We start from the raw sequence: 115,343 nt of genomic DNA, 5'->3' as shown, positions 1-115,343 counted from the left end.
TTGGTGGCCCGCTCCAACGCCGATCTCCAGCGGGTGATCGACCTGGTGGTGGGGTTCAAGGGGATCGTCCGGGCCTCGACGACGATCGTGATGGAGAACCCGGTGCCGCTGCGGATCATCCCGCTGGTGCGGCAGGCGGCGCGGGACTGAGTACCGGGCCCGGGAGGCCCTGAAGCAGGTCCAAAGACTCCGTTGCAAAGGAAGTGTTGCAACTAGTTCTTTGCATGCTTATGCTGCGGCGCATGGCAGAGAACGAACAGCCTGAGTCCGACGAAGTCCGGGTGCTCGACCCCCGCTCCCTGCGCGGGCTCGCGCATCCGCTGCGGATGCGCCTGCTCGGGGCGCTGCGCGAGTACGGACCGGCCACCGCGTCCCAACTCGCCGACAGATTGGGGGAGTCCAGCGGCGCCACGAGCTACCATCTGCGACAGCTGGCCACCTATGGCTTCGTCGAGGACGACCCGGAGCGGGGCAAGGGGCGGGAGCGGTGGTGGAAGGCGGCGCACAGGGGGCACCGGATAGGTTCCGCCAAGTTCCTGGCCCACCCCGACCCGGCCGTACGGGGAGCGGTGAACACCGTGCTGCACGAGGTGGCCAACCACCACACGGAGCAGATCTCCACCTTCCTGGGCAACCTGCACGACTGGTCGGAGACATGGGTGGGGGCCTCGGACCTGAGCGACTTTCACCTTCGTCTCACGCCTGAACTCGCCCGCGAAATGCTCGACAAGGTGCACGAACTCATCGAGAGCTACCGCGAGAGGGAGGTGGACCGGGACACCGAGGGCTCCGCCCCGTACCGCGTCCATCTGCACGCCTTCCCGCGCGACGAGGACTGACGATCCCTGGGGGGACCACATATGTACGGCGACGAGATCCATCTCTGGCTGCACCACATACGCGCCGAGGGTCTGCGCAACGAGGCCCGCGAGGCGTCCCGGCCCCACCGCCGCTCCCGCCCCGCCCGCGCCCGGATACTGCGCGCCCGGGTCGGCTGGACGCTGGTGGAGGTGGGGCTGCGGCTGGCCACGCCGCGGCTGCCGCAGTCCGGTCTGACCGCACAATTCGACCACTGATATGGGCTCCGACGACATAGGAGACAGAGCACGCCGGGGGAAGAACAGCGGGGACGACCGAAGACCGCTCTCACTGGTCCTCGCCGCCAACACCGTCTCCATAGCGGGCAATTCCCTCACCCTGATCGCCGTCCCGTGGTTCGTCCTGGAGACCACGGGCAGCGCGGCCAAGGCCGGGTTCGTGTCCTTCTGCGCGACCCTGCCGGTGGTCGTGTCCGCCGTCATCGGCGGGCCGGTCATCGACCGGATCGGCCGTAGGCGCGTCTCCATCGCCTCCGACTCGCTGTGCGGGGTGGCCGTCGCCACGATTCCGGTGCTGCACTTCGCCGGGCTGCTGCGGTTCTGGCAGCTGTGCGCGCTGATGGCGTTCTGCGGACTGCTCCACGCACCGGGCGAGACCGCCCGGCAGGTGCTCGTCCCCGCGCTGGCCGAACGGGCGGGCACCACCCTCAGCCGCGCGGCCAGCTTCTACGACGGGGCCTCGCGCGGGGCCAGGATGCTGGGCGCCGCGCTCGGCGGACTGCTGATCGCGCTGCTCGGCCCGCCGTCGGTGCTGCTGCTGGACGCGGCCACGTTCGCGGCGTCCGCGGTGCTGATCATGGCGGGGCTGCGCGGACTGCCCGCCGCCGCGCCCCGTAAGCCCGTGGTCCCGGTGTCCGCCCGCGCCTACCGCACCGAACTGGGCGAGGGGTACCGCTTCCTGCTGCGCCACCGGCTGCTGCTGGCCATCGTGCTGATGGTCATGGTCACCAACGGTCTCGACCAGGGTCTGTCCTCCGTACTGCTGCCGGTGCACGCCGAGCGGCACCTGGGCGGTTCGGTGCAACTCGGGCTGCTCACGGCGCTGTTCGGCGGCGGGGCGCTGGTGGGGGCACTGCTGTACGGGGCGGTGGGCGACCGCTTTCCGCGCCGGACGGTGTTCGCGGTGAGCTTCCTGGTGTGCGGGCTGCCGCGGTTCCTGATCGCGGCGTTCGTCCCCGGGGTGTCCCCGCTCGCCGTGACGATGGCGGCCAGTGGGGTCGCGGCGGGGATGCTCAACCCGATCCTGACCACGGTGACGTACGAGGCCGTCCCCGATGAGCTGCGCAGCCGGGTCTCGGGGGCGCTCACCGCGGGGGTGTGGGTGGTGATGCCGCTCGGCGGGCTCGCGGCCGGGTGTCTGGTGGAGGGGGTGGGGCTGACCGCCGCCTTCCTGGTGACGGGCGGTGTCTACTTCCTGGCCACGCTCAGCCCGCTGCTCTTCCCGGCCTGGCGCGGGATGGACGAGGGGGCGGCGGCGGAGAAGGGGGCGGCTGTGGACGGGAGCGTGGCGGCGGCGTCGCTCAGCAGTGCGGGACCGCGCCGCCCGAGCGCAGCGCCCGCAGAGCCGTCACCGCACCCTTGAGGGTGGAGACGGGAATCAGCCGCAGCCCCTTGGGCAGTTCGGCCGTGGCGTCGGCGCATTCGGCCTTCGGCACCAGGAAGACCGTGGCGCCGTCCCGCTTGGCGGCCCGCGTCTTCAGCGGGACCCCGCCCACGGCTCCAACCTTGCCCTTGGCGTCGATGGTGCCGGTGCCCGCGATCGTCCGGCCGTCGGTGAGGTCGCCGCCGCGGCCGTCGCCGTCCAGCTTGTCGACGATGCCGAGGGAGAAGAGCAGCCCGGCGCTCGGACCGCCGACGTCGGCGAGACGCAGGGTGACCTTGACATCGCGCGGGGAGCGGTGGAGGTAGCCGAGGGCGGCGCTGGTGGCCGAGGACTGGGAGTCCCGCATCTCCTGGGCGTTGTGCCGCTCGATCTCCTTGGTGGTGCCGCCGACGTAGACCGAGTCATGCGGCATCACCGCGCGGTCGGTGGCGAACCAGCCGCTGACCACGTCCTTCACCCGCACGGTGGCGTCCGGGCCGGTCGCCAGGATCGTCGTCATCCGCAGCTGCCCGGCGGTCTTACGGGTGCCGGTCCCGGACACGCTGATCACCTGCTTGCCGCGGTCGGAGCCCAGGACGTTCACGGTCGAACCGGGCTGGGCCACGGTGAACGGCAGCGGCGCGAACGCGGCCACCGCGAGCAGGGCGAGCACGGGCGCGGAGCAGAGCGCGAGGGTGCGGGCGCGGGGGGAGACGGCAGGCATGGGTGCGAATCTAGTTGACCGCCGAGAGCAGTGAGGCGCCACCCCGGCCCCCGGGGGCCGCCCGGGGCGGCGGGACCCCGGCCTGGCGCACCGCATGCACCCGCGTGCCCTTATCTCAAGGCGTCCGAGACCTCTCGTGCCGCGTCGACCACCCGGGGGCCGACCCGCTCCGGGACCGAGTCGCAGAGCATCACGACGCCGACGCTGCCCTCTATCCCCGTCACCCCGACGAGCGGAGCTGCCGCACCGCTCGCGCCCGCTTCCAGTTCGCCGTGGGTGAGGGCGTACCCGGGGTCCTCGGGGCGGCCCGCACGGGCGGCGAGGATCGCGCGTCCGGCGGCGCCGCGGTCGAGCGGATGCCGGAATCCGGCCCGGTAGGCCACGTGGTAGTCGGTCCAGGTCGGCTCGACGACCGCGACGGCGAGTGCCTCGGTGCCGTCGACCAGGGTGAGGTGGGCGGTCGCGCCGACGTCCTCGGCGAGGGAGCGCAGCGCGGGCAGCGCCGCCTCCCGTACGAGCGGATGCACCTGGCGGCCGAGCTGGAGCACTCCGAGCCCGACGCGCGCCCGCCCGCCGATGTCCCGGCGGACCAGGGAGTGCTGCTCGAGGGTGGCCAGCAGCCGGTAGACCACGGTGCGGTTGACGCCGAGCTTGTTGGACAGCTCGGTCACGGTCAGCCCGTGGTCGGTGTCGGCGAGCAGTTTGAGGACGCGCAGTCCCCGATCGAGCGTCTGAGAGGTCTCCGCGGTCACGACGCCCCCTCCTCGGTGATGAGTGGCGGCTCTTCGTGCGGTGCCCCGCCGGTCCCGACGACGGCGCGCGAAGAGGCCGCCGGTCGCGGTGGTCACGCACCGGCTGCGCTCCGCGGCGGCGCTGCCACGGGGCGTGTGCGTGCCCGAACGCTAGCGAGCTGGTCCGCTTTGCGGAAGGGTTTGTCCAGAATCCGAGCGGACCTACCAATGGGTACACAATGGGGGCACCCTGGATCGTCCCGGTTGGACCGGATTCGCGAAAAGGGTCTGCGACCGGTTGATGAAATTTTTCGAAAGGGGGTTGCGCAGAGGGGACGCCTGCGGCTGGCTGTCCCCCCACCCCAAAACTGGGGCCAGCCCCAGCCCCCGAGGCCCACAGACGGGTCCCGCCATCCCGGAGCGCCACCGCACCAGAGGACACCCGGGGCTCCGCCCCGACACCGGGGCCCAGCGGCGAAGCCCCAGTTACGGGAAGGGGCGGGGAGGGGGAAAACCCACCGCCCCAACCGCCAAGTCCCGCCCCCAGACCCCGGGGCGCACGGGCGTCAGCGCATGCGGGTTGCCCACTCGCGGACCTTTTTGATCCGCTCGCGGATCTGCCCCGCCGTCGCCTCCGCGCTCGGCGGGCCACCGCACACCCGGCGGAGTTCGGTGTGGATCACACCATGCGGCTTTCCGCTCTGGTGGACATACGCCCCGACCAGCGAGTTGAGCTCTTTGCGCAGCTCCAGCAGCTCCTTGTGGCTGACCACCGGCCGCCGCTCCGCCGGAAGCTCCAGCAGATCCGCCTCCGCGTCCGGCTTCTTGCGGCTGTGCGCGATCTGCTTGGCCTGCCGCTTCTGGAGCAGCATCTGCACCTGGTCGGGTTCGAGGAGCCCCGGGATGCCCAGGTAGTCCTGCTCCTCGTCGCTGCCCGGATGCGCCTGCATCCCGAACTCGGCGCCGTCGTACAGCACCCGGTCGAAGACCGCGTCCGACTCCAGCGCCTCGAAGGGCAGTTGGTCCTGTTCGCCGGTGTCCTCGTCCTGCTGCTTCTCGGCCTCCTCGAGGAGCTTCTCCTCCTCCGCGTACGGGTCCTCCTCCTCGCCGTCCTTCTTCGGCTTGTCCAGGACGTGGTCGCGCTCGACCTCCATCTCATTGGCGAAGCCGAGCAGCATCGGGATGGTGGGGAGGAAGACGGACGCGGTCTCGCCGCGCCGCCGCGACCGTACGAAACGGCCGACGGCCTGGGCGAAGAAGAGCGGCGTCGAGATGGTGGTCGCGTACACCCCGACCGCCAGCCGCGGCACGTCCACCCCCTCCGACACCATGCGGACCGCGACCATCCAGCGGTCGTCGGAGCGGCTGAAGTCCTCGATCCGCTGGGACGCCGCCGCCTCGTCGGAGAGCACCAGCGTCGCCTTGGTGCCGGTGATCTCGCGGATCAGCTTGGCGTAGGCGCGGGCCGAGTCCTGGTCGGAGGCGATGACGAGCGCCCCCGCGTCCGGAATGCCCTTACGGACCTCGGACAGCCGCCGGTCGGCGGCGCGCAGCACGTTCGGCATCCAGTCGCCGCGCGGATCGAGCGCGGTGCGCCACGCCTGGGAGACGGCGTCCTTGGTCATCGGCTCGCCGAGCCGCGCCGCGATCTCGTCGCCCGCCTTGGTGCGCCAGCGCATGTTGCCGCTGTAGGAGAGGAAGATGACGGGGCGCACGACGCCGTCCCCCAGCGCGTTGCCGTAGCCGTAGGTGTAGTCGGCCGAGGAGCGCCGGATGCCGTCGTTGCCCTCCTCGTAGGCGACGAAGGGGATGGGGTTGGTGTCGGACCGGAACGGGGTGCCGGTGAGCGCCAGCCGCCGGGTCGCGGGCTCGAACGCCTCCAGGCACGCCTCGCCCCAGGAGCGGGAGTCACCGGCGTGGTGGATCTCGTCGAGGATGACGAGGGTCTTGCGCTGCTCGATCCGGTTGCGGTGCAGCATGGGCCGGACGCCGACGCCCGCGTAGGTGATGGCGATGCCGTGGTACTCCCGGCTCAGCGGGCCCGCGCTGTACTCCGGGTCCAGCTTGATGCCGATCCGCGCGGCGGCCTCCGCCCACTGCTTCTTCAGATGCTCGGTCGGCGCCACGACCGTCACCTGCTGGACGACATGGTGGTGCAGCAGCCAGGAGGCGAGGGTCAGGGCGAAGGTGGTCTTCCCGGCGCCGGGGGTCGCCACCGCGAGGAAGTCCCTCGGCTGCTCCTGGATGTACTTGTCCAACGCGCCCTGCTGCCAGGCGCGCAGCTTGCTCGCGGTACCCCAAGGCGCCCGGCCGGGAAAGGCGGGCGAGAGGTGATGGCTGGTGGAGGCGGCAGTAGTACTCACGGTCTCCGTCGGGCTTGCTCGGCGAGGTCGATCGGGAACCGCGTCAGCCTACCGGTGCCGTCCTCACGCTTCGGGGGTACGCACGGATCCCACCCGAGGGTGGGATCAGGCTCACATCGCGTTGGTGAACCGGGCCAGCCCCTCCGCGATCTTCGGCACGTCCAGCTCGCCCTGGCAGACGCCCAGCACGAACCGCTCGGCCCCGTCCACGTCGAAGTCCGCGTTCAGCGGGTGTCCGTTGACGTGGAGGAAGACCCAGGTCGCGTACCAGGAGAGCCGCTTGTTGCCGTCCACCAGAGCGTAGTTGCGAGCCAGCGACTCCATGAGCGCCGCCGCCTCCTGCCACACGTCCGGGTAGGCGTCCTGGCCGAAGACGCTCGCCTGCGGACGGGCGAGCGCGGACTCCAGCAGCCCGTAGTCGCGCACCTCGTCGGCCCCGAGCCGCTCGGCGAGGTTCAGCAGCTCGGGCAGGGTGAGGTAGTGCATCAGGCGAGCCTCCGGTTGAGCTCTTCGCTCGCCCGCAACACATGGGCGGCGGCCTCGTTGAACAACCGGTTGTGCTCATTGATCGCAGCGATCACCGCGTCGTGGGCGAACGACTGCATGCTCCGGCCCTCCGCCTCCGCGCGCTTGCGCAGAGCGTCGAGCTCTTCGTCCGTAAAGCGTAGATTCAGTGCTGCCATGACGCGATGGTGCCGCGTGGTACCGCGTGGTGCTATCGACTTTCGGGCCGCAACCGCGTCGTCACCCACGCACCCATCAGCGCCACCGCCGCCATCGCCGCATAGACCACCCCGAAGGCGACCGGCTGGTGGGTGGCCGCGGAGCCGGTGGAAGCGGTGCCGGTGGCGGCGATCTCACCGCCGCCGAAGGAGACGAAGAGGACACCGCTGAGGCCGACCAGCGTGATGTTGCCGAGCGCGTCGGAGACCTGGAGGGAGGCGGAGTTGCTGCCCGCGTCCTCCGGGCGCGAGAGCTTCAGCAGCAGCACGCTCCCGCTGGAGATGGCCAGCCCCATTCCGTAGCCGCCGATCACCCAGGCCACGGCCACGATCCAGGCCGGGACGGAGTCGGAGAGGGCCGGGAGCACCATGGCGATGGAGACGGCCATCAGCACCAGGCCGAGGCCCATCAGCCGTTCGCGGTGTGGCTCCAGACGGGGGTGGCTCTGGGTGTAGGAGCCCAGGGCCCAGGTGAGGCCGCCGCCGCTGAGGCAGAACCCGGCGGCGGTCGGGGACAGGCCGCGCTGGGTCACCAGCATCAGCGGGACGAAGCTCTCCGCGCCCAGGAAGGACCCCGCCGCCATCCCGCGCAGCAGGACCACCGACGGCAGTCCGCGGGCGGCGCGGAAGGTGCCCTTGGGCAGCAGCCGCAGTACGCACGGGACGAGCAGGGCGAGCCCGGCGGCGGCCGGGACGAGGGAGAGCCAGCTGAGGTCCTGGCCCGCGTACTGCAGCAGCCCGGCGCCGACCGCGACGGCGAGCGCGAGGAGGATGCGGCGGCGGTTCACGCCCGCGGAGAGCTCGCTCGGCGGCAGGGCGCGCAGCGCGGGGAGCATCACCGCGAGCGGCGGCAGCACCAGCACCGGGATGGCGAGGAACACCCAGCGCCAGCCCGCCTGTTCGGTGACGGTCCCGGCAGCGAGCGGGCCGACGAGGACCGGCAGCACCCAGGCGGCGGAGAAGGACGCCAGTACGGCGGGCTGGAGCCGCCGCGGATAGGCGCGGCCCACCACCACGTACAGCGCGACGATCACCAGCCCGCCGCCTATGCCCTGTATCGCGCGCCCGCCCACGAACATCCACATCCGCTGTGCGGAACCGGCCACCAGGAGCCCGGCGGCGAACGCCGCGATCCCGGTGAACAGCGGCGCCAGCGGCCCCTTGCGGTCGCACCACTCCCCCGACAGCGCCATCGCGAACAGGCTCGCGGTGAAGTAGGCGGAGAAGGCGTACGCGTAGAGCTCGACCCCGTCCAGCGCGCGGGCCGCGACCGGCATCGCGGTGTTGACCGCGCTCGCCTCGAAGGCGATGAGGGAGACGACGGTGACGATGCCGAGGGTGAGAGCGCGGTAGCGCCGCCCCAGGACGGTATCGCCGTCAGCCGCCGGGTCCCGGTCTCCGTCAGCCGCCGGGTCCCGGTCTCCGGCTGTCGGCCCGGGGTGGACGGCGGAGGCGGCGGCCGCCTGGGGTGGCAGGGCGCCGTCCGTGACGGCGGCGTCGGCGGCACCGACATCAAGGGGGTCGCGAGGGTTCATGGGCGTCAGCGTAAGTGGCGTCCCGGTACGTCACACCTGTCGTGGGACGGAGCCGCGGTCGGCCGCTGGGCCTAGGTACAGCCGTCGCCCCTACGTGGTGAGCAGGACGCCCCCGTACGACGCGCCCGCGATCACCACCCACGCACACAGCCCCAGCGCGGCGACCCGGGCGCCGGTGCGGGTGAGGGAGGGGAGATGGACGGCGCTGCCCAGGCCGAAGAGGGCGGCGGCGAGGAGGAGTTCCTGGGCCGTGGCGGCGGTGTCCAGCACGGCGGTGGACAGGACGTCCGTACTGCGCAGGGCGGTCATGGCGAGGAAGCCGAGGACGAACAGCGGCACCAGCGGCGGCCGCCGCCGCTCCGGCTCCCCGCCCTGCGCCGCCTCGCACTGTGCCGCCTCGCCCTGCGCGGTTCGGCCCTGTGCCGCCGAGCCCCGTGCCGTCTGGCCCGCCGTCTTCTTGGCGCGCGCCCGCGCCCGTACGGACGTCGCGAGCGCCGCGACCAGTGGGGCGAGCAGGGCCACCCGCACCAGCTTGACCAGCACCGCGTCACCCAGCGCCGAGGGTCCGGCGGTCTGCGCGGTGGCCACCACCTGGCCCACGTCGTGCACGCTGGCCCCCACCCACCGGCCGAACGCCTCGTCGCCGAGCCCCAACGGGTGCTGGAGCAGCGGCAGGACGGCGATGGCGAGCGTGCCGCACAGGGTCACCAGCGCCACGGAGGTGGCCACATCGCGCTCATCGCTGTCCGACACCTCGCTCACCGCGCCGATCGCGGACGCCCCGCAGATCGAGTAGCCGGTGGCGATCAGCAGCGGCTGGTCGCCGCGCAGCCCCATCCGGCGGCCGAGCCACCAGGTGCCGCAGAAGGTGGCGGCGACCACGCCGAGCACCATCGCCACCGTGGCCCAGCCCAGGCCCAGCACATCGTTCAGGCTGAGCTTGAGGCCGAGCAGCACGATGCCCAGGCGCATCAGCCGCTTCCCGGCGAGCGAGAGCCCGGCCCGGCAGACCCCCCGGACCAGGCCGCGCGCTCCCGGCAGATGCGCGGCGACGATGCCCAGCACCACGGCGGCGGTCAGCATGGGTACGGCGGGGAGCAGCCGGTGGACGCCCCAGGCGGCCGCGACCCCGGCCACGGCGAGCCCGAGCCCGTACGCCGGGGCGGGCGGCCGCCATCCGGCGGCCTGCCGCGCCCGGCCGGGCGCGGCGGTCAGCGTCACTGGCCGTCCGCCGTCCGAAGGTGGCCGTCCGCCGTCCGACGGTCGTCGTCCGCCATCGGGAGGTCGTAGACCCGCCGGACACTGCTGCCCAGGCGGGCGATGTCCGCCCCGTAGACGTGGATCGAGATCGCCTTCGCCCCGCAGGCGTTCCACACCCTGTGGATATCTCCGGGCGGCGCGAATCCGCACACCGCGCCGCGCGGGTTGACCACGTCCTCCACCGCTATCAGCCGCGAGCCCGGGCCGTCCGGGACGAGGCGGTAGCGCCGCTCGTGCTCCTCACCCTCGTGGACGCCGGTCACGCACCAGGACACATGGTCATGGATCGCCGTGCGCTGGCCGGGCAGCCACACCAGCGCGACGATCGAGAAGCTGCCGTCGGGCTCGGCGTGCAGGAGGTGCTGGCGGTAGCGGTCGGGGTCGCCCTCGCGCTGCTCGGGGGTGAGCAGATCGTCCGAGCCGAGGTGGGGGGCGAGCCGTTCGCCCACCAGATAGGCGGTCACATCGGGCGCCAGACCCCGGCCGACGGCCTCGCGGACGTCGCCGACGAACGCGCCGAGGCGTGCCGTGAGAAGACGGGAGGACGGATACGCGGTCGGGGTGGTCATGACCGCAGCGTCCTGCCGCCCCCGTCATCACGTCCAACGACAGGTTGTTGAGCCGCCCCCAAGTTCCGCTTATGGATGAGGGATCAGCGCCCCGGGTCAGCGTCCGCCGGTCAACGTCCCCCGGTCAGCACCGTCCGGCCCTCAGCATCCGACCCGGTTCCCGGCCACCGCCTTCAGCTCCTCCAGCACCCGCGCAGTGGCCGGTATCCCCAGGTGCTCGCGGAGGACGTACGCCGAGACATGGCGGCGCGAGGCGGGGTCCAGGGCGCGCCCGGTGACCTTCTGATGGCACAGGAAGGACAGCACCAGGCCCGGCATCATCGCCACGCCGAGCCCGGCCGCCACCATGCTCTGCACCACCAGGTTGTCGTCGGTGGTGAAGGCGATGTCCGGGGCGAAGCCCTGCTCGGCGCATTCGTGCAGGAAGTTGGCGCGGCACCGCAGACATCCGGCGATCCAGCGCTCCTCGCTCAGCTCGGCCAGCTTGACCGCCCGCCGCCGGGCCAGCGGATGCCCGGTCGGCAGCAGCACCGTCAGCTGGTCCTCAAGCAGCGGGATCTCCACCAGCTCGGCGGGGGTCTCCTCGCGCAGCCCGGGATAGGTGAAGGCGAGGGTGATATCGCACTCCCCGCGCACCACCCGCCCGAGCGAATCCGGCGGCTCCCCCTCCAGCAGCTCCACCCGCACCCCCGGATGGGCGGCGGCGAGCCGGGCCATGGTCTCGGGGATGAGGGTCGCGTTGGCGCTGGGGAAGGCGCAGACCCGTACCCGGCCCGAGCGCAGCCGGGTGATGGCGCTCATCTGCTGCTGGGCGGTGGAGATGCTGGTCAGAATGGTGTCGGCGTGCCGGGCAAGGGTCTCCCCCGCCTCGGTGAGCCGCATCCCCCGGCCGACCCGGATGAACAGCGGACTGCCCACGGCCCGTTCGAGCGCCTTCATCTGCTGGGTGATGGCCGGTTGGGTGTACCCGAGGGCACGGGCGGCCCCGGAGTAGGAGCCGGAGCGGACCACCTCGTGGAACGTCTTGATGTGCCGGGAATCGAACACACTCGCATCATACGGAGCCGGGGACGGAAAACCGGAAACCCATAAGCGGGATTTGGGGCCGTACAAGATCGCCCCTACCGGCGCTTCTGCGTCATGCGGGCGCCGCGCCGCGGAGCCGACGACTCATGTGCGCCACGAGACGCATACGGCCGGGCGCCACACCCGATGCGCGAGAACACCCGGGACACCCGGAACACCCGGGACGGCCGGAACGCCCGGGACGGCCGGAACGCCCGGAGCGTCCAGGACACCCGGGACACCCGGGACACCCGGGACATCCACCCAAGCACGGTCAAGATGACAAACCTGGGGCAAGCTGGCCCCATGCCGCACTACACCTCGTACGACGGAACCGAGCTGGCCTACCGCGTCCTGGAGGCCCGGGACGGCTCGGCGGGGCCACCGCTGATCTGCCTGGCGGGCGGGCCGGGGCGGGACGCCGCGTATCTGGGCGACCTCGGCGGGCTGGACGCCCATCACACCCTCCTCATCCCCGACGGCCGCGGCACCGGGGACTCCCCTCCGGCCGCCGACCCCATCGGCTACGCCTTCCCCGGGCTCGCGGAGGACCTGGAGGCGCTTCGCCACCATCTGGACCTCGCCCGCTTCCCGCTGCTCGCCCATGACGCGGCCGCCGCCACCGCCCAGGCGTATGCGGCCGCCCACCCCGAGCGGCTGAGCCGCCTGATCCTGGTCAGCCCGGGCGCACGGCTCCAGGGTGAACTCCCTGAGGACGCCCGGGAGATCTTCGAGTCCCGCGCCGACGAGCCCTGGTGGAGGGACGCGTACACGGCGGTGCGGCTGCTGCCCGACACCACCGACCTCGCCGAAACGCGCAGGCTGCTGCTCCAGGCCGCCCCCATGGCGTACGGCCGCTGGGAGGAGCCCCAGCGGGCGCACGCCGAGAGCGAGGGCGAGCAGCTGGGGCCGGTGGCACGGGCGGGCTTCTGGCAGGGCGTCGACGAGGCGGGGCGGCGCGCGGTGCTGACCCGGCTGCACGAGGTGCCGTGCCCGGTGCTGGCCATCACCGGCGACCGGGACGCGGTGACCGGGATGCGGGCCGGGGAACTGGTGGCCGAGTCCTTCCCGGACGGCCAGGCGCGCCCCCTCCCCGGGGTCGGCCACTATCCATGGGTCGACGAGCCGGACCTCTTCCGCCAGGTGGTCGAGGACTTCCTGGCCCAGCGTCCCACCCACTGAACCCGCCCCACCGCTGAACCCACCACATAGCCGCCCAGGACGCCCGGCCGCGGAGGCACGCCCCGCGGCCAGGGCGTGCACCTCAAGGCCTCAACGGCGGCCGTAAACGGAATGTGTCAGTCGTATGGCGGCCCCCGCCCCTCCGTTGTGCCCGCCCCGACCCCGACCTATCGTCGAGAACACAGCACGACACGGCCGTGTGCCCGAGTGGTTGAGGGGCTCGACTGCAAATCGAGTTACGTGGGTTCGATTCCCGCCACGGCCTCCACACCCCGGCGCGGGCGCCTCACCCGGCGTCCGCGCTTTGGGTTGCCTCTCGGTGAACTCCCGACATCCTCTGGACACATGCGCCCGCAAGGCGCATGCTCATGCACACGCCCCTGCCGTTCGTTCCCGCATCGCGGCTACCCCAGGTAAACACCTAGGACCCCGGCGATTTTCACAGTCTCGCCACCGAACGGTCTCTTGACCCCCGCACTGAGTGCAATTCCGTCTCATAGGCTCGCATGAAGTGCCTGCGGCCGTGCGGAAAACTACTCCCGGTCGGCAGGCACATTTTCGACCGTGGTCCCATTCTCAGTGGGGGAAATGTGCAGCCCGCCATACCGGCCGCCCGTCAGCCGCTCTCGACCGGCCAGAGTGAAATCTGGTTCATAGAGCAGCTGGAGCCGCCGGAGAGCACCACCTTCCGGGTCGGCGAGTACCTGGAGATACAAGGACCGATAGACACCGAGCTTTTCGAACGGGCCCTGCGCAGAGCCGTGGCCGAGGCCGAGCCCTACAACATCCGGGTCGGCGAGGACGACGGGGAGCCCTGGCAGATCCTGGACCCGGTGACCGACTGGGAGCTCCCGAAGCTGGACCTCACCGTCGAGGACGACCCGTGGGCCGCGGCCGAGCGGTGGATGAAGAACGACCTGGCCACGGGGGCACTCAAGCTGGGCGACCACCCGGCGTTCTCCTTCGCCCTGCTGCAGGTGGAGGCCGAGCGCTTCCTCTGGTACCAGGGCACCCACCACATCGTCTCGGACGCCGGTTCGGCCGCCCTGCTGGGCCGTCGGACCGCCGAGGTGTACACCGCGCTCACCGAGGGGACCGACCCGGCCGAGGGGGAAACGGTCTTCGGCTCCCTGCGGGCGATGCTCGACCAGGACGCGGAATACCGGGCCTCCCCGGATTTCGCCAAGGACCGCGCCTACTGGCTGGAACACTTCGGTGATTCGCCGCGCCCGGCGCGGCTTTCCACCCACCCGACCAGGGAACTTTCCACCGTCCTCCGGCAGACCGCGTACCTGACCGAGGACGAGGCGGTCGAGCTGCGGGCCGCCGCGCGTAAATACGCCACCCACTGGTCCGCTATGATCATCGCGGCGACCGCGCTGTATCTGCACCGATTGACCGGTAAATCGGACATCATTCTGACGCTGCCGGTATCCGGCCGCACCGACGCCACTTCCCGTTCCATTCCCGGGATGTTTGCCAATGTGGTGCCGCTGCGCATCCAAGTGCGCGCCGATATGCGAATACGGGAGCTGGTCCGGCAGATCTCACGGGAAGTCAGGCAGGCCCTTCGGCATCAGCGCTACCGCCGTATCGACCTGGCCCGGGATCTGCGACTCCCGGACGGCGGAAACGGATTGCTCGGCCCGCACGTCAACATCATGACGTACGACTACGACTTCCACTTCGCCGGGCACCGGGTCAGGGGGCACAACCTCTCCAACGGCACCGTCGAGGACCTTTCGATCATGGGGTACGACCGGTCCGACGGCACCGGTGTCCGGATCGACCTCAACGCCAACTCCAACCTCTACACCGAGGACGCCCTCATCGCCCACCGGGAGCGCTATCTCGGCCTGCTGCGCACCCTCTCCGACACCTCCGACATGCAGCGCACCGTCGGCTCGCTGGAGCTGCTGTCGGCCGAGGAGCGCCGACGGGTGCTGGGCGCGCCGGGCGACACGGCGCACCCCACCTCCGGCGCCACCCTCCCGGAGCTGCTGGCCGCCCAGGCCGCCCGTACCCCCGACGCCCAGGCCCTGGTCTGCGATGACACCGTGCTCAGCTACGCGGAGCTTGACCGGGCGGCGAACCGGCTGGCCCGGGTGCTCATCGCGCGCGGCGCCGGGCCCGAGCGCACCGTCGGCGTGGCCCTGCCCCGCTCCGCGGACCTGGTCATCGCGCTGGTCGCGGCGCTGAAGACGGGGGCCGCGTATCTGCCCCTGGACCTGGACTACCCGGCCGAGCGGCTGGCGTACGTGCTCGGCGACGCGGCCCCCGCCCTCGTGGTCACCCGGGCCGACAGCGCCGGGGCGCTGCCCGCGCGAAGTGGTGTGGGGCGGCTGCTGCTCGACGTCGTGGACCTCACCGGCACCGGTGACGCCGCGGGGGATTCCGCCCCGGCGGTGGCGATCGACCCCGAGCACCCCGCGTACATCATCTACACCTCGGGCTCCACCGGCCGCCCCAAGGGCGTCCTGGTGCCCCACCGGGCCGTGACCAACAGCATGGAGTGGCTGCAGGGCGCGTACGGCCTCGCCCCCGGGGACCGGATGCTCCAGAAGACCCCGGCCGGATTCGATGCCTCCGTCTGCGAGTTCTTCTGGCCGCTGCTCAGCGGTGCCACCCTGGTGGTGGCCAGGCCCGGCGGCCACAAGGACCCGGCCTACCTGGCGCGCACGGTGCGCGAGGAGGGCATCACCGCGCTCCAGTTCGTCCCGTCCATGCTCCAGGCGTTCCTCGCCGAGCCGGGCGCGGCCGACGCGTGCGCGGGCGTCCTGCGGCGGGCCTCAAGCGGCGGTGAGGCGCTGCCGCGCGAGACCGCCGAGCGGTTCCACGAGCGGTTCCCCGGTGTGCCGCTGAACAACCTCTACGGGCCCACCGAGACCACCATCCAGATCGCCCACCACCCCTCCGCGGCCGGCGGCGAGGGCCCGGTGCCGATCGGCCGGCCGGTGTGGAACACCCGGATGTACGTCCTGGACACCGCGCTGAAGCCCTGCCCGGCGGGGGTCACCGGTGAGCTGTACGTGTCCGGGGCGCAGCTGGCCCGCGGCTATCTCAACCGGGCCGCCCTGACCGCCGAGCGCTTCGTCGCCGACCCCTACGGCCCGCCCGGCACCCGGATGTACCGCACCGGCGACCTGGCCCGGCTGCGGCCGGACGGCGATGTCGAGTACGTGGGCCGCACCGACGGCCAGGTCCAGCTGCGCGGCTTCCGTGTCGAGCTGGGCGAGGTCGAGGCGGCGCTGCGGGCGCTCCCCCGGGTGGCCGGGGCCGCCGCGGCGGTCCGCGCCGACCGGCCGGGCGACCAGCGGCTGATCGGCTATGTGACGGCCGCCGGGGACAACCCGCCGGACACCGCCGCGGTCCGCGAGGCGCTGGGCGAGGTGTTGCCCGAGCACATGGTGCCCAGCGCGTTCGTGGTCCTCGACGCCCTCCCCCTGGACGCCAACGGCAAGCTGAACCGCGCCGAGCTGCCCGCGCCCTCCTTCGAGGCCACCACGGGCGGGCGGGCGCCCCGCACCCCGCGCGAGGAGACGCTGTGCGCGCTCTTCGGCGAGGTCCTGGGCGTCGACGGCGTCACCATCGACGACGACTTCTTCCTGCTCGGCGGCCACTCGCTGCTCGCCTCCAAGCTGGCCAGCCAGGCCCGCTCCGCGCTGGCCGCCGAGCTGTCGATGCGCGACCTCTTCGAGGCGCCGACCGTGGCCCGGCTGGTGGCCCGCCTGGACGGCGCGGGACCTGCCCCGGCCCATGGACAGCAGCCGCTGGACATCCTGCTGCCGCTGCGCGGCGAGGGGGCGCGCCCGCCGCTGTTCTGCGTCCACCCCGGCGGGGGTCTCGGCTGGTCGTACGCCGGGCTGCTCCGCCATCTCGCCCCGGACCAGCCGGTGTACGCCCTCCAGGCGCGCGGTCTCACCAAACCGGACGTCCTCCCGGCGAGCGTCGAGGAGATGGCCGCCGACTACCTGGAGCAGATCCGGACCGTCCAGCCGACCGGTCCGTACCACCTGCTCGGCTGGTCCTTCGGCGGGCTGATCGCCCACGCCATGGCCACCCGGCTCCAGGAGCGGGGCGAGGAGGTCGCCACGCTGGCCGTGGTCGACGCCTACCCCGACAACGCCCAGGCCCTGCCCGATGCGCCCGAGCTCAGCAAGCGCCAGTGGCTCGGGGTGCTGCTCGACGACATCGGCGGCGGTGACATCTTCGCCCCGGGCTGGCTGGAGGCGCACCCCGACGGGGCGGACGGCACCGCCGACCTGGTGGCCGACCTCTGCCGGGAGACCGGGCTGCCGCCCCGGCTGCTGGAGGGCGAGACCAGCTTCCCGCTGCTCGACATCCTGCTCAACGACCAGGAGCTGATGCGGAAGTTCGCACCCGAGCGGTTCCAGGGCGACATGCTGCTGTTCCGCGCCGTACGGGAGATCCCCGGCTACCGGCGCGATCCGCTGCACGTGGCGGACGCCTGGCTCTCCTTCGTGGACGGCGCCCTGGTGGTGCACGGCGTCCCCGATCACCACTACCGGATGATGCGGGAGGAGTCCCTGGACCGGATCGGCCCGGCGGTGGCGGCGGCGCTGGACCGCGCCAGGGGCTGAGGGGCCGGGGCGCGGGGTTCCGGGCGGGGGCCGCTCCCTGGAGGGCGGCCCCCGCCCCGACCCGGATTTCGCCGATCGGGCCCTCACCAACCACAATTCAGCCAGGCGTCCCATCTCGTTCTCCTGCTCTCCCAGGCAGGTGAACAGGGTGGGCGCCTTCATGTGCAGAAGGAGATGAGCTCCCAGCGAGGAGGCACGTAGTTGGAAGGAAGGCTGGCCATGACGGTGGACGCAACGGACGAGGTGGAGCGGTTCATCCTGGGGGATCGGTTCGCCTGCCTGGCGGGACGGTCCGCCTGGCGCAAGGGCGGCATCACCCATCGTCACTACGACCTGATGGGATCGGGCGATTCGGCCCGGCTGATGGCGCTCGATCTCGCGGATTTCGTGACCGCGGCCGACTGGAGCCACCGGTCGTTCACAAGCTTCATCGCGACCTTCGAGCAGCCGCGCGGGGTGGATGAGCTGCGGTTCGAGGAGCTGCTGTGGGAACAGCTCCAGCTGCTCCACGAACAGGACTCCCGGTCCTATCGCTGGGCCGAGGGCTGCTCATCCGATCCGCAGGCCAGGGAGTTCGCCTACAGCGTCGCCGGTCACCCCTTCTTCGTCATAGGTCTGCACGAGACCCACCGCCGCTGGGGCCGCCGCCCTCCCTTCCCGATGCTGGCCTTCAACTCGCATGAGCAGTTCAACCGCATCAAGGGCGCCAAGATGTGGGACCGGCTCGCGGAGAAGATCCGCAAGCAGGACATCCAGCTCCAGGGCGACATCAACCCCAACCTGCTCGAGTACGAGGAGCTCTCCGAGGCCCGCCGCTACTCCGGCCGCCCGAAGCCCGCGGACTGGCAGTGCCCCTTCGCCGCCCGCGAGGCCGAGCGCGAACCCGCCCTGACGGGCCCGCCCCCGGCCTGAGTGCGACGTCTGTCACCGGCGGGCGTTCGAACGCCTGCCGGTGACAGCGGGATCGGCGCTGAGACGCGACTGCTCCCGGGAGTGTCCTAGCCCCGGTTGACGACCGCTGCCTGGGGGCGGATCGGGAGGCGGTTGACCGGGCGGCCGGTGGCCGCGCGGACCGCTGACGCCACCGCCGCCGGGGTCGTGACCACCGGCACCGCGCTGGCCGCCTTGGCGCCGAAGGGGGCCACCACGTCCCGCTCCTCGACCAGCTTGACGATGCGGACGTCGGGGATGTCCAGGGCGGTCGGCAGGGCGTAGCCGGTCAGGTCCGGGTGCCGGACCACACCGCGTGAGGTGCGCAGGTTCTCGGTGAGGGCCGCGCCGATGCCCTGGGCGACGCCCGCCTCGATACGGGTCTTGAGCTGACGCGGGTTGAGGACCCGGCCGACGTCCTGGGCCACCGTCATGTCGACGACCCGTACCGCGCCGATCTCGATGTCGACGTCCACCACGGCGCGCACCGCGCAGTAGGCGAGCCCGACGAAGGCGTCACCCTGACCGGTCTCGTCCAGCGGCTCGGTGGGGTGCGGCCGGCACTGCGCGGTGGCCCACAGCTCCTTGCCCTCCAGGGCCTCCTCGACGGTCGTGCTGAGCACCCCGTCATACGAGGTGATCTTGCCGTCGGCGATGCTGAGCAGTTCGGTGGACATGCCGAAGGTGTGCGCCAGGGGCTGCAGCAGCTGGGTGCGGACCATCTTCGCGGCGCGTTCGACCGCACCGCCCGAGACCCAGGTGTGGCGGCCGCGCGAGGCGGGCCCGGCCGGGGGCTGGTCGGTGTCGATGGGCGCCACATGGACCTCCTCGATGCCGAGGACGTCCTGGACGATCTGGCGGGCCAGGGTGGTGAAGCCCTGGCCGGTCTCGACCGCCGCGCAGATGACGGTGGCCACCGGCCCGGTGACCTTGACGGTGGCGGTGGAGACCTCGTCGGTCCCCTCGGCGCCGAGCATGTGGACCATGCCCAGGGCGTAGCCGACCCCGCGCCGCACCGCGGCCGGTTCGCCCGCGCCCTCCAGGCCGCCCGGCAGCAGCCACTCCTCCTCGGGGTCGTCCTTGGGGAGGGTGGGCAGCGGTGCGTCCCTTACGGCCTGCAGCAGTTCGGCGACCGGGGCCGGGCAGGTGACGGTCTGCCCGGTGGGCAGCAGATCGCCGGTGGCCATCACGTTGCGCAGGCGGAGCTCGACGGGGTCCAGGCCCAGCTTGGCCGCCAGCTTGTCCATCTGGCCCTCGTACGCGGCGCACACCTGCATCGCGCCCTCGCCGCGCACATGGCCGGAGGGCGGGTTGTTGGTGCGCACCGCCCAGCCCTCGATGAAGGCGTGCGGAACGACATAGGGGCCGCAGGCGAAGGAGACCGCGGCGGCGAGGGTGTCCGAGGAGGAGTCGGCGTAGGCGCCCGCGTCCAGCAGGATCTGCGCCTCGACCTTGACCAGCTTGCCCTGGGAGTCCGCGTGGTGGCGGTAGCGCAGCAGGGTGGGGTGGCGGTGGGGGTGGCCGAGGAAGGATTCCTCACGGGTCGCGGCCAGCTTCACCGGATGGCCGGTGCGCAGCGCCAGCAGCCCGAGCGGCAGTTGCATCCCCGGGTCCTCGCGCTCGCCCATGGCGCCGGGGACGCCGGTGACGACGACCTTCACCCGCTCCGGCTCCAGGCCGAAGCAGGCGGCGGCCAGGTCGCGGTCGGCGTGCGGATCGGTGGAGGCGGTGTAGATCTCCACGCCGCCGTCGGGGCGCGGCACGGCCAGCCCCGCCTCGGCGCCGATGGGCGCCGGGTCCTGGCGGCCGATGCGGTACAGCCCCTCGACGATGACCTCGCCGACCGCCTCCGGGTCGCCGAAGGACAGCGGGATGTGGCGGACCAGATTGCCGTCCGGGTGCAGCGGCTCGGCGGAGAACGCCTGCTCTGGGTCGGTGACCGGCTCCAGCACCTCGTACTCGACGGCGATGGCGGCGGCGGCCAGCCGCGCCGTGTCGGGGTGGTCGGCGGCGACCGCGGCGATGGGCTCGCCGTGGTGGCGCACCAGGTCCTTGGCGAAGACCGGACGGTCGGCGACCCGGCGGCCGTGGGAGGCGTCGCCGGGCACGTCGGTGTGGGTCACCACGGCCCGTACGCCGGGCATCTCGACGGCCTGCTTGGTGTCGATGGAGACGATGCGGGCGTGTGGGTGGGGGGCGCGCAGCACGGCGGCCCACAGCAGCCCCTCGGCCCACAGGTCGGCCGCGTACGGGAAGGTGCCCGAGGTCTTGGCGGCCGAGTCGGTGGGCGGCAGGGACACACCGAGGCCCGTGGCGGACGGGGTCTTGAGGGGCGTGCCGGCGGCGGGGGTGGCGGTGACGGCGCCCGCGCCGTCCGCGATTCCGGTCATGCCGATGCCCTTCCGCTGCCGCTTCCGTTGACGCTCCCGTTGCCGGTGATCCCGTGCGGTCCCGTCTGGTGCGGGATGCGGGCCGGGTCCTGGGCGTCGTGCCCCTCGTCCGGCCCGGCCTCCTCCTCGTCCGCCTCACGGCCCGCGACGACCTCGCGGACGGCGTCGAGGACCCCGCGGTAGCCGGAGCAGCGGCAGAGGTTGCCGGCGATCGCCCGGCGGGTCTCCTGGTCGGTCGGGGCGTGGTTGCCCTCGAGGAGATCGTGCACGGTCATCGCGAGCCCGGGCACGCAGAAGCCGCACTGCACGGCCCCGCACTGGGCGAGCGCGCGCTGGACGTCGGAGGGCCGTCCGCCGGTGGCAAGGCCCTCGACGGTGCGGACCTCGCTGCCCGCCGCGGTGGCGGCGGGCACCAGGCAGGAGGCGACGAGCCGTCCGTCGACCTGGACCGAGCAGGCCCCGCACTCGCCCTGGGAGCAGCCGTCCTTGGCCCCGGCGAGGCCAAGGCGCTCGCGCAGGACGTAGAGCAGCGACTCGCCGATCCAGACGTCGGTGACGGGGCGGTCGGCGCCGTTGACGTGCAGCACGTACGAGGCGAGCGGATGCTCGCTGTGGCTCGGCCCCTCGTCCGCGGCCGGGGCGGCCTCGGCGAGCAGGGGCTCCGCAAGGGGCTCGACGGGGGTGTCAGCGGCCTCGGGGGCGTCCGCGGGGGTCCCGGCCGGGGCGGGCACCCCGGCGGCGTCAGTGGCGTCCGAAGGGGAGTCCGCGGGGGAATCGCTGAACTCGCCCTCCGCGGCGGCCGGTTCGGGCCGGGCCGCGGGGCCTTCGGGCCCGGCCGCGGGGCCGGTGAGCCCGGGCCCGGCGTCGTCCGGCACCGCCTCGGCGGGGGCCGCGGCGCCCGGTGCGGGGTCGGGGGCGCCCGGCACCGCCTCGGGCGCGCCGGTGTGGCCCGCGCCGTCCTCGGGGCCGGGGTGCGGGGCGTGCCCATGGGCGTCCCCCGCGAAGGGGGCGCCCGACAGCCGGTCGTCCGCGAACGCGCCGTGCCAGGGCACCTCCTGGGGCAGCTCGGGCGCCGGACTGCCGTGCGGCGGGGTCTGGCGCCCGGTGTGCTGACCGTCGACCGGGTACTCGCCGGAGTCATCGGCGGCCGGATCGCCCGGCCGCCAGCCGGGGTCGTCGGCGGCGGGCCGCCCTGGCGCGCGGCCGCCGTGCGGCGGGGCGCCGTGCGGGGGCGTGCCACGGGGCGGGGTGTGCAGCCCCTGGTGTCCCTCGGTCGCGAACTCGCCAGAGTCCCCGCCGGAGGGGCCCGGCCACGCCGGGTCCGCGGCGGGGGCCGGTTCATCGCGGTCGGGCATGCGCAGCCGACGGCGGGCGGGCGGCGGCATGGGCCCGGCCGGCGGTGCGGACGCGGCCGGGCCCGGGTGGCCCTCGACCGCGTACTCCCCGGACTCCTCCGTGCCCTCGTCGGCGACCGGAACCGACCACTGGCCGGACTGGCCGGACGGACCGGAGTGGCCGGAGTGCCCCTGCTGCTGCCCGGGCTGGGGCTGTCCGGGCCGGGCCTGATGGGGCGGCTGCGGCTGATGCGGCTGCTGCCGGGGCTGCGCCTGCCCGGCGAAGGGCATCCGCAACTGGGCCGTCGTCTGCGGGTCCTGGGGGCCGTCCGGGTGGCCGCCGTACGGAGGGACGGCCGGGCCGGGGTGGTCGTCGACGCGGTACTCACCGGTCTCGTCCATCCCCTCGTCACCCGCGACCGGGATGGTCCACTGGCTGGTGTGCACGGGCCCGCCGGTGCCGTCCCCGGACGGGGCGGGCACCGGCCAGTCGTCCACCGGCTCCTCGGCCGCCGGAACCGACCAGTGGCCGGTGTGCGGCGAATGGTGGCCCTGCTGGTCCTCGGCGGACACCGGCCACTGACCGGAGCCGTAAGGGGGATCGTGATGGCCGCCGTAGAGGTAGCCACCATCGGTCTCGGCGGTGGTCCAGTGCCCGGTCATGCCCTGGTCGTGGGGCGCGCCCTGGCCATGTCCCGACGGCTGCCAGTGGCCGCCCTGGGACGGGTCACCGTGCCCGGTGTCCATGGGCGGGGGCGCGTAGCCCGTGCCGGGCGCCGCGAGCGGGTCCCAACGGCCGGAGGGGTCGGCGGGGTCCGGGTGGGCGTAGTCGGGCGGCAGTTGGACGAAGGCCGTCGACTCGGCGTCGTACTCCGGGCCGTGCGGCATCGGCTGCCACCCGCTCCCCGGCTCCGGCCGGTGCGGCTGCTGTTCATCACTCACGCGAGTGCCCTCCCCAGTGCTCGGCGGGCCAGGGCTGCCACGGTACGCCTCAGATGGATCGCGGCAGGCGGCAGGGGGACCGGCTCGCCCCCGTCCTGCGGGGGCAGCGGATCGGGGATGCACGCGGCGGCGACGTACTCGCCGAAAGCGGTCGTGACCTGCGGGTCCAGATGGCCGCGGTCGCCGTCCCAGTCGATGAGCGAGGCGACCCAGCGCTCGGCCTCCAGGGGGCGCAGCGGCATCGGCGCGACCGCGCCGACGGCACAGCGCACCCCGCGCCGCGCGGGGTCGAGGACGAGGGCGACGGAGGCGGTGGCCCGGCCGGGTCCGGTGCGCCCGGTGGCCTTCAGGAAGGTCTGCGGGGCGTGCAGCAGCGGAACCCGAACGAATCCGACGAGTTCACCGGGGCGCAGCAGATCGACCCCGGCGAGCAGATGGCTGACCGGGATCTCGCGGCGGGCCCCCTCCGGCCCGGCAATGATCACCGTGGCTTCCAGCGCGGCGAGCACCGGCAGCGCGTCGCCGGTGGGGGCGGCGGTGACGATGTTGCCGCCCAGGGTGCCGGCGTTGCGGATCTGCGGGGGCCCGGCGGCGCGCGCGGCCGCGGCCAGCGCCGGGATCAGCGCGGCGAAGTCGGGGCGGCCCATCCGGGCGTGGGTGAGTCCGGCGCCGAGGAGGGCGTGCCCGTCCAGGTAGCGCCAGCCGCGGATTTCGCTGATCCGGCCGAGGCCGACGAGCGCGGCGGGCCGCAGCAGGCCGGAGTTGACCGCGGCCATCAGATCGGTACCGCCCGCCACGGGCACGGCGGCGGGCATGGCGGCCAGTGCCGCCACGGCCTCGTCGAGCGTGCTCGGCAACGTCACCGTGTGCGCCGCCTGCGGTGCGTGCGTGGTCAACCCAGCTGCCCCTTCCCCGGTGTCCCGGCTGTTGCGCCGTACGGTACGTGCTGACAGCCCGGACGTGGCAACTCTGGCACATCTTGCGAGCCCGCCGTCGCGGGGGTCCGTGATCCGTGGATCCGTCCCTGACCTGGGGGATGGTACGGGTTTCTTACGGCGTCTCCGCCAGGAGTGGATTGCCACGTTTCAGGGACCCTTGTGCGATTTGGGCTTGCGCCGGTGGGACTACGCTCCCAGGGGCGGCGGAGCGCGGTGCGCACCTTGCGGGCGGCTCACACGATCGGGGGCGCCCCCTCGCGCGGGCGTCCGAGAAGGCCGGGGCGCCGCTGCCAGGGATGTGGCCCGGCGGGCGGGCGGTAGCTCACGCCGAGCGCGTCCAGGCGCGCGTAATGTGCCTCCATGCGCCCCTCGAACGCCTCGAAGTCCCGTTTGTCAGAGGGCGGCAGCGCCGACCAGACGACCTCGGCGAAGGCGGCGAGCCGGGGGAAGACCTGGTAGTCCACCCGCCTGCGGTCCTCCATCACCTCGGTCCAGACATTGGCCTGGGCGCCCAGCACCCGGTCCGCGTCGGCGCCGGTGAGCTGCGGCGGAACCGGTTCGAAGCGGTAGACGTCCGCCAGCGTGCGCACCCAGCCGAGGGGTACCGGCTCGTCGTCGCCCCCGGCCTGCCGGTGGTCGAGGTAGACCTGTTGCTCGGGGCACATCACGACGTCGTGCCCGGCCCGCGCGGCGGCGACCCCGCCCGCGTAACCGCGCCAGGAGGAGACCGCGGCGCCCTCGGGCAGCGGGGCGTCGGGCGCGCCGCCCTCCAGGATCTCGTCCCAGCCGATCAGCCTGCGGCCGCGCTCGGCGAGCCAGTTGCCGAAGTGGCGGATGAACCAGCTCTGCAACTCGTCCTCGTCGGCGAGGCCCAGTTCACGGATGCGCTCCTGCGCGGCGGGGGATTCCTTCCACTGGTCCTTGGGGACCTCGTCGCCGCCGATGTGGACGAAGGTGCCGGGGAAGAGGTCGAGCACCTCCTCCAGTACGTGTTCGTAGAAGCGCAGGGTGGACTCGGCCGGGGACAGCACGTTGGGGTTGATGCGCCAGGTGTCCAGGACGCCGAGGGCGGCGGTGTCCACGACGTCGGTGTTGCCCAGCTCCGGGTAGGAGGCGATGGCGGCCTGCGAGTGCCCGGGGATGTCGATCTCGGGCACGACGGTGATGTGCCGCTCGGCGGCGTAGGCGACGATCTCGCGGATGTCGTCCTGGGTGTAGTGGCCGCCGTGCGGCCGCTCGTCCCACAGCGGGGACGCCCGGTGGCCCAGCTTGGTGCGCTCGCGCCAGCCGCCGACCTCGGTCAGCTTCGGGTAGCGGCGGATCTCGATCCGCCAGCCCTGGTCGTCGGTGAGGTGGAAGTGGAACACATTGAGCTTGTGGGCGGCGAGCAGGTCCAGATAGGCCAGGACGCCGTCCTTGGGCATGAAGTGGCGGGCCACGTCCAGCATCAGCCCGCGCCAGGCGAACCGCGGCGCGTCCTCGACCGTCCGCTCCGCCAGCTCCCAGCCGGTCTCCGCGGCCCTGAGCGGGGCCCGGCGGAAGGCGTCGGGGCCCAGCAGCTGACGGAGGGTCTGGGTGCCCCAGTGGACGCCCGCGGCGGTGCCGCCCGCGATCTCCACCCGGCCGTCGGCCACGGTGAGCCGATAGCCCTCGGGCTCAAGCGCGGCGTCGATCCGCAGGCTGATGGTGTCGTCGCCGCCGGGCTCGCCGTCCGGCAGGGACAGGCCGAGCGCCTGGCCGAGGGTGGTGCGCAGCAGCCGCGCCACCCCCTCGGTGCCGGGCCCGGCGGCCAGGGCGGTGTGCCGCGGGTGGATCCGCGCGCCCGCGCGGCCGGGACGGCTCTGGTCGTGGCGGGGCGCGGGGATCAGCCCCGCGGCGTCGTGAGTCATCTGCTCCCCTGTCGGCCTCTCGTCAGCTGACATCGGCCCTCATCAGCCGACGTCAGCTCTTGTCGGTCCTCGTCGGTCCTCGTCGGTCCTCAGCCCTTGGCAGTAGCCCTTGGCAGTCCTGAGCCCTTGGCAGTCCTCGTCGCCCCGTCAGTCCTTCACCGCGCCGCCGAGTCCGGAAACCAGTCGGCGCTGTACGAAGACGAAGAAGACGAGCACGGGAATGGTCATGACGGTGGAGGCGGCCATGATGCCGCCCCAGTCGTTGCCCTCGTCCTTGAAGAACACCAGCAGTGCCATGGGGAGGGTGGAGTTCTCCGTGGCGCTGATGATGAAGGACTTGGCGAACAGGAAGTCGTTCCAGGCGCCGATGAAGGAGAACACGCTCGTCGCCACCAGTCCGGGCAGCACCAAGGGGAAGAGGATCTGCCACAGGAAGCGGGAACGGCTGGCCCCGTCGATGTACGCGGCTTCCTCCAGCGACTGGGGCACGGCCTTGACGAAGCCGCGCAGCATCCAGATGGCGAACGGCAGCGAGAAGGCGATGTGCGGCAGCATCAGCGAGCCCAGGGTGTTGAGCCCCACCTGGGGAACCGTTTGTCCCAGATCCCTCATCAGGAAGAACATCGGGATGGTGAGCGCCTCGATCGGCACCATCTGCGCCACCAGGAACATGATCAGCAGGGTGGTGCGGAACCGGAAGCGGAAGCGGGTGACCGCGGTCGCCGCCAGGAAGGCGATCAGCGCGGAGACGACCACGACCACGACGGCCACGTACAGGCTGTTGAGGAAGTACCGCCCGAAGTCCTCCTGCTGGAAGACCCGCCGGAAGGAGTCAAGCGAGGGGGAGGCGGTCCAGGGCCGGGGCTCGGTGGACTGGATCTCCCCCTCGGGCTTGAACGCCGAGAGCACCATCCAGTACAGCGGGAACGCCACGAGCGCCGCGACCACCAGCGCGGTGGCCTCGGCCGCCAGCCGCCAGGGGCGGCGCACTCGCAGGGATATTCGCGGGAAACTCACAGTTCTTCTCCCTGACGTCGCAGCAGCCGCAGATAGACCAGGGTGACGCCGAGCAGCATCAGCAGCATCACCACGCCGATCGCCGAGCCCAGGCTGTACTGCGAGGACGCGAATGCCTTCTGGTAGGCGTAGACGTTGAGCGTGAGGTTCTGGCCCGCGATGCCGCCGCCGTCGGTCATCACAAAGATCTGGGTGAAGACCTTGAAGTCCCAGATGATCGACTGGATGGTCACCACGACCAGGATGGGGCGCAGCATCGGCGCCATCACGCCCCGCCAGATCCGCCAGTTGGAGGCCCCGTCGAGCGCGGCGGCCTCCAGCACCTCGGACGGGATGGCCTTGATACCCGCGTAGACGGTGACCATCACGAACGGGAACGAGCACCACACCACTTCGAACAGCACCAGCGCGAAGGCGCTGTAGCGGTCGTAGGTCCAGGAGTAGTCCTCGAACCCGGAGAGCCCGAGCCACACCAGGATCTTGTTCACCGGCCCGAAGTCGGGGTCGAAGAGGAAGACCCAGACCGTCGAGCCGGTGATCCCGGGGGTGGCCCAGGCGCCGAGGGCCGCGAGCATCAGGGCCAGCCGCGGCACCGCCCGTACCCGGGTCAGCAGGACCGCGAGCGTGCAGCCGACCGCGAGGGTCGACAGCACGCACGCGGCCGCGAAGACCACGGTGGCGAGGGTGACGTCCCAGAACTGGCTGTCACCGAACAGGTGGGCGTAGTTGGCGAAGCCCTGGAAGGTGGCCGGTACTCCGCCGCTCACCTGCGCCTGGGTGTACTCCAGAAAGGAGATCAGTCCGAGCTGGTAGATCGGATAGACCAGCAGACCGGCGAGGACGACCAGCGCCGGAGCGAGGTAGACCCAGGGGGTCCAGGCTCCCTTTTTCCTGACCGGGGCCGGCCTAGCGTGCTTTTTGGTGCCGGAGCTCACTGATGGAATGCCTCGTTCATTTTCTTCGCCGCGTCGCCGGCTGCGTCGTCCAGGCTCTTACGACCGCTGACGATCTCCTGGAACATCGTGGGCAGGATCATCTGGGAGTCAATGGTCGACCAGGCGGGCGACTGCGGAACGAACTTGGAGCTGTCGTTCAGGGTCTTCACGAACGGCTTGACGAACGGCTGCTTCTGGGCGACCTCGCCCCGCACGTCGGTGAACGTGGGCAGGAAGCCCATCGCCTCGAAAAGACTGCGCTGCGTCTGCTTTCCGGCCAGCGTCTTGAGCAGGTCCACCGAGAGGGAACGGTGGGTCGTACTCTTGAGTATTCCGAGGTTGTTGCCGCCCGCGAAGGCCGGGGCGACATCGCCCTCCTTGACGCCGGGCAGCGGAATCACCGCGTACTTGCCCTTGGCCTTGCCGGCTTCGATCGCCTGGTGGTTGAAGTCACCGGCGATCACCATGCCCGCCTTGCCCGAGGCGAATGCCTCGACCCCGTCGTTGCCACCCCACTGGGCGCACTTGGCGGCCGGGCAGTTGTCGTCGCCGAAGAGCGAGGTATAGGACTTGATGCCCTTCTTCGCGTCCTTGCTGTCGATGGCCGCGTCGTACTCGTTGGAGCCGAACTTGCCCTTCTCGGTGGCGAGGTCGCCACCGTTGGCCCAGATGAACGGCATCGCCGCATAGGTGGCCGCGCCACCGACCGCGAGGCCGTACATGTCCGAATGGGCCTGGCGGACCTTCTTCGCGGAAGAAACCACCTCGTCCAAGGTGGACGGGGGCTTGAGGCCCAGCTCCTTGAAGATGTCCGTGCGGTAGTACAGGGCCCGTACACCGACGAAGAAGGGTGCGCCATACACCTTGCCGCCGACGGTCACCGCGTACTCGGCCGTCGCGTCGGTGTTCTGGGTCTCGTCCCAGGCACCGAACTCCTTACTGATGTCGGCGAGGCCACCGTCCTGGACATATCCAGCCGTGTCGGTGTTCCCGAACTCGACCAGGTCCGGCGCGCTCTTGGGGTCGTTGAACGCCGCCTTCATCTTCTGCGCCCGGGTGTTGACCGGGATGTAGCTGACGTCGACCTTGACACCCTCGTGCTGCTTCTTGAAGGTGGCTATTGCCTCGTTGGCCACCTTTTCCTTCGGCTTGTTGTTGACCTCCTGGAAGAGCCAGATGCGCAGCGTGCCGGTCTTATCGTCCGTGCCGGAGGAACCGTCGGACGTGGAGGGGGCACAGGCGGTCGCGGTCAGCCCCGCGAGAACGAGCGCCACAGCGGGCGCAGCGACGCGCCGTGAAAGCGCGGGGGCTTTGGGGAGCTTCAATGGAACGAACCCTTACACCAGGGCGTTGCACATAATGCAACGCGTGTTTCGCTCAGCACAATACGCGTGAGGCTAGGGAACCTTGAGCGCCCCCACAAGAGGTCTGAACCACTTGGTGGAAAATCGAAACGAACCACGTCGCGACAAAAGGAACTTCGCGCTAGCGACGGGGCAACTCCTCGCCCCGATAGGCGGGTTCAACATACGGCACGGCCTCTACCCGCGCACCCGATTCCGCCAGCCGCTCGACCACCCGGTCCCAGTCCGGCCAGGTCTTCCGGAACCGCTCCAGAACGCGGTCGCTGGCCACCAGCACCACATCGGCGCCCGGGTCCTCGGCCCACTGCAGGAGTCTGGGCAGGGTCGGCTGGGCGACCGACATCACACAGCCGCCCGAGAGCCGGTAGCCCCGCTCGGCGGCCAGCCGCCCGCACCGCTCCAGCTGGGCGTCCCAGTCCTTTTCGAACTGGCAGTAGGCGCTGCCGCCTTCCGCTCCGGGCCCGTCGACTTCGGGCTCGTCGACCTCACGCGCCCCGAACACCAGATAGGCGGCCCGCGCCGCCCCGTTCTCCGTACGCCCGCTCATGGGCCGACCCTACTGGGGGCCGTCCGGCGCGCGGCAGGGCGCACACGGCACGGCACGCCCGGCCCGCGACCCCGTCTCGGGGTCGCGGGCCGGGCGTGCCGTCTGTCCGCGCGGGGCTCTTCGTCGAGGCTTTGCGTCAGCGCCTAGGGCCGACGGACCGGCTACTTCTTCCCGTCGCCGTCCTTGCCCTTGTCGCCACCGGCGCCCATGCCCTCGAAGATCTCCTTGCACATGGGACAGACCGGGTACTTCTTCGGGTCACGGCCCGGGACCCAGACCTTGCCGCAGAGTGCGACGACGGGAGATCCGGAGAGGGCGCTCTCCATGATCTTGTCCTTCTGTACATAGTGGGCATAGCGCTCGTGGTCGCCGTCACCGTGCGACACCTGCGGTGTCGGCTCAACGAGGGTCCCCGTGCCTGCCCCGCGCTCGGGCTCAAGAGTGCTCATACAGCCCTAGGGTACTCATGCCTAATTGAGAGAAGGGTCGTCCGGATACGTGGCGACCATGGCCAGCTCACTGCGCTGGCGGCGCAGCACCGACCGCCACAGCCGCTCGGGGGCGGGCGAGGACACATCGCCCGGCTCGGACTCCACCACGTACCACGCGCCCTCGGCGAGCTCGTCCTCCAGCTGACCGGGCCCCCAGCCCGCGTAACCGGCGAAGATGCGCAACGAGCCCACGGCCGCCGCCAGCAGCTCCGGCGGCGCCTCCAGGTCCACCAGGCCGATCGCGCCGTGCACCCTGCGCCAACCGAGTGGCCCGTCCTCGGTGCGCGCCGGGGACCTGCCCGACTCGCCCGGTACGACGGCCACGCCCAGCGCCGAGTCCAGCGAAACCGGACCGCCCTGGAAGACCACCCCCGGCTCCCCGGCCAGCGATGCCCACGACTCCAGGATGTCGCCCACCCCCACCGGGGTCGGACGGTTCAGGACCACGCCGAGCGAGCCCTCCTCGTCATGGTCAAGGAGCAGCACCACCGCGCGGTCGAAATTCGGGTCAGCAAGCGCCGGTGTCGCGACAAGCAACCGTCCTGTGAGCGAGGACACCTCGGTCATGGCCACATGATCCCCCATATCCGGGCCGGAGGGGGAGTGGAAGTCGAGTCCCGTATGAGAGCAGGTCGGGGCGCAGGACAGCAGACGCGGCGCACATGACCGTGGGCCCTTGGACCGGAACGGAACGTGTTGTGTCGCCCACGGGGCGACGCGATGGGCGCAAGAGCCTTACGGAGGCGGTCTCCGAGGCCATTACTCTTGGCCTTTGGCCCTAGTGCCTTTTGGCCCTTGCCCGTCTCAGGAACGCGAGACCAGATGACCCGCTCGAACGATGTCCTGCTCGTCCATGGCGGCACCCCGCTCGAAGGCGAGATCCGTGTCCGCGGCGCGAAGAACCTCGTGCCGAAGGCCATGGTGGCCGCCCTGCTCGGCAGCGCGCCCAGCAGGCTGCGCAACGTGCCCGACATCCGCGATGTGCGGGTGGTGCGCGGGCTGCTGCAGCTGCACGGAGTGACGGTGCGCCCCGGCGACGAGCCCGGGGAGCTGGTGCTCGATCCCACCCATGTGGAGAGCGCCAATGTCGCCGACATCGACGCGCACGCGGGTTCCTCGCGGATCCCGATCCTCTTCTGCGGCCCGCTGCTGCACCGCCTGGGCCACGCCTTCATCCCGGGCCTGGGCGGCTGTGACATCGGCGGCCGGCCGATCGACTTCCACTTCGACGTGCTGCGCCAGTTCGGGGCGACGATCGAGAAGCGGGCGGACGGCCAGTACCTGGAGGCGCCGCACCGGCTGCGCGGCACCAAGATCCGGCTGCCGTACCCGTCGGTGGGCTCCACCGAGCAGGTGCTGCTGACGGCGGTGCTCGCCGAGGGTGTGACGGAACTCTCCAACGCGGCGGTCGAGCCGGAGATCGAGGACCTCATCTGCGTACTGCAGAAGATGGGCGCCATCATCTCCATGGACACCGACCGCACGATCCGGATCACCGGTGTCGACCAGCTCGGCGGCTACAACCACCGCGCCCTCCCGGACCGTCTGGAGGCCGCCTCCTGGGCGAGCGCGGCGCTGGCCACCGAGGGTGGCATCTATGTGCGCGGCGCCCGCCAGCGCGAGATGATGACCTTCCTGAACACCTACCGCAAGGTCGGCGGCGCCTTCGACATCGGCGACGAGGGCATACGGTTCTGGCACCCGGGCGGCAAGCTCAACGCGATCGCCCTGGAGACCGACGTCCACCCCGGCTTCCAGACCGACTGGCAGCAGCCGCTGGTGGTGGCCCTGACCCAGGCGTCGGGCCTGTCCATCGTCCACGAGACGGTCTACGAGTCCCGGCTGGGCTTCACCTCGGCGCTCAACCAGATGGGCGCGCACATCCAGCTCTACCGCGAATGCCTGGGCGGCTCCGCGTGCCGGTTCGGCCAGCGCAACTTCCTGCACTCCGCGGTCGTCTCGGGACCCACCAAGCTCCAGGGCTCCGACCTGGTCATCCCCGACCTCCGCGGCGGCTTCTCCTACCTGATCGCAGCCCTGGCCGCCCAGGGCACCTCGCGGGTCCACGGCATCGACCTGATCAACCGCGGCTACGAGAACTTCATGGAGAAACTGGTCGAACTGGGTGCGAAAGTGGAGCTCCCGGGCGGCGGCAACGCCGTGTAGGGCCTCCGCGGAACCCCACAAAGCCTCCATTGGGCCTCGTACAGGCTCGTATGGGCCCGTAGAACCTCGTAGAGCCTCGTGGGCGGGCCTCAGGCCCGTAGGAGCGCCGAAGGGGCGGCCACCCTCCCGGGTGGCCGCCCCTCCTCATGCGCGGGGGCTTACTTGCCCTTGGCGGCTTCCTTGAGCTTGGAGCCCGCGGACACCTTCACGCTGTAGCCGGCCGGGATCTCGATCGGCTCACCGGTCTGCGGGTTGCGCGCGGTACGAGCGGCACGGTGGGTGCGCTCGAAGGTCAGGAAGCCGGGGATGGTGACCTTCTCGTCGCCCTTGGCGACGACCTCACCGGTCACCTCGGCGAGGGCGGCCAGCACGGCGTCGGCGTCCTTCCGGGTCACCTCGGCGCGCTCGGAAAGAGCGGCCACCAGCTCACTGCGGTTCATGTTGTACTCCCGTGTTCATCTTGCCAATGAGGCGTGAGATCGAAGCCGATGCTGCCAGGGCCCTCGGACAGTCCCCGGACCCGGGTCTGCTGTTCAGACCCTCGCGCCCGGAACGCATCCTGCCCCCACCTGTGGCGGGAATGCCAATCCGGAGCCCTGGAGAGTCACACGAAAAGCGCCGTGGCGGTCGTTTTCCTGCCCGCCACCCTATGGCCGCTCCCGGGACCCCGGAGTGCGCGACGCGCCGTGCCGCGCCTAGACCACAGTGGTACTGGTCACAGCGCGCGCCGCGTCCCGCACGGCCCCGGCGACCGCCCCCGCGACCTTGTCGTTGAAGACGCTCGGAATGATGTAGTTGGCATTGAGCTCGTCGTCGTGGACGACATCGGCGAGCGCACCAGCAGCAGCCAGCATCATCTCGGTGTTCACCGTACGCGACTGCGCGTCCAGCAAACCACGGAAAACGCCCGGGAACACCAGGACGTTGTTGATCTGGTTGGGGAAGTCCGAGCGGCCGGTGGCGACCACGGCGGCGGTCTGGCGGGCGATCGCCGGGTCCACCTCGGGGTCCGGGTTGGCCAGGGCGAAGACGATCGCGCCGTCCGCCATGGCGGCCACATCGTCGCCGGCGAGCACGTTCGGGGCCGAGACGCCGATGAAGACGTCCGCGCCCACCACGGCCTCGCGCAGGGTGCCCGTGACGCCCTCCGGGTTGGTGTTGTCCGCGATCCAGCGCAGCGGGGACTCCGGGTCGGCGGAGACCAGGTCCTGGCGCCCGGCGTGCACCACACCGTGGATGTCGGCCACCACCGCGTGCCGCACCCCCGCGGCGTTCAGCAACCGCAGGATGGCCGTGCCGGCCGCGCCCGCGCCGGACATGACGACCCTCACGTCCTCGATCTTCTTGTCAACCACCCGCAGCGCATTGGTGAGGGCGGCCAGCACCACGATCGCGGTGCCGTGCTGGTCGTCGTGGAAGACCGGGATGTCCACGGCCTCGCGCAGCCGCGCCTCGATCTCGAAGCAGCGGGGGGCGGAGATGTCCTCCAGGTTGATCCCCGCGAAGCCGGGGGCGATGGCCTTCACGATCGCGACGATCTCATCGGTGTCCTGGGTGTCCAGGCAGAGCGGCCAGGCGTCGATGCCCGCGAACCGCTTGAAGAGGGCCGCCTTGCCCTCCATGACCGGCAGGGCGGCCTTGGGGCCGATGTTGCCGAGGCCGAGCACCGCGGAGCCGTCGGTGACGACGGCCACACTGTTGCGCTTGATGGTGAGGCGGCGGGCGTCCTCGGGGTTGTCCGCGATGGCCTGGCAGACCCGGGCCACGCCCGGGGTGTAGACCATGGAGAGGTCGTCACGGTTGCGGATGGGGTGTTTGGACGACATCTCGATCTTGCCGCCGAGGTGCATCAGGAACGTACGGTCGGAGACCTTGCCGAGCGAGACGCCCTCGATGCCCCGCAGCTTCTCCACGATCTCCTGGGCGTGCGCGGTCGAGGTCGCGGCGATGGTCACGTCGATACGGAGCGTCTCATGGCCGGACGCGGTCACATCGAGGCCCGTGACCGAGCCACCGGAGGACTCCACGGCCGTGGTCAGCTGGCTGACCGCGGTACCGCTCGCGGGCACCTCCAGCCGGACCGTCATCGAGTACGAGACGCTGGGCGCCGTTGCCATGGCCTGGTTCCTCTGCTTTCCCTTGTTCATGCTGTCGGGCCGCGCAATTGCCGGGCCACGTCCACAGATGGTTACACCTACCTCTGGGTACGGGGTAACCCGGCCCGACTTTCGGACATATTGTTCTGACATAGCAGGGTGGGGTCACCCGAGTGGAAACCCCCACTCCTTCGCGGGAACGCCTGGCGAGGCGGGCCGTCCGCCGCGGCCACCGCCCTAGGCTCTGGCGCGCCACAGCGTCAGAGGACGCCGAGGAAGAGACAACGAGGAGCGCGGGCATGGCTCAGGGCACCGTGAAGTGGTTCAACGCCGAGAAGGGATACGGCTTCATCGCCCAGGAGGACGGCGGACCGGATGTCTTCGTCCACTACAGCTCGATCGACGGCAGCGGTTACCGCAGCCTGGTCGACGAGCAGCGGGTCGAATTCCAGATCGTGCAGGGCCGCAAGGGCCCCCAAGCGGAAGAGGTCCGCGTCCTGGGCGGCTGACGCCGCCGGGCGCGGACCCCTTACGGAAGAGATGAGAGGTGGCACCGACCCGCCATGCTCGCCTCGCGGCAAGTGGTCGCTCGAAGCGACGAAGGTTGGGCCCGGGGGCTTGGATCGGGCCGGTGCCACATCAAGGCTAACAAACAGGCCCGGGAAGGGATTCCCCTCCCGCGGGGTGGATTTCGCGGGCCGTCCGCGGCGGCGGCGGGGGCCGGTCCCCCGGCCACCGTGGGCGTCACTCCCGCAGCAGGTCGGGGACGCCGTTTTCGTTCGGCACATCGCGGTCGGACGCCACGACCGTCAGCCGCTGGGTGGCGCGGGTGAGCGCCACGTACAGCACCCGGAGCCCCGCCGGGGACTCATCGGCGATCTCGGCGGGCGAGACCACGACCGTCGCGTCGTACTCCAGCCCCTTCGCCTCCAGGCTGCCCAGCGCCACCACCCGGTCGCCCAGGCCCGTCAGCCACTGACGGGCCTGGGCGCGCCGGTTCATCGCGACGACGACGCCGACGGTGCCGTCCACCTCGTCCAGCAGCCGGACCGCCTCCCGGCGCGCCGCCTCGCCGAGGCCGCCGTCAGCGCCCGGTACGAAGCGCGGCGCCACGCCCGTGGAGCGGACCGCCTCGGGGGCGGGGGTGCCCGGCATGGCGAGGGCGAGGACCTTGGTGGCCAGTTCGGCGATCTCCGCCGGGTTGCGGTAGTTGACCGTGAGGGTGAAGCGGCGGCGGGGGCGGCTGCCCAGCGCCTCGTCCCGGGCCCGGCCCGCCTCCTCCGGGTCGGACCAGGAGCTCTGAGCCGGGTCGCCGACGACCGTCCAGGTGGCGTGGCGGCCCCGGCGTCCGATCATCCGCCACTGCATCGGGGTGAGGTCCTGCGCCTCGTCGACGATCACATGGGCGTAGTCGGCGCGCTCCCGCTCGGCGCGCTCGGCGCGGCTGCGGCGGGGGCTCACCCGGTCGGCGTACGTGGTCAGCTCGTCCAGACCGGTCAGCTGGTCCAGCGGATCGGCCTCGCGGGGGCCCGCGGGGCGGGCCGGGGCGCCCAGGAGGGTGGTGAGTTCGTCCAGCAGCGCCACGTCGTGGACCGACAGCGGGCCCTGCCCGTCCGGGCCGAGCCGGGCCAGCGACCGGGCCGTCTGACGGACCTCGCGGGGGTTGAGCACCCGCCGTGACCAGCGGCTGAGCCGCTTCTCTTCGGCCATGGCGGCGAGCACGGAGCGGGGGGTGAGCTCGGGCCACCAGGCGTCCAGGAACTCCTGGAAGGAGTCCTCGGAGGAGATGTCCTCGTCGAAGCCCTCCCGCGCCTCGGCGGCCAGCTCGGGGTCGGTGTACCGCCTGGGGGCGCCGGAGCGGGTCCACAGCGCGTCCAGGAGCAGTCGGCGGGCACGGGGACGCAGCAGATTGACGGGCGCGGTGCCGCCCAGCGCGTTCTGGCGGATGGTGCGCAGCTCATCGGCGTCCAGCTCGATCCGGGCGCCGAAGGCGACCACGCGCAGCCGCTCGGGCGGACCGCCGGGTCTGGCCCCGGGGCCCGCGCCGGGTCTGCCGCCGTGGGTGTCCAGCGCCCCGTCCAGCGCCCCGTCCAGCGTCAGCTGGCCGTGGTCGGATGACGAAGCCGCCGACGAGGACGACAGGGCCGATGAGGACGACGAGGGGGAAGACCCGGCGGCCCCGGCGGACCCGCGCGGCAGCTCCAGTGCGCCGCGGGCGGCCTTGCGCAGCACCTTCACCATCCGGGACGAGCCCTTGACGCGGGCCACCGCCGGGGTGTCGTACGTGGTGGCCTCGGCGCCCTCCACCAGCGAGCCCACCGCCCGGATGGCCACCTGCCCCTCCTCGCCCAGCGAGGGAAGCACGCCCTCGGTGTAGGCGACCAGCAGCGGGGTGGGGCTGACCACGAGGATGCCGCCCGCGTACCGCCGCCGGTCCTGGTAGAGCAGGTACGCCGCGCGGTGCAGCGCCACCGCCGTCTTCCCGGTGCCGGGGCCGCCCTCGACCTCGGTGATGGAGGCGGCGGGCGCGCGGATCACCTGGTCCTGCTCGGCCTGGATGGAGGCCACGATGTCCCGCATGGTGTGGCCGCGTGCCTGGCCGAGCGCGGCCATCAGCGCGCCGTCGCCGACCACCGGCAGCGCCCCGCCGTCGAGGGTGGCGCTGAGCTCCGGGCGCAGCAGGTCGTCCTCGACGCCCAGCACCCGGCGGCCCTTGCTGCGGATCACCCGGCGGCGGACGACCCGGCCGGGGGCGACCGGGGTGGAGCGGTAGAAGGGCGCGGCGGCGGGCGCCCGCCAGTCGATCACCAGCGGGGCGTAGTCGGCGTCGAGGACGCCGATGCGGCCGATGTGCAGCGTTTCGGCGATCTCCGCGCGGTCGCCGTCCGGGCCGGTGCGGATGGCGTCGTCGGCGGGCTCCACCGAGGTGTAGGCGCCGTCGGGGCCGCGTCGGCCGTCCTTGCCCGGCAGCAGATCGATGCGGCCGAAGAGGAAGTCCTCGAACTCGCTGTTCAGCCGGTTGAGGTGGACCCCGGCCCGGAAAACCTGGGCGTCCCGTTCCGCGAGCGCGCCCGGCGTGCCGACCTGGCCGCGCTTGGCGGCGTCGTCCATGAGGAACTCCGCCTCGTGGATCTTCTCCTCGAGGCGGTGGTACACCCGGTCAAGATGCGTCTGCTCGATCCGGATCTCGCTGTCCCGGACCCCGTCCCCGCGGTCCCCCCGCGGTGCCGTCCGGTCGTCATGCGTGGCGTTGTGCGCGGCCACCCAGGGGCCCCCTTCTGTGTTCTTAAGGGCAGCCGTCAACCGTACACCTGTGGAGAGGGGGTTTCTCAGAGCCTGACCTGGGCCAGCCGCTGGCCGTCCAGGGTGCGGACCTCGAACCGCTCGATCTCGTTGGTGTTCATGGCGGCGCCGCCCTGGGCGTAGAGCGGTTCCTTGCTCCAGCGGGAGCCGTCCCCGTCCTTGACGCCGTAGCCCGAGGTGGGCACGGCCCAGGTGGTGATGGTCTCCTCGTGGCCGTCCTTGCCGATGGCGACCAGGTCGCAGCTGCGCGGCCCCTTGAGGTTGCCCAGCTTGAGGGCGACGGAGGTGCCCCAGCCCTTCTGCTGCAGCGAGACGGAGGCGTCCACCTTGGTGACGGGGTCGACCGAGCCGAACTTCTCGCCCTGGTCGTACACCTGCTTGGAGGAGGAGGCCACCACCTGGTCCTTGCCGCCGTCGTCGGAGCCCGCGGTGATGGCGGCTCCCGCGAGCGGGCCGCCGACGATGAGGACGGCGGCCGCGGCGACGAGGAAGAGACGCCGTCGGCCGGAGGCTTTACGGCTCACCGCGACGTCGTCCAGCAGCCGGTCGAGCAGTTCGGGCCCCGGGCGGGCGGTGACCACCGCCGGATCCGGGAGCGCGGTGCCGTCGGCGGCGGTGGCGTACTCGGCCAGCAGCGGCGGCAGGCCCATCAGCTCGTCGAGCTCGGCGGCGCACCGCTCGCATCCGATGAGGTGGTCCTCGAAGCGCGCCGCGTCGGCGGGGTCGAGCACCCCGAGCGCATAGGCGCCGACCGCGGTGTGCTGCTGGTCGTCCGCTGCCGGCATCATGCCGTGACCCCCCGTTCCTCGAGCGAAAGCTTCAGGGAGCGCAGCGCGTAGAAGACCCGGGACCGCACCGTCCCGGCGGGAACGCCCAGCACTTCGGCCGCCTCACTCACCGTCCGTCCCTTGAAGTATGTCTCGACGAGCGCCGCTCTATGTGCGTCGGTGAGGTCATTCAGCGCGTCAGAAATGGTCATCTGGCGCAATGCGCGGTCGATGTCGTCCGCGGCGGGCATCGCATGGAGCGGCGCGGCGTCCACTTCGTGGGGGCGGGCGCGGCGTTGGCGGTGGCCGTCGATGACGATGCGGCGGGCCACGGTCACCAGCCAGGGTCGTACCGATCCGCCGGAGCGCCGCAATTGGTCGGCGTTGCGCCAGGCGCGCAGAAGGGTCTCCTGGACCACGTCCTCGGCACGGTGCCGGTCGCCCGCGACCAGGCGCAGGACGAAGGCGAGAAGCGGGCCTGCGTGCTCCGCGTAGAGCGCGCGCATGAGCGCGTCGTCCGGTGTCGTCCTCTCGGTCACGAGGGCATCTTTGCGTACGCAAGCCGCCGGGTCGAGGGGGGTACGGGCTGGAAACACTCGGCGTTCATCGACCACCGTGTGATGTACATCCCATTCCCCGGCTGAACTCTCCCGCTGTGCGATGCGTACTTGAGTCCGAGTGCGGCCGACGCCGGGCGGGCTTCGGCCATCAGGAAGGGCTCCCTCCCCAAATCCGCCCCGCAGGCCCCGGTCCCCCCATCCGGGGCCTGTGTCATGTCCGGGTACCGGGTGGTACTGACCGGGGCATGACCGAATATCGCCTCACGCTTTGCTGATGCTTGGATTTACCCGGCGTCGGTGCCGGGCGACCCGCTCGCGGTTTCCGCAGATTTCGCTGGAGCACCAGCGCCGGCGGCGGCCGCGCGAGGTGTCGAGATAGACCAGCGAGCAGGTCTCCCCCGCACAGCGCCGCAACTGCCCGCGCGCCACCGGGTCGGTGAGCAACTGCACCGCGTCCCGGGCGATCTGGGAGAGCAGCGCACCGCAGTCCGGCTTCCCGGCGAGGGCGCACACCAGGGTGCCGTCGGGGGTCCGTACGGCGCGCAGCGCGGGCGGGGCGGTGGCGGCCAGCGCGTTCATCCGCTCCAGATCGGCCGCCGCGGCATGGCCGTCGACCTCGGTGTGGACGATGCGGTGCAGCAGATCGCGGGCGGCCCGGAAGCGGACCAGCCAGCGGTGGTCCACGGCCTCGAGCGGGGTGCCGCCGGGCACCAGACCGGCGCCCAGCAGCCACGCCCTGAGGGGTTCCACCCCGCCGAGCCGCTCGACGGGCGCCTCGCTGAGCCGACCGCCGACGGTGGCCACCAGGTCCAGGCAGATCCGCCCCGAGTCGAACCGCAGGTCGTAGGCCGACGCCGACGCCATGTTCCCGTCACCCCTTCGGGAAGCCCCGATCCGGTCACCTTCAGAGTGCCCGCCGCGCGTGATACCCGTAACCCTCTCAGCCCAGCCCCTCCGGCAGAACTCCAGTCCCTCCGGCGATTGAGGAGCCGGGCCCGGGGCGGAGCCCCATGTTCCAGCCCCTCCGGCGTTTGAGGAGCGGGGTCCGGGGCGGGGTCCCGGCGGGGCCGAGGGGCGGAGCCCCGACAAAAACAGCTACCCGCCCCCATACTTCGTGTCGGCCGACGGATCGAGCGCCAGCCGATACCCCCGCTTGACCACCGTCTGGATCAGCTTCGGCGAGCCAAGAGCCGTCCGCAGCCGGGCCATCGCCGTCTCCACCGCGTGTTCATCACGCCCGGCCCCCGGCAACGACCGCAGCAGCTCCGACCGCGCCACGACCCAGCCCGGCCGACGCGCCAGGGCCCGCAGCAACGCCATCCCGGCGGGCGGCACCGTACGCAGCTCCCCGTCCACGACCACCGCATGGCCGCGGATCTCCAGCCGCCGCCCGGCGACCGGCAACGGCCGCACCCGGCCCGGAAGTTCCGCGGTCACCAGCTGCACCAGCGGCCCGAGCCGGAACCGTTCGGGCTGGGAGGTGGGGATGTCGTGGGCCTCCAGCGGCAGCGCGGTGACCGGCCCGACGCACGCGGGCAGCACATCGTGGCGGAGCGCGTCCAGCAGCTCCCCGCGCATTCCGCGCCGCTCCGCCCGGTCCAGCAGGCTCGCGGCGGCGGGCGCGCTGGTGAAGGTGACGGCGTCCAGGGCACGGGCGACCGTCGCGTCCAGCAGCCGGTCCACCGGACCGATGTCCTCCGGTGGCATCCAGCGGTACACCGGCACCCCGACCACCTCCGCCCCCGCGGCCCGCAGCGACTCGATGAAGCCGGGCAGCGGCTCGCCGTGCAGCTGGACGGCGACGCGGTTGCCCTCGACGCCCTCCTCCAGCAGCCGCTCGAGCACCTCGGCCATCGATTCGGAGGCCGGGTACCACTCCTCGGTGAGCCCGGCGGCCCGGATCGCCCCGCGCACCTTGGGCCCACGGGCCAGCACCCGCACCTCGCGCAACCGGTCGAGCAGGGCCTCGCCCAGGCCCCAGCCGTCGGCGGCCTCGACCCAGCCGCGGAAGCCGATGGCGGTGGTGGCGACCACGACATCGGGGGCGCTGTCGATCAACTGCTTGGTGGCGGCGAGGAGTTCGGAGTCGTCGGCCAGCGGCACGATCCGCAGCGCGGGCGCGTGCATCACCTCCGCGCCACGGCGCCGCAGCAGGGCGCCGAGCTCATCCGCACGGCGCGCGGCCGTGACCCCCACGGTGAATCCGGCGAGAGGGCCGACGGGCGGCTCATCGCCCGCGGCCCCGGTCTGTTCTCGGTGCATGGCTCTCGACCCGATCTCCCGATCTCCCGGTTCACTCGCGTAGCGGTGCCTTCGGCTCCGCATCCTGTCGCCGTCCCGTATCGGTGGCGGTTCCCGGAGGTTTCCCGGACGTAACGGGGCCGACGGCCGGGGGCTTCCGCGACGGGCCGTACGGGCTCCCCCGGCCGACCGCACGGGCCCCCGCCCGACCGTACGCCCCGAGCCGCCGGAACGCCCGCTCGGCTGTCGTCCCCCTCAGAAACCCGTTCAGAAGCCCGTTCAGACGTCCGCGTAGGCGGGTTGCCGCTCCGCCCGCGGATCATGCGCGCCCGCCCGCACGGCGGACACCGCGGCCGGGCGGCGGGCGCCACGGAGGTATACGGCCCAGGTGACCGCGGAGCACACCGCGTAGAAGCCGAGGAAGGAGACGAAGGCGGGGGTCCCGGACTGGGCGCCCAGGAACGACTCCCGGAAGGCGAGGTTGATCCCGAGGCCGCCGAGCGCGCCGACCGCCCCGATCAGCCCCATCGCCGCGCCCGACAGCCGCCGCCCGTAGACCGCGGCCTCCTCGCCGGTCAGGCCGCGGGCCACGGCCTTCGCCTGGAAGATGCCGGGGATCATCTTGAAGGTGGAGCCGTTGCCCAGCCCGCTGAGGACGAAGAGGGCGATGAAGCCGATGAGGAAGACGGTCAGCGACCCCTGTGCGGAGGCGCAGACGACCACGACGGTCGCGGCGGCCATGGCCCCGAAGGTCCACAGCGTGATCCTCGCGCCGCCGTGGGCGTCGGCGAGCCGACCGCCGACGGGGCGGACGAGCGACCCGAGCAGCGGGCCGATGAAGGTGAGCGAGGCGGCCTGGAGCGGGGTGCGGTCGAACTGGTTCTGCAGCACGAGACCGAAGGCGAAGCTGTAGCCGATGAACGAGCCGAAGGTGCCGATGTAGAGCAGTGACATGATCCAGGTGTGGGCGTCCCGCGCCGCCTCCCTGGCCGCCCCGGTGTCGTTGCGCACCGGCGCCAGGTTGTCCATGAACAGCGCCGAGAGCACCGCGGCGACGACGATCAGCGGGATGTAGACGGCGAGCACGAGCCGCGGGTGGGCCGCCCCGGCGGTGCCGATCACCAGCAGTCCGACCAGCTGGATCAGGGGCACGCCGATATTGCCGCCGCCCGCGTTGAGCCCGAGCGCCCAGCCCTTCCTGCGCAGCGGGTAGAAGGAGTTGATGTTGGTCATGGACGAGGCGAAGTTGCCGCCCCCGAGCCCGGTGAGCGCCGCGACCACCATGAACGTGGTGTACGAGGTTCCGGGCTCCATCACCACGGCGGCGGCGACCGCGGGCACGAGCAGCGTTCCCGCGCTGATGACCGTCCAGTTGCGCCCGCCGTACCGCGCGACGGCGAAGGTGTACGGCACCCGCAGCACCCCGCCCACCAGGGTGGGCACGGCGACCAGGAAGAACTTGCCGGCCGCGTCGACCCCGTACTCAGGGCCCATGAACAGCACCATCACCGACCACAGGGACCATAGGGAGAACCCGATGTGCTCGGAGAGGATGGAGAAGACCAGGTTCCGGGCGGCGATCCGCTCCCCCTCCTCCCTCCAGAACCTCTCGTCCTCCGGGTCCCACTGCTCGATCCAGCGGCCCCCCTTGCGTGCGGCGGTGGTGGTCGGGGCTGTCATCACGCCTCCACAGTTCTCGGTGTCGCTGCCTGACGGTAGGGACGGCGGATTTCCGGGCCGTGGCGGCAGGTGACGCGGACGAAACCTTGCTCTCACCCGTGCGCCCGGGCGGCGGTGAGGGGGATTCCCGGGGGCCGCGGGCCCTCAGGGCCGGTCGAGCCGAAGCCGCTCGGCCCTCGGCAGCCCCGCGACCACCAGGTCGTAGGAGTCCTCGATGAGCTCCCGGACCAGCCGGTCCGGGAGGCCGCCGTCGACCGTCACCGTGTTCCAGTGGCGCTTGTTCATATGCCACCCCGGGACGATCAGCCCCGGATGCCCCTCGCGGAGCCGCCCCGCGTCCGCCGGGTCGCACTTCAGATTCACCGTGAGCGGACGGGCGTCCAGCGTCGTCAGCGCGAAGATCTTGCCGAGCACCTTGAAGGTCGACACCCCCGGGTGCCGGGAGAACGGGAACTCCTCCACCACCGCGTTGAAGGAGAGGCAGAAGGACCGCAGTTGCTCGGGGGTCACTCCGGATTCTCCTCGCACTCGGCTGAAGGGACTGAAGGGGCTCAGGGGGCTGAAGGGGCGCAACGAACCCCAGGGGGCCAGGGCGATCCCCACCGTAGACCACCCCTCCGACAACGGGGCTCGAGCTCAGGCCCGGTCCCGGGCTCGGCCCCGGGTCCCGCGGCCCGCACGGCGCTAGATTCGGGTCCGTGATCGTATGGCTCAATGGCACCCACGGCGCGGGCAAGACGACGACCAGCGCACTCGTACAGCAGCTGATCCCGGATTCACGGGTGTTCGACGCCGAGAAGGTCGGCGAAACGCTCATGGACATCACACCGGGGCTGCCCTGGACGGGCAACTTCCAGCACTGGCCGCCCTGGCGGCCACTCGTCGTCGAGACCGCCCGCCACGTGCTCGACTACACCGGCGGCACGCTGGTGATGCCCATGACCGTCCTGGTCGAGCAGTACTGGCGGGAGATCAGCGCGGGCCTCGCCTCCCACGCCATTCCGGTGAGGCACTTCGTCCTCCACGCCGACCAGGACACCCTCCGCGGGCGCATCGAGGGGGACACCGTCCTTGGCCCCTCCCCGTTCCGTCTCTCCTACCTCGAGCCCTATGCCGAGGCGGCCCGCACATGGCTGCACGACGAGGCCGAGGTCATCGACACGACGCAGCTCACACCGGCCCAGGCCGCCCTGCGGATCGCCGGGGCCGTCACGAGGTGAGGTCCGCCTCGGGGTGGGGTAGCCAGGAGTTCGGTGGGCGGTGGAGCCAGCCGGACGCGGTCGCGAGCGTGCGGGCCGCGGCGTGGAGGGCATCCAGGCCGGGGTGGGTGAGGCCCTTGCGCCACACGATGGAGACCGGTGAGAGCGGAACGGGCTCGGTGAGGGGGCGCAGCACCGCGCCGGGGAGGTGGGTGAACACCTCGCTGGCCAGCACCGACCAGCGGCGCTTGGCCACCACCCGGATGAACTCCTCGTCCCCGTCGATCTCCGGGAACGGCTCCGCCATCGCGATCCCGCGCCCCGCGAAGAGCTGGGCGGCCAGGTCCGTCCACTCGGTGGTGGCGTCGTTGCCCGCCGCCGCGTACAGGGTCTCGCCCGCGAGCGCGGACAGCGGGACCTCCGCCAGCCGGGCCAGCGGGTGGTCCTCGCGCAGGACCACGGCGATGCGCTCGTAGCGGATCAGCCGGTGGTCCAGCCGGGCGAGCACGGCGGGGTCGAGGCCGCGGGCCCGGCCGAAGGAGACGTCGAGACGACCGGCGAGGAGTTCGGCGGCGGCCCCGGCCAGCCCGCTGTGGAAGCGGGCCACCAGCTCGGTCTCGGGGCCGGCGCGGCGCCGCGCCTCCGCCAGCACCCGGCTTCCGGTGCTCACCGGAGCGCTCACGTCCACCAGCAGCGGCCGGTGCTCGCCCCCGCTGAAGGCCGCCGCCAGGTCGTCCTGGGCCTGGAGCACCCGCCGGGCGTACGGCAGCAGCCGTTCGCCCGCGGCCGTGAGGGCGACCTGGCGGGTGGTACGGACGAACAGCTCCGCGCCCAACTCCCGCTCCAGGCGCCGGATGTCGCGGCTGAGGGCCTGCTGGGCGACGTAGAGGCGGGCGGCGGCGCGGGTGAAGTGCAGCTCGTCGGCAACGGCGGTGAAGGCGCGCAGCAGGCGCGGTTCGAGGTCCCGGTTCACCCGCACATGGTGACCGACGCGCCCCTGGATCCCCACCCGGCCAGCATTGACAACGCAGATGCGTGAATGGCCCCCGATCAGGTGTTGGACCGCTCCCGGCTGGGCCCGGGACCGTAGTGGCATGATCCGCTTCCTCGCCTCCCGCCCCGTCGTCCCCCGCCCCTCCCCCACCCCCGCGCCACGCCGCCGCCGTTCGCCGCTCACCGCCCTCGCCTCCGCCCTGGCAGCCCTCGTGCGACGGCTGCCGGGCCTCGCGGGGGCCGCTGTCAGGAGGCGTCGGCCTCCGAGAGGAAGGGCCTGAGCAGGGACAACAAGGGGCCGGGCCGTTCCTCGGGAAGGTAGTGGCCGCTGTCGTCGATCACCGCGCCGCGGGTCGCCGGGGCGACCTGGCTGAGGCTGTGGACGGGGGCCGGTCCTCCGGCCCGGCCGCAGCCGACGGCCAGGGTGGGCATCGGGAGCGGGGTGCGGGCGAGTTCGGCGAGGGCGGCGGTGTCGGCGGGGACGTTGCGGTAGTACCCGAAGCCGTTGGCCAGTCGGCCCGGGCGGGTGTAGCTGCGCAGATAGGTGTCGACATCGGCGGGGCGGATGGCCCCGGTCTCCAGGGCGTGCCCGTAGAAGTGCTCCAGCAGGATCCGCTCCCGGCCCGCGGCCAGCTCCTCCGCGAGGCCGGGCACCGAGAAGAGGCCGAAGTGCCAGAGCCCGGCGCGGGCGATCAGTTCGCTCAGCCCGAAGCCGTGCAGGGGTACGGCGAGCAGGGTGAAGCTGCGGACGTGGGCGGGGTGGGCGGCGGCCCACGCATAGCCGATCGGGCCGCCCAGATCGTGGCCGACGACATGGACCCGCCCCAGGCCCAGCTCGGCGCGCCAGGCGTCGAGCAGATCGGCGGCGATCCGGACGCCGTGGCCGCGCGGGGACGGGCCCGAGTCTCCCAGGCCCGGCAGGTCCACCGCGAACACCTCGTGGTGGCGGGCGAGTTCGGGGATCACCTTGCGCCAGGCGTACCAGGTCTGCGGCCAGCCGTGCAGCAGGACGACGGGGGTCCCGGGGCCCACCGCCGCCCGCACCCAGTGCAGTCGCACGCCCTCGATCGTCGCCTCGCCGTGTTCTCGCGTTTCGCTCACTTCACTGGCTTTACTCGCTTCACTGGCTTTACTCGCTTCACTGGCTTTACTCGCTTCGCTCACTTCGCTCATGCGGAACAGTCGAGCACCGGCGCCACCATGCTTTCCTCTTCGATATATGAGACGTGAAGGGATTATTCGCGATCAGATATAGGCTTGGCCCTTATGGAGCTGCGCCATCTCCGCTACGCGCTCGCCCTCGCCGAGCACGCCCACTTCGGCCGCGCCGCCGCCGCGCTGGGCATCCGGCAGCCACCGCTGTCCCAGCAGATCAAGGCGCTGGAGACCGAGTTGGGCGTACAGCTCTTCGACCGCACCGGGCACGGGGTGCGGCCCACCGCGGCGGGCGAGGCGTTCCTCGCCCGGGCCCGGCAGGTGCTGGACCATCTCGACCTCGCCGTACGGGACGCGGCCGACGCCGGGCGGGGCGAGACCGGTTCGCTGGCCATCGGCTTCCTCGGCACCGCGCTGGCCGCCGTGCTGCCCGAGGTGTTCACCGCCTTCCGGACCCGCCGCCCGCAGGTACGGCTGGAGCTGCGGGAGCTCCCCAGCGCCCGGCAGATCGAGGCGCTGCTGGACGGCAGCCTGGACGCCGGGGTCATCTGCGGCCCGCCGCCCGCGGCCGCCCGGCGGCGGCTGACCAGCCTGCCGCTGGGCCGGGAGACCCTGGTGGCGGCGGTGCCGTCCGGCCATCCGCTGACCGCCGCCGCGGCCGTGCCCGTACGGGCGTTGGACACCGAGCCGCTGATCCTCTCCTCACGGCAGGCCGAGCCCGCCGCCGCCGATGTGGCGCTGGCCGTGTGCAGGGCCGCCGGGGTCGAGCCGCGGATCGCGCATGAGGCGCACAATCTGCACACCCTGCTGGGGCTGGTCGCCTGCGGGCTGGGCATCGGCATCGGCCCGGCGGGGATGCGGCGCTTCCGGCATGTGGGGGTGGCCCTGCTGCCGCTGGAACCGGCCGCCGCGGGGCTGGAGTTCCACCTGGCGCACCGCTTCGGCCCGGTCCCGAGCGTGCTGGGCGCGTTCCTCCGTACGGTTCGCCAGGTCCACCGGCCCTGAGGGGACGGCCGCTCGCGCTCAGCGGCAGCGGCCGGGGCATGCCCTCAGACCTCAGCAGCTCCGGGGCTTGCTCCAGGAGCACTCGCGTCCGGCGTCGGCCTCGGCGGCCTCGGCACCCGTCGCGCCCCCTACGGCACGGGGCCGTACCGCCTCCGCATGGCCCTCGCCGGACGCCGCGAGCGTCACCACGATCGCGTCCTCCAGGTTCTTCACCGACGCGGCGAGGTAGTTGTTGAGGACGACGCTGTAGACCAGTTCCCTGCCGTCCGCGTCGGTGACATAGCCGGAGAGCGCGGAGGCACCGGTCAGGGAGCCGGTCTTGCCGCGCGCGTTCCCGGCGGCCGGGGTGGAGCACATCCGCGTGCGCAGGGTCCCGCCCACGAACCGGTCCGGGGCGCAGGCCACCGGCAGCGAGGCGTACCAGTCGGGGTACCAGGGCTCATCGCGCACCGACAGCAGCAGCTCAGTGAGACGCCCGGCCGCGATGTTGTCCATCCGGGACAGCCCCGAGCCGTCCACCTGGCGCACCTCGCCGCTGTCCACACCCCGCTTCTTCAGCCAGTCGGCGATGGCCGCGAGCCCCGCGTCCCAGGTGCCGCGCCCGGCAGTCGCATAGCCGATGGCCTTGGTCAGCGCCTCGGCATGGATGTTGTTGGACAGCTTCATGAAGGGGACGAGCATTTCCCTGAGCGGCATGGACCTGTGTGACGCCACCGTCCGGGCGTCCGCCGGGGCGGCCCGGCCCAGGCGGGTGGGTCCGGCCACGCGGACGCCGTGCCGTTCGAGGGCGTCGGCGAAGACGGAGGTGGCGTAGCCGGTGGGCGCCCAGACGCTGACCCACTCCTTGGCGGTCGCCGCCCCGGCCGGGAGGGCGCCGCTGACGGTGATGGTGTTGGAGCCGTGCTGCCGCTCGACGGTGAGGCCGCCGCTTCCGGTGGTCGCGCGGTTGTCGATCCGTACGTACGCGTTCGGCGGCGTGACCGTGACCTTCGGCCGGTCGCCGGTCGCCGCGCCCGGGGTGACCTCCACGATGACGCTGCCCGCGTCGTAGTCGGTGTCGGGGGCGAGGGTCAGCGCGGAGATCTGCGCCGCGTAGTACGAGGACTCGTCGTCGGCCGCCCAGGAGCGGCCCACCCGCTGGGCGTCGAAGCGGGTGTCATCGGCGATCAGCCGCCCGCTGACCTTGGTGATCCCCGCGTCGGCGACGCCCTTCGCCAGCCGGTCGTAGTCCCCGGCGAGCATCGTGGGGTCGCCGGTGCCGCGCAGATACAGATCGCCGCGCAGCACCCGGCCGTGGCGGCTGCCGTCGGTCAGCACATCGGTGCGGAAGCGGTGGTCCGGGCCGAGCAGCCCCATGGCGGCGGCCGAGGTGAACAGCTTGGTGTTGGAGGCGGGCATCAGCCGGTCGTCGGGCCGGTGCCGGTAGAGCACGGCACCGGAGTCGGCGTCGGCGACCACGACTCCGGCCGCGCCGCCCTTCAGCAGGGGATCGGCGAGGATGGTGTCGATGGCGTCGCCGATCGGGGCGCGGGAGGCGTCCGCGCCAGCGGGTGAGCTCCAGGTGAGGGTGAAGGCGAGCCCGATGACGAGGGGGATGGCGAGGGGCCAGATCCAGCCGGACGCACGACGTTTCAGGGGTCTGCGGGGTCTGTTCATGGCACGGAAGGATCCCGTACGCCGGGGCTGCGCGACAGGGTGCGCGGGAGGCAACCGAAGCCCCGGATCAACACGTCCTGCATGTTGGACGGAACGAATCGAGCACATCGAGCATGACGAGAGGCGGCCCGTCGATGTCCATGCCCGGAGCCGATCTGCTGTGCTTCACGGTCGGACTGTTGCTCTACGTCGCCGCCTGGCGCGACGCCCGGCTGGTGCGACGGCTGCGCCGCGAGGGGGTCCGTACGCAAGGGCTGGTGGTCGCCAACATCGTGGACCGCCGCAACCGCAACGGGAACCGGAACCCGCTCCAAACGCCGGTCATCCGTTTCCATGACCACCAGGGCTACGAGGTGGAGTTCACGACCGCAGCCCAGGGCATCGGCCTGGGGCTGGCGACCGGCCGCAGGGTGGACGTGAGGTACCTCCCGGACGAGTCGCAGAAGGCCCGGGTATGGATGCGACGCCACATGGTCGCCCCGGCAGCGGGCCTGACCCTGGGCGGCACGCTCTTCACCGGCTTCGGCCTACTGATCGCCTTCAACTGACCCTCGCCCCGGGCCGGGGCGCACCGCGAGTCCTTCGCCGCGTTCACCGAGAACGGCTCCGGCTGGACCGTTCGGCAAGGCGGTCCGGTGGCGCTGTGAGACGACATCGAGCGGACGCTCATCGCCTGGCAGGACGCCGAACGCCCCGGCATCAGCGCCGTGCGCCTCCGCGTCACCCCCCGCTCCCACGCGTACTCCATTGGCGACGGTCCCGCGCTGCGCTGGGAACACCGGCTCGTCTGAGCACCGATGAGCGCCGAAACACGACGAGGGGCCCCGCCTTCTGGCGGGGCCCCTCGTCGTACATGGGATGAGTGGAGATGGCGGGAATCGAACCCGCGTCCAACGGTGCGGAATCAGGGCTTCTCCGAGCGCAGTCCGCTGTGCTTTTCTCGGCCCCGGAGATCACGCGGACAAGTCTCCGACGGGCCCAGCCACTGTTTGATTTCCCACTAGACCCCGTGGCCGGGTCTAGTGGTTTAGTTCCCTAGTCGATGCCAGGATCCGGGTCGGGAACAGCCCCGGGCTGACACTTCGCAAGGTCGCTACTTAGGCAGCGAGGGCGAAGGAATCGCGCTTGGTGTTGGCGATTATTGGTTGCGACATATGGTTAACGAGATCATTGCCGCTTCCTCGGCTCGCTTCCCCTGCTTCGACAGCCGCTGTCGAAACCGATCATCCCCATGTGGTGTTTTCAATAGGTGGTGCCACGCCCTCGGTGGGGCGCAGAGCCATCATAGGTGAACAACGCGCGACAGGGCCACATCATTCCCGCCGCCCGGGGCGCGCCTTCCCGCTGGCAGGCGCGCTGGTCAGACCCGCTGGCGGCGGCGGGCCGCCGAGATCGCGCGTTCGGTCTCGCGGCGGTCCTGCTTCTCCCGCAGGGTCTGGCGCTTGTCGTACTCCTTCTTACCCTTGGCCAGCGCGACCTCGACCTTGGCCCGGCCGTCCTTGAAGTACAGGGCCAGCGGCACCAGGGTGTGGCCGGTCTCCTGGGTCTTGCCGATCAGCTTGTCGATCTCCGCCCGGTGCAGCAGCAGCTTGCGCCTGCGGCGGGCCGAGTGGTTGGTCCAGGTGCCCTGGCTGTACTCGGGGATGTGCACGTTGTGCAGCCATGCCTCGCCGCCGTCCACCTGGGCGAAGCCGTCCGCGAGCGAGGCCCGCCCCTGGCGGAGCGACTTCACCTCGGTCCCGGTCAGCACCAGCCCGCACTCGTAGGTGTCCAGGATGTGGTAGTCGTGCCGCGCCTTCTTGTTCTGCGCGATCAGCTTGCGACCTGTCTCTTTAGCCATGGTCAGGCCATTCTCGCACTAGGACCCGCCCCCGAGGCCACTCAATACCGTGCGCGCCCGCGCCTCCGCCGAGGGGCCGTCGTCGCCCTTGACCGTCAGGTCCGGGTCGATGCCCTCGCCGTCGACGTTACGCCCGGCGGGGGTCCGGTAGTGGCCGACGGTCAGCTCGGCGACCGAGCCGTCGGGCAGTTCGCTGGGCATCTGGACCGAGCCCTTGCCGAAGGTCCGGGAGCCCACGACCACGGCGCGGCCGCGGTCCTGGAGGGCGCCGGTGAGCAGTTCGGCGGCGCTCATGGTGCCGCCGTCGACCAGCACCACCAGCGGGCTGTCGGTGTCGCCGCCCGGTCGCGCGTCGAGGACTCGCTGGTCACCGCGGACGTCATAGGTGGCGACCAGGCCACCGTCGAGGAGGGAGGAGGCGGCGGTGACGGCCTCGGAGACCAGCCCGCCGGAGTTGCCCCGCAGATCCAGCAGGATGCCGTCGCCCCGGGGGATGGAGCGCACCGCGCGCCGGATCCGCTCTCCGGTGCCCTTGGTGAACGAGTCGACCTTGATCCGGACGGCGCCGGGTCTGTGCTCGTCGTAGCCGCTGAGCCGGTCGACGGTCACCGGGTCCGTGGTCAGCCGGGCCCGGTGGAGCTCCTGCGTCCAGGCGTGGCCGTCGCGCCGCAGCCCGAGCTCCACCCGGGTGCCCGGAGAGCCGTCGGCGGGGCCGCGCAGCAGGGCCACGACCTCGGTGACGGGCCGCCCGGTCACGGTTCTGCGGTCGACCGTGCGCAACCGGTCACCGGCGCGGACCCCCGCCTTCTGGGCGGGGCTGCCGGGCTCGACGCGCTCCACCGCGATCCCCCCGTGGGCGTCCCGGCGGGCCGAGATCCCGACGCCGACATAGGCGCCGTCGAGGGTCTGGCGGTAGCCCTCGTACTCACGGGCGCTGTAGACCGCGCCCCACCGGTCTCCGCTGCGGCTGACCACCTCACGGGCGGCCTTCGAACCGGACTTCCCGTCCTCCTGGGCCGCCGCCGCGGCCGCCTTGACCTGGTCGCTCTCGACCCCGCCGACATAGCCGCGGGCCGGTATCCGGGCGGCTTGCGGGTCCCGGCGCGATCCGGGCTCGGCGCCCCAGGAACCGACAGCCGCCCCCGTGGCGAGCACGCTGGCGAAGACCAATGTCAGGGCGGCCCCGCGGCGAATGCGGCGGGGATGGACGAACAAACACGGGCCCGACATGCCGGTGAGTGTAGGGCACCAACAGGCGCCGTACCGGGGGTTATCCGGTACGGCGCCATAGGCGAATGTCACACCTTGAGGTACTTGCGGAGCGCGAAGAACGCCGCGAGAGCGGGCATGAGCAGGCCAATCGCGAGCACCAGCGGCAGCTTCGCCAGCACCGCGTCCCAGCCGATGAAGTTGATCACATCGATCTTGTCCACCAGCCAGTTGTTGACCAGGAAGTACTGCCCGCTCACCAGCAGTACACAGGCGAAGCCCGCGCCCAGCAGCCCCGCGATGGCGGCCTCCATGATGAACGGCATCTGGATATAGAAGCTGGACGCGCCGACCAGCCGCATGATCCCGGTCTCCCGGCGGCGGCTGAACGCCGACACCCGCACCGTGTTGACGATCAGCATCAGCGCGACGATCAGCATCAGCGTCATCACGCCGAGCGCCGCGAAGTTCATGCCGTTGAGCAGATTGAACAGGTCGTCGACCAGGGCCTTTTGGTCCTGGACCTCCTGCACCCCGGGCCGCGCGGCGAAGGCCGTGGAGATGACGTCATAGCGCTCGGGGTCCTTGAGCTTGATGCGGAAGGACTCCTGCATCTGGTCCGGGGTCAGGGAGTCGGCCAGCGGCGAGTCGCCGAACTGCTCCTTGTAGTGCTTGTACGCCTCCTCACTGGTCTCGAAGTGCACCGACTCGACGATGTTCATCTGCTTGAGCTCGGACTCGATCTCCTGCTTCTGCGCCTCGGTGACCGCGCCCCTGGCGCAGTTGGCCGAGGTCTCCTTGTCGTTCTTGTTGCAGAGGAAGATCGAGACGTTGACCTTGTCGTACCAGTAGCCCTTCATCGTGCTCACCTGCTCGCGCATGAGCAGGGACCCGCCGAACAGGGCGAGCGAGAGGGCCACGGAGACGATGACCGCGAAGGTCATCGTGAGATTGCGGCGGAGACCGACGCCGATCTCCGACAGGACGAACTGGGCGCGCATGGCGTCCTTTCAGTGCTGGTAGCCGTAGACGCCGCGGGACTGGTCGCGGACGAGGCGGCCCTTCTCTAGTTCGATCACGCGCTTGCGCATCTGGTCCACGATCTGCTGGTCGTGCGTGGCCATGACGACCGTGGTGCCGGTCCGGTTGATCCGGTCCAGCAGCTTCATGATGCCGACGGAGGTCTGGGGGTCCAGGTTTCCCGTGGGCTCGTCGGCGATCAGCAGCATCGGACGGTTGACGAAGGCGCGGGCGATGGCCACCCGCTGCTGTTCACCGCCGGAGAGCTCACCGGGCATACGGTCGTCTTTACCGCCGAGACCCACGAGATCCAGCACCTCGGGAACGGTCTTCCGAATGGCGCCGCGCGGCTTGCCGATCACCTCGAGCGCGAAGGCGACATTCTCCCCGACCGTCTTGTTGGGAAGCAGCCGGAAATCCTGGAAGACGGTCCCCAACTGGCGGCGCATCTGCGGAACCTTCCAGTTGGACAGCCGCGCGAGATCCTTCCCCAGCACATGGACCGCGCCGTGGCTGGCACGCTCCTCACGGAGCAGCAGCCGGAGGAAAGTGGATTTTCCCGAGCCCGAGGAGCCCACCAGGAAGACGAACTCGCCCTTCTCGATCTCGAGCGAGACATCCCGGAGTGCGGGACGGGTCTGCTTGGGGTAAGTCTTGGATACGTTGTCGAATCGGATCACTGATGCACCACGGTCGACCTGGGTAGCGGTACGGGCTGCAGCCGAAGCGGCTCCCGTCGGTGAGCGTGACCATACGCGAAGCGCGCAGGGCCGCGCAGTCCGCCGTCCGGCGCGGGTGGGTTCCTTCACTGCACTATTGGGGTCAAACGGTTGACAAACCGCCTGTCGGGGCGGCCGAAACGGCCACGAAAACGGTACGGATGCGGCACGGAATCGTGCGGGGCGCGCCGAACCGGACGGAAGCTGGCACAGTGGAAGGGGAACCAACCCATTTCCCTGAGCGTTGGCCCCGTGTCTACTGCGGCACCGCCGCGCGGGAGGAGAAAGCGCATGACGTACGACAGGCTCGTCTGCGCCAACTGCGCGAGCCCCGTCAGCGAGGGCCGCTGCCCGGTCTGCCGGGCCAGCAGGGAGCGCCTCCAGCAGGAGGGCATGTTCGGCGGGCTGACCCCGGCCGCGCTGATAGCGCTACTGGTGGCGCTCATCGCGGTGGCCGTGCTCGCGCACGAGATGGCGACGGCGTAACCGGCCGAAGCCCGATAGACGTACAAGAAGCCCGCTAGACGCACAAGGGGCCCGGAGCGACGCTGCGCTCCGGGCCCCTTACCGTGCGTGAGGCGCGCGATCAGGCCACGTTGTTGCGGTTCACCAGACGCGGCACAAAGCGGAAGCCGATACCACCGGCGATCATCGTCGCGGCGCCGACCAGCAGGAACGTGGTCTCGGAGGCACCGGTCTCGGCCAGCTGCTCCTTGGCCTTGCCCTGCTCCACCGGCTTGGAGCCGACATTGTCGGTACCGGTGTTGTCGTGGCAGGTGGTGCTTTCGAGGTCCACGATGCAGGTGCTGTCGTCGCCACCGCCGCCGCCACCCTGGCCGGGCGTGCTCGGCTCGGCGGTCGGGCCGTCGGTGGGCTCGTCGGTCGGCTGCCCGGTCGGCTCGTCCGTCGGCTCACCGGTCGGCGGCTCGGTCGGCTCGTCCGTGGGCGGCTGAGTGGGCTCGTCCGTCGGCTCACCGGTCGGCTCGTCCGTGGGCTCGCCCGTGGGCTCGCCCGTCGGGATCGAGGTCGGCTCGTCGGTGGGCTCGCCGGACGGGCCGCCCTTGCCGATACCGACGCCGACGTCCACACCCTTCTCGTCCACGTTCGCCGAGACGTTCACGCCACCGATGCCGACATCGACACCAACGGCCGATGCGGCGCCGGCGGCGGTGAGCGACGCGCCGGCGGCGATCACCGCACCGGCCGCTATTCGCGCGACGCGCAGCCGCGTCTTCTTCGTCATCTGCCTGCTACCCCCAGTAGCTGTACTCGTCAATGGAGCAGCTATGCACGGGGCATCGGCTCGGGGTGTCTCAGTCTCCGCGGGCCCCTATCCCTCCGAGGCGGTCCGCCTGCCCCCGTGCACCACGCGCCCCAGTCATACGCATGCCGCGCGTCAGCCTTCCCAGTTTTCAAACCACCGTCAAGACCATTGCGTGCGAGATGTCCACTATGGAACTGGTTGCCGCATGCATGGGTACAGGACTGTGACCAAAAACGCGGAGCACCCGGCCCGTTGGGGCGAACGGGAAGGCTACTTCGCCTGCTCCCGCTGCTTGCGCCAGCGGATCCCCGCCTCGAGGAAACCGTCCAGCTCACCGTCGAGCACGGCCTGTGGATTGCCGACCTCGAACTCGGTGCGCAGGTCCTTGACCATCTGGTACGGGTGCAGGACGTACGAACGCATCTGGTTGCCCCAGGAATTGCCGCCGTCGCCCTTGAGCGCGTCCATCTTGGCCTGCTCCTCCTGGCGGCGCCGCTCGAGCAGCTTGGCCTGCAGGACGTTCATCGCGGTGGCCTTGTTCTGGATCTGCGAGCGCTCGTTCTGACAGGAGACGACGATGCCGGTGGGGATGTGGGTCAACCGCACCGCGGAGTCGGTGGTGTTGACGCCCTGGCCGCCGGGGCCCGAGGAGCGGTAGACATCCACGCGCAGCTCGGACTCGTCGATCTCGATGTGGTCGGTCTGCTCGACGACCGGCAGCACCTCGACGCCCGCGAAGGAGGTCTGGCGGCGGCCCTGGTTGTCGAACGGCGAGATCCGCACCAGCCGGTGGGTGCCCTGCTCGACCGAGAGCGTCCCGTAGGCGTACGGGGTCTGCACGGCGAAGGTGGTCGACTTGATACCGGCCTCCTCCGCGTACGACGTCTCGTAGATCTCGGTCTTGTAGCCGTGGCGCTCGGCCCAGCGCAGATACATCCGCTGAAGCTGCTCGGCGAAGTCGGCGGCGTCCACCCCGCCCGCCTCGGCGCGGATGTTCACGACCGCCTCACGGGCGTCGTACTCGCCGGACAGGAGGGTGCGCACCTCCATCTCGTCGACCGCCTTGCGGACGGCCTCGAGCTCGGCATCGGCCTCGACCCGGGCGTCCTCGTCGCCCTCGGCCTCGGCGAGCTCGAACAGCACCTCGAGATCGTCGATCCGGGCGCGCAGCTCCTCGGTCCGGCGCAGCTGCCCCTGGAGATAGGAGAGCTTGCTGGTGACCTTCTGCGCGTTCTCCGGGTCGTCCCACAGGGACGGGGCCGCCGCCTGCTCCTCGAGCACGGCGATGTCGGCCCTCATCTTGTCGAGGTCCAGGACGGCCTCGATCGACCCCATGGTCGAGGAGAGGGACTTCAGCTCTTCGGATACATCGACGACTGCCACGGGACCAGCGTAACCGCTGCCGAAGACTGACCGTCCCCGGTCATGGCGTACCCGGGTCCTGGGAGGCGGAGTGCTCGCCGCCCTTGGGCGGATCGCCGCCGTCGTCACCGCTCGCCACCAGCCATCCGCCCAGCCCCACGGCGACCAGCGCGGCCAGGGTGACCGCGGCCACCTTCAGCCGACGGCGGCGCAGCGCGCCCGCGACCGCGGGGTTACGGGCCGAGCCCGCACGGCGCTGGCCGTGCACCCGGGGAGCGCGCGCGGTGCCGTGCGCGCCGCCCGCGAGCTCGTCCGCACTGGGCACCCGCATGCTGGTGTGGGTCTCCCGGCTGGAGTCCGGCACCGCGCCGGGGACCAGCGGCACCGCACCGCGCCGCCGCGGGGGCGGGGTGTGGGCCGCGGGTCCGGAGGCGGGGACGGAGACGCCGCGGTGCGGGGTCCGCGCCTCCGCGCCCTCGCGCTCGCCGCCCTCCTCCTGCTCATCGGGCTCGTCGATGTCCAGCGGCGGATATCCGGCCAGGCTGGGCAGCAGCTCGCGCAGCCGGGCGGCCAGCTCGGAGGCGCGCAGCCGGGAGGCGGGCGCCTTGGCCAGGCACTGCAGGAGCAGCTGCCACAGCTCGTCGGGGATCCCCGGCAGCGGCGCCACGGTCTCGGTCACATGGCGGCGCAGGATCGCGCCCGGGTGGCCGCCGCCGAAGGGCGTGAAGCCCGCCAGCATCTCGTACAGGACCGTCGCCAGGGCGTAGACGTCCACGCTGGCCCTGGGCGGCAGCCCCTCGACGATCTCGGGGGCGAGGTAGTCCGGGGTACCGATCACACTGCGCGGGCTCGGCGAGCGGCCCTGGGAGGACGCCCGGTCGCGGGCGGTCTGGGCGCGGATCGGGGTCGGCTCGTCGACCAGGCGGGCGATGCCGAAGTCCGTGAGCAGGGCGGGGTGCGCACCGCCGGGGCCGAGCGGACCCTGCATGTCCAGCAGCACGTTCTCCGGCTTGACGTCGCGGTGGACGACCCCGGCGGCGTGCGCGGCGGCCAGCGCGTCGGCGACGTCCACCGCGATCGCGACGGCGGCCTCGGGGGCGAGCCTGCGCTCGCGGTCGAGGCGGGTCCGCAGATCCGTACCCCGGATCAGGTCCATGACCAGCGCGAGGTCATTGCCGTCGACCACCAGGTCGCGCACCCCGACCACCCGGGGGTGGTCCAGGCCGAGCAGTGCGGTGCGCTCCTGGACGAAGCGCTCCACCAGTTCCTGGTCGGAGGAGAGGTCCTCACGCAGGAGCTTGATGGCGACGGGTCCCTCGGGCCCGTCACCCAGCCACACCGCACCGGCGCTGCCGCGCCCCAGGAGCTGATGCGCGGTGTACCGACTGCCGATCTTCCGTGACAAGACTGCTCCGAATCCTCACGAACAAGGGGGGCACGTTGGCGACAAAGCTACGCGGCTACTGGCGCGTTGGGTGCACCAGACAGCGCCAACTGTCACTTCTGCGGCGGAAAACACCCTTCGGGTGTCGACAAATCGCCGGAGTGTGAGGCACGGAGGCGGAGGTACGAGGGTGGAGGTACGGGGGTGGGGCTCCGGTCCCGGGCCCGGAAAGGGCCCGGACCCCGGGGCGGATCAGAGTTGAGGCGGATCAGGGACCGCTGGGGCCGCCCAGGTCCTCGATCCAGTTGCCGATGTCCTTGGCCCAGCCCGAGACCGCGTCCCAGTAGCCCTTGCCGTCGGCGATCCAGTCCTTGAGCGGGCTCAGCTCCCAGACCAGCCAGGAGCCGACGATCAGGACCACGATCACGAACAGACAGCCCTTGAGGCACCCCAGGCCCGGGATCTTCATCCGGTTGGGGTTGGAGCTGCGCTGCCGGGGCTCGCGGCGCGGCTCCGGCTGCTGCGGCGGCGGGGCGTAACGCTGCGGCTGGGGCTGCTGGGGCTGGTGCGGCGCCGGGGCGTACTGCTGCGGCTGCTGCTGGGCGTACGGCGGCGGCTGCTGGCGGCCCCGCTGGCGCTGGGGCCGCTGCTGGGGCTGCTGGTACTGCTGCGGCTGCTGGTATTGCTGGGGCTGTTGGTACTGCTGCTGCGGCGCCTGGCGGTGGGGGCGGCGGCGCAGCGGGTCCTCGCTCGGGTCGAGGTACTGGACCTGGGTCTGCTCATTGCGGTCACGGGCCGCGCGCAGCTGGTTCTGCCAGGGGTGGGGGTCATCCTGGCCCGGTCCGCCCGGCGGTACGGGCGGCATGGCGCGCGTCGGGTCGGCGCCCCCGGCGTTCGCGCCCGTGGTCGGCATCACGTTGGTGGCCGCGGCCGGGTCGTACGACGGGGTGCCGCCCGGGGCGTTCGTGGGCAGCACCTGGGTCGGGTCGGCCGAGCCCGCGGGCGCGGTGTCCGGGACCGGCGCGGGCGCCGGGTCCGGGGCGAGCAGCGCGGCCACGCCCAGCGCCGCCTCGGCCTGCGCGGCCGAGGCGTGCACCCCGACACCGGCGGCGACCACGCGCAGCGCACTGGCCAGGTTCTCCGCGCTGGGGCGCTCCTCGGGCCGCTTGCGCAGACAGCGCTCTATGACGGTCCACAGCGGCTCGGGCACGGTCGAGGGGCGGCGCGGCTCCTCGCTGAGGTGGCGGTGAAGCACCTCGAGTGCGGTGTTGCCCGCGAACGGCGGACGGCCGGTGACCAGTTCGTAGAGCATGATGCCCGCGCCGTAGATGTCCACCGCGGAGGTCTGGGGGCGGCCCTCGGCGGACTCCGGCGCCACATAGGCGGGGGTGCCGACGAACTCCTGGGTGCGGGTGAGGCCGGGGGAGTCGGCGAGGCGCGCGATGCCGAAGTCGGTCAGCATCGGGTGCATCTCCTGGCCCTCGCCGGTGCCCGCGAGCAGCACGTTGGCGGGCTTCAGGTCGCGGTGCACCACACCGTCGGCATGACTGGCGGCGAGCGCGTCGGCGATCTGGGCGGTGAGGAGGGACGCCGCCACGGGGGTGAACGGGCCGTTGCTGCGCAGGTAGTGGTGCAGGTCCGGGCCGTCGATCAGATCCATGACCAGGGCCAGCAGATCACCCTCGACCACCAGGTCGCGGGTGCGGACGATATTGGGGTGGGTGAGCCTGAGCAGCACCGAGCGCTCGCGGAGGAAGCGCATGACGATGTCCGCGTCGTTCGCGAGCTCCTCCTTGAGGACCTTGATCGCGACGGTCTCGCCGGGCTGCCCGGCCACGGCCGCCTCGGCCCCCGCCGTCTCCCGCTGGCTGGCTCGCCAGACGGTGCCCGTGGCTCCGCGCCCGAGCGGCTCCTCGAGCAGGTATTTGCTGCCTACCGGCCGCACGTCATGCGCTCCCTGATCGTGGTCTTCCATCGGTGGACTGCGATGGTGTGGTGGGTGATCTGCTGGCGTTCTGCTGGCTTCTGCTGGCGATCTGCTGGGTGGGTCTGCTCTGGTGTTCGTCTTGCCGTGCTCGTCCGCCCCACTGTAATGGCGACGCACGGTCAGCCCTATCCGATCACCACACGAGGGTCCGGCGCGGGGGAAGACGTGTGATCCGGACGGATGGTTGCCAACTGCTGCCTCCGTCGCCTCACGGGCGGCTCGGGGGCGGCCCGGGGCGGTCCAAGGGCGACTCAGAGCGGCGGTTCCGGTCGCAATCAGCCAGTTTCGGCCGACTAGCCGACCAATCAAGATCATGTAGCGCCGGGCGGCGGGCGAAGTGTCGGTGGCAGGTGCGAGGATGCAGGCAGCACGGAAGCGCCGAGCGCCGGGAGGCTCACGCTCCGTGACCCGTACGACCCCGTACGGACCTGTACGTGCCGAAGGGCCTGGGGGCGGTGGTGGGGATCGGCACCCCTGCCCGGCCCCCCGGACAGAAGGGACCGTTGACGGCGATGCAGATTCGGCTGACCGTCCTCGGGCCGCGCAGCGCCCACCCGGGCCGTTCCGGCCACCATCCTGTGCCCGCGTCCGGGCCGCACGCCCTCGTGGGCGCGGTGGACGTCCTGGTCACCGCCCCGGTCGGCACGGCACTCGCCGCGGTGGCCAGTGGTCTGGCCGACGCGGTCGCCGCGGCGGGGCACGAGGCGGGGGGCGCCGGTGGCGGGGGCGGCGGTGCGGTGGTGCTGTACGCGGGGGGCGAGCGGCTGGACCCGCAGCGCTGTGCGCTCGGCGAGCCGCCGCTGGTGGACGGCGCGGTGCTCTCCCTGCACGGCCCCGCCGACGCCGACCCCGACTCCGACCACTACCCCGGCTACCCCGGGCTGCCCGAGACCGCCGTCGCCGACGCCACGGTCCACTTGGACGTGGTCGCGGGGCCCGACGCGGGCGGTGTCCATCTGCTGCACGGCGGCCAGGTCCGCATCGGCCGCTCCGCCGACGCCGACGTCCCCCTGGACGACCCCGACGTCTCCCGGCTGCACTGTGCGGTCACGGTCGCCGAGGACGGCCGCGTGACCGTCGCCGACCTGGGTTCGACCAACGGCACCGCCGCCGACGGCGTCCCCGTGGGCCCCCAGCCGGTGCCCCTGGAGCCGGGGGCGCTGCTGCGGATCGGCGAGTCCGCGCTGCGGTTGCGCGTGCCCGCCACGGCCTCGGCGATGCCGTCGGCCCCCACCCGCGTCCCCGTCCAGGCGGACGGGGAGGGCCACCTCCGCGTCACCCCCGCCGGGGACCACCCCACCCACGCCAAGGCCCCCTGGACCGGCGCCCCCCAACCGGCCGCCCCCACCCACACCGCCAAGGGCCCCTGGACCCCTCCCGCCCACCACCCCGGCACGGGCTGGACGAGGGTGACCCAGCCCGGTGACGAGTCTCACACGACCCACGAACGGGCTGGCGCCCCTGAGGACGACGACGGCTGGGGCGAGGACGCGCCCCCCGGGCCGAGCGGCAGTACGGGCACTGGGCGGCATGCCAGTGCGCCCCCGGGGCCGGGCGGCGGCGCGACTCCCGGGCGAGGCGGCGGCACGAGCACCGGACGGCACGGCAGCGCGGGCACCGGGTCAGGCACCAGCGCGGTCCCGGGGCAGCGCGGCGACGCCTCCCTCGGGCGGCACGGCGGCACTGCTCCCGGACGGCACGGCAGCGCGTCCCCCGGACCGGGTGGCGGCACGGGCACCGGGGCCCCGGGTGGGGTGAGTGCCCACGGCCACCGGGACGACGACGGGTGGAGGTCCGGTACCGATGCGGGCCCCGGCGCGGGCACGGGACCCGGTGCGGGTGTGGTCCCCGGGCCGCGCACCGGTACGGGCACCGGGCCGCGCGGCGACACCGCCGGACGCGGCCCGGGCACGCAGCGGCCCTCGTCCCCCGGCGACCGGCCCCACGACGACCCGTCCACCGCCCGCACCCGACGCGGTGAGCGCGCCCCCGGGGCCGGAGCCACCGGACAGGACCCAGCGGGGCAGCCCGCGCGAGCCGACCAGGGCCGACCCGACACGGGCGGCAGCGCGCACCCTGGCCACGGCCCACGGCCGACCGGCGCCCCCCACACGGACGCCGCCCAGGACCACCGGCCCACATCCCGTGGAGCCACTGGCGCCCCGGCGAGTCCCGGCGGCGCCCCTTACGACGGCACGGCCACGGGCCGCAGTTGGCCGGACGACGCCCAAGCGGATGACGACGACGCCCGGCGCGGCGGTCGGCGGTACGGCCAAGGACGCGGCCACGAGGGCCCGGGGTCGGCCGACGCGGGCCACGGCGGGGCACCGTTGGGCGACGCCACAGGCCGCAGCCGGCGCGGCGGTCAGCCGTACGGCCAAGGACGCGGCGACACGGACGGACGTGACCAGGGCCCACATCGAGCGCCGTCCACCGACGGCCGACCCGGCGGGGCACCGTACGGCGACACCGGCTCCGGACGGCAACCCAGTCCAGGCACCGGAGACGGCGACGCCCGGCGCGGCGGTCGGCCGTACGGCCGAGGACGGGGGCCGGAGGGCCCGCAGGGGTCCGCCGCCGACGCGGGGCACGGCGGAGCACCGTACGGCGGCCGGTCCGGCGCTTCGGAAGGGCCCGTCCCCTACCCCGGTGGCCAGCCCTACCCCGGTGGCCAGCCGGGCCCGGGGCCGGGCGCGGCGGACCCCGGCCGCGCGGGCCGTGGCGGGGCCCCCGCCGACCGCGACCGCCGTGGCGGGGACCAGCCGCAGGCCGCCGGTGCGGGGGCTGACGGCCCCGGGCGGCGGGGCGCCGGGGAGCGTACGCATACCGGGGGTTATGCGCTGGACGCGCCCGGGGCGCAGGCTCGGCGGCGCGGAATAGGGGCTTGGGTACGGCAGTTGGCCGGGGGCAAGGCGGCCGAGCGCGGTGAGGCGCGGGAGGACCGGGACGTGGCGGCGCGGGCGGCCGCGGAGGCGGAGGCGCTGCAGCGGCGGTGGCCGGATCCGGCCACCCTGCTGATGACGGCGCTGGGGCCGGGCTCGCGCCTTTGGGAGCGCGCCCCCGGGCATCCGGACGCGCTCACCGTACGGCTCGGCTCGGCCGACCAGCTGGCGGCCGACGGCGGGCTGCTGCCCGCCGCGCCCGTGACCGTCGATCTGCGGCGGTGCGGCTCGCTGGGGCTCGCGGGCCCGCGGACGCGGGTCGCGGGGCTCGCCCGGTCCGTCGTGGCGCAGCTGGCGGCCCTGCACTCACCGGCCGCGTTGGAGATCGTGCTGATCAGCGGCGAGGGGCGGCTCGCGGAGTGGTCGTGGCTCGGCTGGCTGCCGCAGGTCCAGCCGCTGCGCGGGCAGGACTGCCGACTGCTGCTGGCGTACGACGCGGAGCAGGCCGCGGCCCGTACGGAGGAGCTGACCCGGCGGCTGGAGGACGGTCCGCTGGGCCCCGGCTGGGCGAGCGCTTCCCCGGCCGCCGCGCGGTCCGCGGCCGAGCGCCACTTCGGGCCGTACACGGTGGTGGTCGTGGACGGCGCCCCCGGCCCCGCCGCGCTGCGCGACACGCTCGCCCGGCTGGCGGTGAGCGGTTCGGCGGCCGGAATCCATCTGCTCAGTCTGGCCGAGGCGCCCGCCGCATCGCCCGCGTCCCCGCTGCCGATGAGCTATGAGGCCGCGCGTTCCGCGGCCGCGGCCTTCGCGGCGTGCGGGGTGGCGGCCGTGCTGAGCGGCGATGTGGCCACGGGGCTCCAGATCGTCCACGGGGACGGGACCGCGCCCGGCACGAGCGGGGTCCAGGGGATCACCGGCGCGACCGGCGCCACCACGACCGTGACCGTGGACGCGGTGTCGGCGGCGTGGGCCGAGCGGTTCGCGCGGGCGCTCGCGCCCCTGCGCCCGGCCACCTCCGCGCAGGACGGCGCGTTCGGCGGCTCCGACGGCCCGCCGACGGTCCCACTGCCGGACTCGGCCCGGCTGCTGGACGAGTTGGGGCTGGCGCGGGCCACGCCCGCGTCCCTGCTGGCCCGTTGGGCGGCGGCCGCGGACGAGGTCCCCGCGGGCGGGCGGGCGCTGGCGGTGCTCGGCGCCGGTCCGCGCGGCCCGCTCACGGTCGATCTGGCCGCCGAGGGGCCGCACGCGCTGATCGACGGCGTGGCGGGCACCGGAAAGACGGAGCTGCTGCGCTCGTTCGCCGCCTCGCTCGCCGCCGCCGAACGGCCGGACCGGCTGGAGCTCATCCTCGTCGACGGCGCCGGGTCCGGCCCTGGATCCGGGGCCGGGACCGGGACCGGGCCGGGCGAGGGGCTGCGGCTGTGCACGGACCTGCCGCATGTCTCGACCCATCTGTCGGCCACGGACCCGGTGCGGATGCGGGAGTTCGCGCAGGCCCTCAGCTCGGAGCTCAAGCGCCGCGCCGAGCTACTGGGCCAGCGGGACTTCGCGGAGTGGCACGACCGGCCCGGCGAGGCCGACGGCGCCGCGGCCCCGGGCACCCCGATGCGCCCCAACCCGGGCCCGCCCGGCACCGTCCCGCCGGGGCCGGCCGATGCCGGTTCGTCCAGGGCCCCGGGTGCGGCCGGTACGCCGCCCCGCGCGGCCGGGACAGCCGGTGCGGCCGGTGCACCCGGTACGCCCCGTTCAGGCGGCACCCCCAGTGCCCCCGGCACAGCCGGTGCACCCCGTGCAGCCGGTACGTCAGGCACACCCGGCACCGGTTCGCCCGGTACGCCGCGTTCGCCCGGTACACCGGGCACGACCGGGAGATCCAGCACACCCAACCCAGCCGGGACGCCCGGTGCCACCCGTGCCGCCCGCGCGGCCGACGCGCCGCGCGTTGTCGCGCCCCGGCCGCCCGGCGATATCGACCCTCCTCCGAGCGACACCCTCCATACGCTCAATCTGCGCGCCCGGCGCACCGCGAGCGCTGCGCCCGCCCATCCCCATTCCCTCCTCCCCCGGCTCGTCGTGATCGTCGACGACTTCGACGCGCTGGTGGCCCCGGCCCTCGGCAGCCCCGGCCGTCCGGCGTCCGGTTCGGTCGTCCGTGCGCTGGAGGCGATCGCCCGGGACGGCGCCCGCCTCGGGGTGCATCTGGTCGTGGCGTCCGGCCGTCCGGACCGTACGGCGGACACGGCGGCCGTCGAGCGGGCCGCCCTGCGGATCGCCCTGGACGCGCGCCCGCTGAACACCGCGACGAGCCCCGTCACCGGCCCCGCAGGCGCCACCCACCCCACCCACCCCGGCGAGCCCCGAGGGTCCGATACGGCCCCCGCCGCGTCGACACGCTCGGTCACCTCCGTTCCCGCCACCGCAGCCGCCCCGGGTGGCGGCCCCGCGCCGGGCCGTGGGCGGCTGTTCCGCCCGGATGACGGCGCCGGGACGCCGTTCCAGGCGGGCCGGGTGACCGGACGGATACCGCGCACCGCGACCCAGCGGCCCACCGTCGTACCGCTGGAGTGGCGGCGGATGGGCGATCCACCCGCCCGTCGACCGCTGCGCGAGCTGGGGAACGGCCCCACCGACCTGGCACTTCTCGCCAGTGCGCTACAGCGCGCCGCACAGTCGGCGGACGCCCCCACCCCGCCCGCACTGATCTGACCGGCCCCGCTCGCCACCGTCCGCACCCCGTTCGGCAACGGCCCGATCCCAGCCCCCCCACAACGCCCGGCACCCGCCCGATTCACGTCCGTTTCGCAGCCGTTTCCGAGCGTTCCCCTCGCCCCCGGCCGGGTTTCCGATCCGTTCCGGCCGCCCTCCCGTCTGTCCCACCTGCCCCATTTCAGGATCGCTCCTTCATCACGGCCCGATCACGATCCGTGAGTGAACGCCCGACGCAGTATTGCCACGTTCGGTGACCGGGCGTAGGACTACTCAGCACGGGACACGGTCGCACGGGGGCGGCTGGCATCGGAGGGAACACGGGGATGCACGTATCGCTTCCTACGAAGCGTTCGACACGCGCCGCGGTGGCCCTGCTGGCGGCGGGAGCACTCATGCTCACCGCCGCGGGCTGCGGCGGCGACGACGGAGACACGGTCAGCGGCGGCCCGCCGCCCAACACCGTGCAGCTGCCGAATCTGAAGGGGCAGAAACTCCAGGTCACGGCGGTCTGGACGGGCACCGAGCAGGAAAACTTCACCAAGGTGCTCAAGGAGTTCGAGAAGCGCACCGGCGCCAAGGTCTCCTTCGTGCCGAGCGGTGACGACATGGCGGGCTTCGTCGGCTCGAAGGTCGCGGGCGGCGCTCCGCCGGACGTCGCGATGGTCGGACAGGTCGGCGTCATGCGCGAATTCGCCCAGAAGGGCTGGGCCAAGCCGCTCGACGCCCCCGCCAGGGCCCAGCTCGCCAAGAACTTCAGCAAGGGCTGGCAGGACCTCGGCTCGTACCAGGGCAAGCCCTACGGGGTGTATTTCAAGGCCAGCAACAAATCCCTGCTCTGGTACAACACCTCCGCGTTCGACTACGCGGGCGCCAAGGTGCCCAAGACCTGGCCGGAATTCCTGAAGGAGGCCCAGCTGGTCTCCGACTCCGGCACCGACGCGGTCGCGGTCGGCGGCCAGGACGGCTGGACGCTCACCGACTGGTTCGAGAACGTCTATCTCTCCCAGGCGGGCCCGGAGAAGTACGACCAGCTCGCCCAGCACAAGATCAAGTGGACCGATCCCTCGGTGAAGAAGGCGCTCGAGACGCTCGCCGAGCTCTGGGGCACCAAGGGCCTGGTCGCGGGCGGCCGGGGCGGCGCCCTGCACACCGCCTTCCCGGACTCCGTCACCAAGACGTTCGGCGACAAGGCGGAGCCGGAGGCGGGCATGGTCTTCGAGGCCGACTTCGTCGCCGCCAACGTCGCCGACGCGGGCGCGGAGCTGGACCAGGACGCGCAGGTGTTCCCGTTCCCGGCGGTGGGCGCGGACGCGCCGGTGGTGACCGGCGGCGACGTCGGCGTGGCGCTGAAGAACACCAAGGCGGCGCAGGCGCTGCTCACCTTCCTCGCCTCGCCCGACGCGGGGACCATCTGGGCCCAGTCCGGCGGGTTTATCTCGGCGAACAAGAACGTCAAGTTCAGCGCCTATCCCAATGCCTCCATGCGCAAGATCGCACAGGCGCTGATCGCGGCGGGGAATGACTTCCGGTTCGACATGTCCGACCAGGCTCCCGCCTCCTTCGGCGGCAAGCCGGCGCAGGGCGAGTGGAAAGCGCTCCAGGACTTTCTCAAGAACCCGAGGAATGTCGACGGCATCCAGCGCCAGCTGGAGCGGGATGCCGCCAAGGCGTACAAGAACTGACGACTCGACCGGGAGATCCACATCATGTCGACCGCGACAGCGGACGGCGCGGCCACACCTGGCCGGGCATCGTCCGCCCCACCGGCCAATGGGCCGAGCGCGAAGAAGCCGAAGAGCGTCATGGGCACGCGGCCCTGGCTGGCGGCGGTGTTCCTGCTGCCCGCCCTGGTGCTGCTCGGGGCGCTCGTCGTCTATCCGATCGGCTACTCCGTCTACCGGAGCTTGTTCGACGCCTCGGGCAATGGCTTCGTCGGCCTGGACAACTACCAGGAGATGTTCTCCGACGACGCCACCAAGACGGCCATCAAGAACAACATCATCTGGCTGATCCTGGCCCCGACCGTCTCCACCGCGCTGGGCCTGATCTTCGCCGTGCTCACCGAGCGGATCCGCTGGGCCACCGCCTTCAAGCTGGTCGTCTTCATGCCGATGGCCATCTCGATGCTGGCGGCGGGCATCATCTTCCGGCTGGTCTACGAGCAGGACCCGGACAAGGGCGTGGCCAACGCCATGTGGGTGAGCGTGCACGACTCGTTCAGCGAGTCGCCGCCGTTCCCCGGCGCCCATCCGCGTCCGGCCGCCGGGACGACGGAGTCCTCCAGCGGTGCGTACACCACGAACGCGACGCTCAAGGCCGGTTCCCCCACCTCGCTGCCGCTTGTCGCCGCCAAGCGCGACGACATCAGCGATGCACAGGACGCCAAGGCCGCCAAGCCCGAGGCGGGGAAGGTCACCGGCACGGTCTGGTTCGACTTCACCCGTGGCGGCCTCGGCAAGGAGGGCGCCATCGACAAGGGCGAGAAGGCGATGGCCGGGCTCAAGGTGGAGGCGGTCAAGGACGGCAAGGTGGTCGGCAGGGCCACGACGGCGGCCGACGGTACGTACACGCTGCCCGCCAAGGCCGAGGGCGCCCAACTACGGCTGCCCGCCTGGAACTTCTCCGAGCCGTACAACGGCATCGACTGGCTCGGCCCGTCCCTCGTCACCCCCGCCATCATCGGCTCCTACGTCTGGATCTGGGCGGGCTTCGCCATGGTGCTCATCGCGGCGGGCCTCGCGGGCGTGCCACGTGAGCTGATGGAGGCCGCGCGGATGGACGGCGCCAACGAATGGCAGGTCTTCCGCCGGGTCACCGTGCCGATGCTGGCACCGGTGCTCTCGGTCGTGGTCGTCACGCTGATGATCAACGTGATGAAGATCTTCGACCTCGTCTACATCATCGCGCCCGACCCCAGCAAGGACGACGCCAACGTGCTCGCCCTCCAGCTCTACCAGTCGTCCTTCGGGACCGACGTCAACCAGGGCCTCGGCAGCGCCATCGCCGTTCTGCTGCTCCTGCTCGTGATGCCCATCATGATCATCAACATCCGCCGGATCCGAAGGGAGAGCCGCCGATGACCAGCGCGGACACGGTCGTACGAGCGAAGCAGTCCCTGGTCGCGCGGATCGCCGCGCGCGCCGGCGGCGGTGCCCTGCGGGTCGTTCTGATCCTGGTCGGCCTGCTGTGGCTGATGCCGACCGCCGGGCTGCTGCTGTCCTCCCTGCGGGATCCGGCCGAGGCGAACATCTCCGGGTGGTGGAAGGTCTTCAGCGACCCGGGCCAGCTGACCTTCAGCGCCTATGACGACCTGCTGGGCAACCAGCAGATCACCGACTCGCTGTGGACCACCCTGGCGATCACCATCCCGGCGACCCTGCTGGTCGTCGTGATCGGCGCACTGGCCGGTTTCGCCTTCGCCTGGATGGACTTCCCCGGCCGCGACTGGTGGTTCCTCATCGTGGTCGGCCTGCTGGTCGTCCCGGTGCAGGTCGCCCTGATCCCGGTCGCCAAGCTCTTCGGCGAGATCGGCATCTTCCAGACCACGACGGGCGTGGTGCTCTTCCACACCGCCTTCGGCCTTCCCTTCGCGATCTTCCTCCTCCGCAACTTCTTCGCGGAGATCCCCCGCGAACTCCTGGAGGCGGCCCGCCTGGACGGCGCGGGCGAACTGCGGCTCTTCCTGCGCGTGGTCATGCCCCTGGGCGGCCCGGCCATCGCCTCGCTGGGCATCTTCCAGTTCCTGTGGGTATGGAACGACATGCTGGTCGCCCTGATCTTCGCCGACGGCGGCAACCCGCCGATCACGGTGGCGCTCCAGCAGCAGGTCCGCCAGTTCGGCAACAACATCGACATCCTGGGCCCCGGTGCCTTTATCTCGATGGTGATCCCGCTGGCGGTCTTCTTCGCCTTCCAGCGGCAGTTCGTGGCGGGCGTGATGGCGGGCGCGGTGAAGTAACGCACCCCTCCCGGACGGCGGGCGGCCCGGCACCCCCAGGGTGCCGGGCCGCCCCCTTTTGACGTCATGGCTGTACGTCATGGCCGCACGTGACGGCACACCACAGCCGGAGCGCGTCGTGCCTGGGGTCCGGGCGCAGCCGGGACGTTGGTTCAGCGGGGCGTGGCCGCCGTGGCGAGACGTTCCAGAACGGGCAACAGCTCGGTGGGGTCGGGACGGCGGGTGTAGTCGGGGTTGACCTCGGCGTAGGCGATAGCGCTGTCGGGGGTGATGACGTAGCGAGCGGGCATGGGCAGGGTCCAGGAGGGCTCGCCATTGATGTGCGCGAGGTCGACACCCAGGCTCTTGTAGGTGCCGCGCAGGTAGTCGGGCAGTTCGAAGCGCAGGCCGAAGGACTGGGCGACCCGGCTGCCGGTGTCGGACAGGATGGGGAAGCTCAGGTGGTTCTCGCGGCGGGAGCGGCGGCTGTTGGGCTGGGTCTGCGGCGAGATCGCGGCCAGCGTCGCGCCAAGGCCGCGGATGCGGGCGGCCTCGTCCTCCAGAGCCTGCAAGTCGAGGTTGCAGTAGGGGCACCACACGCCGCGGTAGAACGTGAGGACCAAGGGGCCGCGGGCAAGCAGGTCGCGGGAGGAGACATCGTTGCCGTCACTGTCGGCGAGGGCGAAGGCGGGGGCCGCGTCGCCGGCCTTCAGGGCATGCCGTGCCTGGCCGGAGGCGATCAGCTCGGCGGTGCCGCGGTGGAAGGCGTCGACGACGCCGTCCGGCATGGTCGGCTCACCCTGGGCCTTGAGGTCATCGAGTCGGTCCTGGAGGGACATGAGGATCTCCCGTGTGCTGGGTGCGCCACACTCTCATGTGTAGCGATCGCTAAAGTCAGCGTAGGCACCCCTTCGGCTCCGTGCAAATATTTTTAGCGGTCGCTACACAGCTGGACTACGCATCGGGCACCACAGCAGCCCCGAGGGCCGCGGCAGCGAGCAGCTCCTCGCGCGGGGCTCCGGCCGCGGCCTCGACATTGAGCCCTTCGGCTGCCGCTACGACACACCTGGCCAGCGCGGGACAGTCGGTGGATTCGGGGAGATCGCCGTCGGCGACGGCCTTCTCGAAGCGCTCCAGGAGCGCCCGGCGGGTGCCCGCGCGATAGGCGGCGAGGAGCTCGACCACCTCGCGGTCCTCCTCGGCACAGGCGAGCCCACCCTGAACGGTCAGGCAGCCGGCCGGCCGATCCGGAAGGGTGGCCGCCTCGGCGGTTCCCCTCAGGAAGCGGAGGGTGGCGGCGCGGGCGGTGGACTCGGCCATCGCCTCCGCCAGATAGCGGGAGCGCTCGCGCGCGTAGCGCTCAAGGGCCTCTTCGAAGAGTGCACGCTTGTTTCCGAACGCCGCGTACAGGCTGGGCGGATTGATACCCATGGCAGCGGTGAGGTCGGCTACGGACGTACTCGCGTACCCCCGCCGCCAGAACATCTCCATGGCGGTGTCCAACGCGGCACCCCTGTCGAATCCGCGCCTGCGGCCTCGCGGCATATCCATCCTCCTACTTCGGGTGACCCCTATTCTCCGACTTGCTTTTTCTTAGCAGTCGCTACATTGTAGGTCGCGGGAGCCTTAGCGACCACTACACATTTTGCGATCACCGCAGGAACGAGGAACCGATCATGGGCAAGCTGGGCGGGAAGACCGCGGTCGTCACCGGCGGCACGAGCGGTATCGGGCTGGCCACGGCGAAGCGGCTGGCCGATGAAGGCGCGCATGTCTTCATCACCGGCCGACGGACTGAGGCCCTGGCCAAGGCCGAGGCGGAGATCGGCCAGAACGTCACCGGCGTACAGGGTGATGTCTCCAGCCTCCACGATCTCGACCAGCTCTGGGAGCGGGTGCGTCAGGAGCGCGGCTCGGTCGACGTGATCGTGGCGAACGCAGCCTTCGTTGAGCTGGTCACCCTGGCCGAGGCCACTCCCGAGCACTTCGACTCCACGTTCAACACCAACGCCCGCGGCACGTTCTTCACCGTCCAGAAGGCGCTCCCGCTGCTCAATGACGGCGGGTCGGTGGTGCTGATCTCCTCCACCGCGCACCTGATCGGCGCGCCCCCGTACACCACGTACTCGGCGGCCAAGGCCGCCACCCGTTCCTTCGCCCGAAGCTGGGCGGCTGAACTCAAGGAGCGGAGGATCCGGGTGAACTCACTCAGCCCCGGCCCAATCGACACGCCCATCTTCGAGGCCCAGGCCGGCGAAGGCGCCGATGGCCTGCGCGAGCAGATGCGCAGCACGGTCCCGCTGAACCGCCTGGGGCGCCCGGAGGAGGTGGCCGCCGCCGTGCTGTTCCTGGCCTGCGACGACTCCAGTTACACGACCGGCGCTGACCTGACGGTCGACGGCGGCCAGTCCCAGATCTGACCCCGCCGCCGTTTTCGGGGCGAGTCCGCCATCGCGCCGGTGAGCCACCCCGAAGCAGGCGCCTCCATGCGAAAGGTACGGCAGATCGCCGGCGGTCCCATGGTCACCACCTACAAGATCTACCGCGGCACCCAGACCGGCCCGATCCTGGGCGTCGGGCCCACCGGCAGGACTGTGGACTTCGAGACCGTGGACGTGATGAAGGTCCACACCGGCCGTATCACCGGCCACTGGGGCGTCGGCAACCTCCTCAAGATGCTCTCGCAACTCGACGCCGTCGCCCTCTGAACCCGTCCTCGCCACACGCCTGAGTCGGCCGCGAGCCACGGCCCAGCACCAGCAATCTACGGAAGAAGGAGCCTCTCCACGCATGTCCGACAACCTCTCCCTCAACGGCAAGCGGGCGCTGGTGACCGGTGCCACCAGCGGAATAGGCGCGGCCATCGCACGCCACCTCACCGCCCAGGGCGCTCACGTGGTCGTCGTCGGGCGCGACACCGAACGCGGCACCGCCGTCGTCCGCAGCATCACCGATGCCGGGGGCAGTGCCCAGTTCACCTCCGCCGACATCGGCGACCCCGCCCACATCAGCGCGCTGCACGAGGAAGTCGGCGAGATCGACATCCTGGTCAACAACGCCGGCCTCGCCATCTGGGGACCGACCGAGACATTCAGCGTCGAGGACTTGGACGCCACCTACGCCACCAACGTGCGAGGCCCCTTCCTGCTGGTCGCCGCCTTCGTCCCCGCAATGCTCAGCAAACGAAGCGGAGCGATCATCAACATCGGCAGTCTCGCCGCCACCATCGGAATCCCCGGCTCCTCCGCCTACGGCGCCAGCAAGGCCGCACTCACCTCGCTCACCCGGGAATGGGCCGCCGAGTTCAGCGGACAGGGCGTCCGCGTCAATACGGTCGCCCCTGGCCCCGTCGAAACCCCCATGGGCACCCCTGACGTCCTAGACCAGCTCGCGGCCACCACCGCGCTCGGCCGAGTCGCCCAGCCCGAGGAAGTCGCCGACCTCGTCGGCTTCCTCGCCTCCGACCGCTCCGGCTACATCACCGGCGCCACCATCCACATCGACGGCGGACGCACCGCCATCTGAACCAACCACGGGGCCCAGTCTGCTCACCAAGGCGGGCACGAGACCGGGGTTTCAGTTCGGACCTGGCAGCCCGGCTAGGCGGTTCCCCCAGAGCCGCGGCCGCGGATCATCGACATCAGCAGACCGTGGGTCTCAGCGTCGGCGGCCGCTACGAGGCCGCGGCTTGCCTGGCCGATGGGGTCGCCGTCGATTCCGGTGACCACGCAGCCAGCGGCCCGGCACACCGCGATGCCCGCGGCGAAGTGCACGCTATCGTGCAGGGCACTGCCGTCGGTGACGTATGCGGCGCGCTTGCCGGAGGCGACCCAGGCCAGCGCCAGGGTCGTGGAGACGACCCGCGGGCGGAAGTGCTCGGCGAAGGCGGGGTGGGCCAGCAGGTCCACGGTCCGGAAGCCGGGGGCGCTCGGGAACGGGGCGTCCAGGTTCATGTCCACCAACTGGGTGGTGGACGTGGGAGCCAGCTGGGCGTCGGCGCCTTCGTGTCGTACCCGGGCGGTCTCGCCGTCGGTGAAGAAGACCTCGCCGCTGAACGGGTCGGCCACCGCCGCCGCCCCGTTGCGCAACGCCACGTTGACGGCCACCAGCATGGTGCCGACCGAATAGTTCAGCGTGCCGCACAAGGGGTCCACGAGCCACTCACGCGCGGCGGTGGGGCCCTGCCGTCCGCCTTCCTCGCCGAGCACCGCGTCATCGGGCCGAGCGGCACGGATGGAGGCAATGATCGTCTCCTCGGCCTCCACATCGGCTGGGGTGGCGAAGTCCCCGGCGCCCTTGTCGATGCGGGCCAGCCGCTGGCCGTACATGCCGCGCACCACGTCCGCGCCAGCACGTGCCGCGGCTATCGCGACGTCGGCATCGTCGGGACGCGCGTAGGAGTGGGTCACGTCGCCCAGAGTATCGGGGGACCCTGACAGGCACGGCTGAGCGTGCGCCGCCGCGGGTTGGGCCGAACGGGGGGCTTTTCTGGCGTGCCCGGCGAGGGCGGCGCGCCATTGGCTGGGCGTTCAGATGATGGTGTGAGAAACCATCCGTGCCGCTTCGACCGATGGGATGCGCCGTGCCCCGGTTCAGCGTCATCGTGCCCGCTTACGAGGTCCAGCCGTATCTGAGTGAGTGTCTGCGGTCCGTGCTGGAGCAGGACTTCACGGACCTGGAGCTGATCGCGGTCGATGACCACTCGCCGGACGCGTGTGGCGCGCTCATCGATGAGGCCGCCGAGCGGGATCCGCGGGTACGGGCCGTGCATCTGGCGGAGAACGCGGGGCTCGGGCGGGCGCGGAACGCCGGGATCCGGCGGGCCACCGGGGACTATCTGCTCTTTCTCGACGGGGATGACACCCTCGCCCCCGGCTCGCTGCGCGCCATCGCCGACCGGCTGGCGCGGACCGGCGAGCCGCAGGTGCTGGTCTTCGACTACGCGCGGGTGGACTGGACGGGCGACCTCGTGCGGAACGTCCGGGCCGGGTTGCTCCGGGAGGGCGACCCCGGATGCGTCCGGCAGGTCTTCCGGCTCGATCAGCGGCCGGAGCTGTCGCGGCTGCTGATGGTCGCCTGGAACAAGGCGTACCGCCGGGACTTCGTCCGGGAGGGGGGCTTCGCGTTTCCGGCCGGATTTTACGAGGACACGCCCTGGACCTTTTCCGTGCTGCTCAGCGCGGAGTCCATCGCCGTCCTTGACCGGGTGTGCGTCCACTACCGGCAGCGGCGGCGCGGCGGGATTTTGCGCACCACCAGCCGCCGCCACCTCGATGTGTTCGACCAGTACGACCGGGTGTTCCGGTTCCTCGACGCCCGGCCCGAGCTGGCCCACTGGCGCCCGGCGCTGTTCCGGCGGATGGTCGACCACCTCGGCGTGATCGCCGCCGCGCCGGACCGGCTGCCGGTGCGGGCCCGGGCCGAGTTCTTCCGCCGGGCGGGCGCGCACCACCGGCGCTACCGGCCGTACGGCGCGGCCACCCCGCCCGGGCGCGCCCGGTGGCGGTCTCTGCTGCTGCGGCTGGGTGCCCGGTGGGCGTTTGAGCTGCTGCGGAGCGGCGGTCGGGGGTGGCGGAGGGTCGTCGCCCTGGGCCCGGTCGGGTATGCCCGGCTGCGCGCGGTGGCACTCTGGGCGCACTACCGGGTGCAGCTGTGCCTGCCTCTCGATCCCCGGCTCGCCGTCTTCGCCGCGTACTGGCACAAGGGCTACGCCTGCCACCCGGCGGCCATCGAGGCGAAGGTGCGCGAGCTGGTGCCGGGGGCGAGTACCGCCTGGATCACCACCCCGGAGTACGCCCACACCCTGCCGCCCGGGGTGCGCCGCCTGCACCCCGGCTCGGCCGCCTACTGGACGGCGCTGGCCCGCGCCCGCTTCCTCGTCAACAACGTCAACTTCACCCCGGGGCTGCGCAAGCGGCCCGGGCAGATCCACCTCCAGACCCACCACGGCACCCCGCTCAAGCACATGGGCCTGGATCTGCTGGACCGTCCCGCCGCCGCCCGCGGCATGGACTTCGGCAAGCTGCTGGAGCGGGTGGACCGCTGGGACTACAGCCTCTCCGCCAACCGCCACACCACCCTGGTCTGGGAGCGGGTCTACCCCTCCGGCTACACCACGCTCCCCTACGGCTCGCCGCGCGCTGACGTCTTCCAGCACGCCACCGAGGACGACGTGGCCCGGCTGCGCGCCCGGCTCGGCATCCCGGCGGGCAGCGTCGCCGTGCTGTACGCCCCGACCCACCGCGACTACCAGCGCCGCCCGGGGCCGCGGCTGGACCCGGAGCGGGTGGCCCGCGCGCTGGGGCCCGGGTTCACGCTGCTGGTCAGGCCGCACTACTTCCAGGGCTTCCAGGACTTCCAGGCTTCGAACGGGGCCATGGGGAGCGCCTGCGGACGGGTGCTCGACGTTTCGGGGTACGGCCGGGTGGAGGAGCTGTGCCTCGCGGCCGACGCACTGCTGACGGACTACTCGTCCATCATGTTCGACTACGCCAATCTCGACCGGCCCATCGTCGTCCACGCCGACGACTGGGACGCCTATCGCGCCGCCCGCGGCACCTACTTCGACATCACCGCCGCCCCGCCAGGACCGGTCTCCCGCACCGAGGACGAGCTGATCGCCCTCTTCACCACGGGCGCCTGGTGCGGTCCGCGCTCGGCCGCGCTGCGCGCCGCGTTCCGCGCCCGCTTCTGTCCGTACGACGACGGGCGGGCGGCCGAGCGCGTGGTGCGCCGGGTGTTCCTCGGCGAGCGCCACGAACTGCTGCCGCCCGTCGTCCCGCCCGCCGAGCGCCGTCCCGCACCCGCCGCCGTTCGTACCCCCGCAGCCGACCATGACCGGTCCGGCGACGGCCGGACCGCCCCGCTGGCCGGGAGCGTATGCGCTCCACCCGCCGTCTCACTCCCCCACCGGAGCCGCCCCCACTAGCCCCAACCAGCCCCCGCGCCCCGTCCCGACGCCCCGACCCAGGACGCACGATGCCCCTCACCGCACCGCCCGCCGCCCCCCGTCCCTGGCTCGCCGATCCGCCACCGCTGGTGCGCGGATACCGGCGTGCGGTCCCGCTGCGGCTGCGCCGCGCGGTCGTCGCCGTGACCGGCCCCGGGCTGCGCCGGGCGGCCATGCGGAGCCTGGGCGGGCTGTCGGCCGCCTCCCGCTCGCTGCGGCTGCGCCGGGCGCGGCGGCGGCTGCGGCGGGCCGGGCTGCTGGCCGGATCGGGGCGGACGGTGATCGCCGACCGGCGGGGCGGCGCCCTGGTGGCGACCCTGGCCCCCTCCCCCACCCCGCTGTTCGCGCGCGCCGAGAATCTGCGGCTGGTGTGCGAGGCGCTGGACCGGGCCCGGATCGACCACTTCGTGGTCCGCTGCTACAGCAACGTCGGCTCGGCCGTCGGCGTACGGGCCGACCAGCGGGACGTGGTGGTCACGGCGCTGGCCACGCTGTGCGCCGAGGAGGCGGGGTACGTCTCACTGCCACCGCGGCGCGGCCACCCGGCGACCCCGCCCCGGCTCGGCGGCAGGCGGGGGGCCTGGCGGCGGCTGGCCGGAGCCTCCGTGGTCCGCTTCACCCGCTTCCACACCGGGCCGGGCGGGTCGGGCGAGCCGGGCGGACGGCTGCTCCTCGGCCCGGCGCACGGCTGCGACATCGAGTTCTGGGAGCCCGGCGGGCAGGGCGAGGAGCGGGTGCTGATCGCGCCCCGCTTCAACCGCACCACCGCGTCCGTACCGCTCGTGGGCGAACCGGTGCGCGCCCCCGACCAGTTGTTCACCCGGCTCGCCCCGCCCGTCGGCTGGCAGCCGGGGCCGCTGGTGCGCACCCGCCCGGAGTTCCTGACCCGGCTGCCGGACGAGGTCCGCTTCCCCATCGACGTCGTCTACACCTGGGTGGACGGCTCGGATCCGCAGTGGCAGCGGCGGCGGGCGGCCCTCGCGGGCCGGGGCTACCACGCCCAGGCCGCCAACGCCGCCCGCTACGCCAACCGCGACGAGCTGCGCTATTCGCTGCGCTCGCTGTATCTGTACGCCCCCTGGGTGCGCCACATCTATCTGGTGACCGATCGCCAGGTGCCCGACTGGCTGGCCGTATCGCACCCGGGGATCACCGTCGTGGACCACCACGACATCTTCGACGACCCCGATGCGCTGCCCACCTTCAACTCCCATGCCATCGAGACCCGGCTGCACCACATCGACGGGCTCGCCGAGCACTTCCTCTACTTCAACGACGATGTCTTCCTCGGCTCGCCGGTCACCCCGCAGGACTTCTTCCTGGCCAACGGCGTCTGCAAGTTCTTCCCCTCCCGCGCGCTGATCCCGCTGCCCCCCGTGGGCCCCGGTGACGTGCCCGTATCGGCGGCGGGCAAGAACAACCGGGCGCTGCTTGCGGAGCGGTTCGGCCCGGCCATCACCCAGAAGATGAAGCACACCCCGCACGCCCTGCGCACCAGCGTGCTCGCCGAGATCGAGAAGGAGTTCCCCGACGCGGTCCGCGCGACCATGGCCAGCCGGGTGCGCTCGCCGTCGGACATCTCCGTACCGTCCTCGCTCCACCACTACTACGCGTTCCTGACCGGGCGCGCGGTCCCCGGCCATCTGCGCTACGACTACTTCGACCTGGCCCAGCCCACCATCCGCACCCGGCTGGCCAGACTGCTGCGGGCCCGCCACTGCCAGGCGTTCTGCCTCAACGACACGGTCTCCTCCGAGCACGACCTCGAGGACCAGCTGGCGTTGGTCCGCCCCTTCCTCGACGCCTATTTCCCCCTCCCCAGCCCGCTGGAGCGGGCCGTCACCCGACAGGAGACCCGGCAGCCATGCCCCTCGCCATCACCCTTCCCCTGAACCCGGACGTCCTCGAGGCGGGCGGGCCGTATCCGCGGGCGCTCAATGTGCTCAGCCGCAAACAGACCGCCGTACAGCGGCAGTTGCGGCGCTCCGGGCTCGCGGGCTACGAGCCGACCACCCAGGCCACCCTGCTGGCCCTGGCCCAGCAGGCGCCCGAGGGCAGCGCGGTGTACGACATCGGCGCGCACATCGGGCTGTACTCGGCGCTGATCAGCGCGGTGTACGGGAACGGCGGGCGCGGGCCGCGGACCATCGCGTTCGAGCCGACCCCGGAGACGGTCGCGCTGTGCCGCCGGATCCGGGAGTGCAACCGGCTCGGCTTCGAGGTGCAGCAGACCGCGCTGGCCGATGAACCGGGCACCGCCGAGCTGTACTTCTCCCACAAGTCGGAGTCGTCCAACTCGCTCAACCCGGCCCACCGCAGGCACACCGAGTCGGTCACGGTGCCGGTCACGACGGTCGACGCGTTCACCGGGGAGCGCGGTCTCGCCCCGCATCTGATCAAGATCGACGTGGAGACGTTCGAGGCGGCGGTGTTGCGCGGGTCGTACGACACGATCCGGCGTCACCGGCCGTGGATCGTCTGCGAACTGCTCCCCGGCGCGGACCACAACGCGCTGCGCACCGCGCTGGCGCCGCTGACCGCGATGGACTACGGCCTCCACCCGATCACCCCGGAGGCGCCGTGGCACCGCTACGACGAGACCACGTACCGGTCCGCGGTGAGCGGCCAGTGCCGGGACTGGCTGCTGGCGCCGCGGCCGCTGACGCCCGCCTTCCACCGGGCGGTGCGGCGGTGGCTGATCGCGATTCTGGCGTGCGACGAGACGACGAACATCCTCACGACCGACAAGGCGTCCTTCCCCTACGGCTGGAACGCGCCGTACCGCTCACCGCGGGGGGCGACGCGGATTCCCCGCGCTGCGGCGCGGATTCCCCGCACGGGCCCGCGCGGCGCGGCGCGCGGCCCCCTCACGGGGCTGCTGCGGCTGGCGGGGGCCGCCGCTCTGGCGCGGCGCGCCGTCGTCCCGGCACGGCGGGCGCCTGCGCCTGGGGCGCAGGCCACGGGGAGCGGGTCGCTGCGGGGGTGAGGTGGGTGGCGGGGTTTCCCCACCCCGCCCCTTCCCGAAAGAGGGGGCTCCGGCCCCCTCACCCCGTCCAGCGCGACCACCGCCCCCCACCGGGGTCCGGGGCTTACTGGCGCCGCTGGCCGAGGATGCAGAACTCATTGCCCTCGGGGTCCGCCAGGACGACCCACGACTGCTCACCCTGGCCGATGTCAACGCGCCGCGCGCCGTGAGCCACCAGACGGGCCACCTCGGCGTCCTGGTCATCGGGCCTGAAGTCGAGGTGCAGTCGGCTCTTGGCCTTCTTGCTCTCCTCAAGCCGGACGAAGTCCAACCCCGGCAGGCGATCCGGCTCCGGGCGGATCTCGAACTCGTCATCGGAGGAGTGGACCACCACCCAGCCAAGAGCCCCGGCCCACCACTGCCCCAGGGCCACCGGATCTTCCGAGTGAACGATTACCTGTTCCCATGCCAAGGTCATCCGCAGAGCTTAGAGGTGCCGGGCTTCGCAAGACCATCGGTTTCAGCGCGCGGGCCCCGCCCGCACATAGCGCTCCAGGCGGATGCCGGGCAGGCACAGCGAGTACGCCAGCCGGAAGTGCCCCGTCAGCACGGCCGCCTTCGTGGCGCGCGTCTCCGGCTCGTCGGCCGCGATCAGCCATGCCGAGCGTGCCCCGTCCAGCCGTCGCAGCAGCTCGGCGGGGCCGACGTCGACCCCGTAGAGCGTGCCGGAGGCGGGGCCCGGGGTGCGCAGCGCGATGTCCCGCAGTCCGGCGAGGGGGCGCGGATAGGCGATCGCGATCCGCCGTTCCTTGGGTGGGTCGTACAGCACGGGCTCACCCGGCCTGGTCAGGCGCCCCACCGCGGCGGACAGCGCCGCCAGGTCGTCCTGACGGCTCAACGGCTCCCGTTCCCACCGGTGCAGCGGGAGCTGCCAGACGAACGCGCAGCCGACCGCGAGGGCCCCGGCCGCGGCGACCGCGGCGCGGCTCCGGCCGGACACCGCCTCCGCCAGCCGGTCGACCCCCGCTGCGGCCAGTAGGGGGAAGCCCGCCAGGGCGAAGAGGAGGTAGCGCTCGTGGAAGCAGGGGCGGTGGAGGGCCAGGGCGAAGAGGAGGACCGTCGGGACGCAGATCAGGGGCAGGGCGACCGCGGTCAGCGCCCGCTGGCGGGGACGGATCACGGCGAGCGCGATCAGCGGGAGGCTGACCGCGAGGACGAGCGCGCTGGGGCCCGCGAACTTCTCGACCACCGCCCACAGCCGACCCGGCGTCGGTCGGTGCATCCAGGCGAGCTGGGCGCTCTGCCGCCGGGCCACCAGCGCCAGCGGCGCCACCGCCCCCAGCGCCCCCGCCGCCGCGCTCCCCCAGCCCCACCACACGCGGCGCGGGGCGCGCAACGCGCACAGCGTCACCGCGTGCGCGGCGAGCATGAGCGCCGCGAACACGTGCAGCAGCGCGGTCGCGGCCACCACTCCCCCGTACGCGGCCCAGCGCCACCCCACCGTCCGGCCCCTCGCGCCGGGCCCGCCCGACCCCGGCGCGACATCGGTACCCACGGCCCCGGCCGCAGGCGACACCCCCTCGCCCGCGGGCTCACCCGGGCGGACCGCCGCCCCGGGACCGGCCGCAGGGGTGAGGGCAACACCTGGCGCGGGCCCCGGCGCGAGACCAGTCGCAGGCGCGGGCGCCACCCCCGGCACGGAACCGGGGGCGGGGCCAGCCGCGGGACGGGCCGCACGACCGGCCGCAGGCGCGGGGGTCGCGCTCGGCACGGGACCTGCCGCAGGCCCCGGTGCCAGGGCCGGGCCCCGCGTGGGTCGGCCCGCCCGCCTGCCCCCTCGGCTCGTCCCCGGTCCCAGCCCGGCCGCGGTCACCAGGAGGTACGTCGCTCCCGCCGCGCCCGCCGTGACCAGGGCGTAGGAGCGGCCCTCCTGGGCGTAATGGGTGACCACGGGGGTGGTCGCGTAGAGCAGGCCAGCCCACAGGCCCACCCGGGGGCGGGCGAGGCGGCAGCCCAGGGCGGCGACGAGGGCGGTGGCGGCGACGGCGGCGAGTACCGAGGGCAGACGCATGGTCACCTCGGAGGGCCGCAGGGCCAGGAGCGGGTGCATCAGGACGTAATAGAGCCCGTGGACGGCGTCCACCGTGCCGAGCGCGTCGTGGATCTGAGGGAGGGTGCGCCGGGCCATCTGGTACGTCGCGGACTCATCGCGCCACATCGTGCCCCGGTCCAGGCCCCACAGCCCCAGCCCGAGCATGACGGCCGCCGGGAGCACGATCGCCGCTGGCCCGGAGATTCCGCCGCGCTTCCGCACGCTCAGCCTCACTCTCACCCACAACAGCAAAAGGCATAAATACGACTATTCGCCTACAGTGTGCAGTCAGAACGACTCATCCGCCGCGAAGGGCACGCGTCATGAACCGCCTCGGTATCGAAAGCCCCCGCGGTCTCGTGGCCTTCGCCGCGCTGACCGGGTGTCTGGTGGCCATGGCGGTGGCGGCGCTCACCGGGGCCGGAGAGGTCTTCGCCGCCGCCGGGCTGGCCGGATGCGGCTGCGAACTGCTGCTGCACCGCACCGCGCCGGGGCTGATGACCCGTCTGGGGCGGCTCCATATGGGCGCCACGTCACGCTTCGAGTTCCGCTGCGTCCTGCTGCTCCTGCTGCTCGGCCGACTCCATGTGACCGGGCCCATCGGGCTGGCCGCGGCCATGACGCTGGTGCTGTGTCTGCTCGCCGGACAGGCCCTGCACGCCGCGCTCACCACCCTCATCCGGCGCCGCCGCGCCCTCGCGGTCGCGGCCCGCAACATCGATCTGCGCCGACTGAACATCAGCGACCGGCCGCCCCGCAGGCTCACCGAATGGCCCGGTCAGCGGATCCTGGTCTACGAACTGTCCGCCCTGCTCGGGCTCACCGCCTCGCTGACCACCGGCGACGCCCGCTGGGTGGTGGCGGCGCTCACCCTCGCCGCCGGATCCTCCCTGGTCACGGTGATGGCGCTGGTTCCGTACCTCATCCGGGCCACCCGGCGGCTGCCCGGCGCCGCCGAGGTGCTGGCCGAGGTGAACGCCTGGCTGACCCACCACCACCCCCGCACGGTGCTCTACTTCTCCGGCCCGCGCGAACGCGCCGACCAGGTCACCCGATGGCTGGGCCCGGTGGCCGCGCTGCACACCCCGTCCCTGGTCATCCTGCGCGAACGGGAGCTGCTCGACGCCCTGGAGCCGACCCCGCTGCCGGTGCTGTGCGTGCCGAGCGCCGCCCATCTGTCGCAGCTCGACCTGAGCGGGGTGCGGGTCGCGCTCTACCCCGCCAACACCGGCCGGAACATCCACCTCCTGCGGATCCCCACCATGCAGCACGTCTTCCTGGCCCCCGGCGACGGCGACGAGACCGCCGCCGTCGACCCGTACAGCAAGGTCTACGACCAGGTGTGGGTCGCGGGTGCGGCGGGGCGCCGCCGCTATGTCCAGGCCGCGGTCGGCGTCGAGGACGCCGACATCGTGGAGATCGGCCGCCCCCAGCTCGACGGCCTGCGCGTCGCGGGCACCGGCCAGGCCCCGACGCCCGCGCCCCTGCCGACCGTGCTGTACGCGCCCACCCGTGACCTCGCGGCGGGTGAGCCGGTCGTACGAGCGCTGCTGGAGAGCGAACGCCCGGTCCGGGTGGTCTACCGGCCGCATCCGCCCACCGCCCGCCGCTCCCCCGAGGACCGCGCCGCCCATCGCCGTATCGTCGCCCTGATCCAGGCCGCGAACGAGCGGCGCGCCGCGGAGGCCCTGGCGGCGAACGCCCTCGGCGAGGGCTCCTTCGCGGCCGACGCCGTCAGCGCGGACACCCTCGCCGCCGAAGCCCTCGCCACCGAAGCCTCTGGCGGTAACGCCCCTGGCGGGGACGCCCTCGGCGGGAACGCCGTAACCCCGGACGGCCCCGGCGGCGAGCCCGGCGACGTCCAGTCCCCGCGTACCGGCCCCTCGCCCAGCGACACCCCGCACACCGAAGCCCTCCGCGCCGAAGCCGCCCGCCACCGCGCCGAGTTGACCAAACGCATCGCCGCGCTCGACGCCCGCCTGCGCCGGGCGGACGCCGACGAGGCCATGCTCACCAGAGACCGCGCCGCGCCCGACCCGGCCCTCCTCACCGAGGCCGAGGGGCTGCACCGGGAGTGGCACCAGGCCCACTGGGCGGCCTCACCGCCCTGGCTCCACCAGGTGATCGAGGGGGACGCCCCCACCCTCCACTCCTGCTTCGACCAGGCCGATCTGCTGATCGGCGACCCCTCCGACGTGGTCGCCGACTTCCTCGCCACCCTCAAGCCGTACGCCCTCACCGCCCCGGCGGGGGTCGGCGAGGAGGAGTTCCGGCGGCAGAACGTCATGGCCAGGGCGGCCTATCCGCTCGGTCCCGGGGCAACAGGAATGCACAACCTCCTGCGCCCGCTCTTCGACCCCTCCCTCGACGAGCTGCGCACCGCCCGCCGCGAGGTGAGGGAGTTTCTCCTCGGCCCCGCCACACCACCGTCCATCCAGCGCTTCACCGACGCCGTCGACGCGCTCGCCGAGAAGGGAGAGGCGGTCGTCCGGCTGCGCGACCTCCACACGGCCCCGCCGCCCGGCGCCGGACGCTGGTCCATCACCCGCTAACCCGACACCCCATATACGCGTCACGCGGCCACACGCCCCCGCGTACGGCACCCGCTCACCCGACACCCCACATCACGTCACCCGGCAGCAGCGCTTCCCACACCCGGACCTCACCCCAGGCCACCACCATGAGCTTCCACCCCCGGCCCCGTCCCCAGGAGCCCCCACTCACGCCTCCTGAGCCCCCCGCACACCTTCCGGAGCCAGCATGCCGCGCAATCACCGCACCGGCCCGCCTCCCCGTGTCAGCGTGATCGTCCCCGCCCGTGACGCCATGCCCGGAATCACCCGGGCCGTCACCTCCGCCATGGAGCAGACCCTCGGGCTCAGCCGCCTCGACATCATCGCCGTCGACGACGGATCGGCCGACGGCACCGCGGAGGAGCTGGACCGGCTCGCCGCCGACTGCCCCTCGCTCCGTGTGGTCCGGGACCCCCGCCCCTGCCGCGGCGGCGCCGGTGGCCTCCGCAACACCGGACTGGCCCGCGCCACCGGCGACTTCGTCTTCTTCCTGGACGCCGACGCCCGGCTCGCGCCGGACGCGCTGCGCCGCATGGTCGCGATGGCCGACCAGAACGGCACGGACGTGGTCCTGGGCAAGATGGTCTCCCCGGACGGGCGCGGCGTCCCCAAGGCGGTCTTCCGCCACAACCAGCTGCGCACCGACGTCCACAGCTCCCACGCCTACGCCAGTCTCGAGCCGTGCAAGCTCTTCCGCCGCTCCCTGATCGAACGGCTCCGGCTGCGCTTCCCCGCCCATCTCCGCCACGGCGAGGGCAAGCCGTTCACCGCGGCCGCCTATCTCAACGCCTCCGGGATCTCGGTGGTCGCCGATTACGACTGCTACCACCTGGGCCCGGATCCGGGCCGCCCCTCCCCCGGCCTCGCCGAGCGCGTCGAGGCCATGCGGCCGCTGTTCGAGACCGCCGCCCGGCACACCCGGACCGGCGCCCGCCGCGACGCGGTGATGCGCCACCACATCCGGCGCGAGCTGTGCCCGGCCCTGCGCGCGCTGCCGCGCGAGGACGGGACCGAGGTCCGCGAGCGGTTCCTGCCCGAGCTGCGCCGCTGGGCGCTGGCCCACTGCTCCGACGCGCTCTTCCCCACCCTCACCGCGCCCGAGCGGCTGATGGTCCATCTGCTGCGCACCGGCCGCTCCGACGATCTGCTGTCCGTCGTGCGGAACGCCAAGCGGGACGCCCGGTGCGGCCATCTGGTCGAGAAGGGCAGCGTCTACTGGCTGCACCCCTTCTTCCGCGACCCCGACGCCGAGGTCCCCGACGCCTGCTTCGACGTGACCGACCGGCTGCCGGTGCGGCACCACCTCGAGGGCGCCGGGTGGCACGGCCACAGCACCCTGCGGGTGCGCGGACGGGCGGCCATCGACGGGCTGGCGGCCGACCCCGGGGAGGACCGCGCCGAGCTGGTGCTGCGCCGCCGCGAGGCGCGGGACGAGGTGCGGATCCCGGTGGAGGCCACGGCCGAGGACGACCCCGCGCGGTTCGCGGCGGACGTGGACATCGCCACCGCCGACGGCGGCACCCCGCTGCGCCCCGGGGTCTGGGACGTTTTCCTCGACGTGCGCGCCCAGGGCATCAGCCGCACCGTGCGGTTCGGCAACCGCCATGACGACCTGCTGGACATCGGCACCGCGCGCCGGGTGGTGGCCGCCGGGCCCGGGCTGCGCGCCCGGGTCACGCCGTACTTCACCAGCCCGTACCGCAATCTCTCCCTCGACATCGGCCCGGCCCCGCGCGGTGCGCCCTGCGAGGTGACGGAGGCCGTGTGGCACCCCTCGGACAAGGGCACCCTGGTCGTCGCCGGACGGCTGCTGCCGCCCGGCACCCCGGCGCGCGGGCGGGTGCTGCGGCTGCGCGCCGAGCACACCGACGGACGGGTCCACGACCATCCGGTGCGGTTCGCCGCCGGGCATCCGGCGGGCGCCTTCACCGCCCGGCTGCCGGTGCGGGACCTGGCCCGCGGCCGGTGGACGGTGACGCTGGCCGTCGTCACCCCCGGCGACGGCCAGGGCCCGGGAAGCGCCGCGCCCGCCGCGCCCGTGCCGCCGCCCGCCCGGCTGCCCGGCGCCCGCTGGGTGCGCCGCGGCCGCCCGTACTACGCCAAGCCGCTCACGGGGCGCGGCGAGGTGACCCTGGAGCTGCGGGTGGCCCCGGTCCGGCTGCTCGCCGCCGTGCGCAACCGGCTGCGGCCGGGCCGGTGAGACCGCCGGGCACGGCTGGGCGCGGCTCACCGGCCCAGCCGCCGCCGCAGCCCCGTGCCGAGACTGATCGGAGCGACCTCCAGGCCCAGGGCCCGCGCCGGACCCAGGGCAACCGGCTTGGCGTAGTACGGACGGCAGCCGAAGCGGAGCCAGCGGGTGGCGGCCAGCGGGTCGAAGTACGGCACGATCGCGGTGCGGCGCGGCGCGTCCTCGCCGGGCCCTTCCATGATCAGCGTCAGCGTCCAACAGCCCGCGCCCAGGCGGCCGATCGGCAGCCGGGCGGTGAAGACGGTCGCGGAACCGCCCTGTTCACCACGTACCGGCACCTCGTGTACCGCGCCCGTCTCCGTCTCGGCGCGCAGCCGCAGCACCCCGCCGTCCCGCATCGCCTCCTCGGTCAGCCGTCCGCCGACCAGCAGGGTGCTGCGGGTGCGCCAGATGGTCCGCAGCACCTGGCAGGGCGGGTCGAGGGGGTGGGCCACCTCGCCGACGTCGAGCGAGAGGTCGCCGTGCGGGGTGACGTACGGCACCACCGTCACCGGGCCCCCGGTGCTGGTGACGCGGCGCCGGGTGGGACGGGTGACCTCACCGCCCTCGCGGCGGCTGCCGAACCGCACCGTACGGCTGACGCCCTGCGCCCGGACGTCCAAGTAGACGTCCCACAGCCCCCGTTCCAGCGGGGCGCCGCCGTCCGCGGTGGCCGGGTCGATCTCGGCGGTGAAGCCCGCCATCTCGTACCGCCGCCCCTCCCCCGGCAGCGGATGGGCGGACGGGCCCGGCGTGGTGGGCAGCCGCACCTCGGGACGGTCGGACCGGTCCTTGCGCAGCACCAGTTCGGTGGCCGGGTCGAGCGAGTCGACGTCCTCGACATACGCGTGCCCGGCCAGCCGCAGCACCCCGCCGTGCCAGCCCACCGCCTCCAGGTGGTGCTGGACCGGCAGCCGGTCGGTCACGTCGAAGCAGATGTCGGGGACGGCGGCAGTGTGGTCGCGGAAGAAGGGGTGCAGCCAGTAGACCCGGCCCTTGTCGACGAGATGGCCGCGCCGCTCGTCCCGGGCGGCGTTCCGGGCCACGGTCAGCACATCGTCGAAGCGGTCGGCGCGCAGCAGATGGACCAGCAACCGGTCGGGGACGTCGAGCCGCTGGAAGAGGGCGTCGGTCACCCAGGTGCTCGCCCAGTGCCGGAACTCCGGGAAGAACCTCTCCCGCGCGTCCCGTTCGCTCTCGCCGGGCAGCAGGGCGCGCAGCAGACCGCACAGCTCCCGCTCCACATGGCGGCGCATGATCTGGTCCCGGCGCGGGCCCGGCTCCAGATAGCGGGCCACGGTCTCGAAGCACAGCCGGGCGCCGTCCATGCGGTGGGCGAGATCGGGGCTGGTGAGGGTGAGGTTGGTGCGGTTCTCGCGGTAGCGGACGTAGTAACAGTCGTAGTCGGCGACCACCGAGATCCCGGAGGCGTTGAGATAGGCGGCCGCGGCGAACGGCTTGTCCTCGCAGTTGCGGTAGGGCGGGAAGCGCAGCCCCAGCCGCTCGATGAGGGAGCGGCGGAACAGCTTCCACGGGCCCAGGGTCAGATAGGCGTGGGAGGAGAAGACGTCCGTACGGGGCTGGTTGCGCTGGAAGACGGCCCGGGGCACGATCCGTCCGCCCACCGAGGCGATCTTGCCGAGGACGATGTCGGTGCCGTGGGCGTCAGCCATGGCGACCATCCGACGCAGCGCGTCCGGGCCCAGATAGTCGTCGGAGTCGAGGAAGAAGACGAAGTCGCCCCGGGCGTGGTCAAGGCCGGTGTTGCGGGGGACGCCCGCACAGCCGGAATTCTCCTGGTGGATCACGCGGACCGCGGGGCAGGTGCGGGCCAGCCGCTCCAGCTCCTCGCCGGTGCCGTCGGTCGAACCGTCGTCCACCGCGATGATCTCGACCCGGTCCTGGCCCAGGGTCTGGTCCATCGCGGAGGTGACGGCGCGGGTCAGCTCGGGCAGCGCGTTGTAGGCGGGGATGATCACACTGACACGGGGTCGGGACAGAGCGGGCATGACGGCCTCCTGACTCCGGGCTCTCGACGGGTCGGGTCGGGGTCACTCGGCGGATCGGTAGGTCACTCGGCGGTGAGGACGCCTCCGCGCGGGCCCGCGGGGGCGCTGTCCGCCAGGGGCCGCGTCTGTGGCGCCGGCGCGAGCGGGAGCTCGACGTCCTGGCCCAGCATCAGCGCCCGTACCACCCGCTCGGCCGCGTGGCCGTCGTCGAACCGGCAGAAGCGGGCCCGGAACGCGGTCCGCAGCGCGGTCGCGTCCGCGTCGCACCAGCGGCCCTCCCGGAAGACCTCGATCAGCTCCCGCTCGCCGCGCGCCACGGCGCCCGGGGTCTCGCCGGGGGACCCGGAGAGCAGATCGAAGTAGACGCCGCGGGAGGAGCGGTAGATGTCCCAGTCGTCGGCGTAGATCACGATGGGCCGGTCCAGCAGGGCGTAGTCGAACATCATCGACGAGTAGTCGGTGATCAGCGCGTCGGCCGCCAGGCACAGCTCCTCGACCGACCGGTGGTGCGAGACGTCGATCACCGGCCCGGCCTGCCGGAGCCTGGCCAGCTCGTCACCCGGCCGGTAGGAGTAGTGGGCCCGCACCAACAGCGTGGTCTTAGGGCCGAGTTCGCGGCTGAGCCGTTCCAGGTCCAGCCGGGGCAGGAACCCCTTCTGGTAGTCGCGGAGGGTGGGCGCGTAGAGGAGTGCGGTGTTCCCGGCCGGGATTCCCAACTCCCCGCGGATCCGCCGGATATCGTCCTCGGTCGCGGTGAAGAAGACGTCATTGCGCGGATATCCGTATTCCAGCAGCCGGTACGCGGCGGGGTAGACCCGCTCCCAGACCTGGCTGGAGTGCGGATTGGCGGAGAGGGCGAAGTCCCAGCGGTCGATGCGCTTGAGCAGATTGCCGAAGCTCATTCCGCCCGCGGCGGCGGGATAGCGCTGCTGGTCCAGGCCCATGCATTTGAGCGGGGTGCCGTGGAAGGTCTGCAGATGCACCGTGCCCGGCCGCTTCACCACCTCATTGGGGAAGTTGACGTTGTTGATGAGGTATTTCGCGCGGGCCATCGTGCGGTAGAAGTCGCGGGTGCCGGTGACGACGTAGTCAACGCCTTCCGGAAGGTTCTCGACCTCCGACTTCTTGACCGCCCACACCCCGTGGACCTCCGGCGCCAGCTCCCGCGCCTTCTCATAGATCGCCCCCGGATTGCAGAGCACCCCACGGCCCCAGTACGCGGAGTAGACGGCCAGCTGGGGATCGACCGGCCGCTGCCGGTGCAGCCGGTACAGGCCCTGCTTGGCGCGTGCCGCCAGCGGGGGCCGGACGGTCCGGCGCAGCTTGCGGGCCCCGGCGGCCGCCCGTACGGCCAGTTCGTGCTCGCGGTAGCGGAGGAAGGAGCCGGACGCCAGCGCCTCGAAGCGCCACCGCCCCGCGACCGGCGGGGTGAACCCGGCCGGGAGGTGGACGCGGTACCACTCGGCGGCCCGGGCGAAGAAGCGCGGCCGGTCCGCAGCCGCCACCCGGGACGTCCGGTCCAGGCAGAACAGGAAGTGCGATACGGCCCGCTCGAAGAGCAGCGGGCGCAGCGGATCCAGATGCGGCCGGTCGTCGAGGAAGTCGAAGAGCCGGGCGTACTGCCGGAAGATGACGAAGTGCTTCTCGCCGGGGCTTCCCGTGCTGGCCCCGACCCGCCGCTGCCGGTATTCCAGACCCACCAGATCCACACAGGCTATTCGCCGCGCGGTGAGCATGGTCTTGTACGAGAGCAGGGCGTCCTCGTAGATGCCCTCGCTGAACGCGAAGCCGTGGCGGCGGTAGAAATCCCGGTGGTAGACGCGATTGGACGACATCGCGAACAGCCGCAGGAATTCCGGGCGTTCGACGACGGAGAAGACATCGGTGCCCGCCGAGGCGAGCAGTTCCCCGAAGAGGCTGGGGGCCCGGCGCTCCGACCAGTAGGTGCGGACGTGGTTGAAGTACAGGATCTCCGGGTCGTGAGTGAGGGCGAGCCGGTCGGCGAGGCCCTGGAGGGTGCCCGGGGCGAGGGTGTCATCGCCGTCCAGGAAGAGCAGATAGTCCCCGCCCGCCCGCTCGGCCCCGGTGTTACGGGCCCGGCCGGGGCCGGAGTTGACCGGCTGGTGCACGGGCACGACCCGACCGTCGCGCGCCGCGTACGCGTCGATGATCGCGCCGCAGTGGTCCGGTGAACGGTCGTCCACGGCCACCACCTCGAGGTCGGGATACGACTGCGTCAGCACGGAGTCCAGGCAGGCGCCCAGATAGCCCTGGACGCGATAGGCGGCGATGACGATGGTGAAGCGGGGCATAAGGCTCCTCGGGACGCGGTGGCGGTTCGAGGCGCGAAGCACTCACTGAACCACCACGCTAGGTGGGTTCGTCCCGGTATGCCCGCTCAGTCGTTGGAGGGGCGCCCAAGCGGGTGACGAACGCCCCCGGCGGACGGGGAGTCCACCGGGGGCGCCGCAGGGGTGCGGGGGCGTCAGCTGTGGGTGCGCAGCAGCGTCCGCATCGTCCGCATCGCGACCGACAGATTGGCCAGGTCGAAGGTCTCCGACGACTGGATCTCATCGAGCGTGGTGCGGGCCCGCTGCAGGATCGCGGCGTTCTTCTGCTCCCACGCCTTGAAGCGCTGCTCGGGCGTGGAGCCGCCGTTGCCCACCGACAGCACATCGGCGGTCAGCGCGGCCTGGGCCGCGTACAGGTCCTCGCGGATGGAGACCCGGGCCATGGACTGCCACCGGTCCGCGCGCGGCAACTCGATGATCCGGTCCATCAGCTGGCTGATCCGCAGCCGGTCGGCCAGGTCGTAGTAGACCTCGGCGACCCCCAGCGGGTCCTTGCCGGTGCGGTCCGCGATGGCCACGATGTCCAGCGTCGGGAAGGCCGAGGAGAAGCCCGCGACCCGGGTGGCCAGGTCCTCCGGGACCTGCGTCCCGGTCAGCTCGTCGTAGATCCGCTGGTACCACTCGACATCGGAACCGCGCAGCAGCTTGGGCAGCTGCGCCCGCACCGCGGCGACCCGCTCGCCGAAGAAGTCGATCGTCTCGGCCAGCGCCAGCGGCTGCGGCCGGTTGTTCAGCAGCCAGCGGGTGCCGCGCTCGACCAGCCGCCGCGAGTGCAGCCGCATCCGGGTCTGGATGTCGGCGTCGACGACCGTGTCCAGCGCCTCGACCTCGTCCCACACCTGGTTCAGCTCGAAGATCGCACGGGCCGCGGTCTGGGCGCGCACGACCTCCTCGGTGGAGGCCCCGGTCTCCTCCCGCATCCGGTGCAGGAAGGTCGTACCGGCGGTGTTGACGGTGTCGTTGACCAGCACCGTGGTGATGATCTCGCGCCGCAGGGCGTGGCCGTCGATGTGCTCGGGGAACCGCTGCCGCAGCGCCTGCGGGAAGTACGCGTGCAGCAGGCGCTGGAGGTACGGGTCGTCGGGCAGCCCGGTGGTGATCAGCTCATCGGCCACCGTGATCTTGACGTAGGCCAGCAGCACGGCCAGCTCGGGCTGGGTCAGACCGCGCCCGGCGGAAAGCCGCTCGCGGATCTGGCGGTCGGTGGGCAGGAACTCCAGCGCCCGGTCCAGCCGCCCCTCACGGCCCAGCCGGCGCATCAGCCGCAGGTGGGCGTGGAGCAGGCTGGAGGACTGGACGACGGAGTTGGCCAGCGCCACGTTCTGCGCGTAGTTGTTGCGCAGCACCAGCGCGCCGACCTCGTCGGTCATCTCGGCGAGCAGCTTGTTGCGCTGCTTGAGGGTGAGATCGCCCTCGGTGACCAGGGCGTTGAGCAGGATCTTGATGTTCACCTCATGGTCGGAGGTGTCCACACCGGCGCTGTTGTCGATCGCGTCGGTGTTGATCCGGCCGCCGTTGGAGGCGAACTCGATCCGGCCGAGCTGGGTCAGGCCCAGATTGCCGCCCTCGCCGACGACCTTGACCCGCAGATCCTGGCCGTCCACCCGGATCGCGTCATTGGCCTTGTCGCCGACATCGGCGTTCGACTCGGTGGACGCCTTGACGTAGGTGCCGATGCCGCCGTTCCACAGCAGGTCCACCGGGGCCTTGAGGATCGTCTGCATCAGATCGGCCGGGGTCATCTTGGCGACCCGCTTCTCGATCCCGAGCGCGGCCCGCACCTGGGGGGTGATCGGGATGGCCTTGGCCGTACGGGGGTGGATGCCGCCGCCCGCCGACAGCAGCTCGGCGTCGTAGTCCTCCCACGAGGAGCGGGGCAGCTCGAACAGGCGGCGGCGCTCGGCGTAGGAGGTGGCCGCGTCCGGGTTGGGGTCCAGGAAGATGTGCCGGTGGTCGAAGGCGGCGATCAGCCGGATGTGCTCGCTCAGCAGCATCCCGTTGCCGAACACGTCACCGGACATGTCGCCGACGCCCACGACCGTGAAGTCCTCGGTCTGGGTGTCGTGGCCCAGCTCGCGGAAGTGGCGCTTGACCGACTCCCAGGCGCCGCGGGCGGTGATGCCCATGCCCTTGTGGTCATAACCGGCCGAGCCGCCGGAGGCGAAGGCGTCCCCGAGCCAGAAGCCGTACGCCTGCGCCACGTCGTTGGCGATGTCGGAGAAGGTCGCGGTGCCCTTGTCGGCGGCGACGACGAGATAGGTGTCGTCCCCGTCGTGGCGGACCACGTCCTTCGGCGGCTCGACCTGCCCGGCGACCATGTTGTCGGTGATGTCGAGCAATCCGGAGATGAAGGTCTTGTAGCAGGCGATGCCCTCGGCCATCCAGGCGTCGCGGTCCACGGACGGATCCGGCAGCCGCTTGCCGACGAAGCCGCCCTTGGCGCCCACCGGCACGATGACCGTGTTCTTCACCATCTGCGCCTTGACCAGGCCCAGGATCTCGGTGCGGAAGTCCTCACGGCGGTCGGACCAGCGCAGGCCACCGCGCGCGACCTTGCCGAACCGCAGGTGCACGCCCTCGACCCGCGGCGAGTAGACCCAGATCTCGTACGCCGGGCGGGGCGCGGGCAGGTCCGGCACGGCCTGCGGATCCAGCTTGACCGACAGATAGTCGTGCGGCGCGTCGTGGGCGTTCTTCTGGCCCCTCTTGTCGCTTCCACCGCTGGCGCTCTGGAAGTGGTTCGTCCGCAGGGTGGCCTTGATCAGGGTGAGGAAGGAGCGCAGGATGCGGTCCTCGTCCAGCGAGGCCACCTGGTCGAGCGCCGCGTCCAGCTCCTCCAGCAGGGCGTCGGTGAGCTCGAGGCCCGCCCGCTGCCGCTCCGGCGACATCCGCGCCTCGAAGAGGGAGACCAGCAGCCGGGTGGTGTGCACATTGTTACGGAGGGTGTCCTCCATGTACGACTGGCTGAAGGTGGACCCGGCCTGCCGCAGGTACTTGGCGTAGGCCCGCAGCACCATCGCCTGCCGCCAGTCCAGCCCCGCGCCCAGCACCAGCTGGTTGAAGTCGTCGCTCTCGGCCTGGCCGGTCCACACCGCCGCGAACGCGTTCTGGAAGCGCTCGCGGGCGTCATCGGCCAGCGCCTCGCCCTCGCGCAGCGGCAGCCGCAGCCCGAAGTCGTAGATCCAGGCGGTGGTCTTGTCCGAGCAGCGCAGCTCGTACGGGCGCTCGTCCACCACCTCGACACCGAGGGTGTTGAGCACCGGGAGCACCGCGGACAGCGAGATCTGGGCCCCGGCCCGGTAGATCTTGAAGCGGCGCTCGGCGTGGGCGGCGCCCACCGGCTCGTAGAGGCTGAGCGCGAAGTCCTTCTCCCCGTCCTTCAGCCGCTCCAGGTGCTGGAGGTCGGCGACGGCGCCGCGCGGGGTGTGGTCCGCCTTGTAGCCCTCGGGGAAGGCGTGCTGGTAGCGGCGCAGCAGCTCGGCGGCGCGCTCCTCGCCGACCTCGGAGATCAGCGCGTCGGTGAAGCCGTCGGCCCAGGAGCGGGCGGCCTCGATCAGCCGGCCCTCGATGCGCTCCACATCGGAGTCGGTGAGGTCGGGCAGCTCGGTACCGGGCTGGACGCGGACCACGAAGTGCAGCCGGGAGAGGACCGATTCGGTGTGCAGGGCGGTGAAGTCGACCGGCGGACGGCCGCTCAGCTCCTCCAGCAGGATGTCGGTCAGCCGCAGCCGCACATCGGTGGTGAAGCGGTCACGCGGAAGGTAGACCAGCGCGGAGTAGTAGCGCCCGTACTCGTCCTGGCGCAGGAACATCCGCAGCCGGCGGCGCTCCTGGAGGTAGAGCACGCTGGTGGCGATCGAGCGGAGCTGGTCGACCGGGGTCTGGAACAGCTCGTCGCGCGGGTAGGTCTCCAGGATCTGCAGCAGGTCACGGCCGTCGTGGCTGTTGGCCGCGAAGCCCGCGCCCGCGAGCACCTCGTCGACCTTGCGGCGGATCACCGGGACCCGGCGCACCGATTCGGTGTACGCGGCGGAGGAGAACAGCCCCAGGAAGCGGCGCTCGCCGATCACATTGCCCTCGGCGTCGAACTTCTTCACCCCGATGTAGTCGAGGTACGAGGGGCGGTGGACGGTGGCGCGGCTGTTCGCCTTGGTCAGCACCAGCAGCTTGCGCTCGCGCGCCTTGGCCCGGGCGTCGGCCGGCAGCCGGTTGAAGGCCTGGGACACCGGGGTGCCGGGGCCCGCGTGGGCGCCCTCCTCGGCCTCCTTGTGCTGCGGGTCGGAGCGGAGGATGCCGAGGCCGGTGCCGGGCACCGCGGTCAGCGCGTCCTCCTCGCCACCGGCCTCGGTGGGGATTTGGGTCAGCTCGTACTCGCGGAAGCCGATGAAGGTGAAGTGGTCGTCCGCGAGCCAGCGCAGCAGCTCACGGGCCTCCTCCACCTCCTCCTCGCGGACCTCGGCGGCCTTCGGCTCGTCCGGCAGGCCCTCGGCGAGGCGCAGCGCGGAGTCGCGCATCTTCTCCCAGTCCTCGACGGCCTCGCGGACATCGGACAGGACGCGCAGCAGATCGGCGGTGATCTGCTTCAGATCGCCGCGGTCGGTCTCGCGGTCGGTCTCGACATGGATCCAGGACTCCACGACCGCGTCATGCGGAAGCTTCTTCTTCCTGACCGGGCCCTCGGAGGAGACGTTCAGCAGCTCGATCAGCTTGCCGGTGATGTCGCGGCGCACGATCACCTGCGGGTGGATCACGACATGGATGCCGCGGCCCTGGCGGGTGAGCTCATTGGTGACCGAGTCGACCAGGAACGGCATGTCGTCGGTGACCACCTCGACCACGGAGTGGCTGCAGGTCCAGCCGTGCTCCTCGACGGTCGGGGTGTGCACCCGGACGTTCGCCGTGCCCTGCGGACGCATCCCGGCGAGCCGGTAGTGGGAGAGCGCCGCCCCGAAGACATCGACCGGGTCACGGCCGGCGAGGTCCTCGGGAGGCGTGTGCAGGTAGTAGTGCTGGAGGTATGCGGTCAGGGTCTCCGGTCCTGGGCCCTGCACCGGTTGCCCCCCGGCAGGGCTGTTCTCAGCGACCCGGGCGGCCCGTTCGAGCAACTCGGCCTTGGCTTCGTCCAGCTTGGTCTGCATGTCCTCTGGCTCCTGTCGCGCGCCGTTGCGTGACATCGATGGGGTTGGCATGACGCCGCGACGCGAAAAATCCGGTCGTGAACGACGGTATGCCGGATCGGGAAATGGCCGGGGCGTACTGGGCCGTAAGTGACCAAGACCCCACGCGCCACGGGTCAGCGGCGGCTCGGGCCCGGGGCCGCTGGGGCGCCGGGCGCGGAGCGAGGGCCTCGTTGCCCTCACGGACTATCGCGCTGATCACGCAGTAAGGCTATCGCTCCACCCCAGGGGGGCGTCATGAGCCGTTCGTGTACAAAACCGGGCCCTGAAGTTTGACGAAATGGACAGCGACCCGGGGCGGCGCACGGGCCGATGATGCTCCGCTCACGCCCTCTTGGCACAGCGCGGGCGCGGATGCACCGTGATCTGGACGGTGGTAAGCACGGTGGTAGGCGTGGACCTGGAGGTGGGCGGCATGGCTCCGAAGATCCTTCTGGTGACCGGCGACGCGGCCGAATCGCTGGAGGTGCTCTACCCGTACCAGCGGCTGCGCGAGGAGGGGTACGAGGTTCATATCGCGGCCCCGAGCCGCAAGACGCTGCGCCTGGTGGTCCATGACTTCGAGGAGGGCTTCGACACCTACACCGAGAAGCCGGGCTACACGATCCCCGCCGACCTGGCCTTCTCCGAGGTGGACCCCGGGCAGTACACCGCCCTGGTGATCCCGGGCGGCCGGGCCCCGGAGTATCTGCGGAACGACCCCGAGCTGCGCAAGATCTGCAAGGCGTTCTTCGACGCGGACAAGCTGGTGGCACAGATCTGCCACGGCCCGCTGCTGACAGCGGCCGTGGGCGGCCTGAGCGGGCGGCGGGTCACCGCGTATCCGGCGCTGGAGCCGGACATGCAGGCGGCGGGGGCGGAGTACCAGGACGCGGAGGTCGTGGTCGACGGGACGCTGATCTCGTCACGGGCGTGGCCGGACCATCCGGCGTGGATGCGGGAGTTCCTGGCGGCGCTGCGGTCGAGGGCGCCGGTGGTGTGAGGGGACGGGGGCGTGGCGAGCGAGCGGGGGGAGGCAAGGGCGGTGCGGCCCCGGCTCACTCGTCGGCCATGCGCTCGGCCTCCCGTACGGCCTCCTCGAGCGTGTCCACGACCGGCACCCCGGCCGCCTCCAGGCTGGCCCGGCTGTGCGAACCGCCCGTGTAAAGCACGGCCCGCGCCCCCACGTGCCGCGCCGCCACCGCGTCGTCCAGGGCGTCCCCGATCACCACCATCCGCTGCGGCGGCATCCCCTCCAGCGCGGCGATATGGCGCATCATCTGCTCGGCCTTGCCGGTGTTGCTCTGCCCGGTGCGGCCGTCCACGCGGACGAAATGGCGCTCGATGCCATGCGTCCGCACCAGGGGGAGCAAATACTCGTGCGGGGCCAGTGAGCACAGGGACTGGGTGAGACCCGCCTCCTGCCACTCGGTGAGCAGCTGCCGGGCGCCGAGCGCCAGCCCGGCGGTCTCGGCCAGCGCCCAGTAGTGCCGGTGGAACACCCCGTCCATGACCGTCCACTCCTCGTCGGTGGGCAGCCGCCCCATCAGCCGCTCGTAGAAACGGGGCACCGGGACGCAGTAGAGGTCGCGATAGCGCTCGAGGGTGATCGGCGGCAGTCCGATCTCCTGGAACGAGGCGTTCGTCGCCGATATCACGGCGTCGATGTCGTGGAGCAGGGTGCCGTTCCAGTCCCAGACGAGGTGCGTCACGTGGTTGTTCCCCATTCCACGACCGTACCCGGAGGGTCGGACAGCGGGCATCACTCGATCAGGTTGGGGATCTCCTGGGTGGCGTACCACAGCAGTTCATGGTCCTCGGCGCCGTCCACGGTGAACTGCGCGTCGTCGTCGCCGAGATCCGCAGCGCCGAGCGCGTCGGCGGCCGCGGCGACGTCCTGCTCGGCGTCGTCGGCGTCCAGGTGCACGGCGGCGGCCTTCGCGAGCGGTATGGCGGCCTCGATCCGCACCTCGCCCAGCGCGGACTGGTCGAGCCCCCGGTCCGGATCGGCGACCGCCTGCCCGTCGGGCACGTCCACGGCCACCACGACCCGGCGGCGGGGCACCCGGGGGTCGACGGCGAGCAGCCGCAGCGACGCCTGCGCGGCCCGGCTCAGCGCCGCGTACTCCAGCTCCTCGATGTCGTCGGACACGTACCACTCGCGGAGCGCCGGGGTGACCGCGTAGGCGGTCAACGGCGTCGGCCCCAGGTGGCCCTCCTTGTACGCCTCGGCGAGACCGGAGAGGGTCAGGGGGACGTAGACGCGCATGGCTGCCGCTTTCATCAGAGACCAATAGGCATCCAGCATACGATCGTCCGCCCCCCGGGCCCGCCCCTTCCGCGAAGGCCGCCGGTCCCCTTTCGGGGGACCGGGACCGCCGCTGCCGTACGAGGACGAGACCGACCCGCACTCGAGCCGATGACCGGGCCCGATGACCCGCCCCACCCCCCGAATAGGTGAACCGCACCCCCGACGGCGCCCCCACGCCAAGCGCATTGCGAACCCCGAATACCCGCCGATAGAAGACTCTCCGACGAAAGCTACCGCCCGGTATTCAACCGAGCCGGAGAGACCGCAGAACGGGGCGAGGCGCATGAAAGAGAGCGTCCACGAAACAAACCAACCCACAACGACCACAGCCACGGCATACACCGAAGCAAGGCCGGAACCAGGGGCCGGGGCAGGAGCAAGGCCGGAGCCAGGTGCCGGGACGGGGGTAAGGCCGCGCCCAGGTGCCCGAGCCGAGGGCGGGACCGGGCCGGAGACGGAGGCCTGGGGCGGTGCCAGGACCGGGCCAAGGGCCGGGACAGCGCGCGGGCCGGAGACCGGGAGCGGGGCGGGGACGGGGACCGGGACGGCGGTCGGGGACGGGCCGGAGACCGGGACCGGAGCGGGAGCCCGAACCGGGACCAGGCCCGGGACCGAGCCCGGAGCCGGGGCAGGGGCAGGGCCCGGAGCCGGGGCGGGCACCAGGACCGGGACCGAGACGGGAGCCGGAGCCCAGGCGGGCACCAAGACCAGGACCGAGACGGGAGCCGGAGCCCAGACGGGCACCAAGACCAGGACCGAGACGGGAGCCGGAGCCCAGACGGGCACCAAGACCAGGACCGAGACGGGAGCCCGAACCCGGGCAGAGACCGGGGCGAGGGCAGGGACCGGGGCGAGGGCAGGGACCGGGGCCCGGGTCGGGGAGGGGGCACGGCGGCGTGGGCGAAGCGGCCCTCCGGGCCGCAAAGACCCCCGACGCCCCAGCACCCCGCCAAACAGCGCGGCACCCCCCACCACGGCCCCGCTACGCGGCACGGCCGCGCACCGCGCCGCGGCCGTATCGCGGTCAGCCGCGGCCGCCGCGGCGTGGCGGGAGCGGGACCGGCTGCCGCGCTACTGGTTCGCCAACCGGCTGGTGCTCACCCTCAGCGGTCAGCGCCCCGTCCACACCCTCCTCGGGCACGCCCTCCCGGCCGCGTACGACCAGCTGGTCGAGCTCGCCCCGCGTGCCCCGCTGCGCCCCGCCGGAGAGCGGGCCACAGCGCCCGTGGTGCGGCGCTGTGGCGAGTACCAACCCCGGCACGGGGTGATCGAGGCGTTCGCCCGGATCGCCTCCGGAGACCGGCTCACAGCGCTCGCGTTCCGGCTCGAGCTCGGCGCCGACACCCGCTGGCGCTGCGCCGCGATCGACCTCGGCCCACTCGCCTAGGGCCGAAGTACGGTTTCGCCCCTGGACTCCGGGGTCCAGGGGCGGAGCCCCTGGTATCGGGTAGGGGCGGGGAGGGGAAAGATCCACATGCGCCCCCACACCACCCCCCGCAGGGCACAACGCAACGGGCCGGGGTGCCACGCCCTCGCGTGGCACCCCGGCCCATCCACCACAACCGATGGACTACTTCTTGCGGCGCCGCCCCTTCTGCGCCTTACGCCGCTCCGCCCGCGTCAGCCCGTCCGCCTCAGACCGGGGCGCCGGAGGCGTCTCACCGTTGGGGAAGTCGCCCTCGACGACGCCGCCCTCCCCGTCCACCGTCGGCGCGGAGAAGTGCAGCCGGTCCGGCCGCTGCGGGGCCTCCAGCCCCTTGGCGCGGATCTCGGGGCGGGCGCCAGAGGGGCCCGCGGCCGGCACGCCCGCCGGCACCGCGTCCTGCACGTCCTTCTCGAGGGCGACCTGCTCCTCGGCCTCCGCCGCCGCCTGGACCGGAACCTCCTCGACCTGCTGCTCGACCTGGACCTCCAGGTTGAACAGATAGCCGACGGACTCCTCCTTGATGCCCTCCATCATGGCCTGGAACATGTCGAATCCCTCGCGCTGGTACTCGACCAGCGGGTCCTTCTGGGCCATCGCGCGCAGCCCGATGCCCTCCTGGAGGTAGTCCATCTCGTAAAGGTGCTCGCGCCACTTGCGGTCCAGGACGGAGAGCACGACCCGCCGCTCCAGCTCACGCATGATCTCGGAGCCCAGCTGCTCCTCGCGCGCCTCGTACTGCTGGTGGATGTCGTCCTTGATGGACTCCTCGATGAACTCGGCGGTGATCCCGGCGCGGTCCCCGGCCTCCTCCTCCAGCTCCTCGATGGTCACGCTGACCGGGTAGAGCTGCTTGAAGGCGCTCCACAGCCGGTCCAGGTCCCACTCCTCGGCGAAGCCCTCGACCGTCTCCGCCCGCACATAGGCCTCGATGGTGTCGTCCATGAAGTGGCCGACCTGGTCCTGCAGGTCCTCGCCCTCCAGGACGCGGCGGCGCTCGCCGTAGATGACCTCACGCTGCCGGTTAAGGACCTCGTCGTACTTCAGGACGTTCTTACGGGTCTCGAAGTTCTGCTGCTCGACCTGCGACTGGGCGGACGCGATGGCCCGCGTGACCATCTTGTTCTCGATCGGGACGTCGTCCGGGACGTTCGCCATCGCCATGACGCGCTCGACCATCTGCGCCTTGAACAGCCGCATCAGATCGTCGCCGAGGGAGAGGTAGAAGCGGGACTCGCCGGGGTCGCCCTGACGGCCGGAGCGGCCGCGCAGCTGGTTGTCGATCCGGCGCGACTCATGGCGCTCGGTGCCCAGCACATACAGCCCGCCGAGCTCCTTGACCTCCTCGAACTCGGCCTTGACCGCGGCCTCGGCCTTCTCCAGGGCGGTGGGCAGTGCGGCGGCCCACTCCTCGGAGTGCTCCACCGGGTCCAGCCCGCGCTGGCGAAGCTCGGCCTCGGCGAGGTCATCGGGGTTGCCGCCGAGCTTGATGTCGGTACCGCGGCCCGCCATGTTGGTCGCGACGGTCACGGCGCCCTTACGGCCGGCCTGGGCGACGATCGTCGCCTCCCGGTCGTGCTGCTTGGCGTTCAGCACCTCATGCGGCACCCCGCGCTTGGCGAGCTGCTGGGAGAGGTATTCGGACTTCTCCACGGAGGTCGTGCCGACCAGGACCGGCTGGCCCTTCGTGTGCTTCTCGACGATGTCCTCGACCACCGCGTCGAACTTCGCGACCTCGGTGCGGTAGATCAGGTCGGACTGGTCGAGCCTGGCGAGCGGGCGGTGGGTCGGGATCGGGACCACACCGAGCTTGTAGATCTGGTGGAACTCGGCGGCCTCGGTCATCGCCGTACCGGTCATGCCGGAGAGCTTGTCGTAGAGGCGGAAGAAGTTCTGGAGGGTGATCGTGGCGAGCGTCTGGTTCTCGTCCTTGATCTCCACCCCCTCCTTCGCCTCGATGGCCTGGTGCATGCCCTCGTTGTAGCGGCGGCCCGCGAGGATACGGCCGGTGTGCTCGTCGACGATCATGACTTCGCCGTCGATCACGACGTAGTCCTTGTCGTTCTTGAAGAGCTCCTTGGCCTTGATCGCGTTGTTGAGGTAGCCGACCAGCGGGGTGTTGACCGACTCGTAGAGGTTGTCGATCCCCAGCCAGTCCTCGACCTTGGTGACCCCGGACTCATGGATGCCGACGGTGCGCTTCTTCTCGTCGACCTCGTAGTCCCCGGTCTCCTCCTGGCCCTTCTGCGGCTCGGCGGCCTGGCCCCGGGTGAGCCGGGTGACCAGCTTGGCGAAGTCGCCGTACCACTTGGTGGCCTGGTCGGCAGGGCCGGAGATGATCAGCGGCGTACGGGCCTCGTCCACCAGGATCGAGTCGACCTCGTCGACGATCGCGTAGTTGTGGCCGCGCTGCACCAGCTCGTCCTTCGACCACGCCATGTTGTCGCGCAGGTAGTCGAAGCCGAACTCGTTGTTGGTGCCGTAGGTGATGTCGCACGCGTACTGCTCGCGGCGCTGCGCCGGGGTCATGTTGGCGAGGATGCAGCCGACCTCCAGGCCGAGGAACTGGTGCACCCGGCCCATCCACTCGGAGTCGCGCTCGGCCAGGTAGTCATTGACCGTGATGAGGTGGACGCCCTTGCCCGACAGCGCGTTCAGATACGCCGGGAGGGTGCCGACCAGGGTCTTGCCCTCACCGGTCTTCATCTCGGAGACGTACCCGAGGTGCAGCGCCGCGCCGCCCATCAGCTGGACGTCGTAGTGGCGCTGGCCGAGCACCCGCTTGGCCGCCTCGCGCACCGTGGCGAACGCTTCGGGCATCAGGTCGTCGAGGGACTCGCCGTCCTCGTACCGCTGCTTGTACTCGTCGGTGAGGGCGCGCAGCTCGGCGTCGGAGAGGGACAGGAAGTCCTCTTCGATGGAATTGACCTGGTCCGCGATGCGGTGCAGCTTGCGCAGGATCTTTCCTTCGCCTGCACGCATGAGCTTGTTGAGGACGGACACGTAGGCTGGCTCCTTGCCGGTCGGGCCTGGCACGGTCGGGGTGCGCTGGCGCGGCATTGTCAAGGGGCGCAGGCCCCGCCGCAACGGCCATCGTAAGACAGACCCCGGCACGCCGGGAGGTCCGTCACCACGAGGACCGGATGTCACCTCACCGTGTCAACGCCCGAGGGGCCCCACAGGTGCCCTCCAATTCACCGAAACCGCTCGCGGTGGGTGACGACGGCGGCGCAGACTCGGGTCGCATGGAGCCTGTCACCCTCACCACCGAGCGTCTGGTCCTGCGCCCCTTCCGCCCTTCCGACGCGGACGCGGTCTTCGCCGCTTGTCAGGATCCGGACATCCAGCGATGGACCACCGTGCCCTCCCCGTACGAACGGGAGCACGCGGCGGACTTCACCGGCCGGATCTGCCCCGAGAACTGGCGTGACGACGTGACCTACGACTTCGCGGTGCTCACCAAGGGTGACGGCGCCCTCGTCGGCGCCATGGGCCTGGTGCGGCTGGCCCATCTGCGCACTCCCGAGCACCAGGCCGAGCTGGGCTACTGGACGGTGCGCGAGCGGCGGCGGCACGGCTATACGGGCGAGGCGGCACGGGCCGTGATCGACTGGGCGTTTACCCGGCTCGGGGTGGAGCGCCTGGAGTGGTGCAGCGAGGCCGGGAACGAGGGCTCGCGGGCGGTCGCCCTCGGCGTGGGCTTCCGGATGGAGGGGACGGACCGCGCCCGGATCGTCCACCAGGGGACCCGGCGGGACGCCTGGCGGGGCGCGCTGCTGCCCTCCGACTGGGGGCTGCCGTCGACGACGCCGTATCTGCCCGCCAAGGCGTCGGAGGCGGCCAACGCGCCCCAGGGGCCGGGGGCGTCCGGCCGGGCATCCACGGCGAGGGCGACCGCCTGAGGACGGCATGGACCTCTGGCTGAGGGCGGAGTGGACGTCCGGCTGGGGGCGGCGTCGGTCGCCTGAGGGTGCCGTTGGCCGTCTGCGGGCCGCGTTGTCAGTGGGTGCTACTACGGTGACGCTCATGACGAACGCCGCCACCGGGTCCACCGTGGACCGCAAGCCCGAGGCCACCCTCTCCGCCGATGAGGCGCGGCGGATAGCACTGCGCGCCCAGGGGCTGCTGGGCGCCCCCGACCGGCGTGGCGGGGTGCGGGGCGTGTTGCGTCACCTGGGCGCGGTGCAGTTGGACACGATCTCGGTGCTGGCCCGCTCCCATGAGCTGATTCCGTACGCACGGCTGGGCGCGGTCGGCCGTAAGACGGTCGAGTCGGCGTACTGGACCGGCACCCACGCCTTCGAGTACTGGTCGCATGCCGCCTGTGTGCTGCCGATCGAGGAGTGGCCGCACTTCGCCTTCCGGCGCCGCGCCTACCGCGTCCGTCCGCACTGGAACCACGAGCTGCCCGACGGGGTGTACGAGACGGTGGTGAAGCAGCTGCGCACGGAAGGCCCGCTGACCGCCACGGAGCTGGGCGGGGCCAAGAACGGGGGGCCGTGGTGGGACTGGTCGGCGGCGAAGGTCGCGGTCGAGCGGGCGCTGATGTTCGGCGAGGTGGTGTGCGTCGAGCGGCGCGGCTGGAGGCGGGTGTACGACCTGGCGGAGCGCGCCGTGCCGGACGCCCTGCTCCATGACGACCTGGACGACCTGGAGTGTCTGCGCCGGCTGGTGCGGCTGGCCGGGCAGTCCCTGGGCGTGGGCACGCGGGCGGACATTGCCGACTACCACCGGCTCAAGGGCGAGCAGGTGGAGGCGGTGATCGCGGACTCGGGGCTGGTGCCGGTGGCGGTCGAAGGCTGGGACAAACCGGCCTGGGCGGACCCCGAGGCGCTGGCCACCCCGCCGCGCGGCCGACACCGCACCACCCTGCTGTCGCCCTTCGACTCGCTGATATGGGACCGGGCGCGCACCGAGCGGATCTTCGGCTTCAGCCATCGGCTGGAGGCGTATGTGCCCAGGCCCAAGCGGATCTATGGCTACTTCGCCATGCCGCTGCTGTCGGGCGGGCGGCTGCTGGGCCGGGTCGATCCGGGCCGGGAGGGGACGACCCTGGTCGCCCGGCAGGTGTCCCTGGAGTCGCCGAAGGCCGTGGCCCCCATGGCGCAGGCGCTGCGGGAGGCTGCCGAGTGGGTGGGCTGTGACGCCGTACGGGTCGAGCGCGTGGACCGCCCGGAGCTGTCCGCACCGCTCGCGGCGGCGGTCTCGGCGGCGGTCGCCTGAACCGACCCGGCCTGGGCTCCCCCGGGGCTCCCGGCCCCGGGGCCCGGGCCGCGGGCCCCGGCTAGCCCTTACCTGATCTCGAGGATCTTCTCCCGCATCGCGTACACCACGGCCTCCATCCTGGAGTGCAGCTGCAGCTTCTCCAGGATGTTGCGCACGTGGTTCTTCACGGTGTTCTCGCTGATGAACAGCTCCTTGGCGATATCCCGGTTGTTCATTCCGGTCGCCACCAGCTTGAGCACCTCCAGCTCCCGGTCGGTGAGCCGGGGCGCGGGCACCAGCCGCCGCTCGTCGGTGCGCTGGATCATCGACTTGAACTCGGTCAGCAGCTTGGCCGCCATCGACGGGCTGATCTGCGACTGGCCGTCCGCCACCGCCCGGATCGCGGTCGAGACCTCGTCGGTCGAGATCTCCTTCAGCAGATAGCCCGTGGCCCCCGCCTTGATCGCGTCGTAGAGATCGGCTTCCTCATCGCTGATCGTCAGCATGATGATCTTGGCGCTGGGTGCCACCTCCTTGATGGCGGTGCAGGCCTCGATCCCCCCGCGCTTGGGCATCCGCACATCCATCAGGACGATGTCCGGCAGCAGGTCCGCCGCCTTGTCCACGGCCTCGGCCCCGTCCCCCGCCTCGCCGACGACCTGGATGTCCTCCTCCTGGGCCAGGACGATCTCCAGCCCACGCCGGAAGAGCGCATGGTCGTCCACGACGAGGACCCGAATCGGCTCCTTGCGCGGTTCGCCGCGCGGCTCGCCCCCGTCCGGACCGACGCCATGGTCTTCACCGGCGTCGGACACGGGCCCGAAGCTGTCCGCCATCGTTCCTCCCCCTGAAGGCTGGCCCTTGCGGTCCGCACCTTGGGTGCACTCGGTCTGGCGTCAACCGGTGCTTTCGGTACACCGGTTGGCCGCCCGGCCATGATTTCATGCCCGGACGGCGTCATGGTCCCGCCGTGGTCGCACGGAGGTGCCCCGGGGGGCGCACGGGCGCTCCGGGGCACCTCTTACATGTCAGGCTGGATTCGGCTTACGTGTCAGGCTGGATTCGGCTGAATCTCTCGGTCAGCCGCCGAGTGCGCCACCGGCGCCGCCGGCCGCCTCTCCGACAAACGCCTCCGGCTGAAGATGAATCACCCCGTAGTCATAGCCATGCCGCCGGTAGACGACACTGGGTCGATTGGTGTCGGAGTCGACGAACAGATAGAAGTCGTGCCCGACCAGCTCCATCTCATAGAGAGCCTGGTCGAGCGTCATGGGAGCCGCGGCATGGGTCTTCTCCCGGACCACCAGGGGGCCTTCGCCCTGGACTTCCAGGGGGCCCATCCGGGTGGTGGGGACGGTTTCCGCCGTGCGCTGGGGGGCGATGTCGCCATGCCCGTTGATGCGCGCCGCGTTGGGCACGGTGATGGCCACGTCGCTGGCCGGAATCCGACCGTTGCCACGGCGCGTATGGCGCTTGTCGTGCTGCTTGCGCATCCGTGCTTCCAGCTTGCTGGCCGCAAGGTCCAGCGCCGCGTACGGATCGGCAGCGGCGGCCTCCGCCCGGATCACCGGGCCGCGCGAGCGGAGCGTGATCTCCACCCGGTCGGCGCGGTCGGACTGCCGCGGGTTGTGCTCCTTGGACACCTCGACGTCGAGGCTGATCACCTTGCCGTCGAGCTTCTGGATCTTATCCAGCTTCAGCTTCTCGGCCACGTGCTTCCGGAACCGCTCGGGCACCTCAGTTTTACGGCCCTTGACGACGATGTCCACGCAGAACTCCGTTCCCGGGTAGCTCCAGTCAATATCGGAGCGTCATCCCTTGTGCACTTGGCTCCGGCGTCTTCCGGAGCCACCGGCTTGGCGCTTTCAGCTCCTCCTTCCCACCGGGAGGATCTCAATCCCGTTTGTTCCAAGCCTCACCAGATTGCAGGCAAAACACGCCAAGCGGATGAATGAGTCATAGCACCCGCCATTCCTCACAACCGAACATAGCTCGACCGGTCGGAAGTCGGCACCCCCTACCGGCCCGTACCTCCGATCAGGTGCTTTGCCACGCTTACCACCTGCAACGGTGCGGCTTCTTCATCAGTTCCGGTTGGTGGCCGTCAGGGGTGCGGCGACCACGGCAGCGCCGATGACCAGCCCTCCGGCAGCCGTCACCGCCCGCGCCGCCTCCGCGAGCGAGGCCCCTGTGGTCATCAGATCGTCCACCACCACTACCGGGCCCGTCATGAGCAGCCGTCCACTGCCGGGGACCGTCCCCAGCGCCCCGGTCACATTCGCCCGCCGCTGCCGCGCGTCCAGCCCCGACTGATCGGTCACCCGGCGCCGCTGGCACAGCACGGCCGGGACCCTCACCGGGTGCCCGCCGGCGCGCAGCACACCCGCCGCGGCGAGGGCGATCCGCCGGGCCGGGTCATGCCCCCGAGCGCCCACCGAGCGCCGGGCCGACGGCACCGGCACCAGCAGAAGCGGACCCCCGCGGGGGCTCACCCCCGGCCCGGCACCAAGCCTCGTACCCGGTCTGATCCCCTGCCCCGCGCACGCTCCGGCACCAGGTCTCGCACCCGGGACGGCACCCGGTCTCGTCCCCTCTCGGCCGCCCGGTCTCGCCCCGGCCGCCGCGCCCGGCCTCATGGGCGCTCCCGCTCCGGCACCAGGTCTCACCCCGGATCCGGCACCCGGTCTCATACGCGCTCCCGATCTCGTCCCGGCTCCAGCACCCTGTCTCATGGGCGCCCCCGCTCCGGATCCCGGTCTCGTACCCGGTCTCGCCGCACCTACCCCGCCCGGTCCCAGGGCCGTCCGCCCCCGGGGCCCCGCGCCGGGCCCGCCGCCAGGGCAGGCCGCCCACACGGCTCTCGCCAGCGCCTCGCCCAGCGGCCGCGCCAGCCGGAGGGCTCCCCGCTCCTTGTGCGCGAGCAGCACGGCCCGCGCCTCGTCCACGTAGTCCACCGCCGCGTGGACCACCGGCAGCCCCGGCGGCACCGGGCTCGGCTCCACCCGGCGCGCCCCGGTCCCCCGCAGCGCCCCACGACAACGCTCACACAACGTGCCGCCCGGCCGACCGCATCCGGCGCAGTCGGCGGGCAGCACCAGATCAGAGATCTCCTGCCACCAGCCCCGCATGAGGACCACTCTCCCGGTGGTCAGGTCACCGCGCCACCCCCTGTGGACAACCACGCACATGTGGACAACCGGCCACCCCGAACGGTGCCCTGGCCTAAGAGCCGCCGCCCCGGCCCGGTCTGACCAGCCCGACCCAGCCGAGGCGAACCGCGGCCCTCCCAAAGCTGGGGCTCCACCACACCCCCGGACACCCGGGCGCCCAGCCCCCCGGAGCCCCGAACGCCCGAACGCCCGAACGCCCGGACGCCCGGACGCCCCTAACCGGGGTAGACCGGAGCCGAGCCGTCCTGGTCCACGGTCTTCCAATCGGTGTTCGGCAGCAGCCGCACAATGCCGTTCTCCCTGGTCTCGGCGATCAGCGGCCGGGTCTGGTCCTCCGAGGCGCCGATCGACTGCACCCCGTTCGGCCCCGGCACCTCCGGGACGTTCGCCGGGGAGCCGTCCGACTCCACGTACTGGAGCTGCTGCACCCCGTCCGACTCCCGGCCCGCGACCACCAACCGGCTGTCCCCGGCCCAGGAGAAGGTGTCCACGTCCTCCAGCTTCGGCGCGACCGCCCGCAGCGCCTCCACCGACAGCTTCGGGGCGTCCGCGGTGCCCCGCCGCTCGATCCGGCCGAGCCGCAGCGTGGTGTGGCCGGACCGCTTGATCAGCATCGCGATCCTGGAGCCGTCCGCGGACACCCGCAGCGCCGTGATCCGGCCGCCGTCCAGCTTCGGCAGCCGCACCTCGTCCGCCGGTCCGGTGCCGCCCCGCAGCCGCAGCAGCCTCGGCCGCTGCGGATCCCGGTCGGCCACCCACAGACCGCCCAGCCCGTCCCAGCTCGGTGCCGTCAGACCGTGCTCCACGCTGCCGCCCTGGCTGCGCACCCGCGCCTTGCCGCGGTCGCCGCCGGACGCGAGCTCGGTCACATACAGCGCCGAGCCGTCGGCGGTGACCCCCGCCGCGTCCCGCTCGTCACGGGAGACCGCCACCGAGCCCAGATCCGCGTCATCGGCGCCGAACGGCCCCGGAACCGGCTGCGGCCGTTCCTCCTCGTCGGACAGCCGGACCATCCGGTGCTCGGAGTCCACGAAATACTGGTGCCGCGGATGGCCCTCGACCCCGTCCGGGGCATAGGCACGCGCCGCGTCACTGGAGAGCGCACACAGCTCGGAACCGTTCTGCCGCTCCAGCCGCACCGCGCCGACCTGGGCCGACCCCTCGCCCAGATCCTGGACCGTGAACAGCGTCTGCGCCGCCATCCGGGCGCAGCGCGCCGCGCTGATCTGGGCGGCCCGGTTGTTCAGCCGGATCTTCAGCGTGTTCGAGTCGTCCAGCGACAGCCGCTCGTCCTGGCGGCCGAGCGCCGCACCGCGCGGGAAGGAGCTGTTGACCACCGGCTCCAGCCACCCCGTGGGGCCGTCAAGCAGTGCCCTGATGGTCGCGGTCACCGGGTCGATACGGCGCCGCACATAGACCGGATCGGCCACTAGCACATTGTCCCCGGCCTTCGAGTCCTCGGCGTCCGGTCCGAGATCGGCGAAGTAGTACTTGTTGACCGACCGGTAGATGCGCTGGAAGTCGGACTCGCCGAGGATCAGCCCGCGCGGCGGCCCGTCGATCCGCCACTCCGAACCGCTCAGCGTGAGGTGGATGCGCTCCTCGTACGGCTGCTCATCGGGCTTGTAGGCGTGGGTCTCGTCCACGACGGCGATCCGCTTCCCCGACAGCACGACCGTCTTACCGTTGCCATCACGGTCGCCGGGGTCCGTCTCCACCCGCACATCGGGCGCCTGGTCCAGCACGGTGGTGGCCGCGAACGGCTGCCACCGCTTGACCGCGCCCTTGGTCAGGTACTCCTTCGCCGTGCCGAAGTTCTCCTCGTCGCTCGTCGTGGCCTCCAGGAAGCCGGAGACCAGCTCCGCGGGCTGCTCGCCCTTGCCCGGACTCACCCCGTACACCCGCACCTGTGAGTCGACGTCGGAACGCGGTGAGGAGTCCACCCGCCGCACATCGCCGCTGTCGGGCATCGAGGCGCAGCCGGACAGCAGCAGGGCGCCACAGGCCAGCAGCACGGGTGCGCTCAGACCCGGGCCTCCCGGGCGGCGCACACGGCGACGGAAACGGCGACGGTCGGCACGGTCAGCGCCCACGAGGGCGGCCCTCCCCTTCGTTCAATGGCGTCTCGCTCGATGGCACCGGCCGGGCGGACGGCTCCTGGCCGCCTCGCGCTCCGTCGGACGGCGTCTCCGGGGTGCCGCGCACCACCCGGGCCCCATTGCCCGGCAGGGCCGTCGGATCGGCGGATGGCGCCCCGGTGTCGGCGGACGGCGCGGACCGCGGCTGTGCAGGCACCGCCGCCAGCCGCTCGGCCGCGGGCTGCGGGGTCGCGGTCTCACTCGGACGGCGGTTGCGCCGGGAGTCCTCGGGCTCCAGGGGGATCGGCGAGCCGCGCAGCACATCGCCCGCGGTGCGCGGCAGCGTCAGCCGGAACTGCGAACCGCCGCCGGGCTCGCCCCACGCCTGGAGCCAGCCGCCGTGTAGCCGCGCGTCCTCCACCGCGATCGACAGGCCGAGGCCGGTGCCGCCGGTGGTGCGCGCGCGGGCCGGATCGGCCCGCCAGAAGCGGTTGAACACCCGCGTCGCCTCGCCGGGCTTGAGCCCGACGCCGAAGTCCCGCACCGCGACGGCCACCGCGCCGCCCGCCGTCGCGAGCCGTACGACCACATCGCGGCCCTCACCGTGCTCCACCGCGTTGACCACCAGATTCCGCAGCACCCGCTCGACGCGACGGGGGTCAGCCTCGGCGATCACCGGTGCCTCGGCGCCCCGCACCAGGATCCGGGTGCCCTTGGCCTCGGCCAGCGGCTCGGCCCCGTCCACCACCCGGTGCACCACATCGCGCAGATCGATCGGCTCGGCCTCCAGCGCGGCCGCGCCCGCGTCGAACCGGCTGATCTCCAGCAGATCGCTGAGCAGCGACTCGAAGCGGTCGACCTGGCCCCACAGCAGCTCGGCGGAGCGCGCGGTGATCGGATCGAAGTCCTCACGCGCCTCGTGGATGACGTCCGCCGCCATCCTTACGGTCGTCAGCGGGGTGCGCAGCTCATGGGAGACATCGGAGACGAAGCGGCGCTGCATCCGGGACAGCTCCTCCAACTGCTGGATCTTGAGCTGGAGGTTCTGCGCCATCTTGTTGAACGACTCTCCCAGGCGGGCGATGTCGTCCTCCCCGGTGACCTTCATCCGCTCCTGGAGCAGCCCGGCCGCCAGCCGCTCGGAGATCCCCGCCGCCATCCTTACGGGCGTCACGACCTGCCGGACCACCACCCAGGCGATGGCTCCGAGCAGCACCACCACAAACACCCCGGCCGTGGCCAGGGTGCCCTTGACCAGGCTCAGCGACTTCTCCTCCTGGGTGAACGGGAAGAGGTAGTACAGCTGGTAGGCGTCGCCCCTGTTGTCGTCCAATCGCTTGCCGATGATCAGCGCGGGCTCGGAGCCCCCGGAGCCCGCGTGCACGATCTTCCCGTAGCGCTCGTACGGCGCCGTCCGGCCCTCGTCCACCCGACGGCGCAGATCGGCGGGCACACTGTCCGGCTGCACATCCCCGGAGGCCCGTGGCCCCCGGCTGGCCACATACGGCGTCTCGCCGGAGTCCGAGCTGAGCGCCATCACCGAATAGGCGCCCTTGCCGCCACTGGCGAGCTGCTCCACCAGCGCGTTCAGCCAGGCGCCGGAGTCCTGGGCACCAGCACCGGCCCCGGCCCCGTCCTGGCCACGGTTGTCGCTCTTGCGGTCGGCCATCTGCTCGGCCACCTCGAAGCCGCCGACGGCCTGGCCCTGCGCCGCATGGCGCTTGGCGTCCAGCAGACCGTTGCGCACCTGCCCGATGACCACCAGACCCAGCAGCAGCACCACACCGAGCGACATCAGCAGCGTGGTGGCCACCACCCGCAGCTGGATGTTCCGCCGCCACAGCCGGGCAGCGGGCAGCAGCGGACGGCGCGCCCACCGGCCGAACAGCCGGATCACCGGGTGGGCAGGCCCTCCGGACGCCCCGTCGGGCAGCAGATGCCCGCCGCTCCACAACCTGCGCAGCAGCGGTATCTCACCCGCCGGGTCGGGCCGCCCCATCCGGGCACCCTCCGGAGCTCCGCCGCCCGGTCCACCGGGCTGCGGCGCCGTACCACCGGTCATCTCAGCTGGGCCCGGCCTTGTAGCCGACACCGCGCACGGTCACCACGATCTCCGGCCGCTCCGGGTCCTTCTCGACCTTCGACCGCAGCCGCTGCACATGCACATTCACCAGCCGGGTGTCGGCGGCATGCCGATAACCCCACACCTGCTCCAGCAGCACCTCACGGGTGAACACCTGCCACGGCTTACGGGCCAGCGCCACCAGAAGATCGAACTCCAGCGGCGTCAGCGCTATCGACTGGCCGTCCCGCTTCACCGAGTGCCCCGCCACGTCGATCAGCAGATCGCCGATGGCCAGCTGTTCGGGCGCCGGTTCCTCGGAACGCCTCAGCCGCGCCCGGATCCGGGCCACCAGCTCCTTCGGCTTGAACGGCTTGACGATGTAGTCATCCGCCCCGGACTCGAGCCCGACCACCACGTCGACCGTGTCGCTCTTGGCCGTGAGCATGACGATCGGCACCCCGGACTCGGCCCGGATCAGCCTGCAGACCTCGATGCCGTCCCGTCCGGGCAGCATCAGATCGAGCAGCACAAGATCGGGCTTGGTCTCACGGAAGGCGGCAAGAGCCTTGTCGCCGTCCGACACAAACGACGGTTCAAAGCCTTCGCCGCGCAGCACGATGCCGAGCATCTCTGCCAGTGCGGTGTCGTCATCGACGACAAGGACGCGTCCCTTCATATCGACATCATCCCATTACCCGATCGTGACCTGGACCACAGCTCAGCGATACCGTCCGCGGTGACCGGAGAGATCACGCCTTCCTCTGTGACAATCGCCGTCACCAACTCCGGTGGTGTGACGTCGAAGGCCGGATTGTGGGCCTGTGTGCCCAGGGGAGCGACCGGCACTCCGGTGCCCGCCTCCTGCCCGGCAATGGGAACATGCGGAATTGTGATGTCTGTCACTTCATATCCAGGACGCTGTTCGACTTCGATCGCGGCTCCGTCGGGGGTGGCCGGGTCCACCGTGGTGGTCGGGGCTACCACCACGAACGGCACGTGGTGGTAGCGGGCCAGCACCGCGAGCGGATAGCTGCCCACCTTGTTGGCCACCGAGCCGTCCGCGGCGATCCGATCCGCGCCGATCAGCACCGCGTCCACCTCACCGGCCGCGAAGAGCGAGCCCGCCGCACTGTCGGTGAGCAGCGTGAACGCCATACCGGCACGTGCCGCCTCGTACGCGGTCAATCGCGCCCCCTGGAGCAGGGGCCGGGTCTCGTCCACCCAGAGCCGCCGCAGCTGCCCCGCCCGGTGCACCGCCTTGACCACGGCGAGGGCGGTCCCCTCACCGCCGGAGACCAGGGCACCGGTATTGCAGTGGGTGAGGATCCGATGACCCCCGGCAGGCAGCAGCTCTTCGAGGAGCACCTGACCATGGGCCGCCATGCGCTCGCTGGCCTCGGCATCCTCCCGATGCAGAGCGCGGGCCTCGGCGAGGGCCGCCGCGGCGGCCTGGGCTTCGTCCGCATCGTCCCGGAGCGCGGCGTGATACGCGGCGACGGCACGGCGGACGCCATGGGCGAGGTTGGCGGCCGTGGGACGGGCATGGGCGAGCGATTCGGCGGCCTCGTCCACATCGAAGCCGCGAGCAGCGGCGAGCGCGATTCCATACGCCCCGGCGAGGCCGAGCAGCGGGGCGCCGCGCACGGCGAGGGACCCGATCGCTTCCACCAGCGCCGGCACATCGGTGCACACCAGATCGACCTCTTCGGCGGGCAGCCGGGTCTGGTCGAGAAGTACCAGTACGGGCCCCTCCGGAGGCTCTTCCCAGCGCAGCGCCAGGGCAATGGGAGGTATGGAGCCTTCCGGGGACACCGGATGCTGATCAGCCATCCGCCCAGTTTGCCCTGTGCGCCACCGACTATTGAAGTGCCGGACCGCCCCCAGTGGCCGGTACGAGGTGGAAGCCACCGTGGCACGATGGCTGACATCCGCCCGCCGCGGACGCCGCGGCCGGACAACGAACAACCTACGGAGCGACGATGAATGACTCTCCGGGCTGGGCCCCGCCCGGATCGTCCCCTTCCGACGAACCGGACCACGGCGCTCAGCAGCAGGGCGAGCCCGCCGACCAGCCCGCCCCGGAGCAGCGAGCATGGGGCGAACAGTGGGCCCGCCGCCAGCCCCCGCCCGGCCGCTGGGCCACGACGGGACGCCGCACGCCACCGCCGGTGCCACCGGCTCCCGCACCGGGCGGCGGATGGGGCGCCGGCCGACGCCAGCCAACCGCTCCCGCTCCCCGCCCGGGTGTCATTCCGCTGCGGCCACTGGGCGTCAGCGAGATCCTCGACGGCGCGGTGGCCATCATGCGCACCCACTGGCGCACGGTCCTCGGCACCTCGCTGATCGTCTCGATCGTCACCCAAGGCCTGATCACAGCCGCCACTGGACTGTGGTTCAACGACGGCAGCGGGAACGCGAGCAATGTTCTCGACGATCCGGACGCCACCGTCGACCAGGCGCTGCGCGCCGTCGGCGACTCGCTCGGAGAGAGCGGGGCCACCATGCTGCTCGGTGTCCTCGGAACGATCGTCACCACCGCCCTGCTGACCGTGGTCGCCGCACGAGCGGTGCTGGGCCGGAATGTGTCCGCCGGGGAGGCATGGGCCGGTGCCCGGCCGCACCTCCTCCAGCTGTGCGGGCTGCTCCTGCTGATCCCCGCCATCGCCGCTGCCGTCATCGCCGCAGGTATGACACCGGGTCTGCTGCTTGCCGCCGCGGGCGTGCCGAGCGAGGGTGCCGCACTGGCCTCTCTGGGCGGACTCGCCGCGGCATGCGTCGCCGCCTGGCTCTGGGTCCGCTTCAGCCTCGCCGCTCCCGCGCTCATGCTGGAGAAGCAGGGGATCATCAAGGCCCTGCGGCGCTCCTTCAAGCTGGTGCGCGGCGCATGGGGCCGCGTCTTCGGCGTCCAACTGCTCGCCGTCGTCCTGGTCTTCATCGTCGGCGCCATCATCGAGATCCCCACGAGCCTGGTCGCCATGGTGATCGGCGGGGACAACGCCATGGACTGGCTGTCCGGCGAATCCGTCTCCGTCGGCTGGACCTTCCTGATCGTGGTCGGCGTCGGCGGAGTGATCAGCTCGACCATCACCTTCCCGATCAGCGCGGGTGTGACGGCCCTCCTCTACATGGACCAGCGCATCCGGCGCGAGGCCCTCGACCTCGAGCTCGCCCGCGCCGCGGGGGTGCCGGGGGACTCGGCAGAAGGTCATGGCGAGGACCAGCCGACCGTCGGCTCCACGTCCTCGAACTGACGGCACCACAGCAGCTGGCACCGAGGGCATCACAACAGGCCGGGGCGAACGGGGCGTCACCCGACGCCCCCTCACCGCACAGCTCATCATGCTCACAAGCCATCACCTCCCCATCGGCCCGCTCGGCGCATACGTCTGCTGCGTCTTGGGCCTCTTGGCTTGCCGTCAACGGACCGCCTGACCGGCCGTCACTGACTACTCTGCGTGACACCGACCTCGCCGCGCCAGAGGACTGATGCCTTTTCACTCGATCCGGTGGAACATGCGATCGAGTGGGAACGCAAAAATGCCTCGGTCCCGAGTACGTAGTACTCGGGACCGAGGCTAAAGATTGTTCGGCGGCGTCCTACTCTCCCACAGAGTCCCCCCTGCAGTACCATCGGCGCTGAAAGGCT

General features: G+C 72.1%; 87 protein-coding genes, 1 tRNA gene and 1 other RNA gene (1 of these 89 running past the window's edge). 31 read left to right on the top strand and 58 right to left on the bottom strand.

What is annotated here, in order from left to right; genetic code table 11:
* The 4 genes from VT50_RS06510 to VT50_RS06495 all read left to right on the top strand — a co-directional run.
* Nucleotides 1–150 carry the end of an Lrp/AsnC family transcriptional regulator gene (locus tag VT50_RS06510; protein ID WP_046090151.1) on the top strand. 318 nt of this gene lie to the left of the window's left edge, so 150 of the gene's 468 nt are visible here — the last part of the coding sequence; its start codon lies beyond the left edge, outside the window; it ends in the stop codon at nt 148–150.
* 92 nt (nt 151–242) lie between these two features.
* Nucleotides 243–839, top strand: coding sequence for an ArsR/SmtB family transcription factor (locus VT50_RS06505; protein ID WP_240529062.1), 597 nt, complete (start codon nt 243–245; stop codon nt 837–839).
* A gap of 21 nt (nt 840–860) precedes the next feature.
* Nucleotides 861–1,076: a hypothetical protein gene (locus tag VT50_RS06500; protein ID WP_046090153.1), complete on the top strand. Its 216-nt coding sequence runs from the start codon at nt 861–863 to the stop codon at nt 1,074–1,076.
* Between the two features lies 1 nt (nt 1,077).
* The gene (locus tag VT50_RS06495) at nt 1,078–2,460 is read left to right on the top strand and encodes an MFS transporter (protein ID WP_046090154.1); all 1,383 of its coding nucleotides are present in this window, start codon (nt 1,078–1,080) and stop codon (nt 2,458–2,460) included.
* On the opposite strand, the gene VT50_RS06490 is transcribed toward VT50_RS06495, so the two are convergent.
* The 9 genes from VT50_RS06490 to VT50_RS06450 all read right to left on the bottom strand — a co-directional run bounded on the left by VT50_RS06490 (nt 2,399) and on the right by VT50_RS06450 (nt 11,411).
* Entirely contained in the window at nt 2,399–3,184 is a 786-nt protein-coding gene (locus VT50_RS06490) for a S16 family serine protease (protein WP_046090155.1), read from the bottom strand. The two genes, VT50_RS06495 and VT50_RS06490, sit on opposite strands and share 62 nt — an antisense overlap.
* Before the next feature lie 110 nt (nt 3,185–3,294).
* Entirely contained in the window at nt 3,295–3,936 is a 642-nt protein-coding gene (locus tag VT50_RS06485; RefSeq protein WP_046090156.1) for an IclR family transcriptional regulator, read from the bottom strand.
* Between the two features lie 545 nt (nt 3,937–4,481).
* Nucleotides 4,482–6,278, bottom strand: coding sequence for a DEAD/DEAH box helicase (locus tag VT50_RS06480; RefSeq protein WP_075200550.1), 1,797 nt, complete (start codon nt 6,276–6,278; stop codon nt 4,482–4,484).
* 111 nt (nt 6,279–6,389) lie between these two features.
* Nucleotides 6,390–6,764, bottom strand: a complete 375-nt coding sequence (locus VT50_RS06475) for a type II toxin-antitoxin system death-on-curing family toxin (RefSeq protein WP_046090158.1) — start codon at nt 6,762–6,764, stop codon at nt 6,390–6,392.
* A complete protein-coding gene (locus VT50_RS06470; RefSeq protein ID WP_046090159.1) occupies nt 6,764–6,961 on the bottom strand; it encodes an Arc family DNA-binding protein in 198 nt (65 codons plus the stop codon). The genes VT50_RS06475 and VT50_RS06470 overlap by 1 nt, the downstream gene beginning before the upstream one ends.
* A 32-nt stretch (nt 6,962–6,993) precedes the next feature.
* Nucleotides 6,994–8,535: an MFS transporter gene (locus VT50_RS06465; protein WP_046090160.1), complete on the bottom strand. Its 1,542-nt coding sequence runs from the start codon at nt 8,533–8,535 to the stop codon at nt 6,994–6,996.
* A 90-nt stretch (nt 8,536–8,625) separates the two neighbouring features.
* The gene (locus VT50_RS06460; protein ID WP_167396583.1) at nt 8,626–9,750 is read right to left on the bottom strand and encodes a YeiH family protein; all 1,125 of its coding nucleotides are present in this window, start codon (nt 9,748–9,750) and stop codon (nt 8,626–8,628) included.
* A gap of 2 nt (nt 9,751–9,752) precedes the next feature.
* The gene (locus VT50_RS06455; protein ID WP_046090162.1) at nt 9,753–10,364 is read right to left on the bottom strand and encodes a cysteine dioxygenase family protein; all 612 of its coding nucleotides are present in this window, start codon (nt 10,362–10,364) and stop codon (nt 9,753–9,755) included.
* Between the two features lie 141 nt (nt 10,365–10,505).
* On the bottom strand, nt 10,506–11,411 hold the full coding sequence (locus VT50_RS06450) for a LysR family transcriptional regulator (RefSeq protein ID WP_046090163.1): 906 nt from the start codon (nt 11,409–11,411) through the stop codon (nt 10,506–10,508).
* A 324-nt stretch (nt 11,412–11,735) separates the two neighbouring features.
* Between VT50_RS06450 and VT50_RS06445 the strand changes: the two genes are divergently transcribed.
* The 4 genes from VT50_RS06445 to gntA all read left to right on the top strand — a co-directional run bounded on the left by VT50_RS06445 (nt 11,736) and on the right by gntA (nt 18,124).
* Nucleotides 11,736–12,611, top strand: coding sequence for an alpha/beta fold hydrolase (locus VT50_RS06445; RefSeq protein ID WP_046090165.1), 876 nt, complete (start codon nt 11,736–11,738; stop codon nt 12,609–12,611).
* Between the two features lie 193 nt (nt 12,612–12,804).
* Nucleotides 12,805–12,879 (top strand) — tRNA-Cys (locus VT50_RS06440).
* A gap of 322 nt (nt 12,880–13,201) precedes the next feature.
* The gene (locus VT50_RS06435) at nt 13,202–17,212 is read left to right on the top strand and encodes a non-ribosomal peptide synthetase (protein ID WP_206269355.1); all 4,011 of its coding nucleotides are present in this window, start codon (nt 13,202–13,204) and stop codon (nt 17,210–17,212) included.
* 219 nt (nt 17,213–17,431) lie between these two features.
* Entirely contained in the window at nt 17,432–18,124 is a 693-nt protein-coding gene (gene gntA / locus VT50_RS06430; RefSeq protein WP_079343774.1) for a guanitoxin biosynthesis heme-dependent pre-guanitoxin N-hydroxylase GntA, read from the top strand.
* An 86-nt stretch (nt 18,125–18,210) separates the two neighbouring features.
* On the opposite strand, the gene VT50_RS06425 is transcribed toward gntA, so the two are convergent.
* The 10 genes from VT50_RS06425 to VT50_RS06380 all read right to left on the bottom strand — a co-directional run bounded on the left by VT50_RS06425 (nt 18,211) and on the right by VT50_RS06380 (nt 30,556).
* Nucleotides 18,211–20,532 carry a xanthine dehydrogenase family protein molybdopterin-binding subunit gene (locus VT50_RS06425; RefSeq protein ID WP_046090975.1) on the bottom strand — a complete coding sequence of 774 codons (2,322 nt, stop codon included), beginning with the start codon at nt 20,530–20,532 and terminating at the stop codon, nt 18,211–18,213.
* Nucleotides 20,529–22,808 (bottom strand): 2Fe-2S iron-sulfur cluster-binding protein, encoded by a 2,280-nt coding sequence (locus tag VT50_RS40925; RefSeq protein WP_078841035.1) that lies wholly within the window; start codon nt 22,806–22,808, stop codon nt 20,529–20,531. The genes VT50_RS06425 and VT50_RS40925 overlap by 4 nt, the downstream gene beginning before the upstream one ends.
* Nucleotides 22,805–23,704: an FAD binding domain-containing protein gene (locus tag VT50_RS06415; protein WP_046090977.1), complete on the bottom strand. Its 900-nt coding sequence runs from the start codon at nt 23,702–23,704 to the stop codon at nt 22,805–22,807. Before VT50_RS06415 ends, VT50_RS40925 begins: the two co-directional genes overlap by 4 nt.
* 275 nt (nt 23,705–23,979) lie before the next feature.
* Nucleotides 23,980–25,635 (bottom strand): beta-N-acetylhexosaminidase, encoded by a 1,656-nt coding sequence (locus VT50_RS06410; RefSeq protein WP_046090978.1) that lies wholly within the window; start codon nt 25,633–25,635, stop codon nt 23,980–23,982.
* Nucleotides 25,636–25,782: 147 nt separating this feature from the next.
* Complete coding sequence (locus VT50_RS06405; RefSeq protein WP_046090979.1) at nt 25,783–26,652, bottom strand: carbohydrate ABC transporter permease; 870 nt, start codon at nt 26,650–26,652, stop codon at nt 25,783–25,785.
* Nucleotides 26,649–27,587 (bottom strand): carbohydrate ABC transporter permease, encoded by a 939-nt coding sequence (locus tag VT50_RS06400; RefSeq protein WP_046090980.1) that lies wholly within the window; start codon nt 27,585–27,587, stop codon nt 26,649–26,651. Before VT50_RS06400 ends, VT50_RS06405 begins: the two co-directional genes overlap by 4 nt.
* On the bottom strand, nt 27,584–28,861 hold the full coding sequence (locus VT50_RS06395; protein WP_240529061.1) for an extracellular solute-binding protein: 1,278 nt from the start codon (nt 28,859–28,861) through the stop codon (nt 27,584–27,586). The genes VT50_RS06400 and VT50_RS06395 overlap by 4 nt, the downstream gene beginning before the upstream one ends.
* Before the next feature lie 211 nt (nt 28,862–29,072).
* Complete coding sequence (locus tag VT50_RS06390; RefSeq protein WP_046090982.1) at nt 29,073–29,498, bottom strand: recombinase family protein; 426 nt, start codon at nt 29,496–29,498, stop codon at nt 29,073–29,075.
* Between the two features lie 161 nt (nt 29,499–29,659).
* The gene (locus tag VT50_RS06385; protein ID WP_075200572.1) at nt 29,660–29,947 is read right to left on the bottom strand and encodes a DUF3039 domain-containing protein; all 288 of its coding nucleotides are present in this window, start codon (nt 29,945–29,947) and stop codon (nt 29,660–29,662) included.
* A 21-nt stretch (nt 29,948–29,968) separates the two neighbouring features.
* The gene (locus tag VT50_RS06380; RefSeq protein WP_046090439.1) at nt 29,969–30,556 is read right to left on the bottom strand and encodes a YqgE/AlgH family protein; all 588 of its coding nucleotides are present in this window, start codon (nt 30,554–30,556) and stop codon (nt 29,969–29,971) included.
* A gap of 255 nt (nt 30,557–30,811) precedes the next feature.
* Between VT50_RS06380 and murA the strand changes: the two genes are divergently transcribed.
* Complete coding sequence (gene murA / locus VT50_RS06375) at nt 30,812–32,155, top strand: UDP-N-acetylglucosamine 1-carboxyvinyltransferase (protein ID WP_046090438.1); 1,344 nt, start codon at nt 30,812–30,814, stop codon at nt 32,153–32,155.
* 158 nt (nt 32,156–32,313) lie between these two features.
* Here the strand turns inward: murA and VT50_RS06370 are convergent, their stop codons facing one another.
* Together VT50_RS06370 and VT50_RS06365 are read right to left on the bottom strand one after the other, a co-directional pair.
* Nucleotides 32,314–32,595: an HU family DNA-binding protein gene (locus VT50_RS06370; protein ID WP_009717479.1), complete on the bottom strand. Its 282-nt coding sequence runs from the start codon at nt 32,593–32,595 to the stop codon at nt 32,314–32,316.
* 255 nt (nt 32,596–32,850) lie between these two features.
* Nucleotides 32,851–34,272, bottom strand: a complete 1,422-nt coding sequence (locus VT50_RS06365; protein ID WP_046090437.1) for an NAD-dependent malic enzyme — start codon at nt 34,270–34,272, stop codon at nt 32,851–32,853.
* Nucleotides 34,273–34,550: 278 nt separating this feature from the next.
* Here VT50_RS06365 and VT50_RS06360 point away from each other — a divergent pair, with 278 nt between their 5' ends.
* A complete protein-coding gene (locus VT50_RS06360) occupies nt 34,551–34,760 on the top strand; it encodes a cold-shock protein (protein ID WP_020870916.1) in 210 nt (69 codons plus the stop codon).
* A gap of 235 nt (nt 34,761–34,995) precedes the next feature.
* Here the strand turns inward: VT50_RS06360 and VT50_RS06355 are convergent, their stop codons facing one another.
* The 7 genes from VT50_RS06355 to VT50_RS06325 all read right to left on the bottom strand — a co-directional run bounded on the left by VT50_RS06355 (nt 34,996) and on the right by VT50_RS06325 (nt 43,312).
* The gene (locus tag VT50_RS06355) at nt 34,996–37,515 is read right to left on the bottom strand and encodes a HelD family protein (protein ID WP_063893286.1); all 2,520 of its coding nucleotides are present in this window, start codon (nt 37,513–37,515) and stop codon (nt 34,996–34,998) included.
* Between the two features lie 65 nt (nt 37,516–37,580).
* Complete coding sequence (locus VT50_RS06350; RefSeq protein ID WP_046090436.1) at nt 37,581–38,342, bottom strand: anti-sigma factor family protein; 762 nt, start codon at nt 38,340–38,342, stop codon at nt 37,581–37,583.
* Entirely contained in the window at nt 38,339–38,860 is a 522-nt protein-coding gene (locus VT50_RS06345) for a sigma-70 family RNA polymerase sigma factor (protein WP_046090435.1), read from the bottom strand. Before VT50_RS06345 ends, VT50_RS06350 begins: the two co-directional genes overlap by 4 nt.
* Nucleotides 38,861–39,142: 282 nt before the next feature.
* Nucleotides 39,143–39,745, bottom strand: coding sequence for a CGNR zinc finger domain-containing protein (locus VT50_RS06340; protein WP_046090434.1), 603 nt, complete (start codon nt 39,743–39,745; stop codon nt 39,143–39,145).
* 231 nt (nt 39,746–39,976) lie between these two features.
* Nucleotides 39,977–41,143 (bottom strand): uroporphyrinogen-III synthase, encoded by a 1,167-nt coding sequence (locus tag VT50_RS06335; RefSeq protein ID WP_046090433.1) that lies wholly within the window; start codon nt 41,141–41,143, stop codon nt 39,977–39,979.
* Nucleotides 41,144–41,401: 258 nt separating this feature from the next.
* The gene (locus tag VT50_RS06330) at nt 41,402–42,802 is read right to left on the bottom strand and encodes a nitrate/nitrite transporter (RefSeq protein ID WP_046090432.1); all 1,401 of its coding nucleotides are present in this window, start codon (nt 42,800–42,802) and stop codon (nt 41,402–41,404) included.
* 144 nt (nt 42,803–42,946) lie between these two features.
* Nucleotides 42,947–43,312, bottom strand: coding sequence for an MmcQ/YjbR family DNA-binding protein (locus VT50_RS06325; protein WP_046090431.1), 366 nt, complete (start codon nt 43,310–43,312; stop codon nt 42,947–42,949).
* A 188-nt stretch (nt 43,313–43,500) separates the two neighbouring features.
* On the opposite strand from VT50_RS06325, the gene VT50_RS06320 reads away from it, so the two are divergent.
* Nucleotides 43,501–44,022, top strand: coding sequence for a P-loop nucleotide/nucleoside kinase family protein (locus VT50_RS06320; RefSeq protein WP_046090430.1), 522 nt, complete (start codon nt 43,501–43,503; stop codon nt 44,020–44,022).
* On the opposite strand, the gene VT50_RS06315 is transcribed toward VT50_RS06320, so the two are convergent.
* Nucleotides 44,012–44,974, bottom strand: coding sequence for a LysR family transcriptional regulator (locus tag VT50_RS06315; protein ID WP_079343778.1), 963 nt, complete (start codon nt 44,972–44,974; stop codon nt 44,012–44,014). The genes VT50_RS06320 and VT50_RS06315 overlap by 11 nt on opposite strands.
* Nucleotides 44,975–45,240: 266 nt before the next feature.
* Complete coding sequence (locus tag VT50_RS06310) at nt 45,241–46,095, bottom strand: alpha/beta fold hydrolase (protein WP_158083188.1); 855 nt, start codon at nt 46,093–46,095, stop codon at nt 45,241–45,243.
* 165 nt (nt 46,096–46,260) lie between these two features.
* On the opposite strand from VT50_RS06310, the gene VT50_RS06305 reads away from it, so the two are divergent.
* Nucleotides 46,261–47,154: a LysR substrate-binding domain-containing protein gene (locus VT50_RS06305; RefSeq protein ID WP_046085440.1), complete on the top strand. Its 894-nt coding sequence runs from the start codon at nt 46,261–46,263 to the stop codon at nt 47,152–47,154.
* A 51-nt stretch (nt 47,155–47,205) separates the two neighbouring features.
* Here VT50_RS06305 and dacB read toward each other — a convergent pair whose 3' ends face one another.
* Entirely contained in the window at nt 47,206–48,810 is a 1,605-nt protein-coding gene (dacB, locus tag VT50_RS06300; protein ID WP_053048491.1) for a D-alanyl-D-alanine carboxypeptidase/D-alanyl-D-alanine endopeptidase, read from the bottom strand.
* 134 nt (nt 48,811–48,944) lie between these two features.
* Between dacB and VT50_RS06295 the strand changes: the two genes are divergently transcribed.
* Nucleotides 48,945–49,358: a DUF3592 domain-containing protein gene (locus VT50_RS06295; RefSeq protein WP_046085439.1), complete on the top strand. Its 414-nt coding sequence runs from the start codon at nt 48,945–48,947 to the stop codon at nt 49,356–49,358.
* Between the two features lie 312 nt (nt 49,359–49,670).
* Here the strand turns inward: VT50_RS06295 and ssrA are convergent.
* The 5 genes from ssrA to ftsE form a co-directional block, all read right to left on the bottom strand.
* Nucleotides 49,671–50,041: a transfer-messenger RNA gene (gene ssrA, locus VT50_RS06285) on the bottom strand.
* Between the two features lie 129 nt (nt 50,042–50,170).
* Entirely contained in the window at nt 50,171–50,650 is a 480-nt protein-coding gene (smpB, locus tag VT50_RS06280; RefSeq protein WP_046085438.1) for an SsrA-binding protein SmpB, read from the bottom strand.
* A gap of 18 nt (nt 50,651–50,668) precedes the next feature.
* Nucleotides 50,669–51,880 carry a S41 family peptidase gene (locus VT50_RS06275; protein ID WP_046085437.1) on the bottom strand — a complete coding sequence of 404 codons (1,212 nt, stop codon included), beginning with the start codon at nt 51,878–51,880 and terminating at the stop codon, nt 50,669–50,671.
* A 68-nt stretch (nt 51,881–51,948) separates the two neighbouring features.
* Entirely contained in the window at nt 51,949–52,860 is a 912-nt protein-coding gene (ftsX, locus tag VT50_RS06270; protein ID WP_046085436.1) for a permease-like cell division protein FtsX, read from the bottom strand.
* A gap of 9 nt (nt 52,861–52,869) precedes the next feature.
* Complete coding sequence (gene ftsE / locus VT50_RS06265) at nt 52,870–53,559, bottom strand: cell division ATP-binding protein FtsE (RefSeq protein WP_009717451.1); 690 nt, start codon at nt 53,557–53,559, stop codon at nt 52,870–52,872.
* Nucleotides 53,560–53,889: 330 nt separating this feature from the next.
* On the opposite strand from ftsE, the gene VT50_RS06260 reads away from it, so the two are divergent.
* On the top strand, nt 53,890–54,084 hold the full coding sequence (locus VT50_RS06260; protein WP_020870883.1) for a hypothetical protein: 195 nt from the start codon (nt 53,890–53,892) through the stop codon (nt 54,082–54,084).
* Nucleotides 54,085–54,184: 100 nt separating this feature from the next.
* On the opposite strand, the gene VT50_RS06255 is transcribed toward VT50_RS06260, so the two are convergent.
* The 4 genes from VT50_RS06255 to VT50_RS06240 form a co-directional block, all read right to left on the bottom strand.
* Complete coding sequence (locus VT50_RS06255; protein WP_046085435.1) at nt 54,185–54,841, bottom strand: PT domain-containing protein; 657 nt, start codon at nt 54,839–54,841, stop codon at nt 54,185–54,187.
* A 291-nt stretch (nt 54,842–55,132) separates the two neighbouring features.
* Nucleotides 55,133–56,245: a peptide chain release factor 2 gene (gene prfB, locus VT50_RS06250; protein ID WP_046085434.1), complete on the bottom strand. Its 1,113-nt coding sequence runs from the start codon at nt 56,243–56,245 to the stop codon at nt 55,133–55,135.
* Between the two features lie 40 nt (nt 56,246–56,285).
* The gene (locus tag VT50_RS06245; protein ID WP_046085433.1) at nt 56,286–57,629 is read right to left on the bottom strand and encodes a serine/threonine-protein kinase; all 1,344 of its coding nucleotides are present in this window, start codon (nt 57,627–57,629) and stop codon (nt 56,286–56,288) included.
* Nucleotides 57,630–57,876: 247 nt separating this feature from the next.
* Complete coding sequence (locus VT50_RS06240) at nt 57,877–59,553, bottom strand: serine/threonine-protein kinase (protein ID WP_046085432.1); 1,677 nt, start codon at nt 59,551–59,553, stop codon at nt 57,877–57,879.
* 554 nt (nt 59,554–60,107) lie between these two features.
* Here VT50_RS06240 and VT50_RS40255 point away from each other — a divergent pair.
* From VT50_RS40255 to VT50_RS06215, 4 genes are all read left to right on the top strand, one after another.
* Nucleotides 60,108–65,183, top strand: a complete 5,076-nt coding sequence (locus tag VT50_RS40255) for an FHA domain-containing protein (protein ID WP_240529060.1) — start codon at nt 60,108–60,110, stop codon at nt 65,181–65,183.
* A 326-nt stretch (nt 65,184–65,509) separates the two neighbouring features.
* The gene (locus tag VT50_RS06225) at nt 65,510–66,868 is read left to right on the top strand and encodes an ABC transporter substrate-binding protein (RefSeq protein ID WP_046088578.1); all 1,359 of its coding nucleotides are present in this window, start codon (nt 65,510–65,512) and stop codon (nt 66,866–66,868) included.
* A gap of 24 nt (nt 66,869–66,892) precedes the next feature.
* Nucleotides 66,893–68,266, top strand: a complete 1,374-nt coding sequence (locus tag VT50_RS06220) for a carbohydrate ABC transporter permease (protein WP_046088577.1) — start codon at nt 66,893–66,895, stop codon at nt 68,264–68,266.
* Nucleotides 68,263–69,144: a carbohydrate ABC transporter permease gene (locus tag VT50_RS06215; RefSeq protein ID WP_046088576.1), complete on the top strand. Its 882-nt coding sequence runs from the start codon at nt 68,263–68,265 to the stop codon at nt 69,142–69,144. Before VT50_RS06220 ends, VT50_RS06215 begins: the two co-directional genes overlap by 4 nt.
* Before the next feature lie 152 nt (nt 69,145–69,296).
* On the opposite strand, the gene VT50_RS06210 is transcribed toward VT50_RS06215, so the two are convergent.
* Together VT50_RS06210 and VT50_RS06205 are read right to left on the bottom strand one after the other, a co-directional pair.
* Entirely contained in the window at nt 69,297–69,962 is a 666-nt protein-coding gene (locus VT50_RS06210; RefSeq protein WP_046088575.1) for a peroxiredoxin-like family protein, read from the bottom strand.
* 115 nt (nt 69,963–70,077) lie between these two features.
* Nucleotides 70,078–70,668, bottom strand: a complete 591-nt coding sequence (locus VT50_RS06205; protein WP_240529059.1) for a TetR/AcrR family transcriptional regulator — start codon at nt 70,666–70,668, stop codon at nt 70,078–70,080.
* A gap of 131 nt (nt 70,669–70,799) precedes the next feature.
* Between VT50_RS06205 and VT50_RS06200 the strand changes: the two genes are divergently transcribed.
* The 3 genes from VT50_RS06200 (at nt 70,800) to VT50_RS06190 (ending at nt 72,648) form a co-directional block, all read left to right on the top strand.
* A complete protein-coding gene (locus VT50_RS06200; RefSeq protein WP_046088573.1) occupies nt 70,800–71,543 on the top strand; it encodes an SDR family NAD(P)-dependent oxidoreductase in 744 nt (247 codons plus the stop codon).
* A 66-nt stretch (nt 71,544–71,609) separates the two neighbouring features.
* The gene (locus VT50_RS06195) at nt 71,610–71,831 is read left to right on the top strand and encodes an ester cyclase (protein WP_053048703.1); all 222 of its coding nucleotides are present in this window, start codon (nt 71,610–71,612) and stop codon (nt 71,829–71,831) included.
* An 82-nt stretch (nt 71,832–71,913) separates the two neighbouring features.
* The gene (locus VT50_RS06190) at nt 71,914–72,648 is read left to right on the top strand and encodes an SDR family NAD(P)-dependent oxidoreductase (protein ID WP_046088572.1); all 735 of its coding nucleotides are present in this window, start codon (nt 71,914–71,916) and stop codon (nt 72,646–72,648) included.
* A 74-nt stretch (nt 72,649–72,722) separates the two neighbouring features.
* Here VT50_RS06190 and VT50_RS06185 read toward each other — a convergent pair whose 3' ends face one another.
* Entirely contained in the window at nt 72,723–73,532 is an 810-nt protein-coding gene (locus tag VT50_RS06185; RefSeq protein WP_046088571.1) for an inositol monophosphatase family protein, read from the bottom strand.
* A 173-nt stretch (nt 73,533–73,705) separates the two neighbouring features.
* Here VT50_RS06185 and VT50_RS06180 point away from each other — a divergent pair, with 173 nt between their 5' ends.
* The 3 genes from VT50_RS06180 to VT50_RS06170 are packed head-to-tail and all read left to right on the top strand — an operon-like array spanning nt 73,706 to nt 79,058.
* Nucleotides 73,706–76,051: a bifunctional glycosyltransferase/CDP-glycerol:glycerophosphate glycerophosphotransferase gene (locus VT50_RS06180; RefSeq protein ID WP_078840871.1), complete on the top strand. Its 2,346-nt coding sequence runs from the start codon at nt 73,706–73,708 to the stop codon at nt 76,049–76,051.
* Between the two features lie 50 nt (nt 76,052–76,101).
* Nucleotides 76,102–77,964, top strand: coding sequence for a stealth family protein (locus VT50_RS06175; RefSeq protein ID WP_206269353.1), 1,863 nt, complete (start codon nt 76,102–76,104; stop codon nt 77,962–77,964).
* Complete coding sequence (locus VT50_RS06170) at nt 77,937–79,058, top strand: FkbM family methyltransferase (protein ID WP_046088569.1); 1,122 nt, start codon at nt 77,937–77,939, stop codon at nt 79,056–79,058. The genes VT50_RS06175 and VT50_RS06170 overlap by 28 nt, the downstream gene beginning before the upstream one ends.
* 103 nt (nt 79,059–79,161) lie before the next feature.
* Here VT50_RS06170 and VT50_RS06165 read toward each other — a convergent pair whose 3' ends face one another.
* Nucleotides 79,162–79,515 carry a VOC family protein gene (locus VT50_RS06165; RefSeq protein WP_046088568.1) on the bottom strand — a complete coding sequence of 118 codons (354 nt, stop codon included), beginning with the start codon at nt 79,513–79,515 and terminating at the stop codon, nt 79,162–79,164.
* 42 nt (nt 79,516–79,557) lie between these two features.
* Nucleotides 79,558–81,294, bottom strand: a complete 1,737-nt coding sequence (locus tag VT50_RS40250) for a glycosyltransferase family 39 protein (protein ID WP_078840870.1) — start codon at nt 81,292–81,294, stop codon at nt 79,558–79,560.
* A gap of 158 nt (nt 81,295–81,452) precedes the next feature.
* Between VT50_RS40250 and VT50_RS40245 the strand changes: the two genes are divergently transcribed.
* Both VT50_RS40245 and VT50_RS06150 read left to right on the top strand, forming a co-directional pair.
* Complete coding sequence (locus tag VT50_RS40245; RefSeq protein WP_053048701.1) at nt 81,453–83,681, top strand: hypothetical protein; 2,229 nt, start codon at nt 81,453–81,455, stop codon at nt 83,679–83,681.
* Nucleotides 83,682–83,889: 208 nt separating this feature from the next.
* Entirely contained in the window at nt 83,890–85,902 is a 2,013-nt protein-coding gene (locus tag VT50_RS06150; RefSeq protein ID WP_046088567.1) for a glycosyltransferase, read from the top strand.
* Nucleotides 85,903–85,928: 26 nt separating this feature from the next.
* Here VT50_RS06150 and VT50_RS06145 read toward each other — a convergent pair whose 3' ends face one another.
* The 3 genes from VT50_RS06145 to VT50_RS06135 form a co-directional block, all read right to left on the bottom strand.
* Entirely contained in the window at nt 85,929–87,938 is a 2,010-nt protein-coding gene (locus VT50_RS06145) for a glycosyltransferase family 2 protein (protein WP_046088566.1), read from the bottom strand.
* 62 nt (nt 87,939–88,000) lie between these two features.
* Complete coding sequence (locus VT50_RS06140; RefSeq protein WP_046088565.1) at nt 88,001–90,250, bottom strand: bifunctional glycosyltransferase/CDP-glycerol:glycerophosphate glycerophosphotransferase; 2,250 nt, start codon at nt 90,248–90,250, stop codon at nt 88,001–88,003.
* A gap of 173 nt (nt 90,251–90,423) precedes the next feature.
* Nucleotides 90,424–95,427: an NAD-glutamate dehydrogenase gene (locus tag VT50_RS06135; RefSeq protein WP_046088564.1), complete on the bottom strand. Its 5,004-nt coding sequence runs from the start codon at nt 95,425–95,427 to the stop codon at nt 90,424–90,426.
* Between the two features lie 454 nt (nt 95,428–95,881).
* Here VT50_RS06135 and VT50_RS06130 point away from each other — a divergent pair, with 454 nt between their 5' ends.
* Nucleotides 95,882–96,448 (top strand): DJ-1/PfpI family protein, encoded by a 567-nt coding sequence (locus tag VT50_RS06130; RefSeq protein WP_046088581.1) that lies wholly within the window; start codon nt 95,882–95,884, stop codon nt 96,446–96,448.
* Nucleotides 96,449–96,503: 55 nt separating this feature from the next.
* Here the strand turns inward: VT50_RS06130 and VT50_RS06125 are convergent, their stop codons facing one another.
* Together VT50_RS06125 and VT50_RS06120 are read right to left on the bottom strand one after the other, a co-directional pair.
* A complete protein-coding gene (locus VT50_RS06125) occupies nt 96,504–97,172 on the bottom strand; it encodes an HAD family hydrolase (protein WP_046088563.1) in 669 nt (222 codons plus the stop codon).
* A gap of 35 nt (nt 97,173–97,207) precedes the next feature.
* Nucleotides 97,208–97,714 (bottom strand): DUF6912 family protein, encoded by a 507-nt coding sequence (locus VT50_RS06120; RefSeq protein ID WP_046088562.1) that lies wholly within the window; start codon nt 97,712–97,714, stop codon nt 97,208–97,210.
* A gap of 1,135 nt (nt 97,715–98,849) precedes the next feature.
* Here VT50_RS06120 and VT50_RS06115 point away from each other — a divergent pair.
* The gene (locus VT50_RS06115; RefSeq protein WP_240529058.1) at nt 98,850–99,143 is read left to right on the top strand and encodes an Rv3235 family protein; all 294 of its coding nucleotides are present in this window, start codon (nt 98,850–98,852) and stop codon (nt 99,141–99,143) included.
* A gap of 183 nt (nt 99,144–99,326) precedes the next feature.
* On the opposite strand, the gene secA is transcribed toward VT50_RS06115, so the two are convergent.
* Nucleotides 99,327–102,182 carry a preprotein translocase subunit SecA gene (secA, locus tag VT50_RS06110; protein WP_046088561.1) on the bottom strand — a complete coding sequence of 952 codons (2,856 nt, stop codon included), beginning with the start codon at nt 102,180–102,182 and terminating at the stop codon, nt 99,327–99,329.
* Nucleotides 102,183–102,424: 242 nt separating this feature from the next.
* Between secA and VT50_RS06105 the strand changes: the two genes are divergently transcribed.
* A complete protein-coding gene (locus VT50_RS06105) occupies nt 102,425–103,081 on the top strand; it encodes a GNAT family N-acetyltransferase (protein WP_046088560.1) in 657 nt (218 codons plus the stop codon).
* Between the two features lie 124 nt (nt 103,082–103,205).
* Nucleotides 103,206–104,402: a winged helix-turn-helix domain-containing protein gene (locus VT50_RS06100; RefSeq protein WP_078840868.1), complete on the top strand. Its 1,197-nt coding sequence runs from the start codon at nt 103,206–103,208 to the stop codon at nt 104,400–104,402.
* Between the two features lie 68 nt (nt 104,403–104,470).
* On the opposite strand, the gene VT50_RS06095 is transcribed toward VT50_RS06100, so the two are convergent.
* The 7 genes from VT50_RS06095 to mtnA all read right to left on the bottom strand — a co-directional run bounded on the left by VT50_RS06095 (nt 104,471) and on the right by mtnA (nt 113,527).
* Nucleotides 104,471–105,220, bottom strand: a complete 750-nt coding sequence (locus VT50_RS06095) for a response regulator (protein WP_014061176.1) — start codon at nt 105,218–105,220, stop codon at nt 104,471–104,473.
* Between the two features lie 243 nt (nt 105,221–105,463).
* The gene (hpf, locus tag VT50_RS06090; RefSeq protein ID WP_046088559.1) at nt 105,464–106,153 is read right to left on the bottom strand and encodes a ribosome hibernation-promoting factor, HPF/YfiA family; all 690 of its coding nucleotides are present in this window, start codon (nt 106,151–106,153) and stop codon (nt 105,464–105,466) included.
* A 315-nt stretch (nt 106,154–106,468) separates the two neighbouring features.
* The gene (locus VT50_RS41280) at nt 106,469–107,512 is read right to left on the bottom strand and encodes a phosphoribosyltransferase (RefSeq protein WP_078840869.1); all 1,044 of its coding nucleotides are present in this window, start codon (nt 107,510–107,512) and stop codon (nt 106,469–106,471) included.
* Nucleotides 107,513–107,769: 257 nt separating this feature from the next.
* Entirely contained in the window at nt 107,770–109,647 is a 1,878-nt protein-coding gene (locus tag VT50_RS06080; protein WP_420822169.1) for an LpqB family beta-propeller domain-containing protein, read from the bottom strand.
* Nucleotides 109,637–111,631 (bottom strand): MtrAB system histidine kinase MtrB, encoded by a 1,995-nt coding sequence (gene mtrB, locus VT50_RS06075; RefSeq protein ID WP_046088556.1) that lies wholly within the window; start codon nt 111,629–111,631, stop codon nt 109,637–109,639. The genes VT50_RS06080 and mtrB overlap by 11 nt, the downstream gene beginning before the upstream one ends.
* 64 nt (nt 111,632–111,695) lie before the next feature.
* Entirely contained in the window at nt 111,696–112,373 is a 678-nt protein-coding gene (mtrA, locus tag VT50_RS06070) for a two-component system response regulator MtrA (protein ID WP_046088555.1), read from the bottom strand.
* Nucleotides 112,370–113,527, bottom strand: a complete 1,158-nt coding sequence (gene mtnA, locus VT50_RS06065) for an S-methyl-5-thioribose-1-phosphate isomerase (protein WP_046088554.1) — start codon at nt 113,525–113,527, stop codon at nt 112,370–112,372. Before mtnA ends, mtrA begins: the two co-directional genes overlap by 4 nt.
* Before the next feature lie 149 nt (nt 113,528–113,676).
* Here mtnA and VT50_RS06060 point away from each other — a divergent pair, with 149 nt between their 5' ends.
* Nucleotides 113,677–114,948, top strand: coding sequence for a DUF7847 domain-containing protein (locus VT50_RS06060; RefSeq protein WP_046088553.1), 1,272 nt, complete (start codon nt 113,677–113,679; stop codon nt 114,946–114,948).
* Nucleotides 114,949–115,343: the final 395 nt, after the last annotated feature.

It is taken from the genome of Streptomyces antioxidans (assembly GCF_000968685.2).
Taxonomy (GTDB): Bacteria; Actinomycetota; Actinomycetes; order Streptomycetales; family Streptomycetaceae; genus Streptomyces; species Streptomyces antioxidans.
The sequence above is the reverse complement of the archived record's forward strand: the minus strand, read 5'-3'. Positions and strand labels throughout refer to the sequence as shown.

Coding starts and splice junctions, on each gene's coding strand:
- VT50_RS06305 (WP_046085440.1), top strand. CDS start 46,261: ATGGAGCTGCGCCATCTCCGCTACGCGCTCGCCCTCGCCGAGCACGCC.
- VT50_RS06100 (WP_078840868.1), top strand. CDS start 103,206: ATGACGAACGCCGCCACCGGGTCCACCGTGGACCGCAAGCCCGAGGCC.
- VT50_RS40250 (WP_078840870.1), bottom strand. CDS start 81,294: ATGCTCGGGCTGGGGCTGTGGGGCCTGGACCGGGGCACGATGTGGCGC.
- VT50_RS06385 (WP_075200572.1), bottom strand. CDS start 29,947: ATGAGCACTCTTGAGCCCGAGCGCGGGGCAGGCACGGGGACCCTCGTT.
- VT50_RS06165 (WP_046088568.1), bottom strand. CDS start 79,515: ATGACCTTGGCATGGGAACAGGTAATCGTTCACTCGGAAGATCCGGTG.
- VT50_RS06215 (WP_046088576.1), top strand. CDS start 68,263: ATGACCAGCGCGGACACGGTCGTACGAGCGAAGCAGTCCCTGGTCGCG.
- VT50_RS06295 (WP_046085439.1), top strand. CDS start 48,945: ATGTCCATGCCCGGAGCCGATCTGCTGTGCTTCACGGTCGGACTGTTG.
- VT50_RS06200 (WP_046088573.1), top strand. CDS start 70,800: ATGGGCAAGCTGGGCGGGAAGACCGCGGTCGTCACCGGCGGCACGAGC.
- VT50_RS41280 (WP_078840869.1), bottom strand. CDS start 107,512: ATGCGGGGCTGGTGGCAGGAGATCTCTGATCTGGTGCTGCCCGCCGAC.
- VT50_RS06500 (WP_046090153.1), top strand. CDS start 861: ATGTACGGCGACGAGATCCATCTCTGGCTGCACCACATACGCGCCGAG.
- VT50_RS06350 (WP_046090436.1), bottom strand. CDS start 38,342: ATGATGCCGGCAGCGGACGACCAGCAGCACACCGCGGTCGGCGCCTAT.
- VT50_RS06365 (WP_046090437.1), bottom strand. CDS start 34,272: ATGGCAACGGCGCCCAGCGTCTCGTACTCGATGACGGTCCGGCTGGAG.
- mtrB (WP_046088556.1), bottom strand. CDS start 111,631: ATGGGGCGGCCCGACCCGGCGGGTGAGATACCGCTGCTGCGCAGGTTG.
- VT50_RS06105 (WP_046088560.1), top strand. CDS start 102,425: ATGGAGCCTGTCACCCTCACCACCGAGCGTCTGGTCCTGCGCCCCTTC.
- ftsX (WP_046085436.1), bottom strand. CDS start 52,860: ATGCGCGCCCAGTTCGTCCTGTCGGAGATCGGCGTCGGTCTCCGCCGC.
- VT50_RS06220 (WP_046088577.1), top strand. CDS start 66,893: ATGTCGACCGCGACAGCGGACGGCGCGGCCACACCTGGCCGGGCATCG.
- VT50_RS06125 (WP_046088563.1), bottom strand. CDS start 97,172: ATGGGGAACAACCACGTGACGCACCTCGTCTGGGACTGGAACGGCACC.
- VT50_RS06390 (WP_046090982.1), bottom strand. CDS start 29,498: ATGAGCGGGCGTACGGAGAACGGGGCGGCGCGGGCCGCCTATCTGGTG.
- VT50_RS06120 (WP_046088562.1), bottom strand. CDS start 97,714: ATGCGCGTCTACGTCCCCCTGACCCTCTCCGGTCTCGCCGAGGCGTAC.
- VT50_RS06340 (WP_046090434.1), bottom strand. CDS start 39,745: ATGGCGTCGGCGTCGGCCTACGACCTGCGGTTCGACTCGGGGCGGATC.
- VT50_RS06175 (WP_206269353.1), top strand. CDS start 76,102: ATGCCCCTCACCGCACCGCCCGCCGCCCCCCGTCCCTGGCTCGCCGAT.
- VT50_RS06360 (WP_020870916.1), top strand. CDS start 34,551: ATGGCTCAGGGCACCGTGAAGTGGTTCAACGCCGAGAAGGGATACGGC.
- VT50_RS06275 (WP_046085437.1), bottom strand. CDS start 51,880: ATGTCGGGCCCGTGTTTGTTCGTCCATCCCCGCCGCATTCGCCGCGGG.
- VT50_RS06205 (WP_240529059.1), bottom strand. CDS start 70,668: ATGCCGCGAGGCCGCAGGCGCGGATTCGACAGGGGTGCCGCGTTGGAC.
- VT50_RS06335 (WP_046090433.1), bottom strand. CDS start 41,143: ATGCACCGAGAACAGACCGGGGCCGCGGGCGATGAGCCGCCCGTCGGC.
- VT50_RS06465 (WP_046090160.1), bottom strand. CDS start 8,535: ATGAACCCTCGCGACCCCCTTGATGTCGGTGCCGCCGACGCCGCCGTC.
- VT50_RS06095 (WP_014061176.1), bottom strand. CDS start 105,220: ATGGCGGACAGCTTCGGGCCCGTGTCCGACGCCGGTGAAGACCATGGC.
- VT50_RS06455 (WP_046090162.1), bottom strand. CDS start 10,364: ATGACCACCCCGACCGCGTATCCGTCCTCCCGTCTTCTCACGGCACGC.
- VT50_RS06425 (WP_046090975.1), bottom strand. CDS start 20,532: ATGACCGGAATCGCGGACGGCGCGGGCGCCGTCACCGCCACCCCCGCC.
- VT50_RS06380 (WP_046090439.1), bottom strand. CDS start 30,556: ATGACCGAGGTGTCCTCGCTCACAGGACGGTTGCTTGTCGCGACACCG.
- VT50_RS06130 (WP_046088581.1), top strand. CDS start 95,882: ATGGCTCCGAAGATCCTTCTGGTGACCGGCGACGCGGCCGAATCGCTG.
- VT50_RS06330 (WP_046090432.1), bottom strand. CDS start 42,802: ATGACAGCCCCGACCACCACCGCCGCACGCAAGGGGGGCCGCTGGATC.
- VT50_RS06475 (WP_046090158.1), bottom strand. CDS start 6,764: ATGCACTACCTCACCCTGCCCGAGCTGCTGAACCTCGCCGAGCGGCTC.
- VT50_RS06135 (WP_046088564.1), bottom strand. CDS start 95,427: ATGCAGACCAAGCTGGACGAAGCCAAGGCCGAGTTGCTCGAACGGGCC.
- VT50_RS06150 (WP_046088567.1), top strand. CDS start 83,890: ATGCCGCGCAATCACCGCACCGGCCCGCCTCCCCGTGTCAGCGTGATC.
- dacB (WP_053048491.1), bottom strand. CDS start 48,810: ATGAACAGACCCCGCAGACCCCTGAAACGTCGTGCGTCCGGCTGGATC.
- VT50_RS06255 (WP_046085435.1), bottom strand. CDS start 54,841: ATGACGAAGAAGACGCGGCTGCGCGTCGCGCGAATAGCGGCCGGTGCG.
- VT50_RS06470 (WP_046090159.1), bottom strand. CDS start 6,961: ATGGCAGCACTGAATCTACGCTTTACGGACGAAGAGCTCGACGCTCTG.
- VT50_RS06445 (WP_046090165.1), top strand. CDS start 11,736: ATGCCGCACTACACCTCGTACGACGGAACCGAGCTGGCCTACCGCGTC.
- VT50_RS06260 (WP_020870883.1), top strand. CDS start 53,890: ATGACGTACGACAGGCTCGTCTGCGCCAACTGCGCGAGCCCCGTCAGC.
- VT50_RS06060 (WP_046088553.1), top strand. CDS start 113,677: ATGAATGACTCTCCGGGCTGGGCCCCGCCCGGATCGTCCCCTTCCGAC.
- VT50_RS06190 (WP_046088572.1), top strand. CDS start 71,914: ATGTCCGACAACCTCTCCCTCAACGGCAAGCGGGCGCTGGTGACCGGT.
- gntA (WP_079343774.1), top strand. CDS start 17,432: ATGACGGTGGACGCAACGGACGAGGTGGAGCGGTTCATCCTGGGGGAT.
- VT50_RS06410 (WP_046090978.1), bottom strand. CDS start 25,635: ATGACTCACGACGCCGCGGGGCTGATCCCCGCGCCCCGCCACGACCAG.
- VT50_RS40245 (WP_053048701.1), top strand. CDS start 81,453: ATGAACCGCCTCGGTATCGAAAGCCCCCGCGGTCTCGTGGCCTTCGCC.
- VT50_RS40255 (WP_240529060.1), top strand. CDS start 60,108: ATGCAGATTCGGCTGACCGTCCTCGGGCCGCGCAGCGCCCACCCGGGC.
- VT50_RS06370 (WP_009717479.1), bottom strand. CDS start 32,595: ATGAACCGCAGTGAGCTGGTGGCCGCTCTTTCCGAGCGCGCCGAGGTG.
- mtrA (WP_046088555.1), bottom strand. CDS start 112,373: ATGAAGGGACGCGTCCTTGTCGTCGATGACGACACCGCACTGGCAGAG.
- VT50_RS06495 (WP_046090154.1), top strand. CDS start 1,078: ATGGGCTCCGACGACATAGGAGACAGAGCACGCCGGGGGAAGAACAGC.
- VT50_RS06210 (WP_046088575.1), bottom strand. CDS start 69,962: ATGTCCCTCCAGGACCGACTCGATGACCTCAAGGCCCAGGGTGAGCCG.
- VT50_RS06225 (WP_046088578.1), top strand. CDS start 65,510: ATGCACGTATCGCTTCCTACGAAGCGTTCGACACGCGCCGCGGTGGCC.
- VT50_RS06195 (WP_053048703.1), top strand. CDS start 71,610: ATGCGAAAGGTACGGCAGATCGCCGGCGGTCCCATGGTCACCACCTAC.
- VT50_RS06170 (WP_046088569.1), top strand. CDS start 77,937: ATGCCCCTCGCCATCACCCTTCCCCTGAACCCGGACGTCCTCGAGGCG.
- murA (WP_046090438.1), top strand. CDS start 30,812: ATGACCCGCTCGAACGATGTCCTGCTCGTCCATGGCGGCACCCCGCTC.
- VT50_RS06490 (WP_046090155.1), bottom strand. CDS start 3,184: ATGCCTGCCGTCTCCCCCCGCGCCCGCACCCTCGCGCTCTGCTCCGCG.
- VT50_RS06140 (WP_046088565.1), bottom strand. CDS start 90,250: ATGCCCCGCTTCACCATCGTCATCGCCGCCTATCGCGTCCAGGGCTAT.
- VT50_RS06505 (WP_240529062.1), top strand. CDS start 243: ATGGCAGAGAACGAACAGCCTGAGTCCGACGAAGTCCGGGTGCTCGAC.
- smpB (WP_046085438.1), bottom strand. CDS start 50,650: ATGGCTAAAGAGACAGGTCGCAAGCTGATCGCGCAGAACAAGAAGGCG.
- VT50_RS06145 (WP_046088566.1), bottom strand. CDS start 87,938: ATGCCCGCTCTGTCCCGACCCCGTGTCAGTGTGATCATCCCCGCCTAC.
- mtnA (WP_046088554.1), bottom strand. CDS start 113,527: ATGGCTGATCAGCATCCGGTGTCCCCGGAAGGCTCCATACCTCCCATT.